The organism is Mucilaginibacter aquaedulcis (assembly GCF_030409325.1).
In the GTDB taxonomy this organism is placed as follows: Bacteria; Bacteroidota; Bacteroidia; order Sphingobacteriales; family Sphingobacteriaceae; genus Mucilaginibacter; species Mucilaginibacter aquaedulcis.
This window is the reverse complement of the sequence record NZ_JAUFPR010000002.1, coordinates 2,076,175-2,191,517: the sequence shown is the minus strand read 5'-3', so window position 1 is coordinate 2,191,517 and position 115,343 is coordinate 2,076,175. Positions and strand designations below refer to the sequence as shown.

At 41.1% G+C, this 115,343-nt stretch carries 84 protein-coding genes, 2 tRNA genes and 1 riboswitch (2 of these 87 only partly in view); of the genes, 40 read left to right on the top strand and 46 right to left on the bottom strand.

The features are described from left to right. A protein-coding gene (locus tag QWZ01_RS13415) for a sterol desaturase family protein (RefSeq protein ID WP_290323916.1) crosses the window boundary here: on the bottom strand, window positions 1-228 show its 5' end (the start). It extends 837 nt beyond the left edge of the window; only the first 228 of its 1,065 coding nucleotides appear in the window; it begins with the start codon at window positions 226-228; its stop codon lies beyond the left edge, outside the window. Between the two features lie 268 nt (window positions 229-496). Between QWZ01_RS13415 and QWZ01_RS13410 the strand changes: the two genes are divergently transcribed. Both QWZ01_RS13410 and QWZ01_RS13405 read left to right on the top strand, forming a co-directional pair. Next, window positions 497-2,044 (top strand): DHA2 family efflux MFS transporter permease subunit, encoded by a 1,548-nt coding sequence (locus QWZ01_RS13410; protein WP_290323913.1) that lies wholly within the window; start codon window positions 497-499, stop codon window positions 2,042-2,044. Between the two features lie 83 nt (window positions 2,045-2,127). Next, window positions 2,128-2,736, top strand: a complete 609-nt coding sequence (locus QWZ01_RS13405) for a TetR/AcrR family transcriptional regulator (RefSeq protein WP_290323911.1) — start codon at window positions 2,128-2,130, stop codon at window positions 2,734-2,736. 40 nt (window positions 2,737-2,776) lie between these two features. Here the strand turns inward: QWZ01_RS13405 and QWZ01_RS13400 are convergent, their stop codons facing one another. Further along, the gene (locus QWZ01_RS13400) at window positions 2,777-4,645 is read right to left on the bottom strand and encodes a M1 family metallopeptidase (RefSeq protein WP_290323909.1); all 1,869 of its coding nucleotides are present in this window, start codon (window positions 4,643-4,645) and stop codon (window positions 2,777-2,779) included. Between the two features lie 133 nt (window positions 4,646-4,778). On the opposite strand from QWZ01_RS13400, the gene QWZ01_RS13395 reads away from it, so the two are divergent. Continuing rightward, window positions 4,779-5,015, top strand: a complete 237-nt coding sequence (locus tag QWZ01_RS13395; protein WP_290323908.1) for a hypothetical protein — start codon at window positions 4,779-4,781, stop codon at window positions 5,013-5,015. A 19-nt stretch (window positions 5,016-5,034) separates the two neighbouring features. Here the strand turns inward: QWZ01_RS13395 and QWZ01_RS13390 are convergent, their stop codons facing one another. Then, window positions 5,035-5,796, bottom strand: coding sequence for an NUDIX hydrolase (locus tag QWZ01_RS13390; protein ID WP_290323907.1), 762 nt, complete (start codon window positions 5,794-5,796; stop codon window positions 5,035-5,037). Between the two features lie 195 nt (window positions 5,797-5,991). On the opposite strand from QWZ01_RS13390, the gene bglX reads away from it, so the two are divergent. The 5 genes from bglX to QWZ01_RS13365 all read left to right on the top strand — a co-directional run bounded on the left by bglX (window position 5,992) and on the right by QWZ01_RS13365 (window position 17,176). After that, window positions 5,992-8,301 (top strand): beta-glucosidase BglX, encoded by a 2,310-nt coding sequence (gene bglX / locus QWZ01_RS13385; protein ID WP_290323906.1) that lies wholly within the window; start codon window positions 5,992-5,994, stop codon window positions 8,299-8,301. Window positions 8,302-9,167: 866 nt separating this feature from the next. Further along, window positions 9,168-12,428, top strand: a complete 3,261-nt coding sequence (locus tag QWZ01_RS13380; protein ID WP_290323905.1) for a SusC/RagA family TonB-linked outer membrane protein — start codon at window positions 9,168-9,170, stop codon at window positions 12,426-12,428. Between the two features lie 13 nt (window positions 12,429-12,441). After that, window positions 12,442-14,220 (top strand): RagB/SusD family nutrient uptake outer membrane protein, encoded by a 1,779-nt coding sequence (locus QWZ01_RS13375; protein ID WP_290323904.1) that lies wholly within the window; start codon window positions 12,442-12,444, stop codon window positions 14,218-14,220. Window positions 14,221-14,321: 101 nt separating this feature from the next. Further along, a complete protein-coding gene (locus tag QWZ01_RS13370; protein WP_290323903.1) occupies window positions 14,322-15,869 on the top strand; it encodes an FG-GAP repeat domain-containing protein in 1,548 nt (515 codons plus the stop codon). A gap of 20 nt (window positions 15,870-15,889) precedes the next feature. Further along, window positions 15,890-17,176 (top strand): flavin monoamine oxidase family protein, encoded by a 1,287-nt coding sequence (locus QWZ01_RS13365; RefSeq protein ID WP_290323901.1) that lies wholly within the window; start codon window positions 15,890-15,892, stop codon window positions 17,174-17,176. A 1-nt stretch (window position 17,177) separates the two neighbouring features. On the opposite strand, the gene QWZ01_RS13360 is transcribed toward QWZ01_RS13365, so the two are convergent. Both QWZ01_RS13360 and QWZ01_RS13355 read right to left on the bottom strand, forming a co-directional pair. After that, a complete protein-coding gene (locus QWZ01_RS13360) occupies window positions 17,178-18,362 on the bottom strand; it encodes a family 8 glycosyl hydrolase (RefSeq protein ID WP_290324625.1) in 1,185 nt (394 codons plus the stop codon). A gap of 13 nt (window positions 18,363-18,375) precedes the next feature. Beyond that, window positions 18,376-19,323, bottom strand: a complete 948-nt coding sequence (locus QWZ01_RS13355; RefSeq protein ID WP_290323899.1) for a LysR family transcriptional regulator — start codon at window positions 19,321-19,323, stop codon at window positions 18,376-18,378. A gap of 90 nt (window positions 19,324-19,413) precedes the next feature. Between QWZ01_RS13355 and QWZ01_RS13350 the strand changes: the two genes are divergently transcribed. Genes QWZ01_RS13350 through QWZ01_RS13340 form a run of 3 tightly spaced genes read left to right on the top strand, consistent with a single transcriptional unit; the run spans window position 19,414 to window position 25,207 of the window. Further along, entirely contained in the window at window positions 19,414-20,814 is a 1,401-nt protein-coding gene (locus QWZ01_RS13350) for a TolC family protein (protein WP_290323897.1), read from the top strand. A gap of 21 nt (window positions 20,815-20,835) precedes the next feature. Further along, complete coding sequence (locus QWZ01_RS13345; protein WP_290323896.1) at window positions 20,836-24,084, top strand: efflux RND transporter permease subunit; 3,249 nt, start codon at window positions 20,836-20,838, stop codon at window positions 24,082-24,084. Then, window positions 24,077-25,207: an efflux RND transporter periplasmic adaptor subunit gene (locus QWZ01_RS13340; protein WP_290323894.1), complete on the top strand. Its 1,131-nt coding sequence runs from the start codon at window positions 24,077-24,079 to the stop codon at window positions 25,205-25,207. Before QWZ01_RS13345 ends, QWZ01_RS13340 begins: the two co-directional genes overlap by 8 nt. Window positions 25,208-25,646: 439 nt before the next feature. Here the strand turns inward: QWZ01_RS13340 and QWZ01_RS13335 are convergent, their stop codons facing one another. From QWZ01_RS13335 to QWZ01_RS13300, 8 genes are all read right to left on the bottom strand, one after another. Continuing rightward, entirely contained in the window at window positions 25,647-27,083 is a 1,437-nt protein-coding gene (locus tag QWZ01_RS13335; RefSeq protein WP_290323892.1) for a serine hydrolase domain-containing protein, read from the bottom strand. Between the two features lie 90 nt (window positions 27,084-27,173). Continuing rightward, on the bottom strand, window positions 27,174-28,100 hold the full coding sequence (locus QWZ01_RS13330; protein WP_290323890.1) for an aspartate carbamoyltransferase catalytic subunit: 927 nt from the start codon (window positions 28,098-28,100) through the stop codon (window positions 27,174-27,176). A gap of 70 nt (window positions 28,101-28,170) precedes the next feature. Then, on the bottom strand, window positions 28,171-28,551 hold the full coding sequence (locus tag QWZ01_RS13325) for a four helix bundle protein (protein ID WP_290323888.1): 381 nt from the start codon (window positions 28,549-28,551) through the stop codon (window positions 28,171-28,173). Between the two features lie 60 nt (window positions 28,552-28,611). Further along, a complete protein-coding gene (gene pyrR / locus QWZ01_RS13320; protein ID WP_290323886.1) occupies window positions 28,612-29,160 on the bottom strand; it encodes a bifunctional pyr operon transcriptional regulator/uracil phosphoribosyltransferase PyrR in 549 nt (182 codons plus the stop codon). 109 nt (window positions 29,161-29,269) lie between these two features. Continuing rightward, window positions 29,270-29,665, bottom strand: a complete 396-nt coding sequence (locus tag QWZ01_RS13315) for an ACT domain-containing protein (protein WP_290323884.1) — start codon at window positions 29,663-29,665, stop codon at window positions 29,270-29,272. Window positions 29,666-29,672: 7 nt separating this feature from the next. Continuing rightward, complete coding sequence (locus QWZ01_RS13310) at window positions 29,673-29,900, bottom strand: hypothetical protein (protein WP_290323882.1); 228 nt, start codon at window positions 29,898-29,900, stop codon at window positions 29,673-29,675. Window positions 29,901-30,089: 189 nt separating this feature from the next. Continuing rightward, window positions 30,090-32,072 carry a 30S ribosomal protein S1 gene (rpsA, locus tag QWZ01_RS13305; protein ID WP_290323880.1) on the bottom strand — a complete coding sequence of 661 codons (1,983 nt, stop codon included), beginning with the start codon at window positions 32,070-32,072 and terminating at the stop codon, window positions 30,090-30,092. Window positions 32,073-32,279: 207 nt separating this feature from the next. After that, window positions 32,280-32,945, bottom strand: a complete 666-nt coding sequence (locus tag QWZ01_RS13300) for a hypothetical protein (protein WP_290323878.1) — start codon at window positions 32,943-32,945, stop codon at window positions 32,280-32,282. A gap of 150 nt (window positions 32,946-33,095) precedes the next feature. Here QWZ01_RS13300 and tyrS point away from each other — a divergent pair, with 150 nt between their 5' ends. From tyrS to QWZ01_RS13285, 3 genes are all read left to right on the top strand, one after another. Next, the gene (gene tyrS / locus QWZ01_RS13295) at window positions 33,096-34,379 is read left to right on the top strand and encodes a tyrosine--tRNA ligase (RefSeq protein WP_290323876.1); all 1,284 of its coding nucleotides are present in this window, start codon (window positions 33,096-33,098) and stop codon (window positions 34,377-34,379) included. Between the two features lie 103 nt (window positions 34,380-34,482). Further along, window positions 34,483-34,977 (top strand): Xre family toxin-antitoxin system antitoxin, encoded by a 495-nt coding sequence (locus tag QWZ01_RS13290; protein ID WP_290323874.1) that lies wholly within the window; start codon window positions 34,483-34,485, stop codon window positions 34,975-34,977. Continuing rightward, complete coding sequence (locus QWZ01_RS13285; protein WP_290323872.1) at window positions 34,977-35,429, top strand: RES family NAD+ phosphorylase; 453 nt, start codon at window positions 34,977-34,979, stop codon at window positions 35,427-35,429. The genes QWZ01_RS13290 and QWZ01_RS13285 overlap by 1 nt, the downstream gene beginning before the upstream one ends. An 80-nt stretch (window positions 35,430-35,509) precedes the next feature. Here QWZ01_RS13285 and QWZ01_RS13280 read toward each other — a convergent pair whose 3' ends face one another. Together QWZ01_RS13280 and QWZ01_RS13275 are read right to left on the bottom strand one after the other, a co-directional pair. Beyond that, entirely contained in the window at window positions 35,510-36,196 is a 687-nt protein-coding gene (locus tag QWZ01_RS13280; protein ID WP_290323870.1) for a PH domain-containing protein, read from the bottom strand. Window positions 36,197-36,470: 274 nt separating this feature from the next. Then, complete coding sequence (locus tag QWZ01_RS13275; protein WP_290323868.1) at window positions 36,471-37,457, bottom strand: LuxE/PaaK family acyltransferase; 987 nt, start codon at window positions 37,455-37,457, stop codon at window positions 36,471-36,473. Window positions 37,458-37,634: 177 nt separating this feature from the next. On the opposite strand from QWZ01_RS13275, the gene QWZ01_RS13270 reads away from it, so the two are divergent. Next, on the top strand, window positions 37,635-38,306 hold the full coding sequence (locus tag QWZ01_RS13270) for a lipid-binding SYLF domain-containing protein (protein WP_290323866.1): 672 nt from the start codon (window positions 37,635-37,637) through the stop codon (window positions 38,304-38,306). A 56-nt stretch (window positions 38,307-38,362) separates the two neighbouring features. On the opposite strand, the gene QWZ01_RS13265 is transcribed toward QWZ01_RS13270, so the two are convergent. From QWZ01_RS13265 to QWZ01_RS13255, 3 genes are all read right to left on the bottom strand, one after another. Beyond that, complete coding sequence (locus QWZ01_RS13265) at window positions 38,363-38,704, bottom strand: hypothetical protein (protein ID WP_290323862.1); 342 nt, start codon at window positions 38,702-38,704, stop codon at window positions 38,363-38,365. Between the two features lie 122 nt (window positions 38,705-38,826). After that, complete coding sequence (locus QWZ01_RS13260) at window positions 38,827-41,274, bottom strand: penicillin acylase family protein (RefSeq protein ID WP_290323860.1); 2,448 nt, start codon at window positions 41,272-41,274, stop codon at window positions 38,827-38,829. Between the two features lie 30 nt (window positions 41,275-41,304). Continuing rightward, entirely contained in the window at window positions 41,305-41,859 is a 555-nt protein-coding gene (locus QWZ01_RS13255; protein WP_290323857.1) for a thermonuclease family protein, read from the bottom strand. Window positions 41,860-41,990: 131 nt separating this feature from the next. On the opposite strand from QWZ01_RS13255, the gene QWZ01_RS13250 reads away from it, so the two are divergent. After that, complete coding sequence (locus QWZ01_RS13250; RefSeq protein WP_290323855.1) at window positions 41,991-43,148, top strand: DUF3095 domain-containing protein; 1,158 nt, start codon at window positions 41,991-41,993, stop codon at window positions 43,146-43,148. A 103-nt stretch (window positions 43,149-43,251) separates the two neighbouring features. Continuing rightward, window positions 43,252-43,509: a (2Fe-2S) ferredoxin domain-containing protein gene (locus tag QWZ01_RS13245; protein ID WP_290323853.1), complete on the top strand. Its 258-nt coding sequence runs from the start codon at window positions 43,252-43,254 to the stop codon at window positions 43,507-43,509. 401 nt (window positions 43,510-43,910) lie between these two features. Here QWZ01_RS13245 and QWZ01_RS13240 read toward each other — a convergent pair whose 3' ends face one another. After that, on the bottom strand, window positions 43,911-44,441 hold the full coding sequence (locus QWZ01_RS13240; protein WP_290323851.1) for a ferritin: 531 nt from the start codon (window positions 44,439-44,441) through the stop codon (window positions 43,911-43,913). Window positions 44,442-44,553: 112 nt separating this feature from the next. After that, entirely contained in the window at window positions 44,554-44,916 is a 363-nt protein-coding gene (locus tag QWZ01_RS13235; protein WP_290323849.1) for a hypothetical protein, read from the bottom strand. Between the two features lie 510 nt (window positions 44,917-45,426). Between QWZ01_RS13235 and QWZ01_RS13230 the strand changes: the two genes are divergently transcribed. The 11 genes from QWZ01_RS13230 to QWZ01_RS13180 all read left to right on the top strand — a co-directional run bounded on the left by QWZ01_RS13230 (window position 45,427) and on the right by QWZ01_RS13180 (window position 64,124). After that, window positions 45,427-47,289 (top strand): glycoside hydrolase family 13 protein, encoded by a 1,863-nt coding sequence (locus QWZ01_RS13230; RefSeq protein WP_290323846.1) that lies wholly within the window; start codon window positions 45,427-45,429, stop codon window positions 47,287-47,289. Window positions 47,290-47,334: 45 nt separating this feature from the next. Beyond that, window positions 47,335-47,988: a beta-phosphoglucomutase gene (pgmB, locus tag QWZ01_RS13225; protein WP_290323845.1), complete on the top strand. Its 654-nt coding sequence runs from the start codon at window positions 47,335-47,337 to the stop codon at window positions 47,986-47,988. Window positions 47,989-48,274: 286 nt separating this feature from the next. Continuing rightward, window positions 48,275-50,587: a glycoside hydrolase family 65 protein gene (locus QWZ01_RS13220; protein WP_290323842.1), complete on the top strand. Its 2,313-nt coding sequence runs from the start codon at window positions 48,275-48,277 to the stop codon at window positions 50,585-50,587. Continuing rightward, window positions 50,588-52,300, top strand: coding sequence for an alpha-amylase family glycosyl hydrolase (locus QWZ01_RS13215; protein WP_290323839.1), 1,713 nt, complete (start codon window positions 50,588-50,590; stop codon window positions 52,298-52,300). A gap of 193 nt (window positions 52,301-52,493) precedes the next feature. Then, window positions 52,494-53,846, top strand: a complete 1,353-nt coding sequence (locus QWZ01_RS13210; RefSeq protein WP_290323837.1) for an MFS transporter — start codon at window positions 52,494-52,496, stop codon at window positions 53,844-53,846. Between the two features lie 127 nt (window positions 53,847-53,973). Further along, window positions 53,974-56,451: a glycoside hydrolase family 31 protein gene (locus QWZ01_RS13205; protein WP_290323835.1), complete on the top strand. Its 2,478-nt coding sequence runs from the start codon at window positions 53,974-53,976 to the stop codon at window positions 56,449-56,451. Window positions 56,452-57,563: 1,112 nt separating this feature from the next. Beyond that, on the top strand, window positions 57,564-59,510 hold the full coding sequence (gene glgB, locus QWZ01_RS13200) for a 1,4-alpha-glucan branching protein GlgB (RefSeq protein WP_290324623.1): 1,947 nt from the start codon (window positions 57,564-57,566) through the stop codon (window positions 59,508-59,510). A 68-nt stretch (window positions 59,511-59,578) separates the two neighbouring features. Further along, entirely contained in the window at window positions 59,579-59,770 is a 192-nt protein-coding gene (locus tag QWZ01_RS13195) for a hypothetical protein (protein ID WP_290323832.1), read from the top strand. 171 nt (window positions 59,771-59,941) lie between these two features. Continuing rightward, on the top strand, window positions 59,942-62,359 hold the full coding sequence (locus tag QWZ01_RS13190; protein WP_290323830.1) for an ABC transporter permease: 2,418 nt from the start codon (window positions 59,942-59,944) through the stop codon (window positions 62,357-62,359). An 82-nt stretch (window positions 62,360-62,441) separates the two neighbouring features. After that, complete coding sequence (locus QWZ01_RS13185) at window positions 62,442-63,347, top strand: helix-turn-helix domain-containing protein (RefSeq protein ID WP_290323828.1); 906 nt, start codon at window positions 62,442-62,444, stop codon at window positions 63,345-63,347. A gap of 51 nt (window positions 63,348-63,398) precedes the next feature. Beyond that, the gene (locus tag QWZ01_RS13180) at window positions 63,399-64,124 is read left to right on the top strand and encodes an SDR family oxidoreductase (protein WP_290323826.1); all 726 of its coding nucleotides are present in this window, start codon (window positions 63,399-63,401) and stop codon (window positions 64,122-64,124) included. Between the two features lie 231 nt (window positions 64,125-64,355). On the opposite strand, the gene gap is transcribed toward QWZ01_RS13180, so the two are convergent. The 3 genes from gap to pfkA are packed head-to-tail and all read right to left on the bottom strand — an operon-like array spanning window position 64,356 to window position 67,196. Beyond that, window positions 64,356-65,351, bottom strand: a complete 996-nt coding sequence (gene gap / locus QWZ01_RS13175) for a type I glyceraldehyde-3-phosphate dehydrogenase (RefSeq protein WP_290323823.1) — start codon at window positions 65,349-65,351, stop codon at window positions 64,356-64,358. Between the two features lie 6 nt (window positions 65,352-65,357). Next, window positions 65,358-66,206 (bottom strand): hypothetical protein, encoded by an 849-nt coding sequence (locus QWZ01_RS13170; protein ID WP_290323821.1) that lies wholly within the window; start codon window positions 66,204-66,206, stop codon window positions 65,358-65,360. A gap of 3 nt (window positions 66,207-66,209) precedes the next feature. Next, window positions 66,210-67,196, bottom strand: coding sequence for a 6-phosphofructokinase (pfkA, locus tag QWZ01_RS13165; protein WP_290323819.1), 987 nt, complete (start codon window positions 67,194-67,196; stop codon window positions 66,210-66,212). Between the two features lie 130 nt (window positions 67,197-67,326). Here pfkA and QWZ01_RS13160 point away from each other — a divergent pair, with 130 nt between their 5' ends. Beyond that, window positions 67,327-68,019: an NUDIX hydrolase gene (locus tag QWZ01_RS13160; protein ID WP_407940722.1), complete on the top strand. Its 693-nt coding sequence runs from the start codon at window positions 67,327-67,329 to the stop codon at window positions 68,017-68,019. Between the two features lie 127 nt (window positions 68,020-68,146). On the opposite strand, the gene QWZ01_RS13155 is transcribed toward QWZ01_RS13160, so the two are convergent. Then, on the bottom strand, window positions 68,147-69,007 hold the full coding sequence (locus QWZ01_RS13155) for an N-acetylglucosamine kinase (protein ID WP_290323815.1): 861 nt from the start codon (window positions 69,005-69,007) through the stop codon (window positions 68,147-68,149). 309 nt (window positions 69,008-69,316) lie between these two features. Continuing rightward, the gene (locus QWZ01_RS13150; RefSeq protein ID WP_290323813.1) at window positions 69,317-70,252 is read right to left on the bottom strand and encodes a Nif3-like dinuclear metal center hexameric protein; all 936 of its coding nucleotides are present in this window, start codon (window positions 70,250-70,252) and stop codon (window positions 69,317-69,319) included. Between the two features lie 321 nt (window positions 70,253-70,573). Here QWZ01_RS13150 and QWZ01_RS13145 point away from each other — a divergent pair, with 321 nt between their 5' ends. Together QWZ01_RS13145 and QWZ01_RS13140 are read left to right on the top strand one after the other, a co-directional pair. Beyond that, window positions 70,574-71,794: a site-specific integrase gene (locus tag QWZ01_RS13145; RefSeq protein WP_290323811.1), complete on the top strand. Its 1,221-nt coding sequence runs from the start codon at window positions 70,574-70,576 to the stop codon at window positions 71,792-71,794. A gap of 304 nt (window positions 71,795-72,098) precedes the next feature. Then, window positions 72,099-72,437, top strand: coding sequence for a helix-turn-helix domain-containing protein (locus QWZ01_RS13140; protein ID WP_290323809.1), 339 nt, complete (start codon window positions 72,099-72,101; stop codon window positions 72,435-72,437). A gap of 795 nt (window positions 72,438-73,232) precedes the next feature. On the opposite strand, the gene QWZ01_RS13135 is transcribed toward QWZ01_RS13140, so the two are convergent. The 6 genes from QWZ01_RS13135 to QWZ01_RS13110 all read right to left on the bottom strand — a co-directional run bounded on the left by QWZ01_RS13135 (window position 73,233) and on the right by QWZ01_RS13110 (window position 80,474). After that, the gene (locus QWZ01_RS13135) at window positions 73,233-74,513 is read right to left on the bottom strand and encodes a HEPN/Toprim-associated domain-containing protein (RefSeq protein WP_290323807.1); all 1,281 of its coding nucleotides are present in this window, start codon (window positions 74,511-74,513) and stop codon (window positions 73,233-73,235) included. A 115-nt stretch (window positions 74,514-74,628) separates the two neighbouring features. Continuing rightward, window positions 74,629-75,726 carry a hypothetical protein gene (locus QWZ01_RS13130; protein WP_290323805.1) on the bottom strand — a complete coding sequence of 366 codons (1,098 nt, stop codon included), beginning with the start codon at window positions 75,724-75,726 and terminating at the stop codon, window positions 74,629-74,631. A 143-nt stretch (window positions 75,727-75,869) separates the two neighbouring features. Continuing rightward, a complete protein-coding gene (locus QWZ01_RS13125; protein ID WP_290323804.1) occupies window positions 75,870-76,364 on the bottom strand; it encodes a hypothetical protein in 495 nt (164 codons plus the stop codon). Continuing rightward, entirely contained in the window at window positions 76,361-77,338 is a 978-nt protein-coding gene (locus QWZ01_RS13120) for a hypothetical protein (protein ID WP_290323802.1), read from the bottom strand. The genes QWZ01_RS13125 and QWZ01_RS13120 overlap by 4 nt, the downstream gene beginning before the upstream one ends. A 417-nt stretch (window positions 77,339-77,755) precedes the next feature. Continuing rightward, entirely contained in the window at window positions 77,756-79,486 is a 1,731-nt protein-coding gene (locus QWZ01_RS13115; protein WP_290323800.1) for a hypothetical protein, read from the bottom strand. Between the two features lie 914 nt (window positions 79,487-80,400). After that, a tRNA-Arg gene (locus QWZ01_RS13110) sits at window positions 80,401-80,474 on the bottom strand. Between the two features lie 391 nt (window positions 80,475-80,865). Here QWZ01_RS13110 and QWZ01_RS13105 point away from each other — a divergent pair. Beyond that, the gene (locus QWZ01_RS13105; RefSeq protein ID WP_290323798.1) at window positions 80,866-86,142 is read left to right on the top strand and encodes an OmpL47-type beta-barrel domain-containing protein; all 5,277 of its coding nucleotides are present in this window, start codon (window positions 80,866-80,868) and stop codon (window positions 86,140-86,142) included. 51 nt (window positions 86,143-86,193) lie between these two features. Here QWZ01_RS13105 and QWZ01_RS13100 read toward each other — a convergent pair whose 3' ends face one another. The 3 genes from QWZ01_RS13100 to QWZ01_RS13090 are packed head-to-tail and all read right to left on the bottom strand — an operon-like array spanning window position 86,194 to window position 90,192. Then, window positions 86,194-87,789 carry an MFS transporter gene (locus tag QWZ01_RS13100; RefSeq protein WP_290323796.1) on the bottom strand — a complete coding sequence of 532 codons (1,596 nt, stop codon included), beginning with the start codon at window positions 87,787-87,789 and terminating at the stop codon, window positions 86,194-86,196. Next, window positions 87,786-88,856, bottom strand: a complete 1,071-nt coding sequence (locus QWZ01_RS13095) for an HlyD family secretion protein (RefSeq protein ID WP_290323793.1) — start codon at window positions 88,854-88,856, stop codon at window positions 87,786-87,788. The genes QWZ01_RS13100 and QWZ01_RS13095 overlap by 4 nt, the downstream gene beginning before the upstream one ends. A gap of 1 nt (window position 88,857) precedes the next feature. Beyond that, window positions 88,858-90,192, bottom strand: a complete 1,335-nt coding sequence (locus QWZ01_RS13090) for a TolC family protein (RefSeq protein WP_290323791.1) — start codon at window positions 90,190-90,192, stop codon at window positions 88,858-88,860. A gap of 85 nt (window positions 90,193-90,277) precedes the next feature. On the opposite strand from QWZ01_RS13090, the gene QWZ01_RS13085 reads away from it, so the two are divergent. Then, window positions 90,278-91,069 carry a helix-turn-helix domain-containing protein gene (locus QWZ01_RS13085; RefSeq protein WP_290323789.1) on the top strand — a complete coding sequence of 264 codons (792 nt, stop codon included), beginning with the start codon at window positions 90,278-90,280 and terminating at the stop codon, window positions 91,067-91,069. A gap of 36 nt (window positions 91,070-91,105) precedes the next feature. Here the strand turns inward: QWZ01_RS13085 and QWZ01_RS13080 are convergent, their stop codons facing one another. Further along, entirely contained in the window at window positions 91,106-91,951 is an 846-nt protein-coding gene (locus tag QWZ01_RS13080; protein WP_290323787.1) for a universal stress protein, read from the bottom strand. Window positions 91,952-92,115: 164 nt separating this feature from the next. Between QWZ01_RS13080 and QWZ01_RS13075 the strand changes: the two genes are divergently transcribed. The 3 genes from QWZ01_RS13075 (at window position 92,116) to QWZ01_RS13065 (ending at window position 93,321) form a co-directional block, all read left to right on the top strand. After that, a tRNA-Ser gene (locus QWZ01_RS13075) sits at window positions 92,116-92,202 on the top strand. Window positions 92,203-92,454: 252 nt separating this feature from the next. Beyond that, on the top strand, window positions 92,455-92,793 hold the full coding sequence (locus QWZ01_RS13070) for a hypothetical protein (protein ID WP_290323785.1): 339 nt from the start codon (window positions 92,455-92,457) through the stop codon (window positions 92,791-92,793). 27 nt (window positions 92,794-92,820) lie between these two features. Continuing rightward, window positions 92,821-93,321 carry a VOC family protein gene (locus QWZ01_RS13065; RefSeq protein ID WP_290323783.1) on the top strand — a complete coding sequence of 167 codons (501 nt, stop codon included), beginning with the start codon at window positions 92,821-92,823 and terminating at the stop codon, window positions 93,319-93,321. Window positions 93,322-93,390: 69 nt separating this feature from the next. Here the strand turns inward: QWZ01_RS13065 and QWZ01_RS13060 are convergent, their stop codons facing one another. The 3 genes from QWZ01_RS13060 to QWZ01_RS13050 form a co-directional block, all read right to left on the bottom strand. Next, window positions 93,391-93,585, bottom strand: coding sequence for a hypothetical protein (locus QWZ01_RS13060; RefSeq protein ID WP_290323781.1), 195 nt, complete (start codon window positions 93,583-93,585; stop codon window positions 93,391-93,393). 149 nt (window positions 93,586-93,734) lie between these two features. After that, a complete protein-coding gene (locus QWZ01_RS13055) occupies window positions 93,735-95,393 on the bottom strand; it encodes a RagB/SusD family nutrient uptake outer membrane protein (protein ID WP_290323780.1) in 1,659 nt (552 codons plus the stop codon). A 20-nt stretch (window positions 95,394-95,413) separates the two neighbouring features. After that, window positions 95,414-98,644, bottom strand: a complete 3,231-nt coding sequence (locus QWZ01_RS13050; RefSeq protein WP_290323779.1) for a SusC/RagA family TonB-linked outer membrane protein — start codon at window positions 98,642-98,644, stop codon at window positions 95,414-95,416. A gap of 1,074 nt (window positions 98,645-99,718) precedes the next feature. Here QWZ01_RS13050 and QWZ01_RS13045 point away from each other — a divergent pair. Together QWZ01_RS13045 and QWZ01_RS13040 are read left to right on the top strand one after the other, a co-directional pair. Then, window positions 99,719-102,229: a phosphocholine-specific phospholipase C gene (locus QWZ01_RS13045; RefSeq protein ID WP_290323778.1), complete on the top strand. Its 2,511-nt coding sequence runs from the start codon at window positions 99,719-99,721 to the stop codon at window positions 102,227-102,229. A gap of 172 nt (window positions 102,230-102,401) precedes the next feature. Next, window positions 102,402-102,592: riboswitch (cobalamin riboswitch) on the top strand. Between the two features lie 138 nt (window positions 102,593-102,730). After that, complete coding sequence (locus tag QWZ01_RS13040; RefSeq protein WP_290323777.1) at window positions 102,731-105,115, top strand: TonB-dependent receptor; 2,385 nt, start codon at window positions 102,731-102,733, stop codon at window positions 105,113-105,115. 63 nt (window positions 105,116-105,178) lie between these two features. On the opposite strand, the gene QWZ01_RS13035 is transcribed toward QWZ01_RS13040, so the two are convergent. Continuing rightward, complete coding sequence (locus QWZ01_RS13035; protein ID WP_290323776.1) at window positions 105,179-105,478, bottom strand: hypothetical protein; 300 nt, start codon at window positions 105,476-105,478, stop codon at window positions 105,179-105,181. Window positions 105,479-105,751: 273 nt separating this feature from the next. After that, on the bottom strand, window positions 105,752-106,483 hold the full coding sequence (locus tag QWZ01_RS13030; RefSeq protein ID WP_290323775.1) for a GntR family transcriptional regulator: 732 nt from the start codon (window positions 106,481-106,483) through the stop codon (window positions 105,752-105,754). 487 nt (window positions 106,484-106,970) lie between these two features. Here QWZ01_RS13030 and QWZ01_RS13025 point away from each other — a divergent pair, with 487 nt between their 5' ends. Continuing rightward, window positions 106,971-108,377 carry a sugar porter family MFS transporter gene (locus QWZ01_RS13025; RefSeq protein WP_290323774.1) on the top strand — a complete coding sequence of 469 codons (1,407 nt, stop codon included), beginning with the start codon at window positions 106,971-106,973 and terminating at the stop codon, window positions 108,375-108,377. 1 nt (window position 108,378) lies between these two features. Next, the gene (locus QWZ01_RS13020) at window positions 108,379-110,730 is read left to right on the top strand and encodes a GH92 family glycosyl hydrolase (RefSeq protein WP_290323773.1); all 2,352 of its coding nucleotides are present in this window, start codon (window positions 108,379-108,381) and stop codon (window positions 110,728-110,730) included. Between the two features lie 97 nt (window positions 110,731-110,827). Here the strand turns inward: QWZ01_RS13020 and QWZ01_RS13015 are convergent, their stop codons facing one another. From QWZ01_RS13015 to QWZ01_RS12990, 6 genes are all read right to left on the bottom strand, one after another. Continuing rightward, the gene (locus QWZ01_RS13015; protein WP_290323772.1) at window positions 110,828-111,508 is read right to left on the bottom strand and encodes a metal-dependent hydrolase; all 681 of its coding nucleotides are present in this window, start codon (window positions 111,506-111,508) and stop codon (window positions 110,828-110,830) included. Between the two features lie 61 nt (window positions 111,509-111,569). Further along, window positions 111,570-112,631 carry an alpha/beta fold hydrolase gene (locus QWZ01_RS13010; RefSeq protein ID WP_290323771.1) on the bottom strand — a complete coding sequence of 354 codons (1,062 nt, stop codon included), beginning with the start codon at window positions 112,629-112,631 and terminating at the stop codon, window positions 111,570-111,572. A 95-nt stretch (window positions 112,632-112,726) separates the two neighbouring features. Next, on the bottom strand, window positions 112,727-113,176 hold the full coding sequence (locus QWZ01_RS13005; protein ID WP_290323770.1) for an organic hydroperoxide resistance protein: 450 nt from the start codon (window positions 113,174-113,176) through the stop codon (window positions 112,727-112,729). 215 nt (window positions 113,177-113,391) lie between these two features. Further along, the gene (locus QWZ01_RS13000; RefSeq protein ID WP_290323769.1) at window positions 113,392-114,675 is read right to left on the bottom strand and encodes an epoxide hydrolase family protein; all 1,284 of its coding nucleotides are present in this window, start codon (window positions 114,673-114,675) and stop codon (window positions 113,392-113,394) included. A gap of 66 nt (window positions 114,676-114,741) precedes the next feature. Then, a complete protein-coding gene (locus tag QWZ01_RS12995; protein ID WP_290323768.1) occupies window positions 114,742-115,212 on the bottom strand; it encodes a hypothetical protein in 471 nt (156 codons plus the stop codon). Window positions 115,213-115,282: 70 nt separating this feature from the next. Continuing rightward, window positions 115,283-115,343, bottom strand: partial view of a hypothetical protein gene (locus QWZ01_RS12990; protein ID WP_290323767.1) — the 3' end only. 125 nt of this gene lie beyond the right edge of the window; the window shows 61 of its 186 coding nt (coding positions 126-186); its start codon lies off the right edge, out of view; its stop codon occupies window positions 115,283-115,285.

Below are 115,343 nucleotides of genomic sequence, written 5' to 3'. Positions count from 1 at the left end.
AACGTACGAGAAAAACGGCAACTTGTAGTGAATAACCTTAAACCGTTTATAAAAGCCGGCACGTATAATTTCAATTACCAGTAAAAACGGCATAATCGGGAACATGAGCGATTTAAACCCCTCGTAAGTGAGCAGTTTATCGTAATCGCCTGATTTGATGATAGCAATCAAACTATTAAAGCCGAAAAAGCCTACGAAGTTCTTGAATATGGCCTCTAAAAAATCCATAGCATTAAAGTTTATAATTGGTTTACTGATTTATAACGCAATATATATGTATTTATGTATATACATAAAATTTTTTTATAAATAATTCGTCCCGCCTACGCCAATGGAACCATATGGCCAGGCTGTAAACTTGCATATTTCCGAGGCGCAAACAGCAGTTTGTGAAACTAATAACATAGAATTGTAAAACTGTTTCAAGTTATTGTTTCAAACAATTGTTTTAATTAATCGATTGATTAATTTTGTCCATTATTTATTCATTAAAACAATGGCTGAAACTGGATTTAGAAAATGGATTATCACCATTACGGTTATTACCGCTTCATTACTCGAACTCATTGATACTACTATAGTAAACGTTTCCATACCACAAATACAGGGAAACCTTGGGGCAACATTAACCGATGCTGCCTGGGTCATTACCGGTTATAGTGTGGCCAACGTTATTATACTGCCTATGTCTGGCTGGCTTGGCAGTTACTTTGGCCGCAAAACTTATTTTCTTACCTCAATTATCGTTTTTACCATAGCCTCATTTTTATGTGGTAACTCGCATACGCTTACCGAGCTGGTAGCTTTTCGTATTCTGCAGGGCATGGCAGGCGGTGGTTTGATATCAACGGCACAGGCCATACTGCTGGATACCTGGCCAAAAGAACAGGTAGGTACCGCGACCGCGTTATTTGGTCTGGGTGCTATTGTTGGCCCAACGCTGGGCCCAACTATCGGGGGCTGGATAACGGATAATTACTCATGGCCATGGATCTTTTACGTGAATCTTCCGGTAGGTGCCATAGCCGCTATCTGTACTTACCTGTTTGTACGGCCAACTCCTAAAGAGGGGAGGGATAACCCTGTTGATTGGTGGGGTATTATATTATTGGCTGTTTCTGTCGGCAGCCTGCAAACTGTATTAGAAAAAGGCGAAGACGAGGACTGGTTTGCCACACCTTACATAACCGTGTTATCGGTAACCACAGTTTTTGGCTTATTGCTGTTTATTTGGCGGGAACTCAGCACGAAATACCCGATCATCAATTTTAGTATCATGAGGCACCGTAGCTTTGCTATTGGTATGCTTACCTCCTTTATTTTGGGCGTGGGGCTATATGGATCGACTTTTGTGTTTCCGGTTTTTACACAAAATTTATTAGGTTTTTCGGCACAGCAAACGGGCGAGGTTTTATTTCCCGGCGGTTTGTTCACCATTGCGGTAATTCCATTTATGGGGATGTTTTTGAATAAGGGTGTCCCCGCGCAATTGCTGGCTATGGTAGGGATGTTATTGTTTTTTGCATTTTCGGCATGGCTAAGCAATTCTACTTTGGGTATGGGCAGCAGCGATTTCTTTTGGCCCTTAGCCATCAGAGGTATTGCAATGGCACTTTTATTTGTACCCTTAACTACACTGGCCATCGGCGATCTGCATGGTGCAGAAATTGGGCAGGGAGCAGGCTTAAATAACATGATGCGCCAGTTAGGCGGTTCATTTGGTATTGCTGGCTTAACTACCCTGATACACATCAGGCAGGCTGTTCACCGTAATAACCTTTTAACCAATATTGAACCATCCAACCTGCACTTCATACAGCGATTTAACGATTATGTGCACGTATTTATGGCCAAAGGGAAATCAGCTTCTGATGCAACACGAATGGCTTATGGCGCGGTTGAAAGGGTAGTGAACCAGCAGAGCGCATTGCTTACTTACAATGATGCGTATTGGATTGTTGGGTTGGTGATGCTGTTTTCCATACCGTTATTATTCATGGCTCCGATCAAAAAAGGACAAAAGGCAATCACCGGCGGGCATTAATAACAGGCTATTCAGAGGGTAAATAATTAAATCATGCTATTTGTGTTAACAATATATAGATTTGAGCTGATTAAAAATTTGCCATGAGTTCTGCTACAGATATATCAACAGAAGAAAAAATTAAGGAAGCCGCGAGAATTGTGTTTACACAAAAAGGTTTCCAGGGTGCCAAGATCAGGGATATTGCCTTACAGGCCGATATTAATCTTGCTTCTGTTAATTATTATTTCCGCAGTAAAGAAAAGTTGTTTGAAATCATCATGACCGAGGCTGTTCAGCAGCTTTTTGATAAGGCCATCCCTGTGGTAAATGATAGCACCACCACACTTATTCAAAAAATTGAATTTTTGGTAGCGTTCTATATCGACCTGGTTTTAAATAATCCGGATTACCCGTTCTTTATTATCGGAGAGGTAATGTCGGGCTCAAACAACCTGCCTCTGATCAAGAATTTAGAGCCTTTGTTAAAATCACATTTTGCCCGGCAACTGGCAGCTTTAAATACAGATGGTAAAATAGCTTATCATCCTTATCATGTGATTATGAATTTGGCGGGCATGATCATTTTTCCTTTCATCAGCCGGCCACCGCTTCTAAAATCGGGGAAGTTTAACGCAGAAGAATTTGAACAAATGATGCAGGAGCGCAAAAAGCTTATTCCTGTTTGGATTGCACAAACGTTAGGTATTTAACAAGTTTTAAATACCTAACGTTTGCAATTCCGCTCTTTAATTAAGGTTTCCAAACATTATCTTTTTTATCCACGTCGGGATCATAGGTTGTGCCTAAAAGCAATTGTTTTATAGGCTTGGTAGTGGTAAACTCAACATTTGTAGCTTTATTACCATTTGCCCAGCAGGCTATACTTTGATGAACCAGTTGTTTGCTGCCATCGATGTAATAAACGGTTAAATTTACCGGTACCGCCTTGTTGCCTATGCTGGTAATGGTTACTACGTATTTTTGCTGCTGATGATTTACCTTGCTGATGGCAAGGTTAGGTACACCGTTATCAAAGAACCAGTTTTTCCAGAACCAGTTAAGGTTTATACCTGAGCCTGTGTTGATACAGTTAAAAAAGTCATAAGGCATAGGATGCCTGCCGTGCCATTGGTTTATGTAATAATGCAAAGCTTTGGTAAACAGCTCGTCGCCCAGCATATCCTTGATATAATAATAGGCCATGGCCGGTTTGGGATAGCTATCTGTAAATTTGGCTGCTCCGGTAAGCCCGGGCGTAAGTGTCATGATAGGAACGTCCTGCTCGGTGCCTGCACTGTTTTCGGTAGGCGCTACGCCATAAGTATCTACAATTTTTTTATCAATAACGGGGCTGGTCAGCCATTCGCCAATAGTGGCCCAACCTTCATCCATCCATCCGTATTTTGTTTCATTAGTTCCCATATAAAAAGGAAACATGGTATGAAATATCTCATGGTCGGTTAATTCAATGGCATCTTCTGCGTTTTCAAGCGGGTTATCATTTACCATCATAGGGTATTCCATTTGGTCGAGCCCGTCAAACACGGTTTCATGCGGGTAGGGGTATGGCCATTTCGGAAATTGGTAGCTCATGTTTTCTACCGTTTTACGGGCATAGTTTACCACTTCAAAGTAGTCTTTATGAGCAGGGTTAAATACCGCGTCTACCCTGGTGCGTCTTTGTGTTTTAGGATCAACCACGAGGCTTGACGCTTTCCAGGTATAGTGATTGCTAAGCGCGAAAACAAGATCGGTTACACTATCGGCCTCAAATTTCCAGGTATTGGTTGGATTGTTTTTGGTGATATGGCCTGTTTTTAAATCGGCTTCGGTGATGATATCGGTTACCTTATCACTTATACCTGCCTGAGTTATCAGTTTGGCATATTTGGATTCATACACCTCATCCGTATTTTTGAGGTTCCCTGTTGCCCAAACCTGGTAATTGCCGGGTACGGTGATCTCGGCGTTAAAGTGGCAAAAATCATTGTAAAATTCCTGCGAACCGAGGTAAGGGTACTTATTCCATCCATCTATATCATCGTAAACAGCTATCCGCGGAAAAAAGTAGGCTATAAAAAACGCGCCTGTATCAATTTGACCGGTACGTATGTGGGATGTTTGATTAAGCGTGTAGGAATAAGCTATTTCAAAATGTGTTTTTTGTTTAGGCATTATAGGCTGCACCTGAAGTACCATATTGGTACCATCAATTTTGCGTTTAACGCTATCCTGCAACTGGTTATTAATACTAAGCGACTCAATTTTTACACCATCGGTTAAGTCTATAGCTTTTACAGCCATATCTCGAATGGCTCCTTTTTCGTATAAATTAGGGTAGAGCTTAAATTGTACCTGGTTAAGCGTATCCGGGCTATTATTAATATAATCTATACCAACGGTGCCTGTAAGGTTTCGGTTTTGCGGGTTGAAGCTTACTTTAATAGTATAGTCGGCCGTGTTTTGCCAGTAGTTTTTACCGGGCTGGCCCTTAGGGCTGCGGGTCCCTTTCACGTAAGTGTTTTGTAAATTTACGGCTATGGGCAGTGTAACCTGAGCGTAAGTGACCGTACTGCCTGATAATAAAATTATAGCGAGTAATTTTTTAAGGTTGATCATTAAGAGAGATTATATCAGTTATATTTGATGTAAATATAACAAACAGGATAAACAGAAAAGCAAATTGCGCAGATAGGTGACTTTTACTTATTTACAATTGCCTATAACCATTATACTCAAACTAATTAAACTGATGACTGCAGAAAAGATGATCATGATTACAGGCAAACAATACCTGGAGTTAAAACAACGCCTGGAAGGCGGTGATGGTCTTACATATAATATTGGAACGGAGAAACACCCTGAGGAGGTTAAAATAATTAACATGTATATGGATACGGATGCGGATTTTACCCGTAACCCACGGCAGTTTGCAAAAATGAATGAGGATTTACATATACAGGTAAAACTGGAATATATAGCCGAATAAACCTATATAGAATAAACCATTACCAGCCTCCTTTAAAGCCCTCGGTTAACGCGTTAGTGTAATTTTCAAGATCAAAAGAGTATAGGTAGGGCGCTTTATGCGCACCGCCTTTACGTGGTTTATCTGCACGGGTCAGTATACCAAAGGCAAGTACGCGCCGTTGAAAGTTACGCCTGTCCAGCTTTTTATCCAATATGGTTTCATATAGCTTTTGCAGTTCGGGCATGGTAAAATCCTTGGGCATCAGGTTATAGCCAATAGGCTGGTAATTGAGCTGAAGGCGCAGTGTGTCAAGGGCACTTTTAAATATCAGCTCATGGTCAAGCTGTAATTCGGGCATATCATCCAGATCACGCCAGGCGCATAGTTCCGAAAATTGGTCGGGCTGTGGGTTAACGTCAAAGAAATCAACAAGTGCATAATATCCTATAGATAAAAACCTGCCCGAAAACCAGTTTTCGCCCGCAGGCAGCATATCCCTGTACAGGTCGTTATGAAACTTTGAACGATCGGGATCACCAAATACCCTAAACTGCTGTAAAAATATTTTATCAAGGCCGGTTCGCTCTTGTAGTATCCTTGTTGCGGCATCATCAATGGGCTCCTGTTTAAGCACAAATCCGCCAGGAAGGTACCATTTCTCTTCATCAGGGGTTTTTAACAGCAACACTTTCATCTGTCCGCCGTGGAAACCAAAAACTACACAATCAATCGAAATATGATCGAGATAGTTTTTGCGGGCATCATCGCTGAATTCAATAAGTCGTTCTTTGCTTAACATTTGTGCTATTCTACAAAAATAGTTTGATTATTTAGTTATAATATTTACAATTGTGTACTTTGTACACGATGAGGTTTTTTTACATTTTCTAATTCAAACCGTCAAAATTTTATCAAAATAAGTAAGTGATATACAGTCGTGTATATTTTATGTCCATATTTGTTTAACCAATTCTCTTATATCTAAATTTAAAAAATGAAAAAGTATTTTTCAACCCGGCTTGTTAGCAAGGCTATCCCGCTTTGTGTTGCAGTGCTGTTACCTTTGAGCAAGGTAGCGGCCCAAACCAAAGCAGATGACGCTAAAATGAATACGTTCGTTACCGGCCTCATGGGTAAAATGACGGTCGACGAAAAAATAGGACAACTTAACCTGGTAACCATTGGGGCGGCAACCACAGGCTCGGTGGTAAATAAAGGTGTTGAAGAAAAAATAAAGAAAGGTTCTATAGGTGGTGTGTTTGGCGTTTGGGGAGCCGACCGTGTAAAGGAAGTGCAGGACCTGGCCGTTAAAAACTCAAGGCTGCATATCCCGCTTATTTTTGGGCTTGATGTTATACATGGGCACCGCACTATTTTCCCGATCCCACTGGGCATGTCGGCCGTTTGGGATATGGGTCTGATCAAGCAATCGGCCCAGATAGCAGCCAAAGAGGCAACAGCCGAAGGACTTAACTGGGTTTACTCGCCAATGGTTGATATAGCCCGCGACCCACGCTGGGGGCGTATCTCTGAAGGATCGGGTGAAGACCCTTGGTACGGCGGACAAATAGCCAAAGCTATGGTACAGGGTTACCAGGGCAGCAGCATGAAAAATGCCGACGCTGTAATGGCCTGCGTAAAACACTTTGCCCTGTATGGCGGTGCCGAAGCTGGCAGGGAATACAATACGGTTGATATGAGCCGGATTAAAATGTACCAGGATTACCTGCCCCCTTATAAGGCAGCTCTTGATGCCGGTGCGGGTAGCTTTATGAGTTCATTTAATACTGTTGATGGTGTACCTGCAACAGCCAACCAATGGCTGCTAACCGATGTACTGCGTAAACAATGGGGCTTTAAAGGCTTTGTGGTATCAGACTATACCGCGGTTAACGAAATGATAGCTCACGGACTTGGCGATCTGCAAATGGTTTCAGCCCTGGCATTAAAAGCCGGGCTGGATATGGACATGGTAGGCGAGGGCTTTTTAACTACCCTGAAAAAGTCGCTTGCTGAGGGTAAGGTAACCAACCAGGAAATTGACCTGGCCTGCCGCCGCGTACTGGAGGCTAAATATAAACTGGGGCTTTTTGATAATCCTTATAAATCAATTGATGCCAGCAGGGCCAAAGAAGTTTTAACTCCCGAAACACGCGCTCAGGCACGCAACATATCTAAACATTCGTTTGTGTTGCTAAAAAACGAAGCGCAAACATTGCCGCTCAAAAAAACAGCTTCTATTGCACTGGTTGGCCCGCTGGCTGATAACCACCGTGATATGCTGGGCACCTGGGTTATTGCGGGCGAGTGGGAAAAATCGGTAAGCGTACTGGAAGGTATTAAAAATGTGGCCGGCAGCAATGTAACTATCAATTATGCTAAAGGAGCAAACATTACAGAAGACAGCCTTTTTATCAAAAGACTAAATTTTGGCCCCGGAATGGTTTCTGTTGATCCTAAACCGGCCGATGTATTATTGAAAGAAGCGGTTGACGCGGCTAAAAAATCAGACGTTATTGTAGCGGTGGTAGGTGAGTCGCAAAGTATGTCGGGCGAATCATCAAGCCGTTCGGATATTGATATTCCCGAGAGCCAAAAGAATATGCTGAAGGAACTGGCCAAATTGGGCAAGCCGCTGGTGATCGTATTATTTAATGGCAGGCCGCTTACCTTAACCTGGGAAGATACACATGCCAATGCTATATTAGATGTGTGGGCCCCGGGTACCGAAGCCGGTAACGCCATTGCTGATGTACTGTTTGGCGATTATAACCCGGCCGGTAAAATAACCGCCACCTTTCCGCGCAGCGTAGGGCAAATACCTATATATTATAACCATAAAAATACAGGTAGACCTTATGATGGTAAAGGTCCGTCAAAATTCAAATCAAACTACCTGGATATTTCCAATGATCCGCTTTATCCGTTTGGCTATGGTTTGAGCTATACAACCTTTGGATATAGCGATGTTAAACTAAGCAAAAGCAAATTGAAGGGAAATGAAACCCTTACAGCCAGTGTTAATGTAACCAATACCGGTAAATATGCCGGCGAAGAAGTAGTACAATTATATATTAGCGATCCGGTAGCCAGCATCAGCAGATCTGTAAAAGAATTAAAAAACTTTAAAAAGATAAGCCTGCAACCTGGCGAGCAAAAAGAAGTTTCCTTTAATATTACACCTGAGGAGTTGAAGTTTTACAACAGTCAGCTTAAATATGATTGGGAGGCTGGTGAGTTTATTATACAGATAGGTACCAACTCTGCCGATACCCATACTGCAAGTGTGCAATGGAGTAAATAAGCATATAAACAGTATTAACAAAGACAGCGCCGATATGAAAATACCGGCGCTTTTTGTTGTGGGTAATTTAGCTTATAGGTTTTTGTTTACAATTGTCAATAACTGTTTTGGTTACATTTATTATTTTAATATTATTTATGAATTTTAGTATCCAGGGGTTTCTTTAATCGAAAATAATAAATGTTATAATGACATTACTGTCTGTGTATGATGGTATTCAGTACTGAAAATTCAAAACGGCATTTAAGTTTAACAGGCTCAAAAAAGTAAAAATAAAATGGCTTTTTGGGGCTATGTAACCAGAATTATACGTTCAAACCGTTTTTAAAGGATATGTTATCATTATCTATACCATTTTTACATTACAAAATTTTTACAAAAGTTATTCTTTTATTAAGAAATTATTAATAAAGTAATCTCAAATTACAATGTTTCTTTGCTTAAATGATTTACCAATAATTAATTTGTAAATCTGCATTTTTCCCTTGTGTAAACAATACACCTTCATTACATTAGTTGCATAGCCAATATAAATTTCTGAAACATCAGAAATCATACAAAATCTAATATTAATAATAACATTTAAGGGTTTACGCTCTTGTTTCAGGTAGCGTTAAAAAAGGAACGGTGCAGAGGATAAGTTTAAAATTTATTACGAGAAGATCATATGATTAAACTTTTACATTTTTTATTTTCTGAGTCTTCTGAATTTAAAGAATTGCTTAACCAGAGCAATGGAATATACACGCTTGCCCCCCGCAAAAGGTTTATTCTGAGGTATTATAATGTCCGTTTTCCAACATAAAACATCAATTATCGACTTACAATCTTAAATCAAATATATTAATCAACTAAATCTCAATCTCATGTTTAAAAGTTTACTCCTTAAAGGAAGATTCCTGGGCGTGCTACTATGCTGCCTGGTTTCTTCGTTAGTAGTTACAGCCCAAACAAAGTACAAAGGTAAAGTTATCGGCAGCGATGATAAATTACCTGTAGTTGGCGCGTCTATACGCGTTAAAGGTACTACCACGGGCGCTGTAACTGATGTTAACGGCGATTTTACCTTAACCCTAAAATCAGGTGATGTAATAACTATTAGCTACATCGGGTATCAAACCACAGATATTACTGTAGGCTCAAATACCACATTAAATGTTACTTTAAGAGCCGGCAGCAACTCATTAAATGAAGTTGTTGTTACTGGTTACGGTTCTTCACGTAAAAAGGACTTGGTTGGTGCGGTTGCAGTAGTAGATGTAGCGGCTTTAACCAGGCAGCCATCAGCATCTGTTGAAAACCAATTACAAGGCCAGGCAGCGGGTGTTACAGTTGTAGCATCAGGTCAGCCAGGTGAAGCTCCGGCTGTTAAAATTCGTGGTGCCAACACCTTCGGAAACAACCAGCCATTGTACGTTGTTGACGGTGTACCTACAACTAACGTAACAGACATTAACCCAAATGACGTTGCAAATATGCAGGTACTGAAAGATGCGAGCTCTGCCTCAATTTATGGTGCTCGTGCAGCAAATGGTGTAATCATCATTACAACCAAAAAAGGTAACGGAAAAACAACTGTTTCTTACGATGCTTATTATGGTACTCAGGTTCCAAAAGGTGGCAATGTTTACGATTTGCTAAACCCTACCGAAATGATGAGTTTAAGAACGCTTGCAATTCAAAATACAGCCAGGTTAAAAAACATTCCGGTTGATTTGTCAAGTAACTTATATGGCCCTACTGGTAACGTTTTGCCTGACTATATCAATGCAGGCGGAGCAGGACCTTTTGGTATACATGATGGCGACCCTGCAGTTGATCCTGCAAAATACAGCGTTAATCCATTTTACACTTCTGGTGACCCGTCTGGTTTTTACCGTATAACCAGGGCTAATAAATCAGGTACAGACTGGTATCATGAAATATTCAGCTCAGCTCCTATACAAAGCCATAACTTAAACATGAGCGGTAGCACAGAAAATGCAACTTATCTGTTTTCTGCAAATTACTTTAATCAACAAGGTACTTTATTAGGTACTTACAATAAACGTTATACCGTAAGAGCAAATACCAGCTATAATATAGCTAAACACATCAGAGTAGGTGAAAATATTTCATACTCCGTAACTGAAAATCCTAAAGTTAACGAAAATGACGAAGGTACCGCTATCGGTATGTCATTCCGTGAGCAACCAATTATTCCTGTATATGATATCAAAGGTAACTTTGCAGGTTCAAATACAGCCAACTTAGGTAATGCGCGTAACCCAGTTGCCATTGCAACACGTACCTTAAATAATTATGGCTCTGTAAACAGGGTATTTGGAAATATGTTTGGTGAGGTTGACTTCCTGAAATATTTCACAATACGTACTCAATTTGGTGGTGAGTATTATTCAGATTACGATCACAACTTTACTTTCCCTGAATATGAAAACTCTGAAAATAACACAGTAAACACTTATGCAGAGAATTCATATAACGGATATAACTACACCTGGACAAACACATTAACTTATCATCAGATTATTGCCAAGCATGATATTAAATTATTGGTTGGTACAGAAGCATACAAAAACAGGTATCAAACTTTAGGTGCCACAAATACAGGTTACTTTACATTTGATCCAAACTATACCACTATAACTACAGGTACTGGAACGCCAACTGCTTACAGTACATTGCAAAAAGATAGGATATCTTCACTGATTGGTCGTTTGGATTATACTTATAATGACAAATATCTTTTAAACGCTACTATACGCCGTGACGGTTCAACCCGTTTTGTAAATGACGTATATGGTTGGTTCCCTGCGGTAAGTGCCGGCTGGCGTGTATCTCAGGAAAGCTTTTTAAAAGGAGTTAACTGGATAAATGACTTAAAAATCCGTGGTGGTTACGGTATCATGGGTAACCAATTAAACGTTGACCCTGCCAATGCTTTTACTACATTTGGTGCAAGCAAAGTGAACTCTTATTATGATATCGGTGGTACATCAACTGCAACAGTTCCTGGTTTTACACAAACACGTATAGGTAACCCTGGTGCAAAATGGGAATCTGATAAAAACTTTAACATTGGTTTTGACGGTTCATTCTTCAACCAAAAATTAGAGATCTCTGCAGATTATTATAAAAAGATCATCACAGGCCTGTTGTTCAATCCAAATTTAGCTGGTACCTATGGTGCTGCTACAGCTCCATACAGCAATATTGGTGCTATGGATAATACAGGTTTGGACATTACTGTTGGTACTCACCATAACCTGTCACATGATTTAAAAATGAATGCAACATTAACATTCACTACTTATCATAACGTAATCAAGAAAGTTACCGCAGGACAGCCTTATTTTGATGTAAATAGCGGCCGTTTTAATGGTAGTTCAATTATACGTAACCAGGTAGGTGGTCCGGTAGGTGCTTTCTTTGGTTACCAAACCGCAGGTTTCTGGAACTCACAAGCCGAAATTGATGCTGCAAATGCTAAAGCAGGCGGTACGTATCAGAATGATGCTGCTGTTGGCCGTTTCAAATACGCAGATATTAATGGTGATGGAAAGATCACTGCCGATGACCGTACAAAATTGGGCAATCCTAACCCTAAATTTACAGGTGGCTTAAATCTTGACTTTTCTTACAAAAGATGGGATCTGAATATGTTCTGGTATGGTTCTTATGGTAACAAAATCTGGAATGATACCAGATGGTGGACAGATTTTTACACCAACTTCCTGGGTGCAAAAAGCAAAACTGCTTTATATGACTCATGGACTCCTACTCACCAGAATGCTAAAGCTCCTGTACAGGAAATTGATGGTTCATTCAGTACCAGTACAGTACCAAATTCATATTATGTAGAAAACGGTTCTTTCCTGCGTTTACGTAATACACAAATCGGTTATACTTTTGATCCGCAAATTCTAAAATCAATTGGTATTGACAAGTTGAAAATTTATTTATCAGGTGCTAACTTAATTACTATAACTAAATACTCAGGTGTGGATCCGGAAATCGTAGGCGGCGCGCAGAACAGTAACACGGCAAGTACCACCAATTTTGGTGTAGATCGTGGTAACTATTCGCCAGTGCGTACTTATTTATTAGGTGTACAAGTTAAATTTTAATTATTAAGAAATTATGAAAAGTATACAACGTTTATCAGTCTTTGCATTAATCGCAACCGCTGGTGTGTTACCAAGTTCATGTAAAAAGTCCTATTTGCAACAACCGGCAATAGGTGCCCTAAGCTCAACAACAATTACTACAGCGGCTGGTGTGGATGGTTTATTAATAGGTGCTTACGCCATACTTACTGGGCAGCAGGGAACTAACGCGGCCATCGGTGGCGGCGGCCCCTGGGAGTCATCTCCTGATAACTGGATTTATGGCAGCGTTGCCGGCGGTGATGCGCACAAAGGTAGTTCCGGAACGGATCAGCCACCAATTAACTCCATTGCGGCTTTCACAGTTGATGCGAGTAATGGTTTCATGAATACCAAATGGAGAGCTGATTATGAAGGTGTGAACAGGGCAAATAACGTGTTAAAAGCAGTAGCCACCGCTACTGGTATAACTGATGCGAACAAAGCAATAATCATTGCACAGGCAAGATTTCTACGCGGACATTTTTATTTCGACCTGAAAAAAATGTTTAACAATGTGCCTTACATTGATGAATCTACCACCAATTTTATACAGCCAAACACTACTGATATTTGGCCGAAAATTGAAGATGATTTCAAATTTGCTTATGCCAATTTACCAGCAACTCAAGCACAAGTAGGCCGTGTTAATAAATGGGCGGCAGGTGCATATCTTGCAAAAACTTATTTGTTTGAAAAGAAATACACCGACGCTGACGCGTTATTTACTACAGTAATAACAACAGGTACTAACTCTGCTGGCGTTGCTTATGACTTGAATACAAATTATTTTGACAACTTTAACGCTGCTACTAAAAACAACAAGGAAACAGTATTTGCTATTCAGCAGGCTGCTAATGATGGTACCAACACCATCAGTAATGCTAATAATGGCGATATGTTAAACTATCCTTACAACAGCCCTTTCGGTTGCTGCGGTTTCTTCCAGCCAACTTTAGATCTGGCAAACTCATTCCGTACAGATGCAAATGGTTTACCTTATCTTGACGATTATAATTCACATCCAATTGCTCAGGATCAGGGTATAGCTTCAAATGCTGCTTTCACACTTGATGCCGGTAACATCGACCCTCGTTTTGATTGGACAGTTGGCCGTCGTGGCATTCCATTCCTTGATTGGGGTAATCACCCAGGTCAAAACTGGATTCGTGAGCAATCTTCTGCTGGTCCGTACTCAGCTAAAAAGAATGTTTACTTCCAGGCATCAAAAGGTACTTATGGCGATGCGCATTCATGGGCACCAGGTAATGCAAACCAGGTTAACATCATCCGTTTTTCTGATGTATTGTTAATGGCTGCAGAAGCTAAAGCTCAATTGGGTTCTGGCGATATGGGTTTAGCTTATGTTAACCGCGTACGTACCAGGGCCGCAAATCCATCAGGCTTTGTATATACTTATAAAGATCCGGCTAATCCAACAGGTGGTTATACAACTACACCTGCAGCACATTATGTAGTTAGCCCTTATCCTGGAGGTTATTTTACAAGTAAGGATCTGGCTTTAAAAGCAATCTACTTTGAACGTAAACTGGAGTTAGCGCTTGAAGGTCATCGTTTCTTTGATATTTCACGTTGGGGTATTGCACAACAAGCTCTGGCTACTTATTTTGCAGTTGATGGCAAAGTGATTACCGATATTGCAGGTGCACACTTTACTCCTGGTAAAAATGAATATTACCCAATACCACAAGCACAGTTAGATCTGCAATCAGATGGTAAAACATCTACATTGAAACAAAACCCAGGTTATTAATAACAACCTTTAATATCATTATAATAAAAAGAGCCGGTATTTACCGGCTCTTTTTATTATGTTAAAAATCTATCTTTAGTTTTTCAACATCTACTATCAAAATGTTATTCAGCAAACAGCAAGCTACTATCACGTTTATTATTTTATCGGCAATTGGCATTTGTTCAACAGTTTTAAGCTGTAATAATGACCAGCCGCCAGCCGATGTTGCGGTTGATGGCAAGTCACTTTCAGAAAAATATTGCGTCAGCTGTCACAAATACGTTGCCCCCCAAATGCTTGATCAGGTAACATGGACAAAGCATGTGCTGCCGGCCATGGCCAAGCGTCTGGGTATTGAGGTTTATGCGGATGATCAGTATGTGAATAATCCATCGGCAAAAAGTACTGTGACCTATGATGAGTGGCTTAAGATTGTTGATTATTATACTAAAACAGCTCCTAAGACTATTAAGCCGGCCAAAGCTCCTGTTGTGCCGCTTAAAGATTGGGGTGTTTTTACACTCGTGCCCCTTTCAAAAGATACTGTACCGGTAGCCACAACTACCATGATAACGTTTGATAGCATTAGTCATCGCATTTTTACAAGTGATATGATGAATAATGGTTTATATCAATGGAACGACAAGTCAAAACTAATTGCTACTAACAAGTTTGGTTCGCCTGCGGTTAATGTTCAGTTTACAAAGGATACTAATGGAACCGAGCATGGTTCATTTACATTTATAGGCACCATGCTTGCCATAGATGTGGCCAACGGTTATGTTGCCGATTTTGACTTGAGTAAACCCGGTATGAAGAAAGCCGATACCATAGCCGATAAATTACCCCGCCCTTTACAGTCAATACAGGTAGATCTGGATAAGGATGGTTTAACTGACAGGGTGGTGTGCGGTTTTGGTCATAATTTTGGTGGTTTATATTGGTACAAGCAGCTGCCCGGCAAAAAATTTGAAAAGATGGTCATCAGTTCTATACCAGGAGCAGAGCAGGCTGTTATTGGTGATTTTAATCATGATGGCTGGCCCGATATTGCCTGCCTTTTTGCACAGGCTGATGAGGGTGTGTGGATGTTTTTAAATGATCATAAGGGAGGGTTTACACAAAGTAATCTGATCAGGCTTCCACCGGTTTACGGTTCAAGCAGTTTTCAGCTGGTTGATTTTAATAATGACGGGCAGCTTGATATATTGTATACCAGCGGCGATAATAGCGACTATTCCAAAATATTAAAGCCCTTTCATGGCGTTTATATATATCTGAATCAGGGTAACTTTAAATATAAACAAGCATACTTTTATCCTGTAAATGGAGCTACGAAGGCCATAGCGGCTGATTTTAACGGAGATGGCAAATTGGATATAGCTGTCATCGCTTTCTTCTCCGATCTGAAAAATAATCCCGGAGAAGGTTTTACTTACTTTGAGCAAGATCGTCCTATGCACTTTATACCGCACAACCCGCCAATTTTTAATTATGGCCGGTGGATATGTATGGATGTTAATGATTACAATGGAGATGGCAAACCTGATGTTTTATTAGGTAATTTTTCTTTTGGCTTTATTAATGAAGAAAAGTTTACCCCAACCTGGAATGCCCACCATCCATTTATCATATTAAAGAATACATCAGGTACTAAGGCCAAATAAATTCTTTGGATATTTGAATCATGAATACCGATGTGTTGATAATAGGTGCAGGTGCTGCAGGTTTGATGGCAGCCCGCGAATTGGCAGTTAAGGGCAAAAAGGTAATTGTATTGGAGGCTCAGGACCGGATTGGCGGCCGCATACATACCATCTATGAAAATGGAAAAGTTATAGAGCTTGGAGCCGAATTTGTACACGGCGATTTACCTGTTACGCTTAACCTGCTTAAGGAAAGCGGTATTAAATACCATTCGGCCTCGGCATCAATGTGGAGGTACGATAATGGAAAGTTTACTACCACTGAAGTGTTTATTGACCATTGGGATGAGTTTATTGATAAACTCAATAAGTTGGAGCAGGATACCAGCATTCATGATTTTATAGAAACAGAGTTTCCGGGTGATAAATACATCGAACTCCGGGAATCAGTACGGCAATTTGTTTCGGGCTACGATACGGCTAACCCTAAAAACGCAAGCAGCTTTGCCCTGCGAAAGGAATGGCAAAGTGAAGATGAAAACGCACAGCATCGCATTGAAGGCGGATACATAAAACTATTGAGCTACCTGGCTACCGAATGTGAGGCAAATGGTGGCCAAATGAAGCTGAACAGTGCGGTAAAAGATATTTATTGGGAGCCGGGAAAGGTTTCTGCAATAGCTGTTGATGGCATAACGTACCATGCCGAAAGGGCCATTATAGCTATCCCGCTTGGTGTTCTGCAAACAGATGCAGTTACAAAAGGAACTATTGTGTTTCACCCGCTGGTTAAAGAACAGCAAGATGCCATACACCAAATGGGTTTTGGCGCGGTTATAAAAATATTGATCGATTTTAATGAGGCTTTTTGGGAGAACGTGCAAACGGATGATGGTAAAAGCCTTAGAGATATGGGCTACCTGTTTTCGCAGGAAGAGATACCTACCTGGTGGTCACAGTTCCCGGAGCGCTCAACCGTATTTACCGGTTGGGTAGGAGGGCCCGACGCCTGGGCCAAAAAAGATGCAACCGATGATGAGTTATTGGCGGAGTCGCTGCAATCAATTGCTAATATTTTTAAAAAAGATATTGATGAACTGCAAAGCCAGATCAGATCGTGGCATGTAATAAACTGGACAAGCAGGCCATTTATACAGGGCTCCTATGCCTATGATACAGTAGAGGCCCCTTTCGCACGCAAAACACTTAATACTTCCGTTAATGATACCGTGTTTTTTGCCGGCGAATATCTGTATGAAGGCCCAGCCATGGGAACGGTTGAAGCAGCCTTAACCAGCGGAAAAAATGTTGCTGAGAAAATAAGGTAACCTATGGCTTCCAGTAATTGCCCGATACAATGATCATATCCAGCATTTTGATGCTGTTGTCATAATAATCATAATCGCGCAGTTTAAAGGCTACCAGATAATCCCAAAGTTTGTTGAGCCAAACCTGGTTGCTTTTATCAACGGTGGCAGATACTGTGAATGGCGCTATAAAACTTAAAGCTTCAAAATAACGCCTCTTAATATCATTACCCGCCAAGGTATAACCCGCTGAAATATTATCAGGATTGCCATTGGTAGTTTGGCGTATCCAGCTATTGATCCTGGTAACCATGGCCAATGCCCTTTTATCGCCATATAGTAAATAATCACTGGCTACACGCCATGGCACCCGGCAGGCATTATAATTATAAAAACCATCATAAGCCGATTCAAGATAGTTGGCTTGCGCAGGGCGTGGCACTTTATTAACGTTGCGGATAAAATCGGGCACAATGCCCGCATCCGGGCTATATTTGCTTTGCATCAGGCTGAAAAGCCGGTAATTGCTACTGATAACTTTTTGCCATTTGCCATCCTTTAAAGTGTTTTCAAAAGCCTTAAAGTGCGCTGGCATAAAGTCAGATGATCGCGTGTCAAAATAGTCACGACTATCATGCTCAATGGCATCACTTATTAGAATAGAGTAGGTGGCAGGGTTTATTTCGTGCTGCATGATGGCTGTTATCATGCTTTTAGCTTCCAGCGCGTAATTGATCTGCCCGTCGTTACCCCATTGTTTGGCAGCTAACAGGAGGGAGTAGGCAATATCCATATCTCCATCTGTGGCGGTACTGCGGTCAAGATCCTTACAGTTTTTACCCTGGGCCCAGGCCATTAAATAAGGTGATGTTTTAGCCGGATGCGCTTTGTAATAACGGTACAAATTGTTGAAGGTGCTTTGAGCGGTTTTATCATAACCGGCCATCAGCACAGTGATCAGTATACCATATCCCTGACCTTCAGACACACATTGTTTGCCCGGTTTTTCAAACCAAATGTAGTTTTGGTTTTTATCGCAGCCCGGTTTTACGTATCGTGCCTTCCATTGATCATAAAAAACGCTTACCTGTTTATCCAGCTGCTGTTGCGATAAATGGTTAGGCCTGATGCTGCCATTGGCATACAAGCTATGCTGCGGAAAGGGCTTTTGCAGCTGCGCATTAACCTGCGCGGCGGCAAAAAGCATCAATACAAGGCTGTTAAACCATTTGTAACTGCAAAAGTTCCTCAAGTCTTTCGGGTTCCATGCACATTTGATTTTCGTTGAAATACAATTTAAGGCATGATAAAAAATTCTGTATAACCGGGGTGTCTTTGCAGGTTGCAGCATACCATGTTCTTTTAGCAACACTATGGTGCAGTGGTTTGGCCACTACATTTCTGTTTTTTAAATATGGTCTAACTATCCAATCGGCCATTACGCTTATGCCCAGGCCTGCATTTACCATTTCAATGGTAGCATCGGTGTAATGTATGCGGTTTAACGTTTTAGGCCTTACATGCTGCTCCTGGATCAGGGTTTCAATTAGTGGCGTATCCTGGTAGGTTGGGTCATAAAGTGCCAGGATCAGGTCCTGATCCTGAAAATCGCAAATGTCAATCACCTCTTTTGCAACAAGCGGATGATCTGCCGGTAAAATCACATTCAGCCTATCCTCAAAAATTGGCTCATAGTTTATTTTGGTATTCACCATTTGTGTACGCACAATGCCCAGGTCCAGATCGCCGCGCATGAGGTATTCAAGCGGCCTTTGTGTAGCATCAGAAACAATGTTGATATTAATATCGGGCCACTGGCTTTTAAAGTCTTTGATAACCCCTGGTAACCAGTGATATGCGGTGTAACACTGCATGCTGATGTTAAGCTTTCCTGTTTTCCCGTTCTTATAATTGCGGATATCCTCTTCCATTGTTCTGATCTCAGAAATTATTTTTTCTGAGCTGCGCAGAAAACGGTAACCAATCTCAGACAATTGTAACTTTTTACCCTGACGATGGAAAACCTCTATATCAAGTTCACGTTCAAGTTCTTTAAGTTGATGACTAAGGGCAGACTGTGTAAGATGCAGAGCCTCAGCGGCTTTAGTCAATGTTCCCTCCTTAGATATGGTATCAACCAGGCGGAAATGGTGGAGTGCTATATTCATTATGAATTTTGCTAATGATTATGACAAAATTAATTCATTTTTTTCATATATTATATAGAGATACCTTTGCAGTGTACAAAATACACAATAATGTTCAACATACCTTCAAAACAACTACTTCTGTTTTTAGGTGTTTTCTCAGTCTTCCAGGCTCAGGCTCAGCAAAAAGTTTTAAATATCAAAGATGCTGAACAAATGGCGCTCGCTAATTACGGTACCATTAAATCCAAAGCAAACCAGCTAAATGCTGCTAAGGCAAACTTAAAAGAAACACGAACAGAATATTTACCGGATGTAAGTATCTCGGCCCAACAAGATTACGGAACAGCAAACGGTCAAAACGGCCCGCTGTACGGTTATCATGGTTTATCGGTAGCCTCATCGGGCCCGGCATTAGCCAAACAAAATTGGAACGCGGCCTTTGGTTCACTGTATCTGAGCAATGTGAGCTGGGATTTTTTCAGCTTTGGCAAAGCTGTTGAACGCGTAAAGGTACAGCGCAATGTGGTTTCATTGAACGAAACGGACCTTTCTCAGGAACAGTTTCAGCATGAAGTAAGGGTAGCAAGCACCTACCTTAATTTACTGGCAGCACAGCAATTGGCCAAAGCGCAGCAGGATAACCTTAACCGCGCTATGGATCTTCAAAAAGTGGTTGCGGCACGTGTAAAAAATGGCTTAAACCCTGGTGTTGATTCGGCATTGGCTAATGCAGAGGTATCAAATGCTAAAATTTCCTTAACCAACACTTTACAAACGGTTCAGGATCAAAGCAATCAATTATCAATTTATCTGGGCATCCCATCGCAGGAGTTTGAGCTCGACAGCGCTTTTGTTACTAAGCTGCCCGGCAATCTTTCGGCGCAAAGTTCAGTTCAGATCGGTGATCATCCAGAACTACGCTTTTTAAAGAATCGTATAGGCGTGAGCAATGAGCAGGCTAAATACCTGAAAACCTTTGCACTACCTACCTTTAGCCTTTTCGGTGTTTACCAAGGCAGGGGATCGGGCTTTAACGCTGATTACAGTACAAACTTAAATAGCTACAGTAGCAGTTATGGTGCCGGTGCAAACCCAACCCGTTATAACTACCTGTTTGGTGTTGCCATGGTTTGGAACCTGACCAGCCCGTTCAGGGTACATTACCAGGTACAATCGCAAAAATATACTTCAGAGCAGTTTAAAAATGATTATGACGTAGTTGAACAACGCTTAACCGCGCAACAGGTACTGGCAGATACCCGCATAGGGAATGCTTTGAAAAATTATAAAGAAGTACCTGTTGAGGTTTCGGCCGCGAGCGATGCCTACAAGCAAAAGTATACCCTGTATAAAAACGGTTTGGCTAACATAGTTGATTTTACACAAGCCCTTTATACACTGAACAGGGCCGAGGTTGACCGCTATATTACCTTTAACAATGTATGGCAGGCTTTACTGTTCAAGTCGGCTGCTACCGGCGATTTTGGCTTATTCATCAATAATTTTTAACAATAGCTATACACATTTATAATGGGAATGATAAAAGGGGCGCTCCAGAAACCAATTACCATATTGGTTATAGTAGCCGGACTATTTTTTTTCGGGATCAATGCGGTACGTACTATCAAGATAGATATCTTTCCTGATCTGAATTTGCCGGTTATCTATGTATCCCATCCATACGGCGGTTTTACCCCAAACCAGATGGAAGCTTATTTTGGTAAACAGTATGTGAACTTGCTGCTGTTTGTTTCGGGTGTAAAAAGCATCGAAACCAAAAATATACAAGGCTTAACACTTATTAAAGTTACATTTTACGAAGGTACAAATATGGCACAGGCCGCGGCGGAGGTCACGGCCTATACCAACCGTGCCCAGGCGGCCTTCCCGCCGGGGTCGCAGCCTCCGTTCATTTTACGTTTTGATGCTTCAACACTACCTGTAGGTCAGTTGGTATTAAGCAGCCCAACACGTTCAAATAACGAATTATTAGACTTTGCGCTGGTTTATGTGCGCTCGTCATTTACATCAATACCAGGTTTGGTTGCACCGGCACCTTTTGGTGGTAACCAGCGTACCGTAGTTATCAAGGTTGATCCGGGATTGCTGCGTTCGCACAACTTAACCCCCGATCAGATAGTTGCCGCCCTGCGCGAAAATAACCAGAATACCCCTGCTGGTAACGTGCGTATTGGCGATTACAACTACCTGTCGCCAACAAACACAACCATTAAAAAAATATCAGATTTCGGGGATATACCTTTATATAAAAACGGTATCCAAACCGTGTTTTTGCATGATGTGGCCACTGTGGAAGATGGCGCCGATATTACACAGGGTTACGCCCTTATCAACGGTAAACGTTCGGTTTATCTGCCTATCACTAAATCAGCCACCGCCTCAACATGGGAAGTGGTTCAAAACCTGAAAAAAGCTTTACCACGTTTCCAGGCTTTGTTACCTGATGATGTGAAGTTGTCGTTCGTGTTTGACCAATCGGTATATGTAATTAACGCGGTTAAGAGTTTGGCCGAAGAGGGTGCCATTGGTGCCGTACTCACAGGCCTCATGGTACTACTGTTCCTGGGCGACAGGCGCGGCGCGTTAATTGTAATATTAACTATACCTACCTGTATCATATCAGCGGTATTCTTCCTTGCCCTTTTTCATCAAACCATCAATATAATGACGCTGAGCGGGCTTTCGCTGGCGATCGGTATCCTGGTAGATGAATCAACGGTAACTATCGAGAATATTCACCAGCATTTTGATATGGGCAAACCTAAGGCTTTGGCTATATGGGATGCCTGTAAGGAAATAGCTTTCCCTAAATTGCTGATCCTGTTCTGTATCCTGGCGGTGTTTGCTCCGGCATTTACCATGACCGGCATACCGGGCGCATTATTCCTGCCATTGGCTTTGGCTATTGGTTTCTCCATGATCATATCATACTTCCTGGCTCAAACCTTTGTGCCTATCATGGCCAACTGGCTAATGGTTAACAAACATGAAGACCACAGCCACAAAGATGGTTTTGCCCTGGAGGATGAAGGTGAGCCATGGGAGCAAAAAGAAAAAGCGATGAAAAAGGCGCTTGAACATCATGAGGGTAAAGTAACCCGTTTTGATAAGTTCAGGGATAGCTTTATGCGCTTAATGGACCGTATGCTGCCTAACCGGAAAATCCTGGTTACCGTTTATGTAATAGGTGCGTTTGGATTAGCCTTTTTACTGTTCAACATTATAGGGCGCGATGTATTGCCAAAGGTAAACTCAGGTACATTCCAGGTTCGTTTACGTGCACCTGATGGTACACGTTTAGAGCGTACAGAAGCTATAGCTGTTAAAGCGCAGCATATCCTGGGCGATCTGGTAGGTAAAGAACATATTGCCATCACTTCAACTATGGTTGGTTCGCACCCTTCATCATTCTCCACCAACCCGATCTATTTATTCATGGCGGGCCCGCAGGAGGCTGTTATGCAGATCAGTTTAACGGAGGATTATAAGGTGAAAAACCTGGATGACCTGAAAGAGCGTTTCAGGAATGCCATCCATAAACAGATCCCGGGTATCAATCTTTCTTTTGAGCCGATTGAGTTAACGGATAAAATTTTAAGTCAGGGTTCACCAACTCCAATTGAAATTGCCTTAACCGGAAAAAATAAAAAGCTGAACCAGGAGTATGCCTATAAAGTGATGGATAAATTGAAAAGTATAGATTATTTACGCGACGTGCAAATTGGCCAGTCGTTTAATTACCCATCTATCGATATCAATATAGACAGGCAAAGGGCAGCGCAATTGGGTGTAGGTTTAAATGACATTTCCCGCTCACTCATCGCCTCTACCTCATCATCAAGGTACACTGAAAAAAATGTGTGGCTGGATGAAAAAGTAGGCTTAAGCTACCAGGTACAGGTTCAGATACCAGAATACCAGATGGCCAGCTTAAATGATGTTAAGGAAATCCCGGTACTGAGCAACCAGTCAAGACCGGTTTTGAGTGATGTTGCCGATGTTAAAACAGGTGTAACCAATGGCGAAAATGATAACGTAGGTGCAATACCAACATTATCGGTTACAGCCAACTTAAATAACAAGGATTTGGGTACCGCAACTGATGATGTGCAAAAGGCAATTAATTCATTGGGTAAATTACCACGTGGTTTAACTATTGAGCTTCACGGTTTGAGCCAAACATTAACGGCAACACTTGATAGTTTGCAATCGGGCCTGTTGGTAGCCATCCTGGTGATATTCCTGATGCTTGCGGCCAACTTCCAATCGTTCAAAATGTCGTTAGTGGTACTTTCAACAGTACCTGCGGTATTGTTTGGTTCGTTGCTGCTGGTTAAGATAACCGGGGCTACGCTAAACCTTCAATCATACATGGGTATGATCATGTCTGTAGGTGTATCTATATCAAACGCGGTATTATTAATCACAAACGCCGAAGAGTTGCGGAGGCACAATGGCGATGCGCTAAAATCAGCCCGTGAGGCGGTTGCATTGCGTTTGCGCCCGATATTAATGACAAGTTTGGCCATGATCGTAGGTATGATCCCTATGGCATCGGGCCTGGGCGAGGGTGGTGATCAAACCTCACCGCTTGGCCGCGCGGTTATCGGCGGGCTTGTAGCATCAACCTTTGCAGCGTTATTAATACTACCTTTGGTTTTTGCCTGGGTACAAGGTAATGCCACCACACAATCTGTTTCATTAGACCCTGAAGATAAAGAAAGTAAATTTTATGTCCCTTTGCATCATCATGAATAATCTTAAAAATAAATCAACCCTCATGCTTGCTGTTTTGGCGGTAGCCATCAGCAGTTTACTGAGCGCCTGTCACTCAGAAGAAAAAGAGAAACAAGAAAAAAGCCAGGAAGAGCAGCAGCAGGAAGCTGTTGAAACACCTTCGGTGCAACTGGTTCCGGTAAAAAAAGGAAAGTTAAGCACCGCAGTTACCATCCCGGGCGAGCTGATCCCTTACCAGCAGGTTGACCTGTATGCCAAGGTTAACAGCTATGTGAAAAAACTATTAGTTGATATCGGTTCTGAAGTACATCAGGGGCAACTGCTGGTGGTTTTAGAAGCACCGGAGATCAACTCGCAACTGGCAGGGGCACAATCAAGAATAAAACAACAAGAGGCCATATACTTTGCCAGTAAAGCTACTTATGATCGTTTGGTAAGTACCAGCAAAACACCGGGTACCGTATCACTGAATGATCTGGAGCAGGCAGAGGCTAAGAAAAACTCAGACCTTGCCAACGTAGAAGCTGCTAAATCTGCCTATAGGGAAGTTTCGGCTAACCTGGCTTATCTGGAGATCAGGGCTCCGTTTGATGGGGTGATCACCAGCCGTAATGTAAACTTAGGTGCCTACGTAGGTCCGGGCGGCAAAAATGCCGATCCGTTGTTTACCCTTCAGGATCAAAAAAGATTGCGTTTGGTAGTATCTATACCAGAGGTGTCTACCGGTTCTTTGAGCAATAAAAGCGAGGTTAACTTTACTGTAAAAGCTTTGCCAAACCAAAAGTTTACCGCTCAGGTAAAACGTATGGCCGGAGCGCTTGACGAAAAGTTAAGATCGGAACGTTTGGAGATGGACGTTTACAATAAAGATAAAAAACTGTTACCACACATGTTTGCAGAGGTTAACGTACCACTGCCGGGTGGCGACAGCACCTTTGTGGTACCTAAAACAGCTGTAGTTACTTCAACCGAAAAAGTATTTGTGATAAGGGTTGTAAACCACAAAGCACAATGGGTTGACGCTAAAAAAGGTTTTTCGGCGGGCGATATGATCGAGGTTTTTGGTGATCTGAAAGCGGATGACCAGCTTGTAAAAGCAGCCAGCGATGAGATCAGGGACGGATCTACCGTGAAAGATAAATAATTAGTTGATAGGGTTAGATTGAGTTAATTCGTTGACTGATTGCTTACGTTTACATCCCGCTTTGCTTCGGCAGGGCGGGATGTAATGTTTTGGGGAGGAGGAGAAGCCCCTCTAAATCTCCCCTAAAGGGGAGACTTCAAAAAGCTTTTGAAATGGTTGTTGGTAACAATACCATAGGTTTTCGGAAGATTTTCAATTCCCTCCTTGGGGAGGGGTGTGGTGGATTTGTGTAATGGCAGGGAGGGGTTTATACGCCATTTCAAACGAATAAGTCTGACTCTGAAACCCCTCCCTACACCCTCCCAGGGGAGGGAATCGCACAATCCTCGCTTAGGGTGTAGTTGTTGGTGACAACGCCAATAGGGGCTTAGATTATCGCGATTTAAAAGATACTCCAATCCCCAAATCTGCTTAATCGTGGTTCAGACAACTTCTAATATTACAATTGCAATTTCTTCAACAGCTCTGTACCAATTACATCAGTACTTTCGGCAGCGTTGGATAGGATAACAATAGCCAGATTTTTTTCGCTGTTAAAGGCTAAAAAGCTGCTGCTGCCATAAGTGCCGCCATTGTGGAAATAATATTCAACCCCATCAACAAGGATGATGTGCCAGGCCAGGCCCATTTTGGCATCTTTGCTAAAAGTGATGTGATGAGTAAGCTCCATGGCTTTTCCCAGCCTGTCAGATGTGGGCGTTAAATTGGCCTTAACGTATATCATTAAATCATTTACAGTTGAACGCAGGGCTCCGCAAGGGGCTAATACGTCAAAATCCCAGGCTGGTGTTACGTTGCCTGTGGCATTATATACGCTTGCCACGTTTGTTTGCTTTGCAGAAGGGATATGCTGAACTGTGCTTTGCATGTTCAGCGGCTTGCATATAAGTTCGGTTACCATTTGCTCAAATGTTTTGCCGCTTATTTGCGATAGGATAGTCCCCAGCAAGCCTACACCTAAATTGGAATAATCATACCTTTCGCCCGGTTGACTGTTAAGCTTACAGGTTTTAAGATAGGAGAAAAGCAATTGCTTATTATAATTTTTGTAAGGGTTTAGCTCGTCGGTAGCGTTAAAATTTAGATTATCGGGCACCTGGGCCAGGCCAGATGTATGATTGCTTAATGATTGAAGGGTTACCTGCTTTAAAGCTGGGTTTTTAGCCACGGAGTCGGGCAGATATTTAGTTATGGGGTCGGTAAGTTTTACTTTGCCTTCGTTTACATAATAGGCCAGCAACACCGAGGTAAACGTTTTGGTGATTGATCCTATTTCAAATATAGTGTTCGGTGTAGGTAGTTGATTGTTTCCGCGAATGGTTTCGCCATAATTATAAGTAGTTATCTGGCCGTCTTTTAAAATACCAATGCTTAAACCAACGGTATTTGATTTTTGAATGAATGGGCGTACTACCGCTTCTACACCTTTATCCATGGCCGATGTTGTTTTATTTGTTGTAGCAACCTGGGTAAGTTTATCGTCGGTTACCTGGGTAAATGGTTGAAAAAGGAACAGGTCGAGCTTGTTGTGCTGATCCAGCCCCATCTGTAGCTGCAAGGTTACCGCCTCAAAGATGAGTTTATAGGTAGCCACATTATTGTTTACGAAGTTGATTAGCGATGATCCCTTAATGCCGTTCATCGGAAAAAGCTGCTGATCGGCAATGGAGCGGAAACCTTCGCGGGTGAGCGCCTTTTTGAAACGTTCGCCTCCCAGCGCATAAATGGAATCGGCCTGCTTGGCGTTGAAGAATTTTTGAACCAGGGCAAATACGGAGTCTGTTTTTACTTGCTGGCGGCTTTGTGCAAATACTGCAGACGAGCAGAATACGAGGGCTATAAAGAGGTATAAATAACTAAAACGGATTAATTTCATTAAGGCTACTTTAATTAACAACGTAAGTAATTGTGCCTGCTATATAAACACTGCTAACAAAAATGGCACTTTAAAAGTGCCAATAATAATTTATGGGGTTTGTCCGGCCAGCAGATACAGCACCGCCATCCTGACCGCCACTCCATTCTCTACCTGGTCAAGTATGATGGATTGCTTGCTATCGGCCACATCGCTGGTAATCTCCACGCCACGGTTAATAGGGCCGGGGTGCATAACGGTGATTTCTTTATCCAGTGAATCTAAAATGGTTTTGTTAAGGCCAAAAAGCATGGTATACTCACGCAGCGTTGGAAAATATTTTATGTCCTGACGCTCCAGCTGTATACGCAGCATGTTAGCTACATCGCACCAATTAAGGGCTTTGATCAGGTTATGCTCAACCTTTACGCCTAATGAACCAATATACTTAGGGATCAGTGTGGTTGGGCCGCAAACCATAACCTCGGCGCCTAATTGTTTTAAGCAAAGTATATTGGAAAGGGCCACACGTGAGTGCAGGATGTCGCCTACGATCACCACTTTTTTACCGGCTACATCGCCATATTTTTCGCGAATGGAAAAGGCATCGAGCAGGGCCTGGGTAGGGTGTTCATGAGCACCGTCGCCGGCATTTACAATCTGAGCCTTTACATGTTTCGACAGAAATATACCTGCACCGGCATAAGGGTGGCGCATTACAACCATATCTACCTTCATAGCCAGGATATTGTTTACCGTATCGATCAGGGTTTCGCCCTTGCTTACTGATGATGATGACGCCGCGAAGTTCACCACATCAGCCGACAGGCGCTTTTCGGCCAGCTCAAAAGACAGGCGGGTACGAGTTGAGTTCTCGAAAAATATATTGGCAATGGTTACATCGCGCAGGGAGGGCACCTTTTTTATGGGGCGGTTTAAAACAGATTTAAAAGTATCGGCAGTTTCAAATATAAGTTCAATATCTGCCCGGTTTAAATCTTTTATACCTAATAAGTGCCTTGTGCTTAGTCCTGCCATATCTTTTTTATTTCGGATTTCGGATGTTCGATTTCGGATTTTTTTATTTACTTAATTTCGATTCTGAAATTTATTTTTTGATTTCTAATTTATTAAGCCTTTGCTTCTCCTTTGCCGTTTTACCTATTGCAGTAAATATTGCGGTGAGTTCGTTGGCTTCTTTTTTTAATGTTGATATACTGGTTGAATCTATAAGTCCCGATTCTTCCATTAACTCTAACCAGTAAATAGACTCGTCGGCTTCTTCTTCAACGATTATTATTTTATTTATAAAATCGGCAGTGGATTTACCTCTGCACGCTGATCTGTAATTAGCGCCTATTGATGTTGCGCATCTGATCAATTGATTTGATAAAACATCAAGTGAACGTTTACGCGGAAGATTTTCTATAAACTTTATTACATCTATAGAAAATTTTTGAGTTCGTCGTTTGAGTTCCGTCTTATCCAAATTTAAATCACTATCGTTTAAATAAATCCGAAATCGAAAATCCGAATTCCGAAATCATCATTATTCTGCTACTTCTGATACCAGCACTATTTTGTCTTCGCCATCGGTATCTTTCCAGCTTACTACTACTTTTTGCGATGCAATGGAATCTACCTCGATACCAACATAATCGGCAGATACCGGAATGTGACGCGAATAGCGACGATCAACCAAAGCAAGCAATTCTACTTTTTCCGGGCGACCGAAGGCCTGCATGGCATCCATAGCAGCGCGGATGGTACGGCCTGTCCAAAGCACATCATCCATCATGATCACTTTTTTGCCTTCAATAATAAAATCAATTTTAGTTTGATTTGGCACCAGCTGCGACTCGCGCCTTCGGAAATCGTCGCGATAAAAGGTAATATCCAAGTCGCCTTGCATAATGGTTTTGCCGGGCAATATTTTCCTTAACTCTTCGGCAACGCGCCTTGCCAGGTAAATGCCACGTGGCTGTATACCAATTAATACCGAATCGGAAAAATCATTATGGTTTTCGATCAACTGGCGGCATAAACGTTGTATGGTGATCTGAAATTTCTGTCCGTCGAGCAGTGTTAGATTTTGCATCGTATGGGTGGATTTGGGCAAAAATAATAAATAGTTTTGAAAGCCCCCTCTAAATCTCCCCCTATAGGGGAGACTTTTTAAAAAAATGGGGTTAGCTAATAATCTTTTTTTAGTGATCAGCCAATTTTCTTAGCGTTTCCATTGCTCTTTCCGCATCCTTTTTCGCCACAAAAATATGGTCATGATAATAAGCAGCAACCACATTGCAACTGATGTTTTCCTGAGCCAGCGCGGCTGCAAAGGCAGCTGTAAGTCCGGTAGCTTCTAAAGAGGAGTGTATGGTGAGCGTTATCCAGGCGGCAATGTAGGTGTATTGCAAATTAAGCTCATCGGCAATTTCTTTTTTCAGTATAATGGTAAAGCCTTCACTTTCTTTAAATAGGCCTAAAATGTGGTTGGTATCAATGTTATCTAAAGCAGATACGTTACAGTAAACATAATCGCCCGGGTTTAATACCGGAGTCATGTTTTTTAATAACGTTTGCAGATTGGTTTCGCCAGTCATAGTAAAATTAACGCGGGTAACGGAGTGATGGCAGGATCATTCCTAAGGATACAAATTCTGAAAAGGCAAACAGCAGGCTTAGTAAAACAATGTGTTTATAGCTATCGTCTTTTTCGTGTTTAGAGTAGGAGTGCCATGAATAAATGGATTTTATGATAAAGCCTACATAACTGAAAGCGCCTAATAGGAAGGCAAATATGAGAATGGCACCATGAAGATCATATGACATCTCCATGCGGTTAAAATTTATGGCATACGTTAAAAACACGATAAATAACGTTAGCAGAATTAATCGCAGGCATATTTTAAACGTAAACATATTTACAATATGAGCTTTCATATTGTAAATATAAACTAATTGGCCAATAAAAAAGCCCTCCCGAATTAACGGGAGGGCTTTGTAAGAATATCAATCAGTTAAAGCTTATGCTTCTTCTTCTTCAGATTCTGATTTTTTAGCAGCTGGAGCCGGCGCAGCCTTGCGGGCTTTGTTTTCAGCACCTTCCATTTGCTCTTTTAACTGAGCTAATACGCTAAGATCACCTAAAGTTGATTTTTCAACTGATTCTTTCACTTTCTTAACCGCGTTGCTTGCAGATTTTGCTTCTTTTTTACGGTTTTCGAACTCTTGTACACGAGCATCAGCACGAGCTTCTTCCCATATACGTGAGTGTGAAATAACTATACGTTTGTTTTCTTTGTTAAATTCAATGATTTTGAATTCAGCTGTTTCGTCAGCTTTTAAAGATTTACCGTCTTCTTTAACCAGGTGTTTGGTTGGCGCAAAGCCTTCAACACCGTAAGGTAAAGCTACGATAGCACCTTTGTCAGTTACTTTTAACACAGTACCTTCATGAATTGAATCAATGGTGAATACGGTTTCAAAAGTATCCCAAGGGTTTTCTTCAAGTTGTTTGTGACCTAAGCTTAATTTACGGTTCTCAACATCAAGTTCTAAAACAACCACGTCTAATTTTTCACCAACTTTAGTGAATTCGTTAGGGTGATTTACTTTTTTAGACCAAGAAAGGTCAGAGATGTGAATTAAACCATCGATACCATCTTCCAGTTCAACAAACACACCAAAGTTGGTCATGTTTTTAACTGTAGCAACATGCTGAGTACCTATAGCATATTTCTCAGCAGCATTTTGCCATGGATCTGGAGTTAATTGTTTAACACCCAATGACATTTTGCGTTCTTCGCGGTCAAGTGTTAACACCTGAGCTTCGATCTCGTCACCAACTTTCAGGAATTCCTGAGGGTTACGCAGGTTTTGTGACCATGACATTTCTGATACGTGGATCAAACCTTCAACACCAGGGATGATTTCAAGGAATGCACCGTAATCAGCAACAGTAACAATACGTCCTTTAACTTTTGAGCCAACAACGATATTCTCGTCAAGTGACTGCCAAGGGTGAGGAGTTAATTGTTTTAAGCCCAGAGCAATACGTTTTTTCTCGTCATCAAAGTCAAGCACAACAACGTTGATTTTTTGATCCAATGAAAGAATTTCGCGTGGATGCTCGATACGGCCCCATGAAATATCAGTAATGTGTAATAAACCATCAACACCACCAAGGTCAATAAATACACCAAAGTCTGTAATGTTTTTAACAGTACCTTCCAATACCTGACCTTTTTCAAGGCGGGCAACAATCTCAGTTTTTTGGTTTTCCAAATCGTCTTCAATCAGCACTTTGTGCGATACCACTACGTTTTTAAACTCGTGGTTGATCTTAACAACTTTGAATTCCATTGTTTTACCTACATACACATCGTAATCCCTGATAGGTTTAATATCGATCTGTGAACCAGGTAAGAAGGCTTCTACGCCCATTATATCAACAATTAAACCACCTTTAGTTCTGCTCTTCACAAAACCAGTGATGATCTCATCATTATCAAGGGCTGAATTAATGCGCTCCCATGATTTTTGAGTTTTTGCACGTTTACGTGAAAGTACCAACTGGCCGTTAGCATCTTCCTGTGATTCAACAAATACATCAACTTTATCACCGATCTTCAGATCAGGTGTATCACGGAATTCTGATACTGAAACTAAACCGTCAGATTTAAATCCTACGTTCAGTACCACATCTTTGTTGTTAACATTAACAACTGTACCGGTGATGATTTCGCCTTTGGTGATAGAGCTGAAAGTTCCATCATACATTTTCTCGAATTTCTCACGGTCGCTATCGCTATAGTTACCAAATTTTTTGTCGTCAGCATCCCAGTCGAAATCTGCGCTTGGGGTTGCAGCGATTTTTGATTTGATCTCTTCGATAGATATTGAATCAGCTTCTGATTCAATTGTTTCTTTTTCGCCAGATGCGGTAACTGTTCCCAGTTCAGCTTCTTTCGCTTTTAATTCTTTTTCTGCTTCTTGTTTTTTTGCCATTAAATAATTTTTCTCCTTTTCCCAATTTGTTAATTGGGACTGCAAAGGTAGGTATATAATTTTATTAAATAAAAGAATATTTTAATGTTAATTGCTGATATTTAAGCCTTTTTGAGTTAAACAGGGGAGTTAGACTCGCTTTTTGGCCTTACAGCCTGTGTCTCTGCGGGGTTTTAACCTGAGGTTTACAAAAACATTACATGAGTATCAATCAAGTTTGGCCTCTATTTCGGTAAAAATCGACATGAAATTGGAGAACAGCAGGTTGCGGTATTCATCCAGAATATCGTTCATCTGAGCCTCGTGCTGCGGGGTAAAGGGGTTTTGCCAAACGCGCATGCAAATGCGTTTCAGGGCATAAGCTATCTGGTGGGTTTCGGCATAGGTATGCAGGTACTGGCTGCTTTTAAAATCATCAAAAAACTTAAAGAAAGTGCGGTCATCCTTTAATCCCGAAAAGGCTAAAAACTCAGCTATCACTTCTGTTTTACAGCCCTCAAGGTGGGCGTAAAAATCATTAACCTGTATTTTACCGGTGGTAAGCAGCAGATTATCAATAATAAGTTCGAGTGCCACATGTCCCAAAAAGAATGGTTTTACTGGTGAGCCCTCAATGGCCGGCATCAATTGTTTTTTTAACTGGTGCGAATGGGTAGCAAAAAACTCCGACGAGTGGAAATAGCGGTCAACCGCCAGGTGTTTGTTCCATCCCGCTATAATACTATTAATGTCATCATTGGTATGGTGAAGCTTTTCTGGGTGCAGAATAATGCTTTTATCAGCATTTTTTAAAAGATCGGGCAGTACCGTACCTAATATATGGTAACAGTTGTTTACGTGCCGGTCAAAATAATAATGCGATAAAAAATTCATAGGCGGTGTTTCTGCAAAATAGCCTGTTTTGATCAATGTACAAAAAATAAGTAATTATTTGAAATTGAATTTACCTTTAGTTAATCGGTGATCCCCTTTAGCCCAGCCAATTATTCTTTTATATTTGCAGCTTTTGAAACTCCTCTTAATATGAACTTTGTTGAAGAATTAACCTGGCGCGGTATGCTGCATACTATTATGCCCGGTACCGAAGATATGTTAAATAAAGGCATGGCCTCGGGATATATTGGTTTTGACCCTACTGCCGATTCATTGCACGTGGGCCATTTAACCCAGATCATGACGCTGATCCATTTTCAGCGGGCCGGTCATAAGCCTTATGCACTGGTTGGTGGTGCAACAGGCATGGTGGGCGATCCATCAGGTAAATCGCAGGAGCGTAATTTACTTTCCGAGGATGTATTGCAGCACAACCTTGAGTCGGTAAAAAAACAGCTTACCCGTTTTCTTGATTTTAATACCGGCGCCAACAGTGCCGAAATGGTGAACAATTACGATTGGTTCAAAAGCTTTACCTTCCTTGATTTTATCCGTGATGTGGGCAAGCATATTACTGTAAACTACATGATGGCCAAAGATTCTGTAAAGAAACGTTTGGAAGGCGATACCGGCATGTCGTTTACCGAATTTACTTATCAGCTGGTTCAAGGATACGATTTTTATTATTTGTGGAAACACCATAACTGTGCCCTGCAAATGGGCGGCAGCGATCAATGGGGCAATATTGTTACCGGTACCGAGCTTATCCGCCGTAAAGATGCGGGTGAAGCTTTTGCCCTGACCACTAATCTGATTAAAAAGGCTGATGGTACTAAATTCGGTAAAACCGAAAGCGGTGCGGTTTGGCTTGATGCCGAGCGCACATCGCCATACCAGTTTTACCAGTTCTGGTTAAACACTACCGATGTTGATGCCAAAGCCTACATCCGCATATTTACCTTGTTTGAACGCGATGTGATCGAAGCTTTAGAAGCCGAGCATGATGCCGCGCCGCATTTGCGCGTGTTGCAAAAGGCACTGGCAAAAGATATTACCATCCGTGTGCATAACGAGCAGGAGTACGAAAAAGCCATTAAATCATCAGAGTTTTTATTTGGCAACATAGGCATTGAGTTTTTAAATGAACTAAGCGATGCTGAGGTACTGGATTTATTTGCCGGAGTGCCAAACTTTACCGTATCATTAACCGAATTGAAGGAAGGTATCAATGTTACCGATCTGCTGGCTACTAAAACAGCTGTATTCCCATCAAAAGGCGAAGCCAAAAAGATGATACAAGGTGGTGGTACGGCTATCAACAAAGTTAAAATAGCTACTGCCGATGATGTTTATAATACCGATTCGTTAATTGGAGGTAAATTCCTTGTAGCCCAAAAAGGCAAAAAGAATTACTTTTTGATTGTTGCTGAATAAACTCATTTACATATTATTAGGTTACCTGAGGGGATGATGATAATCATTCCCTTTTTTATTATAACATTTTGAAATACGACAAATGGTAATTATATTTGTATATATGTCGTATAAATCAAAAACAGATAGCAAAATTGAATTGAATGAGCCTATGGCTGCTTATGCAATTCAGGGAAACTCTCCATCTATTTATAATTTGTTAGGGAGCTCTAAATTACCAAAGCTTTCTAATGATTTTGATGTGTTAACACTTGCCCGTCAGGGTTTCCCGAAGCGGGTTTTACTTTCGCTGGCCAAAAAAATATCCTTAAATATACAGGAGCTGGCCAACATATTGCATATTTCTGAACGCACCTTGCAACGTTATGATGATGATGATATCATAAAAACAGAATACGCCGAAAAAGCTGTTGAGTTAGCTCGCCTGTATACCCGTGGCGAGGAGGTTTTTGGCTCTATAGATAAGTTTAAAATATGGATAAAAACTCCCGGTCTTGTTTTTAGGGGGGAGGCTCCACTTGCTCTTTTAGATACATCTGCCGGTTTTGATATGGTATTTAAAGAATTAGGGCGTATTGAGTACGGTATTTTTGCCTGATGATACTGTATCGTATTGCTAAATGCCAGTATGCTAATGATCTGAGCGGAACTGGTGCCCGCCTTTACGGTGGAAGATGGAACAGCGAAGGCCGGGCCATGCTTTACCTGGCCTCATCAATATCATTAGCTGTATTGGAGGTATTGGTTCATTTAAATCCCTTAATTGTTCCGGATAATTTTTGCCTTGCCGAAATTGAAGTGCCTGATGATAGTATTGCCTTATTAGATACCGTTTTATTACCTAAGAACTGGCAGGATGTATCGGCACCGGGAATGTTAAGGGAATTGGGTGATGATTTTCTGAAAAAGCAACAGTATTTATTAATGAAAGTACCTTCGGCAGTTGTACCTGCCGAATATAATTATGTGGTTAATCCACAGCATCCTGATGCTAAAAAGATACAAATTGTTAAAAAGGCACACTTTAGCTTTGATGACCGGCTGTTATAATGACTCAATTTGACCAATAAAAAAGGCGATAAGTGATTCACTTATCGCCTTTTTATATTAGTTGGTATCCTGATCCGTTATTAAAAATCGCTCAACAGATCCAATTTTTTGGCATTGTATTCTTCCTGCGATATCAGGCCGTTATCAAACAATGTTTTTAGTTTTTTTAGTTTTTCGGTAAGCTCATCTGGTTTTGCTTCCTGCACAACAGGAGCCGGTGCCGGTGGAGCTACAGGAGCAGGCGCTGGTTGCGGTACTGCTACCGGAGCCTGGGCTACAAAAGCTTGCTGAGCTGTTGATGTATGAGCTGTTGCCGGATTATCAAACTGGATTGAACCTGATTCGGCACGTTTTTGTTCCAGCTCACGCTGGCGGCGGGCCTCACGCTCAATTTCCTTACGTTCCTGGGCGTATTGGTATAATTTACGGCCCTGAACCTTAGGTAAGTAATCAACCGCCATTTCGGCTCCGTTGGTAGTTTTTACGCTGAATACGGCGCCTATAATTTCTTCTTTGGTATGTACGTCAACAATATCTTTCCAAACAAAATCAACAAACTTGATAGATAAACCCAGGTTGGCCGGGGTAAAAAATAATACACGCTTGTTGGTAATGGCTATACAATCCGGAAATAAGTTTACCAACGGTTTTTTCTGAACCGCTATATAAATGATCTCCTCGCCGGAAGACAGGAGGTCGACCAAACGCGAATAAACTTTTTCAACTGCTTTGGGATCTTGTTCCTCGTTTAAAAATTTCTCAATCATGTGTTAGCATTTATGATGCGTGCAAAAATAGGAATAATTGTTTTATGGAGAGTCAAGAATCAAGAGCCAAGAATCAAGAAAAAAATTAGCTACTTGTTTTTAAGAGTCAGGAAACAAGATTCAAGAGACAAGAAAACAATTAGTTATTGATTCTATTACAAATTAGAAATATTGGACTTACCAACGGTAAGCATGTAAGTTTGTCTTTTCTTGGTTCTTGTATCTTATGTCTTGACTGTACCCTCTTGATTCTTGGGTCTTACTTATTGCTTCTCTATGCTATCAGCAAATTACATCCCCTGATGTCCGACTGATCAAACCGGCCCAAAACCTCAAACGAATCGTTCGGATAGGTTTTGCCCAGATCCTGTGTGGCTATGAACGAGCAGGAGTTGATATTGGCCAGATCAATCACATTAATACCGCCTGTTTTGCCATTTGGTAACGCGCTCATGGGGTCATTAGTATCGCGAATCATGATTTTCATCCAGGGCGGGCATACAAAGATGCCATCACCGGTAGAGTAGGCCTGCGATAGCAGCTCAGTCATCCCGTACTCTGAGTGTATGGCCTTTACACCAAAGCCGCTGCATAACACCGCATGAAGTTCTTCGCGTATCATCTCTTTGCGACGGCCTTTCATGCCGCCTGTTTCCATAATGATGAGTTCGGGAAAGTTAATCTGGTAGTTCTCCATAAAATCAAGCAGACCAAAGGTTACGCCAATCAGTATGGTGGGTTTATTGGCTTGCTGCTGTTTTTTAAGCTGATGATATAATTCATCATGATTATATAAAAAGAAACCACTATCGGGATTTTGCGATTCTTTGATGAGGTGCTGCACCATGTAAATGAGCGATGAGCCTTCGCGCTCCAGGTAGGAGGGCAGCAGGGCCAGTACAGTATAATCCCGAATGTCGCCATAAAACAATTTAAAGGCATCATTAAAACTATACTCGTACCAGGTTTTATCGGTTACGTAATGGCTGCTGGTGGTTACGCCCGTAGTTCCTGAACTGGTAAAGGTGAGCTCAACATGTGCATAGCTGCTAAGCACCCGGTGCGATTTAAAAAACTCAATAGGCAAAAACGGGATCTGTTCAACCGTGTTGATCTTGCTGGCATCAATTTTTAAACCCGAAATAAATTGATGATATACCTCGCAGTTTTTGGCCTGGTACTGAAATATCTGCAAAGCCATGTGGTTGAAATCTGCAGGAGTACTGATAGAAAATATCCGTTGTTTATCCGGTGTGCTCATTGTTTGCAAAGATAGCTATTACCACGGGCAGATTTCAAATTTCGGCATAACAGCAGCAGTGATAGGTTGGTATGATTAATATGATGCTTTTATTACTTGATATATCAAAACAAGTGTACATTTTTGGGGTTGTTAAATTAATATTACATAACAGAGTTATTTTAAAAGACTGACCCCATGAAAACATTAAAATTTTTAAGGTTTCCGCTTATACTAAGTTTGTTTTTTGTGCTGACATCGGCCAAAGACGCGGATAAGGAAACCGAACGCGTTCATAACGCGGCCAACGTAGTAAAGGAATTTGCCAAAATGAAAGAAACCATTCCGCATGAGCTGATGGAGCAAAGTGAAGGGATTGTCATTATTCCTAAACTAATCAATGCAGGTTTAGGTATTGGCGGTAAACGCGGCCGGGGCGTTGCCATGGTAAAATTGGCCAACGGTAAATGGAGCGACCCTGTTTTTGTTACCTTAACAGGCGGTAGCTTTGGTTTGCAGATAGGTGTACAATCTGTTGACCTGATACTGGTATTTCACCACAAAGGGGTGTTAACCAAAGTTAAAAATGGCGACTTTACCATTGGTGGCGATATATCAGCCGCGGCGGGCCCAGTTGGTCGTAGCTCAACAGCAAGCACCGATTATAAGTTACAGGCCGAGGTTTACTCTTACTCACGCAGCCGCGGATTATTTGCAGGCATCACTATTAATGGCTCAAACTTAGCTATTGACAAAAGCGCGAATACAAAATTCTATGGTGAAAAAGCTTCTTCACAGGATATTTTTGCATCAGACAAGAACAATACCGATGGTGTGAAAATATTAAAAGACGCCATAGACGCTTTTTAATAACATAGTATTATTGGAAACAGAAAATGCCCGGCAGCAATGCACGGGCATTTTTTTTATTCTTGCTTTTCAAATGCCTTTTGCAGTAACAGTCCCGAAAGCGCCGCAAGGCCGCTCACCAAGCCACCAATTATCCCGGTGATGAGCAAAAGTAACCACCAGCCCGGTAAATGAAACAGCTGGGCAACCTTTGTTGCCATTATATGGTTGTTAGGGATGCTTTTAAACAAAGCCAAAACTATCCACACAATAAACACTGCCGAAAAGCCCGACCAAAAGGCCTGTCCCGGAGTTTTACCCGCAAAAAACGCGGCCGAAAAGGCGGCAATGGCCACCACCCACCAGGGCAAAAAGAAACCGCTTGCAAATGATAATATGAGTATGATGAGAAATAACATAGTCTTTTATTTTTTATTTAAAGTATTATCAAGTAGTTAGTATCGAGATGTCTGTAATTTTCAGTATTAGTCAGTTTCAATACGCGCATGGTTTTTTCGAGGTGAAAAAGTCTTGATACTAATTACTTGTTACTATTGGCTTCCACAGTTAAAGTTGTTTTGATCCGGTCAGACATTTCATCGGGCGATTGCAGGAACAGCAGTTCTTTTAGCTGGCCTTGCTGCCATGTTTTGAGCATATCGCTGTAAAAAAAGCTGCCCGGGTTGCCCGATTCTCCGCCGGGTAGTATGCCGTATCCTTTTACCGTTGGCCCCAGTTGCACCACCATGCGCCATGATGGGCCATGACCGCCGGTAAGGGCGTTCACGGTTGAGCCTGTACCGCCCGTTGCAAAATTGCCTGAGCTAAACGCCTCCTGCCGGGTAAGATGCGTGATCTCCATTTTTTTAACCTGTCCCCATTGCCAGTTTTTACCGGGTTTGCCGAGCTGATGCGTCAGCGTATCCACCACTTTTTGAAACGATTGGGTCACTATATCTGTACAGGTTTCTTTTTGCGGAGTGTTAATATTATCAAACCACTTTGAACCCGGCTCATTTATCAGGAGTTTTTCGGTACGATCCATTGATGGATAGTTTTCCTGCATGTTTTTATCGGCAAAGTCATCGCTCCAAATCATGTTATAAACCTTTAACCACCAAAAGTTAAATAGGGTGGCACCGGTTGAGGTGGCTGTATAATCTTTATTCCAGGTTTTTACCAAATGCAGCGCGGCTAACTGGCTTGTATTAAGTTTTGATACATCGATATATTTTAACAGGGCAGGTAAAATATCCTGAGCGCGTATGCTGTAGGTATCAGTTTGCAGTACACGCATACTATCAATGGTGGCATGCTGCATGGCGGTAAGCCTGTCGTTGATGCGCTTGCCGCGCTCGTATGGCGCAAACGACCAGTTGATGTAGTATGGATAAGTTGGATCTGTTGATGATTGATTGGCCGAACTCACAAAACCGCGCGGCGGATTTTTAACCGTAGGGTTTTGATCAAACGGGATCCAGCCATGCCAATCGTCAGCAGGGTCAGTACCATCCAATATAAATTTGCCCTGGTCTTTATATTTCAGGGGATATTTACCGTTGGGCGTTATAGCGATGTCATTATCCTTGCTGGCAAATACAAAGTTTGATGCCGGTGCGTTAAAATAGGTAAGGGCCCGGCGGTAATCAGCGTAGTTTTTGCCATGGTTTAAGATGTACATGGTTATCAGCTCGTCCGATTCATCGTGGGCTATCCAGCGCAGCGCATCGCCAACAGGTACAAAGTCGTTATTATTTCCTTTTTGGCTTTGGTTATCATAAACCACGGGGCCATGGTGAGTATAAATAACAGTATCATACAAAGGCTGTTGCCCGCGAATGTTGATCACCTCAACCCGGTGATTGGTTTTATTCCATTGGTTGTTGTACCAGTATTCGTTTTTGCTTTTGTCTTTAAATTTGATCTGGTACCAGTCTAATACATCGGCATCTACATTGGTAATGCCCCAGCTTATATTATTGTTAAAACCCAGTATCACACAAGGCGAACCCGGCAGTGATACCCCGTATACATTTACCGATGGCGCGGTAAGCTGAACCTGGTACCATATAGATGGGAAAGTTAGGTTCAGATGCGGATCGTTAGCCAGAATAGGATAACCATTAGCGGTTTTGCTGCCGGCCACGGCCCAGTTGTTGCTGCCAATACCTTCGGCCTTAACCATACGTTTGGCGCTGTCATTCATCTGGGCTAAAAAGCTTGCAGAAGGTTTGGGAACAGGCAGCGGTTTAAAATAATCCCATTTGGTACCTGCAGGAATGATAGGATCTTCATGTATTGGGTAATCCGGAAAGAGGTCATTAGTAGTTTGCGGGCCAAAATGTTTTAAGATATTGTTCATGGCAAACTCGTTTGAGCCGCCTGCCAGTGTTTCGCTCATTAGCTTGAGCAGAAAGGCGCAGTTAATAGGCTGCCACTCCTCAGGAGCATAATCAAGCATCTTAAACTCAATGGGGTATTCTCTCGGCATCAGGCGATGAATATAGGCGTTGATACCTTCGGTATAGGCCAGTACCATTTGGCGTACGGCAGGCTCCTGCATCATGGCCTTTAAAGTTTTTTCGGCACCGTAAACCATACCCATGCGGCGGTGGTAACGGTCAACCTCCAGCAACTGGGGGCCCAGCACCTCAGCCAGCCTGCCCGCGGCTTGCCGGGTTTGTATATCCATTTGCCAAAGGCGGTCGGTAGCGGTTATGTAGCCCTGGGCAAAGTAGAGGTCATGCTCGTTCTCGGCAAAAATATGGGGGATACGATTTTCATCGTATTTAACGGTAACCTTGTCCTTAAGGCCTGGAAGTTTTAAATGGGTGGTTGTTAAAATATGCTTGCTCTCGGCATTTTGCCAAAACCCATCCGCCGGACTTAAAAAACGACCAACCGGCGGTACCGGGCCAAATTTTGTTTGCAGCGCCCAAATAAGGATAAGGGTAATAGCAATAGATATAAAAGCCTTAATAAACTTCATAGATTATGTTATTGCCATAAAGTTAATATTTTAAAAGGTATACTCAAGTTTTGGCTTACGCTTACGGTAATGTTTTTTGGCCGGATTATATTCAACACTGGCTGGCCTTTTTTCCTTACGAAACTCCCAGGGTGGGGTGGGGTTGGCATCCTGCCAAAGGCCCAGTTTATTTTCACGAGCCTGCTGCTCCAGACCCGCCAGTTCGGCGCTTTGCGAGTAGGCTTTATATTGCCAGGCATAACCGTTTTTTACCAGCTGATAATTTACATTGGTGCCATCGGTTAAAAGCACCAGGGCAACGGTGCGGCCGTAGCGGTCCTTAGTATCGCCAATGAGTTTAACATCCTTGCCAAAACATAGGTCGGAAGTGAATTTTTTAGCGGCCTGCCCAAATGCCTGTGATTTTTCGGGACAGTCAATCTCGGCCAGGCGAACGGTAACTTGCTGATTATCGTTAGTTAGCAAACCCAAGGTATCGCCATCTTTTACTTTAACTACTTTGTACAGGTTATCGGGTCGTGGATTACAGCCCCAGAGCGTAAAAAGGACGATGATGAGGCAGGCAGTATATTTTTTGAACATCATCCAAATGTGCAGATTTTAGCTTTCACATGCGCAAATGACCTGCACATTTTTTTAATTCATAAAACTTAATATCGCAAAATTTATTAAGTTCAGAAGATCAATTATAACCTAATACGCCATGAACTGATTTTATGTCAAGCAATAATGAGCTTTTTTATTCTGATCTGCTGGTAAATAACCTGCCGCTTAGTGATCTTTTTGAAAAAACGGAATTGTTTTACAACGTTCCTGATAACTGGCATGTGGTGGTTACCGATATTAAAAACTCAACCCTTGCGGTAAAAAACGGCAAGCATGAAAACGTGAACTTAATTGCTACCGGTAGTATTGTATCGGTACTGAATATCGCCTTCAAGGCCAATATAACGGTGCCTTTCTTTTTTGGTGGCGATGGGGCAACTTTTATAGTTCCGCCCACAATTATTGACAAGGTGATGAAAGCACTGGTGATATATAAACAAAACACGCTTGATAATTTTGAACTGGAACTGCGTACCGGCGCAACAAGCGTTGCCGACATTTACGCGGAGGGGTTTAAACTAAGAATATGTAAATTTTGCTTTTCAGAAACTTTCCAAATCCCCATTGTATTGGGTAACGGGCTAAGTTTTGCCGAAAGGAAGATCAAAGGAACCGAAAACGAACTCCCGCGTAACGGAATAGATCCCGAAGAGCTTGATTTAACCGGGATGCAGTGTCGGTGGGATAAGATTGCGCCGCCTGCCAATACCGATGAGGTGCTGAGTTTATTGGTAGTGGCCCTGCAGGAAGATAAACAACCCGAGGTATTTAAAAAGGTAATGTACCATATGGATCTGATATATGGCGAACCCCGCCTGCGGCAGCCCATATCGGTACCTAAGTTAAAATTTAAAACCACCTTTAACCGGTTGGAGAAAGAGATGCAACTCAGGTTTGGCAAACTCAAGTTTTTTGAGCTGATGCGCAATTGGTTAATAGGATTTTATGGATATATATACTTCCATACCCAAAAGGGTAAAACATACCTTAACCGCCTGGTTGAAATGTCAGATACATTGGTGATTGATGGTAAAATAAATACGGTAATATCGGGCAAGGCATCGCAACGAATACAGCTGCAGGAAGTTCTGGATAAAATGGAAAGGGACGGCGACCTGTTTTATGGGTTCCATGTAAGCAGCGAATCGGTCATGTCATGCTATGTGAGGGACCTTGAAAATAGTCATATCCATTTTGTTGACGGCGCCGAAGGCGGTTACACCAAGGCAGCAGGTTTTATAAAGCAGAAGCTGAGCAGGCTAACTTAATTGAACAGTGATTGTATTTGTGCATTTGAATGATCTGTAAATGACATAATTGGAACTTTATTGTGTTAACTTTGTTACAGTTTTACATTAAGCAATTATTACCATGGGCAAGTTTACCATACCAGACAAGGTACTTTATGTATGTACCGGCAGCAAATGCGGAAAGAGAGGCGGTAAGGATATGTATAAACTTGCAAAATCATACGCCAAACATCACCACGGCCCCGAAGAAATTGAGGTGATAGAAACCGAATGCACTGACAGGTGTAAATACGCACCCATATGCAGTATACAACCCGGCAACACCTGGCTAAAGGAATATCACCCTAAAGATGTACTTAAATTGATGGATTTGATTTAAGAGTCCAAGTAGCAACTCTAAAAGAAGATTTTTAAGAACAATAACAAGATGTATTCCTGCAATGTAGGAAATACCTTTTTATGAATCCAACCCAAAGAAATAAATGATTTGATGATCAAGCTGCTTATCGACTCACCCCGACATCGCTACGCTTGTCACCCCTCTCTTCGCCTGCGGCGGAAAGAGGGGCTTTTCTTTTAATTCTCTTGCGCCCTCTTTTCAGCGAAGCTGAAAAGAGGGCGGTCCAACGGAGCGTAGACCGGGTGAGTCAACTGTATGCCATGCAAGTTCGATAAAAGTCCTGTATGGAAAATTATTCCCTAAGGTGATAGCCGACGGAAAAGGCCCTTTGGTTAACCAAAGGGCCTTTTTATAATTTTTTTGGAGAAAGGTTCTGGCTATTATGCCTCGCTGTCGTATTTTATTTGACCAACGTGCTTGTCAATCTGCCATCTGCCGGTACCTTCTTCGCCAATAACTTCAAACAGTTCAAGGGCGCGGCGTGCTTTGTATTCCTCTTCACGCTGCTCTTTCAGGAACCAGTTTAAAAACTCCATGGTTACAAAATCCTGATCTTTCATGCAGCGTGCATAAATGTTTTTGATAGAATTGGTAACGCTGATTTCCTGGTCAAGGGCTTCTTCAAACACTTCACGGAAAGAGTTATATTCCTGTTTAATACCGGTAACCTCTGGCGATACGGCATTACCACCCATATCCAGGATATATTTATAAAATTTCAATTGGTGATGTCTTTCTTCTTCAGCCTGTTTAAAAAAGTATTCAGACGAAAAATCGTAACCATTACGGTTACACCATGATGCCATTGATAAATATACAGATGATGAGTATGCTTCTTTTTTTACTTGTTGATTTAAAAGCGTTTCAATTTCGCTTGAAATAAGGCTTTTTATGCGGAGCAGGTCTTTCATATTCTTTTTAGATTGAACAGTTCAAAAACTATAGTCAATATTATAATACAATAATAAGGCTATATGTTTGTATTAGCTCAATTTAAAGGCAATATGAATTTAATCTAAATAGCTATAAAGGAAGGTTATACAAGCGGTCGTGGATGATATGATTAAGCTCCAGCATTACAAAGGTGCCTTCCAATAATTCTTTCAGGGCAATGATCTGTAATAACGATAATACATAGCAATGATCGCAGGCGCAGATAAAGATGATCTCTACATCAGGATCTTTAGTGGTGTTCAGGAGGGCCTGTTCAATATCTATATGATAAACTGCCTTGCGAAGCTTTAAAAGGCAACGATAATCAAATTTGGCAACCTTGCCGGCGAAATCAACATACCAGCAACGCTCGGCATCGCTTTGGTAAATGGCTCCTGCTGATGTCTGGAAAACATCGGTCCATTGATCTAATTCTACAACAGTGGTAATCATATAGTTCACAAAGATTGCTATTATTTATAATTAATCCAAATAAACAACGTCAAATTTTATTAACATAACCCCGAGGGGGTATGTGGGAGGTTGTCTGAACCGCGATTTTTGGGATTCAGGGATTACCTAGATTATTTAAAAACTAAAGTAAAATCCCTTAATCTGATAAATCTGTTTAATCCTGGTTCAGACAATCCTCCGCTACCGCAAGCGTCCCGCTTGTGGTAATATGAAATGTGTAATTGCTAATCATGAGGTCCAAAAGCGGGACGCTTGCGGCAGCCTTAATAGTATTTTCTGAACCACGATTTTTGGGATTCAGGGATTACCTGGGTTATTTAAAAACTAAAGTAAAATCCTTTAATCCGATGAATCTGTTTTAATCCTGGTTCAGACAATATTTTTGCTTATTCCCAACCAATTACTGTCGGCTCCGTTTACAATTAATATTGTATTTTACATTACCTTAGTTTTGATCAGGAAACCCGTTGTTAACCACAACTATTTGGCATGAAAAAGTATTTACTAATCACAACCTGCTGGCTGCTGCTGGCAACCGGTGCAATGGCCCAGATACCTGCATTGGAGCGTGTTGAACCTATGTTTTGGTGGGCTGGCATGAGTAACCCTAACCTGCAGCTGGTTATACACGGTAGCAAAATAGCGCAACGCAATGTGGTATTAAATTACCCCGGTGTTAAATTGAAAGCCGTTCATAAGGTTGAAAATCCCGATTACTTATTTCTTGATCTGTTGATAGCTCCTGCCGCCAAACCGGGTTCGTTCCCTATAAAATTTACCTTAGCAGGCCAAAAAGACCTGACCTATACTTACGCGCTCAAAAAACGCGACCGCTCAGCAGGCCGGGCGCAAGGTGTTACCAGTAAGGATGTGATTTACCTCATTATGCCCGACAGGTTTGCCAATGGCGACCCAGCAAATGATTCGTTCAGTAACCTGCGCGAAAAGGGCATCAACCGCGATTCGATGTTTTACCGACATGGCGGGGATATTAAGGGTATCATGAATCACCTGGATTATCTCAAATCCCTTGGTATTACGGCCATATGGCTCACTCCCGAAATTGAGAACGATGAGCCCAGCGCATCATACCATGGCTATGCCGTTACCGATTATTACAAGATAGACCCGCGCTACGGCACCAATGAGCTTTACAAGCAATTTGTTGAAAAATGCCACAGCATGGGCATTAAGGTTGTTAAAGATCTGGTGCATAACCACGCCGGTACCGAGGGTTACCTGATCAGCGATATGCCGATGAAAAGCTGGGTACATCAATGGCCGGTTTATACCAAATCAAACTTTAGGGATGCCGCTGTGATGGACCCGCATGCCTCACCAACCGACCGCAAGCTGATGCTTGATGGCTGGTTTGACCACCGCATGGCCGATTTAAATGAGAATAATATCTATGTGCAAAACTATCTTACCCAAAACCACATCTGGTGGGTGGAGTATGCCGGAATAGATGGGTTCAGGCTGGATACTTATCCTTATAATGATGCCGCTTACATGGCCAAATGGGCGCAGGCGGTGAAGGCTGAATTCCCGAACTTATCCATCTTTGGCGAAACGCTGGTTTGGTCGGCCGCCAACCAAGCCTTTTTTACACAGGGTAATACGGTTAACCGAGGCTTTGATACCAACCTTCCTGGTGTAACCGACGGGGTACTCAAAGATGCCATTTACGAGGCTATTAACGGTAAGGACGGCTGGACAGATGGAGTTGGCAGGCTGTATTCTATTCTGGCTCAGGATTTTTTATATCAGGATGCCTCCCGCAATACTATCTTTTTGGATAATCACGATATGAGCCGGATGTTATCTGTTGTGGGTGAGGATATCAGCAAATATAAATCGGCTATGGCCATGCTGCTTACCATGCGCGGTGTGCCGCAATTGTATTATGGCGATGAGATATTGATGAAAAATTTTTCCAATCCCGATGGGCTTGTGCGTGAGGATTTCCCAGGTGGCTGGGCAGGTGATAAAAGCAACAAGTTTACCGCTGATGGCCGTAGCAAAAAGGAGAGCGACGCTTTTAACTATGTGAGTAAACTGGCCAACTATCGCAAAAATATCACGGCCCTGCAAACAGGTAAGCTGATGCAGTATGTGCCCGAAAAAGGTATTTATGTTTATTTCAGGTACGATGCGGTAAAAACAGTGATGGTAGTTTTTAACAGCAGCGATAAGCCACAGGATACCGGCACCGAAAGGTATTTGGAACGTATTGGCGATGCCAAAAAGGCCCGCAACATCATCACTGATGAAAATATCGACCTGGGGCAGCTGAGTATCCCTGCCAAATCAACATTGGTTTTAGAATTATTGCCCAACGTTACCCATTAATCATTTAACTTAGTGGCATACTGTTACCCACATTAAAATATAAAAATGAGCAATATTAAAGCCTGTATTTTTGACCTCGACGGTGTAATTGTTGATACTGCTGTATACCATTATAAAGCCTGGAGGCGCCTGGCAAACTCGCTGGGCTTTGATTTTAGCGAACATCAGAACGAGCAGTTGAAGGGCGTGAGCCGTGTACGTTCGCTGCAATTGATACTGGGCTGGGGCGGTGTAACCAAAACCGAAGCCGAGCAGGAACAGCTGGCTACCCAGAAAAATATCTGGTATACCGATATGATAAACCAGATGACACCTGCCGAGATTTTACCCGGCGCACGCGAGTTTGTGGAAAGCTGCCGCGACGCGGGCCTCAAAACCGCGCTGGGTTCGGCCAGTAAAAACTCCATGACCATACTGGATAAGCTGAACATCACGCACTTATTTGATGCCATTATTGATGGCAACAAGGTAAGTAAAGCCAAGCCCGATCCAGAAGTATTTTTGAAAGGGGCCGAGGAATTGGGTATTGAACCCCAATACTGTGTGGTATTTGAGGATGCCATAGCCGGGGTAGAGGCAGCCAAAGCAGGCGGCATGAAAGCCATCGGTATCGGCGACCCCGAAACCCTGCACGAAGCTGACCTGGTGGTGAGCGGCTTGAATAAGGTTACGGTGGAGGAATTGGAAATGCTACCCTAAGCAAATAAACCATGTCATTGCGAGGAGGAACGACGAAGCAATCGCGAACTGCACAAATCTCCTTGCAAAGTTTGCGATTGCCACGCTACGCTCGCAATGACAAAGAATATATTAAATATGAAAACTCCACATCAGTGCGAGATATGAAGCAAATTCCATAATCTCTTTGTCATCCTGAAGAACGAAGGATCCGTCTACGAGCAGATTCTTCACTCCGTTCAGAATGACAAAGCTTTATATTGAGATTGTGATAATATGCCCAGATGATGTGAAATAATATAACCCCATGAAAAACTACATAAAACCATCCGAATGGAGCATTATTGAAGAAGGCTTCGATCCGCATTATCATCAAATATCTGAGAGTATATTTAGTTTGGGTAACGGCCGCATGGGCCAGCGCGCCAATTTTGAGGAAACCTATAGTGGGCAATCGTTATTGGGTAACTACGTTGCCGGGGTTTACTATCCTGATAAAACCCGTGTAGGCTGGTGGAAAAACGGCTATCCCGAATATTTTGCCAAGGTACTCAACGCCGCCAACTGGACTATCATTGATATTAACCTTGATGGCGAACAGCTCGACCTGGCTAAATGCGAGGTAAGCAGTTTTCGACGGGAGCTGAACATGAAGGATGGTTTCCTTAAACGGAACTTTCGGGCAAAAACAGCCGGTGGCAAAGAGGTAGAGGTAGAAGCTATCCGTTTTTGCAGTATGGTTGATGATGAGGCCGCGGCCATAAAATATACCATCAGCCCCATAAATTTCAGCGGAACGATCACCATCACCCCAGCCATTGATGGTGATGTAATGAACAAGGATTCTAACTACGATGAAAAATTTTGGGACGAGATAGGCAAAGCCAATCAGCCCAATGGTGGTTATGTGGTAATGCGCACTAAAAAAACAGGCTTTGAGGTGGCAACCGGTATGCAATTCAGCGTATTGCAAAACGGCCAGGTTGTACAGCCTCAGGCAGAGGCCATTATTAAAGAAAAATATGTGGGCTCAAAAATTACCTTGCAGGCGCAGCAGGGGCAAAGCATCAGTATTATTAAATACGTAACTAATTTATCGTCGCAGAATCATCAGCCCGAAAAACTGGTTGATCATTTAAACAATACATTAAACCGCATCAGCACCAAAGGTTTTGATACCATGCTGGCCGAACAAGCCGCGGCATGGGCCAAAAAGTGGGAGCATAACGATATTATTATTGAGGGTGATGTTTCGGCGCAGCAGGCCATCCGTTTTAATATTTTCCAGCTTAACCAAACTTATACCGGCGAGGATGACCGCCTTAACATTGGCCCCAAAGGTTTCACCGGCGAAAAATACGGAGGCTCAACTTATTGGGATACCGAGGCTTACTGTGTGCCTTTTTACCTGGCCACTGCCGATCAAAAGGTTACCCGTAACCTACTGCTGTACCGCTATAAACAATTAGGCAAAGCCATTGAAAATGCCGCATTATTGGGCTTTAAAGATGGCGCTGCCCTTTACCCTATGGTTACAATGGATGGTACCGAATCGCATAATGAATGGGAGATCACCTTTGAGGAGATCCACCGTAACGGGGCTATTGCTTACGCTATATTTAACTACGTACGCTACACCGGCGATGAAACTTACCTGGCCGATTACGGGTTGGAAGTGCTGATAGCCATTGCCCGGTTCTGGTCGCAGCGGGTGAGCTGGTCGCAGGATAAAGAGCAATATGTAATGCTGGGCGTTACCGGGCCAAACGAGTACGAAAATAATGTGAATAACAACTGGTATACCAGCACACTGGCCACCTGGTGTATGGATTATGCCATGCGGGTTATTGAAAAGGTAAAGGCATCGGCCCCGGAAAAATACACCGCATTAGCAGCCAGAATAAAGTTTGATGAAGCCGCGGAAACCTCAAGGTACAAGCACATCATCGAAAAAATGTATTACGGGTACGATGAAAAGCTGCAGGTGTTTTTGCAGCAAGACGGCTACCTGGATAAAGAACAGATATTGGTAAAAGACCTTCCCGCCACTGATCGCCCGCTGAACCAGAAATGGAGCTGGGACAGGATATTGCGTTCCTGCTATATTAAACAGGCCGATGTGTTGCAGGGGATCTACTTTTTTGAAGATCAGTATGATATAGATACCATCCGCCGCAATTTTGATTTTTATGAGCCTCGTACAGTTCATGAGTCGTCCTTGTCGCCCTGTGTTCACGCTATTTTGGCTGCCAAACTGGGTGACGAGGCCCGGGCCTACGAGTTTTACCTCCGCACCGCCCGTTTAGACCTCGACGATTACAATAACGATACCGAGGATGGCTGCCATATCACTTCAATGGCCGGCACATGGATGTCGGTAGTAGAAGGTTTTGGAGGGATGCGGGTACGCGATGGTAAGCTGTCGTTTCAGCCTTTTATTCCCGAAAAATGGTCGTCGTTTTCATTTCACATCGGTTTCCGCGGAGCATTGCTCAACGTTAAGGTAAGTAAGGATGGGGTAAATATCAAAAACGCTTCTGCCACGCAGGTAACTGTAGTAGTGTTTGGCAAGGAGCAAGTGGTTGAGGGGAATGGGGAAGTGCAGATAAAAACAAACTAAATGAATACAGATCATAAACTTATTATATACCAGTTATTACCACGTTTATTTGGCAATAGTCAAACGCTTAATAGGCCGAACGGCTCAATTGTAGAAAATGGCGTTGGTAAACTAAATGATATTACCGATTCGGCTCTGCAACAAATTAAGGGTATGGGTTTTACCCATGTGTGGTATACAGGCGTAATTGAACACGCCACCATGACTGATCATACCGCGTTCGGCATCGCCAATGATGATCCGGATATTGTGAAGGGCAGGGCTGGCTCTCCCTATGCCATTAAGGATTATTATGATATAGCGCCCGACCTTGCCGTTGATGTTAAAAACCGCATCGGTGAATACGAGGCGCTGATTACCCGTACCCATAATAACGGCTTAAAGGTACTGATGGACCTGGTACCCAACCACGTGGCCCGTACCTATGGGTCTGATGTAAAGCCTGAAGGCGTACGCGATTTCGGGCAAGACGATGATCAAACCAAGGCCTTTGATGCCCGCAATGATTTTTATTATATCCCCGGTCAGCCGTTTGTGGTACCGGCAGGCTATAATCCCGGCGGCGATGAATTTGCAAGCGAGTTAAAAGACGGTCATTTTAACGAGAACCCGGCAAAAGCTACCGGCAACGATGTGTTCAGCGCCACGCCATCTATCAATGATTGGTTCGAGACCATGAAGCTTAACTATGGGGTTGATTATCTGAATGGCAGGTGGGGGCATTTTGATCCAATACCTCCGTTGTGGAATAAGTTATATGATATTTTAATATACTGGAGCCAAAAAGGAATTGATGGTTTCCGTTGCGATATGGTAGAGATGGTGCCTATTGAATTTTGGGGTTGGGTAATTCCCAAACTTAAGGAAACGTATCCCAACGTGATCTTCATTGGCGAAGCATACGACAAAAGCAAATACAACGACTATATTTTCAGGGGCGGGTTTGACTACCTGTATGATAAGGTAGGCTTGTACGATGCCGTTAAGCGCCTCACCCGTAACGATTACGGCGCAAGTACCTGGGAAATCAATAACGTGTGGAACCACCACACCCACGATATTGACCGGTACATGCTTCGCTTTATGGAAAATCATGACGAGCAGCGCATCGCCTCCGAATATTTTGCCGGTAACCCATGGCTGGCCGTACCGGGCATGATCGTGACTGCAACCATGAACACGGGCCCTGTAATGATCTATTTCGGCCAGGAAGTTGGCGAGCCAGCCTTAGGTGAGCAAGGCTTTAGCGGAAACGACGGTCGCACATCCATATTTGATTATTGCGGCATACCCGAGCATCAGAAATGGTTGAATAATGGTACTTATGATGGCATACAGCTATCAGCCGCTCAAAAAAACCTGCGTGCATTTTATCAGAAATTACTGAACACGGTGCGCAAAAATGAGGCATTAAAAGGTGGTGCTTTTTATGAGCTGATGATGGCCAACGAGCATCAGCCGGGTTTTGATCAGTTGTTGTATATTTATCTGAGATATACCGATCAACAACGTATATTAGTGATTACCAATTTTAACCGTAGCGAACGCGCTTTGGTTGTTAAGCTACCTAACGATTTATTAACGAAGCTAAACCTTACCGGCCAAAAAGAATTTACTGATTTGCTGAGTGATGTTAAGTTTAGTACAGATAATATCAATAATGGGGTAAGCGTGGTTTTACCCGCCTCAGGCGGTTTGCTGTTGGAGTTTTAAGATTGGGTATTTTAGTAACGCTTTCATTATTGTCACTGCGAGCGATATCGTGTCAGTCGCAGACTTTACAGAGGCTTTTGTGGTTCGCGATTGCTTCGTTCCTCGCAATGACACAGATAGAAAAAACCCTCTCCTTTGGAGAGGGTTGGGTGAGGCTTTTTTTTAACATAAACCATAAACCAATAACCAGCACATGGAAGCAATCATAGCTCAAAAACCAAGATTAAGCTTTTGGCAGATATTTAATATGAGCTTTGGCTTTCTGGGTATCCAGTTTGGGTTTGCCCTGCAAACAGGCAATGCCAGCAGGATATTGCAAACCTTCGGTGCCGATGTGGAGCATTTATCATGGTTTTGGCTGGCCGCACCGCTTACCGGTATGATAGTGCAGCCTATTATTGGCCATTTCAGCGATCGTACCTGGAACCGCCTGGGCCGGCGCCGGCCCTATTTTTTAACCGGGGCAATTTTATCAGGGCTGGCTTTATTCTTTATGCCTAATTCGGCTGTACTTGCCGCTTTTATACCGCCTATAGTGGTTGGGGCAAGCATGCTCATGATCATGGATGCATCCTTTAACGTAGCTATGGAACCTTTCCGGGCATTGGTGGCCGATAACCTTCCGGCCAGCCAGCACAGCACCGGGTTCTCCATGCAAACTGTACTGATAGGGGTAGGGGCCGTAATTGGCTCATGGCTACCTTATGTTTTTGCCGAGTGGCTTGGCGTCGCCAAAACCGCTGCCCCAGGCCACATCCCCGCCAATGTAATCTACTCCTTTTATATCGGCGGAGCGGTGCTCATCGCGTCTATATTGTGGACAGTGATCCGTACCAAAGAGTATTCACCCGAGGAATATGCCACTTTCCACCCGGCCGAGGTTCATGAACCCGAAACAAAAAAAGGCGGCATAGCGCAAATCCTAACCGATTTAGCTCATATGCCAGTAACTATGAAACAACTGGGACTTGTGCAATTTTTTTCATGGTTCGCCTTGTTCTCAATGTGGGTATTTACCACCCCGGCCCTGGCCGAGCATGTGTACAAAGTGAAACCCGGAGATACTACTTCTGTAGCTTATAATGATGCCGGTAACTGGATAGGGGTACTGTTTGGCATTTATAACCTGGTTTCGGCCATATATGCTTGTTTCCTGCCCGCAATAGCAAAGGCCACCAGCCGTAAAATGGCGCATGCGTTTTCCTTAAGTATGGGTGGGCTTGGCCTCATATCCATGTATTTTGTTACCAATCCTAACCTGCTTATCTTATCAATGGTAGGTATCGGTTTAGCATGGGGCAGCATTTTAGCTATGCCTTATGCTATATTATCAAGCTCAATACCAGCCAAAAAGATGGGCGTATACATGGGTATCTTTAATTTTTTCATCACTTTTCCGCAGATTGTGAATGGTGTTTTTGGCGGCCCTATAGTTAAATATTTTTATCATGGCCATGCTATTTACGCCATTGTTATGGCGGGCGTGTTTATGCTGCTGGCAGCACTTTCGGTGTTAAGGGTTCATGACAATAAAAAATTGATATAAAAATTAAATTAAATTTAAGATAATATGCTCAACTGGCACGGTTAATGATTTTTTCGTTAATTCAATTATTGTATATTGCGTAGCATGTACACTTTGAGCATATTTGCAGACCCCCTAAATGAATTGAATGGAAAGTAATATACCAAACGAGGAACCGATAAACAATAAGTTAGTTGAAACTGAAAAATTGATTGACGAAGAAGAAGAAGAGTTTCACCATTTAAATAACCCTGCTGATGGCATTAAGCCCATCATAAAAAAATACCTGGGTACCCCGAATCATGCCGATCAGATAGGTAACAAATTCTATTTTACCGATGGCGATGCCAAGGTTGAGGTAGTGGTAGTTACCGATCAGATTATCCGTGTGAGGCTTGCACCGCACGGCGTTTTTCTGGAAGAGTTTTCTTACGCAGTACCTAAGTTAGAGCATAAAGCCACTGAATTTACTTTGTATGAAGACGAAGATGAATTTCGGGTTGCTACTAAATCGATAAATTGCCACCTCCGCAAAAAGGATTTCTTTATTTCTTTTTCTGATAGCAATAGCCACGTAACCAGTTCAGATGCTGTGCCTATGCACTGGGAAGAGAACGTGAAGTTTGGCGGTTACTATGTGTTTTGTACCAAAACCTGCCATCCCGACGAGAGCTTTTTTGGCCTGGGCGATAAGCCAACCGAGTTTAACCTGCGCGGCAAACGTTTAAAGAACTGGAATACCGATGCGTATTCGTTTCAGTGGAACCAGGATCCGCTTTACCGCAGTATCCCTTTTTACATTAGTGTAAATGAAGGTATTGCCCATGGTATTTTCTTTGATAATACCTTTAAGGCACAGTTTGACTTTGGCGGCGAAGATACCACCAAAACAAGTTTCTGGGCCGATGGCGGCGAGCTGCAGTATTATTACATACACGGCCCGCACATGATGGATGTGGTAAAAAGCTACCACATTTTAACCGGTACACACCCTATGCCGCCGCTATGGGCGCTGGGTTATCACCAATGCCGCTGGAGCTATTATCCGGAAGCTAAAGTGAAAAAGATAACCCGTGGTTTCCGTGAAAACAAAATTCCTTGCGATGGTATTTACCTCGACATTGATTATATGGACGGCTACCGCTGTTTCACCTGGAACCGTAAATATTTCCCTGATCCTAAAAAGATGATCAGTGAGCTGGCGGCCGATGGGTTTAAAACAGTAGTAATTATTGACCCGGGTATTCGTGTTGATGATAATTACGAGGTATTTAAAGAGGGCAAGGAGAAAAGATATTTCTGCCGCCGCAGTGATGACTACTTTATGGAAGGTCACGTATGGCCGGGCCGCTGCCAGTTCCCTGATTTTACCAACCCTGAGGTACGTACCTGGTGGGGCGGTTTGTTTGACGAACTGGTGCAAATGGGCGTAGCCGGTGTTTGGAACGATATGAATGAGCCGGCCGTATTTGGCGCGGGCACTTTCCCTGACGATGTTCGTCACCAGTATGATGGCTTCCGCGGATCGCACCGCAAGGCGCATAACGTATACGGTATGCAGATGGTACGCTCAACCTATGAGGGTTTGCGTAAGATCATGAAAAATAAACGCCCTTTCACTATCACCAGGGCGGGTTACTCGGGCGTACAGCGTTTTTCATCGGTATGGACGGGTGATAACGTGGCCTCATGGGAGCATTTGAAACTGGGCAATATCCAGTGCCAGCGTTTATCTATCTCTGGTATACCTTTCTGCGGTACAGATATTGGTGGTTTTAGCGGCGAACCTGATGGCGAACTGTTTACCCGCTGGATACAGATGGGCACCTTCTCGCCGTTTATGCGCGCGCACTCTGCAGGTGATACCAAGGAACGTGAGCCATGGAGCTTTGGCGAGCCTTTTACGGCCATTAACCGTAAGTTTATTGAGCTGCGTTACCGTTTGATCCCTTACCTGTACTCCACCTTTTGGGAGCATCACCGTTATGGCTTTCCTATTTTGAGGCCGATAGTGATGCATGAGCAGGATGAGAAATTAAATCACTTCCGCCAGGATGAGTTTACTTATGGCGATAAAATATTGGTTTGCCCGGTAATGGAACCAGGCCAGATTAAGAGGAATGTTTACCTGCCAAAAGGCAAATGGTTCAATTTCTGGACGTATGAAGTAGTGGACGGTGGCAAAGAAGTTAATGTGGCAACACCGCTTGAAATCATGCCTGTATTTGTAAAGGCAGGTTCGGTAATACCGGAGTATCCGGTAATGCAGTACGTGGGTCAGCACGAAATTGAAGAGGTTAAACTGAATATATACTACACCGATTACGAAGTAAACTCCTTCCTGTTTGAAGATTACGGCGAAACATTTGCCTACGAACAGGATATTTACCTGGAGAAAAAATTTGTGGTGAACGGAAACTCGCGCGAGCTGAGCATCCAGCAAAGTATGGAAGGTTTGTATACCCCACGTTATGAGGGCTATCACCTGAATATTATTGGTTTACCATTTAAACCCGCCAAAATAATAGCCGACGGCAAGGTGGTAAGCGATTTCACCATAAACCCCGAGGGTACGGTAGAGTTCAAATTCAGCAAGAACTTTAAGCGAATTGAAATAACACGATAATACGAAAGGCCCCGGAAACGGGGCCTTTTTTGATTTAAAAGCATGATTGTTGGTGATAATGCATAGATGTTCGGAAGATTATCCATTCCCTCCTTGGGGAGGGGTGCGGTGGAATTGTGTAATGGCAGGGAGGGGTTTATACGCCATTTCAAACGAATAAGTCTGACCCCTGAAACCCCTCCCTACACCCTCCCAGGGGAGGGAATCGCAGAGGCCCTCTCTTTTTTATATCTTCCGAACACCAATGGTGACAACACGAACAATAGTTTTCCAAAAAAATAAACTGTTGTCCTTTCGAAGCCTCGTGAGAGGACTTGAGTAAAGAGAGGGTGAGAAATCTTCTGCGGTACGAACTTTTCGAGTATACAAGATTTCTCTTCGTACCTCATCGAAATGACAAGCTATTTATTTAACCAAATAAATTCAAACCTAAAGGCGAGCCCTAATTACCCCTTTTCGCTAAAAAAATCGTATATTTATATCAAACGGCCCAGTGTTTACTTTAAACAGTAATACCGGGCCGTTTGATTAAGGAGATAAGAACTCCAAAATTTGTTAGTTGACAGTAAGTGTATTGATAGTCAATTGTTTAATGCTTTTTAAAGTTTTTAAAACACACCAAAACTGATTTAAAACAGCTAAAAGCAGTAGTTTTTCAATAAAAATGGGTCATTTTCATCTTTTTTTGGCCTGTTTCTACGTCAAAAAGTGTTAAAATAAAATTTTAAAAAGTTTTTAGCTGGGGTTCAGTTCCAAATAACAGGCCAAACTATAATCATTTAAATCAAATCAAAATCATTTAAATCCTGTTATATTTGATAGTGTAAACCAAACTCATTTCCGTAAATTGGGTTATTCTAAAACACCTTAACAGGTACCATATCATGGCCAAACAAACAAAGAAAACCGAGAACCCTTCACCGGAACAAGAAACCGCAAAAGAAACCAAAGCTGTAAAAGCAAAAGCAACTGCCAAAGCTGCCGCGCCTGCAAGCAAAGCTGCGTCGGCAAAAACAGCCAAGCCAAAAGCAACAAAGCCTGCTGCCGAAAGCACCCCGGAGCCTACACCAAAAGCTGCCAAAACAAAGGTGGCCGCCAAAACAACCCATGTTATGCTGAACGCAGTTGAACCATACAGTCGTTTCACCGATTTTGATATCTCTTTATTTAAGTCGGGAAAGCATTATAAGCTGTACGAAAAATTTGGTTCGCATGTGGTGGAGCATAAGGAAGTTGTGGGGACCTATTTTTCGGTTTGGGCGCCAAACGCGCAGTATGTTTCGGTAATAGGTAATTTCAACGGCTGGAACCGCGCTTCGCACAGTTTGTTTAGTCGCTGGGATTCGTCGGGTATATGGGAAGGTTTTATCCCTAATGTTGGTGTTGGCGAAACTTATAAATACTATATCAAATCATCAACCGGCGAGGATCTGGAAAAAAGCGACCCTTTTGCCCTACGCTGGGAATTACCTCCCCGCACAGCATCCATAGTAGCCGATACCTTCTATGAATGGAAAGACGACAGCTGGATGGCCAATAGGCATGAACATAATGGCATTGATCGCCCTTACAGTGTGTATGAGGTGCATTTGGGTTCCTGGGCACGTAACCCAGAAAGTCCTGATGAATTTTTAACCTATACGCAGCTGGCTCATAAACTGGTACCATATGTTAAGGAAATGGGCTTTACCCATGTGGAGTTTATGCCAATCATGGAGCACCCATTTTATCCGAGCTGGGGTTACCAGGTTTCAGGATATTTTGCCGCGGCTTCGCGCTATGGTTCACCCCAGGAGCTGATGTTTTTGATCGAGAAATTTCACGAGGCTGGTGTTGGTGTAATTTTAGATTGGGTACCATCACACTTCCCGGGAGATATACATGCCCTTTACAGGTTTGATGGCACGCACCTTTATGAACATGCTGATACCCGTAAAGGCTTTCACCCAGATTGGAAATCATATATATTCAACTACGGCCGCAACGAGGTTAGGGCATTCCTGATCAGTAACGCGCTGTTCTGGCTTGATAGGTACCATGCCGATGGTTTGCGGGTTGATGCTGTGGCTTCTATGCTCTATCTTGATTATTCACGTAACCACGGTGAGTGGGAACCCAATATTTATGGAGGTAACGAAAACCTGGAAGCTATATCGTTCCTGAAAGAGTTTAACGAGGCGGTTTACAGTCACTTCCCATCTACCCAAACCATTGCCGAAGAATCTACCTCGTTTACAGGGGTGAGTCGCCCGGTTTATTTGGGTGGTTTAGGTTTTGGTATGAAATGGATGATGGGCTGGATGCACGATACCATAGGCTATTTTAAAGAGGATCCGATACACCGTAAATATCACCATAACGAGATTACCTTCAGTACTATATATGCCTTTACTGAAAACTTTATGCTGCCTTTTTCGCACGATGAGGTGGTTTACGGCAAAGGCTCAATGCTGCGCAAAATGCCTGGCGACGAGTGGCAGCAATTTGCTAACCTGCGCCTGATGTACAGCTATATGTTCACGCACCCCGGCACCAAACTACTGTTTATGGGAGCCGAATTTGGTCAGGGCGATGAGTGGAACTTTGGCCAGTCGCTGCAATGGCATGTGCTGGAGTATGCCAATCACCAGGGTATATCAGAAACCGTAAAAACATTAAACCACCTGTACCGAGATGAACCCGCCCTGTATGAAAAAGCGTTTAACTTTACGGGCTTTGAATGGATAGACGGGGGTAATGCCAATGATTCTATCCTGGTTTACAGACGCATGGGCCATCATGAAAAGGATGACCTGGTAATTATCCTGAATGCGACTCCTGTACCACGCCACAATTACCGCATAGGTGTTCCCTCGGCAGGTAAATGGAAAGAGATATTTAACTCAGATGCTGAAAGGCTATGGGGCAGTGGCTTAATTAATTATGACGCTGTAAGTACCGAAGCCGAAAAATGGCACGGGAAAGATAATTCAGTTGTTTTAACTATACCACCGTTGGGTGCCATAATACTAAAAAAGGTAAATAGCGACGCCCCGCCAAAATATGAGCTTAAACGCTGATATTTAAAAATATAACAGCAATGTAACCAGGTTATCTGGCCTGGTTACATTGTAAATTACGATAACCGATGAACCCTAAATTTCGTAACCTGTATATCATCATAGGGTGCTTATTGTTAATATCACTTATTGTGGAAGTAATAAGGACCTATCCGGAGGTAAGTGCTAAAGGTGTTTTACTAAACGCCCTGCCTGCTATATTATTCTTTTACCTGGCTTACAAAACATACCACGAAAAAAAGGATAGCGAACTCATGTGAGTTTGTCTTAACATTCTGGTAATAAGTAAAATAACCTTGTTCAGTAATGAACAATAGTTGTAACGAATCCGAACAGTTTTATTTATTCTTATTAAATATAATTATCTGATTGTCTGATGTTTACAATGAAGGCATATTCTTAGCTGCAAAATGGTATAAACCCCAATTGTTATGCTTAAAAATTACCTGCTGGTTGCTTTTAGAAATCTCTCTAAAAACAAAGCCTTTTCATTCATCAACATTGTTGGATTGGCAATTGGCATGGCCGCATGCCTGTTAATTTTACAATACGTAAGCTTTGAGTTGAGCTTTGATAATTTCAACGTTAAGAAAGATCGCATCTATCGCATTAACCAGGACAGGTATAATAACGGCAAGTTAAGTACCCAATGGGCTGGCGGCGCATTTGCACCGGGCAGCGCCTTTAAAACTGCCTTGCCTGATATTGAAGACTTTGTAAAGATTGTAGGAGCAGGGCAGGTTTTGGCTAATTACAAAGACCAGAAAATGGTGATCAAGAATGATTACTTTGCTGGCGAGGGCTTTTTCAATATCTTTTCATACCCACTTATCAGCGGTGACCCTAAAACGGCTTTGAAGGAGCCGTACACAGTTGTTATAACGGAAGAAGTTGCTGAAAGGCTTTTCCATAACACCAACCCAGTGGGGCAATCGGTTATAATCAATAGTGATAAACCATTAAAAATTACAGGTGTGGTTAAAAATCCACCTGTTAACAGTCATTTCAAGTTTGATTTTCTTCAATCATATGCCACGCTGTTAAAGGATAATCCGCCGAATAAAGATTTTAACCTGGATAATGCCTGGCTAAGCGATGGTTGCACCACCTACTTACTCCTGAGGCCGGGTGTTGATCCTAAAGTACTGGAAAGTAAATTTATACCTATTGTAAAAAAAGCTTACGATGCTTATAAAATTCCGGGTGAAGGCGGGGTTTATACACTGCAATCCCTGCAAAGCATCCACCTGTACTCCAATCGTATGTTTGAATTGCAGCCCAATGGTGATGGCAAGTCGGTTTATTTGCTGTTGGGTATTGCCATATTTGTGATCATCATAGCGTGGATCAATTATATTAACCTGGCTACGGCTCGTGGTATTGGCCGGGCAAAAGAAGTAGGGGTACGTAAAACATTAGGATCGGCCAAGGCTCAGCTTATTTTTCAGTTTATGCTGGAGGCCATGCTACTCAATGGTTTGGCCATATTACTGGCAGTATTGTTAATTATCATTTGCCTGCCGGTTTTCTCGCATATATCGGGCCTGCAAATGAGTTTTACCATGTTTATTAAACCCATTTTCTGGGTATCAATGCTGGGTATATTTGTCTTAGGTTCGTTCTTTAGCGGGTTTTATCCAGCCATTGTGCTTTCATCATTCAGGCCGGTTGAGGTTATGAAGGGGAAAATACTGGCATCGCCCAAAGGGGTTGTATTGCGCAAGGCCATGGTAGTGTTCCAATTTGCGGCATCTATTTTTCTGCTCATTGGTTCGCTTACCGTATTCAGGCAGTTGAAGTTTATGCAGAACCAAAAACTCGGGCTTAAAATTGATCAAACACTGGTTATAAAGCCACCGCTTATTAAAGTGGACTCATTTTATCGCGATATGAGCGCGTTTAAACAGGAATGCCTCAAGCAGTCTGCAGTTAAGAATATAACCTTATCGACATCAATTCCAGGCGAACCTATTCCATGGAACGCGGGAGGTATTAAGCTAACTACTGCCGACCAAAGCCAGGGCAAACAGTATCGCATCATTGGTGCCGATTATGATTATTTGACTGCTTATGACCAGAAACTGATCGCCGGCCGTAAATTCTCTAAAGATTATGGCGACGAACCACACAGCGTTGTGTTCAGCAAAAAAGCGGTTGAGCAGCTGGGTTTCAACAAACCTGATCAGGCTTTAGGTAAACGGATTGACTTTTGGGGACAAGTATATACCATTGTAGGTGTAGTTGATAATTTTCATCAGCAATCATTGCGCGATGCCTATGATGCCATCATTTTCCGTTGTATTCCTGATGTCAGAGGATTTGTATCGGTAAAAATCAGCACTACAAATATGCCGCAAACCGTAGCCGATCTTAAAAAAACATGGGCCGCTTACTTCCCGGGCGATCAGTTTGATTATTTCTTTTTAGATCAGCACTTTAACGAGCAATACAAAACCGATCAGCGTTTTGGGCAGGTTTTTGGCGTGTTTACAGGCATTGCCATTTTTGTGGCCTGTTTAGGTTTGTTTGGGTTGGTATCATACACCATTGTTCAGCGTACCAAAGAGATAGGTATTCGTAAGGTTTTAGGCGCTACGGTGAATAGTATTCTGAAGTTGTTGTATAAAGATTTCGCAACACTGGTAGTTGTATCGTTTATTATTTCGGCACCGCTGGCCTGGTATGCCATTTCAAAATGGCTGCAAACCTATGCTTTCAGGGTTGATATTGGTCCGCTGTTATTCATTGCACCTTTTTTAATTGTAATGATAATTGCCTTTGCTACGGTATCATACCTGAGCATAAAAGCAGCTTTAACAAATCCCGTTACCAGCTTAAAAACAGAGTAATAATAATGTAATATAAATAGGAGACTGCCTCCGGTTTAGGTGTTTACACTTAAACCGGAGCATTTTTTTGTTATTTTGGCATATGCCTGTTTTAACTACTCCGGATAAACCAACCATACCTACTTATTCCCTGCAGCAAAATGGTGACAGGTGTAATACCATGATAGAGGTACGCAAGGCCGAGGCTAATTGCGGCGATTTCAGGCTCGATCCTGCTTTCCTGATCCCTCACCGTAAAGATTATTTCCTTTTTGTATTGGTGAAACAGGGGAACAACCGGCATTGGATAGATTTTATGCCCTATGTAATTAAGCCTGATACTTTTTACTTTACCGTGCCTCAGCAAGTACATTTAAAGGAACACGCCGGCCCGATGGAGGGACTTATGCTTTGTTTTACAGAAGAGTTTTTGCAGCTGGAAGAGAACAGGATATTGCTGCATCTCCCCATTATTCAAAACCCGGCAGGGGCTCATGAATTGTTGCTCACCAAGCAGGATATGAGCTTTGTTGAGGATGTGATGCAAAAGATGCTTGCTGAGTTTGATACTGATGGTTCGTGGCGCAATCAAATGCTTACCTCATGGTTGCGGGTATTGGTAATTTACCTGAGCAGGCTGTATACCGAACAGTTTAACGAAAGGGCTATTGACCAGTGTTTCTGCGTACTTAAAAGCTTCCAATCACTTATAGGCGAGCACTACAGCACCCATCACGAAGTGGCGGCCTATGCTGAAAAGCTGAACATAACACCCGGCTACCTTACCGATGTTATTAAACAGCAAAGCGGTAAAACAGCCATCACCCATATTCATGAAAGGCTTATTGTAGAGGCTAAGCGCAGGCTGCTGCATACCGATCTTTCGGTTAAGCAAATAGCTGATGAACTTGGCTTTGAGGATGCAGCTTACTTTAACCGTTTTTTTAAACGGATAGCCGGTGTTACGCCGATAGGGTACAGGGATCAAATCCGGGAAATGTACAGTTAATGCCCTGCTATGTGCAGTGCTCATAAATTACGCCCGCTGTAGCTTTGCTATATGAGTAAACAAACAGTTTTAATAACCGGAGCCAATAAAGGTATTGGCCTGGAAACCGCCCGCCAGCTTTTAAAGGCAGGCTATCATATATTTTTAGGAAGCAGGGATAAAGACAAAGGCGATAAGGCAGTTGAACAACTAAAATCAGAGGGACTTGCCGATGTTGAATTACTGCTGATAGATGTTACCAGCGAACAATCTGTACAGCAGGCCCATGATCAGCTTGCTCAAAAGGTTGATCATCTGGATGTGCTGATCAACAATGCCGGTATTCCGGGTGCATTTCCGCAGCCTGCTACATCGGTAAGTGATGAAACTATGAAAGAGGTTTTTGAAGTAAACTTTTTTGGTGTGATTCGCACCGTTAAAGCATTTATTGATCTGTTAAAGAAAGCCGAAAACCCAAGGATAGTAAATGTTACTTCAGACCTGGGATCATTAACTTACCATAATGACCCTGACTGGGAGTATTATCATTTTAAATCAGCGGCTTACGGTCCATCAAAAACAGCGTTGAATGCTTATACTGTTGCTTTGGCTTTTGAGCTAAAAGATCAGGTTAAGGTAAACGCGGTAAACCCCGGCTACACCAATACCGAATTTAATAACAACCAGGGCCCTAAACCGGTTGAAGATGGCGCAGCACCAATTGTGGAATATGCCATGTTAGATAAAGATGGCCCTACAGGCAAATATGTAAGTGACTACGGAGAAACGCCCTGGTAATTTTGGGAGTAAGGACTTAGGGATAATGGAGTAAAGATAACAACCGTCATGCCGAATTTATTTCGGCACCCCATATGCAAAGTGTGCGCGTAGTTTGTCCTGTGGGATGCCGAAATAAATTCGGCATGACGAACTCCTTGCAAACTCAACTATGATCCGCATACAAAAAACAAAAGCCCCGGTATTACCGGGGCTTTCTGTATAAATTAAAGATTTGATGATCGAAGCAAATTAAACTTTGCCGATTTCCTGAACCAGGTCAATCAGTTTGTTTGAATAACCCCACTCGTTATCGTACCAAGATACAACTTTAACGAAGTTATCATTCAGAGCGATACCAGCTTTAGCATCAAAAATTGATGTACGTGCATCACCTTTAAAGTCTTCAGATACAACATCATCTTCAGTGTAACCTAAAATACCTTTTAAGTCGCCCTCAGAAGCTGTTTTCATAGCTGCTTTGATATCTTCATAAGTAGCACCTTTTTTAAGGCGTACAGTTAAGTCAACAACAGATACGTCGGCAACCGGAACACGGAATGACATACCGGTTAATTTACCTTTTAATTCAGGGATAACCAAAGTAACCGCTTTAGCAGCACCGGTTGATGAAGGGATGATGTTTTGGTAAGCACCACGGCCGCCTCTCCAGTCTTTAGCCGATGGGCTGTCAACTGTTTTTTGAGTAGCTGTAACCGCGTGTACAGTGCTCATTAAGCCTTCTTCAATACCAAAGCTATCATTCAATACCTTAGCGATAGGAGCAAGGCAGTTAGTAGTACATGAAGCGTTTGATACGATAGTGTGGCTTGCAGATAATTGTTTGTTGTTAACACCCATTACAAAAGTAGGGGTATCATCTTTAGCTGGTGCGCTCATAACTACTTTTTTAGCACCGGCATCAATATGTTTTTGAGCAGATTCCTGAGTTAAGAATAAGCCTGTTGATTCAATGATCACCTCAGCACCTACTTCACCCCATTTAAGGTTAGCAGGGTCTTTTTCGGCAGTTACACGGATAGTTTTACCGTTTACAACCAAATGTCCGCCTTCAACGGCAATAGTGCCTTTGAAAGGACCGTGAGTTGAATCGTATTTTAACATGTAAGCCATGTAATCAGGCTCAACAAGGTCATTAATACCAACAACTTCAATGTCGGGTCTTTCAATTGCGGCTCTGAATGCCAGACGGCCAATACGGCCGAAACCGTTAATTCCTATTTTCATGATTTTTTAATTTTTATTTGAATAGTAGGTTAATAAATTATTTATAGGTTCTTTTATGATATTAGCTATCTGCAAATTGGCTTCGGCAGCAGCCTCATGTAAATGTTCCTGAAAATTTGACGCCACAGTACCTGCAAAATGAATAGAGGCATCCGGGTGTTGCTTTGATAAAGGTAGCAAATATGTTGAAATTAGCTTGCTAAATCCTTTTTTTATGACGTTTTGGAGATGATGGTCATCGCGGTTTTCCATATAAAAGTCGGTAAACGAACTTAAATACAGCGCCGGTTGTTTTTGGCGATACACTTTTTCAAGCAGTGTTTTACGCTCCACATCGTACTTATGAACAAACTTCTTTTTAAGGTTTGGCGGCAGGGTTTCGTTCATAAAACCTTTAAGCAACTGCCTGCCCAGCCAGTTTCCTGAGCCTTCATCGGCCAGTACATAGCCAAGGCCGTAGTTATTGGGCTGTACCTTTTTACCATCATACCAGGCCGCGTTTGAACCGCTGCCACAAATACTGATAATGCCCGGCGAATTTTTACAGCAGGCAATTGCCGCAGCTGTAATATCGTGGTCAACCATTACCCGGCCAAATTTAAAAAAGGCCGAAAGTGCATTATGAACAATTTGCTTACGCTCGGCAGATGAGGCACCCGCGCCAAAGAAATATATTTTTCTTATTTGTTCGGCGTGGTGTATGAGGTTGATATTCTTATTAAGGAGTTGCAGGATGTGCTTTTCGTCGTTAAAATAAGGATTGATGCCATTGGTTTTAAAAGAGGCCACAATGCGGCCCTTATCGGCCAGGCGCCAATGTGCAAAATACGATCCGCTATATACAACTGCAATCATTTATTATATCGATAATATATCCGCCATCTGTAAAAGATCAGCCTCCAGCTTAAACTCATGGTTGTTCAGCGCATCATCTAAACTGGTAAGCAGGATATGATTTGCCTGCAAACCTACCATTTTTTGGCTTTCGCCGGCAATCAGCGCGTTTACAGCTGCAAAACCCAGACGACTACCCAAAATACGGTCAAAGCTTGATGGACTGCCTCCTCTTTGCAAGTGGCCTAATATAGTTACTTTAACATCGTAGTCCTTAACTTCTTGTTGTACGGCTTTGGCTACATCATACACGCCACCGTTTTTATCGCCTTCGGCTACTATAACGATACTTGATGATTTTTTGTTGGATTTGCCTTCCTTCAGGTTTTTGATCAGATCTTCAAGAGCGGTTTGTTTTTCAGGTAACAAAATCGCTTCGGCACCACAGGAAATACCCGCGCGTAAAGCAATAGCTCCCGAATCGCGACCCATAACCTCAATAAAAAACAGGCGATCATGCGCATCGGCAGTATCACGTATTTTATCAATAGCCTGGATAACAGTATTTGTTGCAGTATCAAACCCAAGGGTATAGGTTGATCCGTACAGGTCATTATCAATAGTGCCCGGTACGCCCATAACAGCAATGTCAGGGTATTTTCTTGAAAAACGCAGTGCACCGGTAAATGTGCCGTCGCCGCCAATAACTACAAGGCCATCAATACCGCGTTCTTTCAAATGCTTGTATGCAATGGCCATACCTTCATCTTCTTTGAAAGGTAAACAGCGTGCTGTTTTTAAAATGGTACCACCTAAGTTAAGTATGTTGCTTACCGAACGCTTGTCCATATCGTACATGTCGTTCTCAATAAGCCCTTTATAGCCTTGCCTAACACCAACAACTTCAATGCCGTTATATAATGCTGTTCTAACAACTGCCCTTATGCAGGGGTTCATTCCGGGGGCGTCGCCACCGGATGTTAAAACAGCAAGTTTTGAAATTTTATTCATCTTTACGTCAATAAATTCGTGGTACGAAGATAGTGTGTGTAAATTACACCATTAAATTTTATTTATTTTTTTTTGGTTTAGGAATTAAGCACATATATTTAGGCAAATAAACTTAAATCCCCGTACAATTTTGGAAGTAATGCTACCCAAGTTTGATTCCGTATTCTCTATTGACTGCGTAATTTTTGGATTTGAAGCCGGAGAGCTTAAAATTTTGCTTATTGAACGTAACGAAGAGCCCTATAAAGACTGGCTGGCCTTGCCCGGTTATATTGTTGAGCAGGACGAAAGTATTGATGACGCAGCCGAACGTATTTTGTATGAGCTTACCGGCTTAAGGGATATGCACATGCAGCAGTTTCACACTTTTGGCGAAGTGAACAGGCACCCGCAGGGTAGAGTTATCACCGTAGCCTATTATGCCTTGATACGTATAAACGGACAAAAGGAATTACGGCCGGTTACACAGTATGCCAAAAAAGCGTTCTGGCACCCGGTTAACGAGTTACCCAAACTGGCATTTGACCACAGCCAGATATTTAACACCGGTTTTAACAAAATACGCAGGCGCCTGCATTACCAGCCTATAGCTTTTGAGTTACTGCCCGAAAAATTTACGCTTACCCAGCTACAGTCACTTTATGAAGCGGTTTTGAATAAAAAACTGGATAAAAGAAACTTCCGCAAAAAAATGCTGAGCTATGGCTTTTTAAAGGAGCTTGACGAAAAGCAAAAAGGAGTATCATACCGAGCCGCGAAACTGTACAAGTTTGATAAGCGCAAATATGGCAAGATATTCCAGGGCGAAATGAACATAGGATAGTGTAGAAGAGGCAAGAAATTAGAGCCAAGAATTAGGAGATCATCTATTAAATAAAACGGAAAAGGCCCGAAGATTAACTTTCGGGCCTTTTTTTATCTTGATTCTTGACTCTAATTTCTTGCTTCCCTTACAAAGAGCTTGGAGAAAGTTCAAGGTGATATTTTACCAGATTATCTATAGGTGAGCGAATGATGTTGCCTACTTTCATGCCATTTTCGCTTACTACTTCTTCTAAAACGTTTCTGAAGTTGTAACCAACAGAACCGATACAGTTAAAGCTGTATTTTTGGTAATCAGGGTAGTGTGTTACCAGGTTACGGAAAAAATCTTCAAATGAGGTACGCACCAGGTTGCGTGAATATTCTATATGAACGTTATTATCATAAACAAACTTGCTGAAGCTTGCGCAGAAACGGTTTGCACGCGGCTGGGTGTATACTTGCTCATTGATATCATCAGGAGTAAGTTTGTAAGTTTCCCAGAACAGGTTACGTACAGGCTCAGGCATGTAACCACGCAGGTAATCGGTCAGTAATTTTTTGCCTATATAGCAACCACTGCCTTCGTCGCCTAAAATATAAGCACCAGAGTCAATGTTCATAGCTACATCTTTACCATCATAAATACAGGTATTGGTACCTGTTCCTAAAATGGCTGCAAAACCTTCCTTGTTACCTAAAAGGGCACGTGCGGCGGCAAGCAGGTCATGACCAATGTTCACTTTTGATTTGGAGAAAACGACTTTCATCGCGTCTTCAACAATTTTGCGCATTTCGGGCGTTGAACAGCCTGCACCGTAATAATTTACTTCGGTTATTTCATCCTTCTCAAGGTCGGTTGGCAAACTTTCATTTAAAGACTGTATGATATACTCCGTACCAGAAAAATAAGGGTTGTAGCCCTCAGTGTTAAAATACACTTTTTTACCTTCTTCGGTAACCAGACACCAGTTTGTTTTAGTTGAGCCACCGTCAGCAATTATGATCATAAATTAAGTTTTATTATAAAATAAATTGGGTTAAAAGTAGGATTAACTTATTGTAAAAAAAACACTTTCTATTTAAAAAACTAAAAATGCGTTTTTTAAGCTAAAAATACCTTCTTTTTGTTAAAAAAATGCATCAGTCGTCAGAAATCTGGTGTGTTTTATTAAAAAACGTCTGATATTAACAACTGTGTGATTTACATATAATTAGCTAATCGGCAAATAAATTAAACTTATCTGCAATTGTACGTAATGTTAAATAATTTAACAACAATTATGTATATACAAATTAAAGTAGACTGTATTTAACAATTACAAAAATGATAAAGAATTGTTAGCAGGAATATGCGTTATTTTCGTGCCGGGCAAGTTTTCTTTTAACCAGCTGGCCATAAATTCCGATCCGGGCTCTTCACTGGCAATGTGGCCAAGTACAATTAATGAAAGTTTATCACCTTTAGTTTGCGCATCACGAACGTATTCAGCCGTTTCCCATTCCTGTATTTCGCCGCATATTAAAACATCGGGTTTGTATTTACCCATGGCCTGTATTTGCCGGGTACCTCCGGCAGCGCCCGGCATCAGCAATATTTTTTTGCAGTTCTGGTTAGGGTCGCCAATATACCTCACCTTATTAATAGAAAGTTTTTGTTTCACATGCTGAATGAGGGCACCTAAAGAAGTATCAGGAAGCATCAATATTTCGCTTGCCGAAGCATTGTAATAGCTTTGCCAGTTAAGTTGTTTTAGCAGTCCCATTCTAACACCATCAGGATTTAGTCTGTGAATATGATCATGATTTCGCCACACCGCAATATTGTGTTGCTTTAGCAGATCGGCTTTGTAGCGGTAAACATCGTCATTGGCCAACCATGCGGTTTCGTCCTGGTGATTATAAAAAGTAGGTTCGTGAGCAATGATAAAGTTTGCCCCAAGTGCTATAGCCTTTTTTATTACCTCAATAGTAGCAAACATGGTAGTTACAATGCCGGTAACTTTAATATCACGGTTCCCAGCCTTTAACGTATCAACCGTGGGGTTTATGGGGCCGCCCGGTACCTTGCTGATGAAAAGATCCATGATCTGCCCTACGGTAATATCAACCTTAACGTGAAAAAAATCACTTGCCCTGCCTGCCAGTGGTGATGCTAATAAAGCGGTAACGCCGGCGGTTTTGCTTAGGTTGTAAATAAATTTCCTCCGAGATTGTTCTTGGCTCAGGTAAAATTGTTTTTGGGGTAAACTCATAACTTTTTAGGTTTAACCAAATATAAAAAATGATTGTATGTGTTTATGTTATATTGGTATAAAGCGGTTGATGTAGGTTATAGTTGTACCACACAAATTATCTGCAATAAAAAAAGCCCTCCTGATATCCAGAAAGGCTTACTATTCCAGTGATCTCATCAGGATTATTTAATGTTTTATTCAATTATATCAAACTTGATTTAAATTTACATTAATAAACTGATTATCAACTATTTAATTTGTTTTGGCTATCAATTATACTCAACTTTGAAATAGTTAAGTAAACAACAAATTGACAGTAATATTGACAGCAAATTAAAAATGGCAACCGTAAATTTTTATCTCGACAAAGCCGACAAAAACGGCCAATCTTTTATTTTAATGACTTACTTAGCTAATGGTCAGAAATTCAGACATTCTGTGAAAGTCAAAATCTCACCTACGATGTGGTTAAAATCTAAGCAGCGTCTGAAAGTGAAGCAACAGGATCATGAATATTTAAACGCTCACCTTAATGCCCTAGAAGAAATCATTACGAAGGCGGAGAGGGAATGTTTGTTAAACTACAGTACGCTTAATTTCAATTTTATAAAGCAACGGTTTAATGACAGCCTAAACAAAACGAACGAAAGAAAAACACTCGCTCTATATTTTCAGGAATATATAGATTCTTCAAAAGGTAAAATTACAGATGGTACGATCAGACATTATATTACTTGTCTTAATCACCTTAACAAGTTTAGCAAAAAGAAACGCTATGAGCTAACTTTCGATAGGATTAACAGTACTTTTCATGATAGCTTTGTTTCTTTTCTTACAGAGGATTGCAAGCTCTTAAATAACACAATAGGTAATTATATCAAAATCATAAAATCATTCATGAATTTTGCTTTTGATAATGGATATAATAAAAGTAGTCAGGATTATAAAAAGTTCAAGGTATTTAGGGAAGACGGTGAATTAATTTATCTGTCAGAGGCAGAACTATTGAAGATCTATGATTTAGAACTTACAAGCACCAAATTAAGGGTGGTAAGAGATAATTTTTGCTTTGCTTGTTTCACTGGATTACGGTATTCAGATATAACCAAACTGCAACAGGAAAATATTAAAGATGAATATATCGAAATCAAAACTGAAAAAACAAGGGACTTTTTAAGAATCCCCCTCAATGACTTTGCTAAAGAGTTACTATATAAAAATGGAGGGTTACTACCAAAACTATTTTCAAATCAGAAAACGAATGCCTATTTGAAAGAAATAGCAAAACTGGCAGAAATAGAAGAAAAAATCTTAATTATAAAATATAGAGGAGTTGATAAAGTTGAATTTTCAGAGCCTAAATATAATTTTATCACTACTCACACTGCGAGAAGAACCTTTGTTACCCTTTCATTAGAAAAAGGAATGAGGCCAGAAACAGTAATGTCTATTACCGGGCATAAGGATTATAAAACATTTAAAAAATATATAAAGTTAACAGATAAGGTTAAGATGTTAGAAATGAACAATATCTGGTCAAGGAAACTACGAATAGCATAAATTTAAGTTAGTGTAATTTGATAAATTAAAGTAAAATATTACATTTGAAATCTAATGCCTTGCTATTAAGGCTCATTTAATGACAGGTATCCTGTCTATCATTATTCAATTAAACTTAAACAAGTTAATTCGATTTTAATTCTCAAACGGCAGTTTATTTGGCATTAGTTATTTAGGACAACTAGCTTATAACGATTATTTAAACTATTCGTTTGTGATTTACCTAATGTGTTAATTAAGAACACTAAAAATAAAGAACCTCCTAAGCGCAGGAGAGATGCGCCGATTTTAGAATTCAAAACAAATGTTATCAACTAATCAAGAAGCAATCATCAAAGATTTAAGAGTGGATGTGAAATTCCTTTATTTAGAAAAGATCCTTAAAGATTATGTTAAAGAAGCTTTAAGGGAATACTTAAATGAACAAAAGAAGTTTGAACAGCAAAAAAAGCCTCTGATGACCATTGACGATATTGCGAGAAGATTTAAGGTTACGAAAGCAACTGTTCATAATTGGATGAAAAAAGGAAGTATCGCGGGGCAGAAATTTGGGAAGAATAGATACTTCACTGAAGAAGAAGTTCAAAGCTCAATGGCTAAATATGGTTATTCAGAACAATGGAATAAACAGGAAAATGGCTAACTAACACCCTGCCCCATGTCAAACGCATGGGGCTTTTTTATTGACAAAAAGATCTTTTTTACCATAATTACGATTAGTCAAATTGGTGTAAATAAAAGTATAAATAGTCCCGTCGATGGAACTCAATGTTCCGTGTTACAGACTTGGAACATTTAAATATAAAATCTGGAAGCAATAAAAAACTCATTTAACTAAATCCATCTTTCAGCAAAGGTAGCCTGCGTATTTTAAGACAAGCCCTACGGGTTTCCAAAAGACTACGGCATAAACGCTCAAGGCCATACAAATAATTAATTAGGAGGCTTGTTTGCACTGCCTACGCAATGACAATTTCGCTACGCTACATTCCCATTTTTTGGCCAGCACAAGCCACCGAATTAACTATGGCCATTTATTCCGTTTCCTTTTGGAAATCTTAAAAGTCCTGCTTTTTGTTGCTTAAGATGGTTTTGTCAGAATAGTACGTATTAGAGCATTTAGAGTTCGGCATATTGTTTTTTAAGCCACTTAGGAAACTACTCTAAAGAAGTATGCTAAATAATGTGATATTAATAAGTAGCCAATATAAAGTCATTAAGCTTAAAACGGGATAGCTTTCGCATCAATATTTTGTCCTTAAAGAGTTTAACAAGGCATACAAAAACCAATGAAAAAAATTTGATTCCTATTATTTCACAAAGAAATTTCTTAAACAAGTTTCATGTGTAAACACGTAAATAATGAATAGCGTTTTAAGAGAGGATATAATTACATGTATTTACATATTTTGAATCTATATAAGTGAAAGGAAGACTATTAGTAAAAATGTTTCGGATTTAGATCTTCAAATATTTCAAAAATTGTCTTAAATATTTCACGCAAATCATCCCAGTTCGAATTAGAACCAATCGTGGCAATAGAATTCTTAGCAAATGCGACTTTATCGTAGAACCGTAATTGAAGTTCTCTTTTGTATTGAATCTCTCCCTGGTAGGCTTTACAACTTTCAATATATCCTTTCCAGTGAACAGGGGTAAAATCTTTTTCATTTTTTAGAATATCCTCACCCAAATACATTTCTATGCTACCAGCTAACCCATTAACATCCATGTAAACCAATCCATTTGGCCCTACAGTTGGATAATTTTGAGCACTTTCCAAGTAAGGATAATTCATGATTTTAAAATGTTGGGGTAATCTTAGATTTATTAAACTTCTTTGAGCATCCTTAGCCGCTGTGTCGTTGTCAAATATAAATATCATTCGATTTGATATTCCTGCGCCAGCAAAAGCTTTAACCATATTTGCAAGTCCGCCAGCACCTCCTTCTTTATTGAACGATGAAAAATCAAAAAAACTATAAAATCTTTGTATTGCTGGATATAGGAGTTTTAGTGATGGTTCGAGAATCGATATATCAGTAGAGCCCTCAGTGATTAAAATTATCTTTTCAAATTTGGCATCACTAATTACGTTATCACAATCATTCCCTAAATAACCACCATTATACAATTCTGTAAAGTCAAATGATATTTGACTATTTCCATTCGAGCAGATTACTACGAAGAGCAATCCAAATAGATAGGAGTTAAAAGGAAGGGAAAGAAGTAGATCTCCATTTAATATACTAAACGTTAAATAATTTTCAATACTGTTAAAGCATTCCGATTCGCTGATTATAATCTCTGAAAATCCTTCAGAGAGTAAATACACAAGTGAGTTTCTAAGCTTTTCTAAAGTCAAATTTTGCCAAAAAAACAACTCAATATGTGTTTTTTCTTTAAAGTTATTATCATCAAATGCGTAACAATCATTAATTAAATCATCTACTTTATCAATGATAAACTTTTTAAATTGAGTTTGTAAATTGACCTCGGTATAGCCTAATATTTTTAATCGTTCATGGATAAGAGAAGATTTTGCAACTAACCAATAAGTTTCATAGTCGGTCCTATGGGTCACCAAATTTCTATCTTCGTCGACATAAAATTTATGGATATTTTCTCGGGAAAAAATTAAACTTAGGAAATCGGGCGCGTGATTTTGGCAGGACAGTAGATTTATGTTTCCGATAGCCAACTCACCATAACTACTCATTATTAATTACATTTAGGTGAAACAATACATTTTCAGTCAAAGATACAGAACGTTGACATGTAGAACCGGTACAAGATTGTAAGCACTTTAGCCTAAATAAATAAAAAATTATTTATCAAATGAAAGCTTTGATCAAAGGAAACAGAAAGGCAACACCGCTAATTATTGTGGTAACAGTTTGATTCTGTGTAGATATAGGGTCACCACTAATAATAAGATTTTTAATATTTTCATTCGGAGATAATTCCATATTTTGATTTGAAAATTGATTCATTAGATACATTTCTTTGAGGCTTGTATAATATTCCTTTGTCAAATAAAGAGGTATAGTAATTATACACCAAGTTAATCCCCAAAAAAGATGCAATATAATCGCATGTGGCATATAACGGTAATCATGATTGTCATGAATCATAAGCCAAAAATGAAAAGTATAAAACCCAAAAGATGAAGCTAGCAGAATAGATGAAATCTGCCATTGTTGGTAGATAAAACGCAAATTTCTTGAAAGCTTCAAAAAATATGATTGACTAAAATTTTTGTTTTTAGAATAAGCTAAGTTTAAATTTTGCGAATGACCGAGCCATTTACAGAATATATAAGCCACTAAGAGGATTGAAATTAAAGATTGAATTTCCTGCATGAAAAAACCAAGCTTACTTACATCAAAATTGTTTGCCGAATAAATAACTCTGTTGATATTGCCAATATCCGTATTTCTTAACCAAGTAGGCCATCTTGTGAATATGATTAGCAAAAAAGTATATCGAAAAAAATCCCTAATACTTATTCTAAATTTAGAATTCAATTTTATTAGAAAAGCTAAACAACTTAAACCAAAATACGCAAAGGGCCATAAAATTAAAAGTCGGCTTTTCGGATAGTAAGGAGCTATCTGTATTGAAGGCCCCATCTTCAATTTGTCAAGAATTATTGAGGATTTGTAAATCTCATCGATTTGCTTAGTCGATAAATTTTCATTCGTATCAGCTAAAGAGGTAAATAAGATTCTTTTTCGATGCTCAAGAGCCAAATTGAAATCCCTATTTTTAATATACTTAGCTTTTATTGACGGATCAAGCTTGTTGACGATGTCTTTTTCCCAAAACGTATCATTCAAATACATAATAAAACCGGGTAAAAAGACCCCAAGCACCACACAAATTAGAGATAAGACAATTATTTTTTCTGTAAGAGATAGTTTGTTCTTCATGATCTATTAATTAGATATAAGAGCTTAATTTATTCTTTAACAGATAATTATCTAATAAAATTAACTAGTATTCATTGAAAAATAGTTGTTTTGGTCAAAATAATTGAGAAACAATTGAAATAAAGTATAAGACTTATACTATGTTAATTCTCTTTTTGAAGGTTAATTATTCTTGTCAAAATCATAAGGCTACGGTATAAGGTGGTAGCGATTATGATTAAACCTAATATATTTGAATAGAACAAATACTTGCTAAATAATTCGCTCAATAATAGCTTTAACGAAAACCCTAACACGGAAATAAATACTAAGGAATTGATACAGCCCTTCAAAAGCCCTGTTGTTTGATAATACAGTCTTGTAGAAAAAAAAAGATCAAATAGAGGAATATCCTCATTCTGCGAGCCATTAGGTATTTTTGCACCTGTTTTAAATGTAATCAATACAGTCAGTAACGTTAAGACAAATCCTCCTAATGTTAATGATATTGTTGACAAATCAGTTGTTGTTGATAAGCTACTATTTGAATTCGGCAAATTAAAATATCCTCTCTGATTTAGCCAAAAAAACAATGCGCATACTAAAGTACCGATCAAATAGTCATACAATAACGGCCGTTTGAAATAATATTCTATCATGAGTGAAAAGTTTCAATAAATTTATCAAAGTGGGCTTCTATTAAATGATAATATTTTGTGGTAGTCATATGTTCTTCTCTATTAATTTGAACGCTGATTTCTCTTTTACCTTTTGTCAGATTGAAAGTTTCGTTTTCACCATCCTTATTCACGAACTTAATCTCAAATTCGTCAAATTGATCAATATGAAAAGGCTTCGCTTGGCACTTTTTCAACAAGTTTATTATGAATGTGTTCGCTTCCTTATTTAGGTGCTCACTTTTAACTTTAGCCCCAGGTGTTTGAAACATCGCTTCAACACGAATGAAGTTGGGTTTTAATCTGTTCCCCATATTTGAAAAGTCTGATATAAAACCTCCTTTTATGTCGTCATCCATTTGAGCTATACTTTGAGGTCGTAGTTTAATCTCAAAATTTAATACATTGTGCAAATGTGCAAGTGTAGTATCGATAGGAGCATATAAGTATGTTGTAGTTTGACACCCCCTTGCAAGCCTCATTTCTTGAGCAAGACTTCTAAAATAAAATTCAATATCACTAATTCGAGGACCGTCATTATTAAACTGCGCACAGATTATTGCAGGACTGACACTGTAGTCGATATAAAAATGAGTTAATTCAGCAATCAATCCTGTGGCTTTGTTAAAGGGGACTAACTCAAAGGTGTCCTTGGGTTTTACCATTAATGATTTGTCTTTTAATAATGCCATTGAGCATTTGAATTTATTAGTCCTTGCAACTCTTACTGGATTATTCATAAACATCTCACGTCGTTCCATTTCTGGCTTGTTTTTATTCTTATCAATAGCATATGCTTTACCTTGAAGATGTTCCTTATTAAGGAAATTTAAAACATCAAAAAGAATATCATTCGTTTTCTGTTTAGGAGAATCGACGTATGGTAAAAAATTTATTTTATGTAAGTAAAACTTCACTTCTTGTGAACTTTCAAGCACTTCGGATTCGGTTGACATTTGATAGATAAGGGTTAATTGTTCACAAGTTCAGATAAACTATTAATAATTACAAAATTTAATACAAAATTAATGAATCACACTTTAGGCAATGTGCATAACTTAGATTATTCAAAATGCAGGTTAAAAAACGACGTTAAGTAAAGCATTCATACTCTTCACAATGCACTTTATAACTCATTCGATAACAATAACATAATGAGAAGATTTACAATTCAATTCAAAGAGAGTATTGCATTTATCTACTCATATCCGTTATGAAGTGGCAATGATCAAAAGATTAATGAAAGAAAAAAGATTTCATAACAACCATGCCCGTTTTTAATTTGTAGGAGTAGGCGAACTTAAATTTGAGTATGTGTGATTAAAAATATGTGACATTCGGGACAGAAGTATTGACTTGAACTTTTACCTTACCTATTTGAAAATATCTTGAATCAATTTTTTGATGACTTGATGTTCAAGCTTTGCTGCAATTGGTGACACGTTATCTTGTCCATCTTTCCAGTGCATGCCTTCATTATAAATGATACCAAGAAAGTAATGGGAGGAGGGTGAAGCAACACCTAATTCATCGGCTTTTTCAAGTTTGTCTTTTGTCATATTAGTACTGAGGAATGCCTCTTTACCTTCATTACTTTGAAGTTTGTTATAGGCAATCTCTTCAATTTTAACTCGAACCGCACCACAAACGGCAAAGGGACAAAACGCCCTACCATTGATGTAATTATCAGCTTCCTTGTACAAAAACTTATAAAAATTATCGGATTCTCCCCAAAGTTCGGCTATTGTCAAATTCCTAAATTCCTGTCTTTTGTTAATAAAAAATGGACTATAGTGAAGTAAGTACTTGGCAACATCATCTTTAATGCTTTGATTATTACGGTTTCTAAGCAGTTTGGTCAGATTGGCATCGACCTGCATATTAGATTTGTCCAGATAGTAGACTTTCTGATCTTTGAAAGCAAAATTTTTAAAGTAATTCGGATTTAGATGTGTTAATATTAAAGGATAGATTCGTCTACCGGCTTTTGTAAAATGATCTATAAATTTTGTAATGTAATACTGTGCTGCTGTTAGATTTGCATCGTCCAAGTAATCAAACACTTCGTCAATAATTAAAATATTTGCGTCCTTCTTTAGTTTGGTGGTCGCTTTAAATAGCATTGAGATAAAAGTCAAAATGTCTCTTTGACCATTAGATATATCAATTGCTTTTGGGAATTTTACAAGCAGTTTATTGTCAGATTGGGATGATTTAATACCTTTCCAAGTAGCGTTGAAAGTTGAAAGGATGTCATCAAAACGTTTTTTTTTCAGTTTATATTGATTATATGAAGCTGCTGATTTAAAGTTTGCAGGGTCGTTGTTGTATAACCAAACAAGCTGAATAGCTAATAAATACGATTTTGCTATTGAATCAATCCCGATATCGGACTTGTGAATAATCATTGCAATAGGATTAAGGTATTCAATATCGTTTAATTCAGGTAGTTTGCTAGCTTCAATCCAATCGATCAAAGCAGGAGCAGCTCCCATCTGTAGATTTACGTCGTTGATAAAGGAGTTGATTTTATTTTGGTTTGTTTTGTTGTTTGAGCGACTTAATGAGGTATACTCGGAAGATAGTTTTGTAATAAGTATCAAATCATTTAAAGCAATATTAGCATTAGGTAGTACTTTGGAGTTTACACCAAATCTTTCCTGAAAAGTTCTAAACTGGTAATTAAATGAAATGTTCTCCGGAATTCTGTCTACTATTACTATGTCATTAATAGCAAGTTTTGCCGTTGCACGACCGTACTGACTTCCAATTCCTTTTGGTCTTATTTGGTTGTTAATTACAAAATAATCAAAAGTATCACTAATTGTATTACTTGTTGAGTTTGCTTCAAGATTTTTAATACTACCATCAGGCGCTTCATATTCAATAGAAATCTTAGGTTGCATTGTTATGTCAGATCTATAATAGTCTTCTTCATCTAACACAATTCTATTGTTATTCATTGACTTAAAAGCAGTTGCAAAAGAACTTTTGCCAAAACCATTAGGCGCAACCAATAAACTTGGCTTATTAGGATAGATATTTAAGGAAAACGTTCTATTATAAATACCTTTCACATTTTCTATCACAATCGTTTTTAACATTGGGAGTTACTTTTTTGAGTTTGATTTAGAAATAAAGTATTATGATTGCTCATTATGCTAAAAGATAAGGAAATCTATTTGTCGTTTTATAGACTTCAAAAGGTATGGACTTTTGTTTATATAGATATTGGTACGAGCTTGTTTTGTTGATAGAGAAAGATAATATTAGGTAATTGAATGATAGCAGTTTTTTCATCACTTTGTGATAAGTTTAATGGTTAAACTAAAGTACATCAATTTTCGATTAATGTAAAATGCTTGTTAGGTGGTTTCTACCTGAAATAATTGAGAAATTTAAATATTAGCTATTATCAAATTATGTCAAGTTTACTATTTTTGATTCACACACAAATTGACACCTAAAAGCAATAACCACCTATAAATACTTGGTTTAAATGCAGTTATTTGATAGTTAAATGAAGCCGGATGTATTACGATTTTGAAACAAACTAACTTAATACCTTACAATTGCATGCTTTGATTATGACTTGTTTCTAAGTATTTAATCACCGAAATTGCACACCTAATTATTTAATAGATAAAAAAGATTATATTGTAATCCACCAAATTTTATCTAATTTTATTGACAGTACTACTGAAGTAAAAATAAAAAATACTTGTAAGTATCTAACTTACAAGTATGATCTGATGTTTCTAGTAGCCCGTTGGGGAATCATCTCATTCGCCATTACGATATTCATCTTCCTGATTACAATTCTTTGCAATTAAATTTACAAATAGACTCCTATCAATGTCATCAAACAGGCATGTTAGTTTTCTTGATAAGAATTGTATAAAAAATATTTATCATAATAAACTAAATTTTACTTATTTTTATTGACAGTATCTTTGACAGCAAGAAACAAAAAAGTCCTGTAAATCGTTGATTTACAGGACTTAATTTAATTACTTCGTGATCTCATCAGGATTCGAACCTGAGACCGACAGATTAGAAATCTGTTGCTCTATCCAGCTGAGCTATGAGACCATCGCGATTTTTTCGCGGTGCAAATATGCAAAATTATGCTGAAATATCAATTATCTTTTTGCTAATTGATTTTCAAATCAAATGTTGTACTCTTTAAAGCGTCCAATTGTTTATAAATATTTCAGAGTTTTTAAGCTATTGAAAACTGTAATAAGTGTCTGGCTATCATTCCCAATTCCCCTCACCCAAGCTTCTCAATATTAACTTTTAAGTTATAGGATTTTATTTTTAGTGAACTATTATTCACACTGTTATACAACTTCGGTACGTTTTTTTGTGCAGTAATTTCAGAACCAATCCATTTTGCTATTATTATTCAACTTTATCACTTAGCAATAGCAATATGTTCCGGATTTTTACTCGTTTTATCAGATTTCAAATAATCTTTGCCATGCTTATGCTCGTCATTCCCGGCGTTGCATTAGCCGGATTTAGCAAGGCAAAAAAAATCGATTCTTTTACTCCTGTAAATATTGCTTTTTTGCCTTCAACTTCAACAGCACCTGCCGGTTACACACCAGATAACGGACTGGCTTATAGTACCTCCAAAGGCTATGGCTGGATAGATCCAACTACAAAGGCTCCCAAAGATATGACCCTGAACATGGCTGTCAGAACGTTGAGCGCTGATCAACGCTTGCGGGGAGTAGTGCAAATGCAGGCAACAAACAAGGGGCAATCGCCAGGTAACTGGGAATACGCATTGCCAAATGGAACTTACCGGGTAACAGTTGGCTCGGGCGATGATAGCTACTATGATAGCGACCACCAACTTAATGTAGAAGGCTTTCCAATAGTATCAGATTTTGTACCATCGAGTTCAAAAAAACACCTGATTGGCGTTGCCGTAGTGCAGGTTACAGATGGTAAACTCACTATCGACGCAACTGGCGGTACAAATACTAAAATAAACTACATAACCATTGCCGCCGCCGATCCAATAGCCGACGCGGTAGCACCAACTGCCAGTTTACGTTTAGCCGGAACAGTAAAATTATCGGGTGCATATGACGGGCAGGCCCAGGTAATACTTAATGCCAATGATGCAGGCTCTGGTCTTACATCATTGCAATATGCTATTAATAATGGTGCCTATACCAATTACCTTGCTCCATTTACTATCACCGCAGCAGGTAATTACAGCATAACAGTTAAAGCTGTTGATGCTAATAATAATCAGTTGGTAACCAGCGCCACCAGTTTTACCATTGCACCTGCCGGGTTTAAAACAGTCAATATTGCTTTTATTCCTTCTTCGGCGGCCGTACCCACTGGTTTTACCGCGGATAACGGACTGGCATATAATACAACTAAAGGCTACGGCTGGATAGACCCGACCACCAAAGCACCTAAAGATATGACCCTCAACATGGCTGTCAGGACGTTAAGCACTGACAAAAAGCTGCTTGGCGTAGCCTCGTTACAGGCAACCACTAAAGGCCAGTCGCCGGGCAACTGGGAATATGCGATACCAAATGGAACTTACCGGGTAACAGTGGGCTCGGGCGATGATAACTATTATGACAGCGATCACCAGCTTAATGTAGAAGGCTTTCCAATTGTGTCAGACTTTGTACCATCGAGCTCAAAAAAACACCTTACTGGCGTGGCCGTTGTACAGGTAACAGATGGTAAACTAACCATCGATCCAACCGGTGGTGCAAATACTAAAATAAACTACATTACTATCGCCGCTGCTGACCCAATAGCCGATGCCGTAACACCAACTGCCAGTTTGCGGTTAGCCGGAACGGTTAAACTATCTGGTGCGTATGACGGGCAGGCTCAGGTAATTCTTAGTGCCAATGATGCCGGCTCGGGCCTTACTTCGTTACAATATGCTATTAATAATGGAGCTTATACCAATTATCAGGCTCCTTTCAATATTACCACAGCCGGTAATTACAGCATAACAGTTAAAGCTGTTGATGCTAACAATAACCAACTGGTAACCAGTGCCACCAGTTTTACAATAGCCCCTGCCGGATTTAAAGCAGTCAATATTGCTTTTATACCCTCTTCTGCAGCCGTTCCGGCTGGCTTTACCGCGGATAACGGGCTGGCATATAATACTACCAGCGGCTACGGCTGGATAGACCCAATCACCAAGGCTCCTAAGGATATGACCCTTAACATGGCCGTAAGAACGTTAAGTACAGACAAAAAACTGCTTGGTGTAGCCTCGTTACAAGCAACTACCAAAGGCCAATCGCCGGGAAACTGGGAGTATGCGCTTCCAAATGGAACTTACCGTGTAACGGTAGGCTCGGGCGATGATAATTACTATGATAGCGACCACCAGCTTAATGTGGAAGGTTTTCCAATTGTATCAGACTTTGTGCCATCAAGTTCAAAAAAACACCTGATAGGTGTAGCCGTAGTGCAGGTAACAGATGGTAAATTAATTATCGATCCTACAGGTGGTACAAATACTAAACTAAATTATATCACCATTACTGCAGCTGATCCGATAGCTGACGCGGTAGCGCCAACAGCAAGCCTGCGATTAGCCGGAACGGTTAAAATTTCAGGTGCGTATGATGGCCAGGCCCAGGTAATACTTAGTGCCAATGATGCAGGTTCGGGCCTTACTTCATTACAATATGCTATTAATAATGGAGCTTATACCAATTATGTGGCTCCATTTACTATCACCACTGCAGGTAATTACAGCATAACAGTTAAAGCTGTTGACGCCAACAATAATCAGTTGATAACAAGCGCAACTAATTTTTCCATTACACCCAATGGCTTTAAAGCAGTTAATATCGCTTTTATCCCCTCTTCGGCAGCGGTTCCGGCTGGTTTTACCGCGGATAACGGGCTGGCTTATAATGCAACCAGCGGTTACGGATGGATTGACCCAACCACCAAGGCGCCTAAGGATATGACCCTCAACATGGCCGTTAGGACGTTGAGTACCGACAAAAAACTGCTCGGTGTAGCCTCATTGCAGGCAACCACTAAAGGCCAATCGCCGGGTAACTGGGAATATGCTTTGCCAAATGGTAAATACCGGGTAACAGTAGGCTCGGGTGATGATAATTATTATGATAGCGACCATCAGCTTAACGTAGAAGGTTTTCCTATTGTGTCAGATTTTGTGCCGTCAAGCGCAAAGAAACACCTTACAGGCGTAGCCGTGGTGCAGGTAACAGATGGTAAATTAACTATCGATCCAACAGGCGGTACAAATACTAAATTAAACTATATTACTATCGCCGCTGCCGACTCTGTTAAAGATACCACACCACCAACAGCAGGTATGCGATTAGCAGGTGTGCTTACCAATACAGGAGCTTATGATACCCAGGCTCAGGTTTTTCTTAATGCTAATGATGCCGGAACAGGCCTTAGCTCGTTGCAGTATTCCTTAAACAATGCGGCATTTGCAAATTATACGGCGCCCTTTACTATCACCACACCCGGTAATTATAGCATGGTAGTAAAAGCTGTTGATGCAAATAACAATCAAACTACTATAAACCCAACAGCCTTTGTGGTTGCGCCTGAAAATTTGAAGGGCTCATACATGTACGTTCAAAATATGGACGGCTTCCCGGCAAATGACAGGTTATTATTCTCGTTAATACAACAACCATGGCGCCGGACAGATCCGGATACTACACCATATAACGCCAATCATGATAGGGTAAAACTCCGGATAAATAACAAAGGGATCGGAAAATTAAAGATATCGGGCTTAACCTTATCAAACACTGCATCGTGGAAAATTGTATCAATAGGAACGGATACCACCGCGACTTTGCCTGTCAGAATATTTCCGGAAAATTATGTAGATATCACCATTCAGTTTAAAGCTAAGGATGCCGGAACGAGATTAGCTATTCTGAATGACACGTTAACGGTACTAAGCTCTGACAGTATAGCGCCTGTAAAGAAAATAAAGTTGGTGGGGTTGTGGCAGATAGCGGGTGAAAGCACGAACGAACCTTATGCCCAGCAAGTAGTTACCTCTTTTGGCTTTACAAGCGTAGTAGGATATGGGCATGATGACAATGGCAATAACGGAACAGGAAGGGTACCCAGCTCGAGCGAAGTATTGCAATCTTATTTTGTTATAGCTGATCCAAGTAAACCAGTAACAGTTAGGCAAATGGTTGCCTATCATGGTTGTTGTGCTGCTACAGAATCGTTTAAATATTTTGCTAAGGGATCAACCAAATTAACTACGCTGTTTACCCATAATCCACTGGATGGGCAATCTGTTTTGCCGCGCCTTCAGGGTTCAACAACCGCGCTTGCGCAGGGTTCCTTTACGCCAACAGGTTCATTCGGGATACAGATTGGATCATCATCATCAGACCGGACTAAAAACTTTCAGGGCTTAATAGGTATACGCTTCCTGAAAGCCATGGATGGTAACGGGAATATTATACCAAACGCATATATTTTAGATTGCGATTACCTGGGTACGCCATTTACCAACTATGACTACCAGGATAATATGTACTATGTAGAAAACATAAAACCGGAGTCGGGCTCGCTTCATTATTCGGATCTGGCTGCCTTGCCAACTTCCGATATGAACTTTGGCGCTGCCATGACGGGGACTACTACCACTGTTCCAATAACCTTAAAAAACACCGGCATGACCTATCCGGATTCGACAACTGATTCGCCCATTACGATCAAAAGCGTTCAGATAGTTGGGCCCAATGCTGCCGAGTTTGCTATTGGTACATTAAAAACAAATAGCCTGGCCATACAAGCCACCACTCCGTTAAACGTGAAGTTTGTACCAACCAGTGTGGGTATTAAAAACGCGGTATTATTGGTTAATTACAACAGCGCATCTTCTCCGCTTCGTATTCCGTTGTATGGTATAGCAAATAATTCATTATCAACGGTAGGCCTGGTAAAACGTATCAAGGGAGGTTCTGATGTAGCTGTAACCATAGCAGGTAAAGTTTATGAGGCTGATAAAAGTTACAGGCAAGGTTCTATTAAGTTAGATCAGCAGGTAATTGCCTCTCCAATAGCTGCAACAGATATCGACTCATTGTACCAAACCTATCTGTCGGCAGCTGCAGATCTGGCCGAAACAAGGTATGCGATTCCCATTCCTAATGGCGACTACATGGTACGTATGTTCTTTACGGAGAACTACTGGACAGCGGCAGGGCAGCGTGTGTTTAGTATCAATATGGAAAACCAGCCGGTGTTAACCAATTTTGATATATATAGTGAAGTTGGGTACCGAAGCGCGATAGTTAAGGATTTTAAGACTACTGTTACTGATGGGTCGTTAGATATTAAATTTGATCCTACTGCCAACCGGGTTGGTATCTGTGGTATCGAAATATATCAGGTGAATGGTGGTCAGCCTAATTTAGCGGTAGTACAGCAGAACAGGGTTCTTGACCCGCAGGCTACCAATACGCCAAAGAAAATAACGGTATATCCAAATCCGAATACGGGCAGTTATTTCTCGGTTAAAATAGACGGGTTCAACAAAAATGATAATGTAACGCTGATGGTTACCAGTATGATGGGCAGACTACAGCAAACACAAAAGATCATGACCGATAGCAATGGCTCGGCAACGGTTTCGATAGGGTTAAGCAATACTTTAACTAAGGGAATTTATATTATAAATACCCGATCCTCGTCGGGAACTACGGATACGAAATTTTTGGTTCAGTAAAGATCGGGTAGATTTCATCGACCAATAATTAGTTGGAAAGTTCATAACACGTTAAAATACTACCGGCGATGGTTGATTTTCCCTGATGCTAATTGTTGTTTGGCGACCTGAAGGAAACAATGCTATCAATAAGATAGTTCCTAAAAGTAACCAACTTATCCAGTGATAATAATCAACCGAAAATTTTAACTGGGCCTGTACAAGCATACTTTTGTTTAAAAGTCCGGTAGCTATTTTAGCAGCCTGGTCTGGTGCCACGCCCTTTGCCGTAAGTGCCCCCTGATAGCCGGCTAATTTTTGTAGGGCCAAAGGGTTAAGTGAACTTACGGCATCCTGAAAACGATCAAGGTGAATACGTTGGCCGTAAAGCTGGAAAAAATTAATAAGTGCGATACTGGAACTAAAGCCCAAAAAGCGAACGAAAATACCCACCGCCGAACCTGTATTTCCAAATTGAGCAGGAACTGCCGATACTAAAAAAAGAATGATCGGAACCATCAGCATTCCGGCACCCATCCCTTGCAGCACTAAGGGTATGATCAAACTGGCGGTATCAACCTGTGTGGTAAAAAGGAAGGTCATCCAAACATGAAACACGAGTAGGATCATGAATCCGCAAATAAATATTAACCGGGTGGGCCATTTTAAAAGAATAAGTCGGGATGCAATGATGACACTGATAATGATGCCACCTATATTAAAAAGTAGCAGCCAGCCAATATGTATAGGATCAAGACCCAGCACGCCACCCATAAATGAAGTAGTGATCCCAAAGGAGCCACGAACGATGTAGAATACAAAAAGTAACAGCGCCCCAAATATAACTTTTGGGTTTTTAAATGCCTGAAGATATAAATATGGCCGTTTAAGGCTAAACTGCCGGATAATGAAAATGGCAAAAAGCAGGGCTATGGCTATAAGCCGGTAAGTGATCCGCTCATCATCCAGCCACTCGTATTGCTGCCCGTAGATCAGTACGTAACCGATAAGGCACAACCCAATTGAATAGATGACAAAGCTGGCCCAGTCAAGCCGGTATAAAGGCAGCTTTTTATTTAACCTAACGTTATTCATGATCAAAAGCATCAGTACCGCACCCGGTAGGTATGAGTATATGGCACATTTATAAACTACCTCATAATCAAATGCATCTATGATGTTAGCGGTGAGCAGCGTGGTTAAAGGCACCACGCACAGCAATACACAATATACTATGGAGTAGCCAATTTCTTTTGAACGCTCGCTATGCAGTTTGCTGAACATCAGTGTGAGTGTTATGCTCACGGTACCACAGGTTAGTAAGCCCTGAATATAGCGCATGGCTAACAATAACAGAAAGGAGTGGGTGAGATAGCACAGGTAACACGTAATGGTCAGCAAAATAACGCCTACGAGCAGGTATTCCTTACTGGCGATATACTTAAAGAACCGTCCTTCCAAAACAATAAAGCTGGCCATGGCTCCGTACAAAATGATGAGGGAATATTGAACATCGTTAGGGGTGATGCCGTAATAACCTGCCGCCGCATTCACATTACTCACTGATAGGGCGAAGAGAACAATGCCGGGCAATACCACTATCAGTAATGCAAAGCGTATAAGCCACTCCGGAGCCCATGACTTAAAAACAGGAATTTCACCACTCATGATCTGGTCCCCCTTTTATTCACCCGTACACTGGCGTTCATGCCGGCGCTTAATAATCCTACAACGTTGCTGTTGTCGGTGATCTTGATCTTTACCGGAATACGTTGTGCTATCTTCACAAAGTTTCCGGTGGCATTATCCGGAGGTAGCAAGGAAAACCGTGAACCGGTAGCAGGTGAGAAAGAAAGCACCTCACCACGGATCTTTATATCCGGATAAGCATCGGCAATGATCTCTACCTGTTTGCCGGCCTGTAAATATTTTAACTGCGTTTCCTTAAAGTTGGCTACTACCCAGGTTCCTGTTTCCTGGTCAACAATAAAGGCTAAGGTTTGTCCCACCTGTATCTGTTGGCCGGGTTGTATAGTGCGCTTGCCCATTTTACCATTATATGGCGCGGTGATCACAGAGTAAGAAACATCCAGCTGGTTACGTTGCAGCATCAGTTCGCGCCGTTTGATCTCGGATAGCACCGGGGCTATCTGCGATTTACTATCATTTACTTTTGATAATGATGCCTGGTAATTATTCAAGGCAGCCTGATAATCAGACTGGGCTACCTCCAGGGCGCTTTGAATGTTTTCTAATTGCTGTTTGGTGGCCGATTCTACATCGTAAAGCTTTTTATAGCGCTCATACTCCTGTTGCTGACGGGTTAACTTAGCTTTGGCAGCAGCAATTTGCGCACTGTTCACCTCTGCTATTTTTGACGCGGTTTGCACATTGCTTTCCAACACGCTTACTTGCGATTTCGCATTCTGTAAGCCAGCCTCGCCTTCTTCGCGCTGCAAGGCATACTCACGGTTATCAATGATCAGTAAGGTGTCGCCTTTTTTTACCTGCTGGTTTTCCTCATAGCGGATCTCCTTGATATAGCCGCTCACCCGGGCGGTTACCGGGTTAATGTATGATTCTACCTGGGCATCGTTGGTTTCATCGTAATTATAAAAGTTGTATATGGTAATAATTCCCCATACACATAAGGCCAGAGCAATAATGCCGGCTATCCAGGCGGTTATCTTGGTTATCAGCCTGTCTGTTTGCGTGTAGTTATGTTGCTTGTTCATTTTATAGGTTCCCGGTAATGTTTTGTAATTGAAAATATTGTAGTTGTGCTGCTATTTCTGCTGCGGCAAGGTCAAAACGGGTTTGTAGCAGCTGTGTATCGGCATCTAAAAGATCGGTGATCAGGGAGGTTTGGTTAAAGTAAGTATTGCTTACTATACGCCTGTTCTCTGTAGCTTGTTCTATATTGGTTTTACTTACCTCAACGCGGTTTAGCGCTTCGTTAAAACGGCGGTATGCCTCATCTACCCGTTGGTTAATATTATCCTGTGTTGCAGCGTGTTCAATTTCCTGGCTCTCATATTCCAGTTTGGCTACCTGGGCCTTGTGGCTGTTATGGTAAATGGATGATATGGAAAAGGATGCTTTGATACCACCCATGCCAATACCATACAGGTAGGGAGAATAGGGGTATAGGAAGATTTGCGGATAGCTATATTTATACATACCGAACAATCCAATTTTAGGGGATACATTGGCCCGTATATTTTTAAGCTGTAATTTTTTTAATTCTGTTTCCTGTTCAGAGATCCTGATCTGGTAGGCATTACTTCCTGCTGCCGACAGATAATCCTGATTTGACTTTAAATGAAGAGAATCTAAAACGCTGGTTCGGGTTGGCACAATGCGTTGATCTTTAGGCAACCCTATCAAAATGTTTAACTTTTCGTTAGCAATAGCCAGATCATTATTGAGCTGAACCAATGATAGCTGCTGTTTTGAAAGCTTTAATTCGGCCCGGAGTACGTCGCTTTTCAAGACTACACCATTTGTTTTCAGCGCTTTGATTTGTAGTAATTGCTTTTCCTGTGCTGCTATGTCCTTGAGCATAAGATCGCGGAAAATGATGGTACGCTGCATGTCAAGATAATATGCCGCCGCCCGGAGTTTGGTTTCAGAAAGGGTAAGGTTCCGTTGCTCGGCTGCTATCTTGTTTTCTGTTTTCCGGGCAGCAATTTCAATATTAGTTTTATTGCCATTGTACAGGTTAAAGTAAACATCAGCACCAACGGTGTAGGTGCTGTGCAATACCTCAAATTGTGAAGGAGAATGAAATATACCGTTATCATATACCGGCATATTGGTGATCCGTGCATATTCACCTTCCACATTTATTTCCGGAAGCCTGTCGGCTTTGGCGTCCTTTATTTGTTCGCCGCTACCCTGAAGCTTCAATTCTTTTATCTGAACATCCCGACTATGAACAGCTTGTTCCCACACCTGCGTTAAAGTAAGGGGCAAGTTGGATACAGAATCGACTTGTAAAGGGTTTCCGCGGCTTACCTGACCTGAAAATAACAGGGCAAGTATGATTGATAATGTATAGTGCGATTTCATTTTGTATTTGGTTGATACAAAGTTCGCCGGTCTGTAAAAATTAAATTTTAACTATATTGCCAAATGTTTATTCATTCCTGCCAAAATGATTAACGCAACTGATTTCCTGATCGCTATTGACCGTATTCCTGAATCGGTGTATGTGATGCATGAGCGAAACGAGTTTCTGCTGCCCCAACATGCGCACCAAAAAGGGCAGCTGATCTATATTGAAGGTGGGGTAGCTTATATTCACCTGGTAGAAAAAACGCTGATCATTCCGGCAAGGCACTACGTTTGGATTCCGAAGGGAATGAAACACTACATAGAAATGCACAAATCGGTGGTCATTATATCGATTTATTTCTATGCAGATGACGATGATCTGCATCCCTTTTTCAATAAGGGCGGGATTTATCCCATTAATGCCTTATTAATGCAAATGCTATCATACACCACCCGATGGGAAGGGCATATTGTTCCGGGCGACAAGGCCTTTCCTTTCCTTGCTGGTATAAAGAATATTTTACCTGACATCAGCAGGAAAGCACTACCCATTGCTGTACCTACCACCGAAAATGAACGGATGCAGCCAGTGATCCGGTACATTAATGATCATCTTTTTGAACCGCTTACGCTAGCTGAGCTTTGCGATAAAACCGGTTTTAGTGAACGCACGCTGGCAAGGCTGTTTAAACAAACCATGAAAATTTCCTTTTTGCAGTACTTCAAACTATTGAGGATGATCAAAGCGATAGAAATGATGCTGCAGACAGATAAATCCATGAGCGAAATAGCGTATACCCTGGGTTATAATAATTTATCTGCTTTTAGTAATATATTCTATCAGCTTACCAAAACACGTCCGTCTGACTTTGCCAGGCAATTGCAACTGTAAGCTGAATTGCTAATTGGTGAATAACATTTCGCTTTGTTACCTTTTCAGGATAAGAACCGGTTTATAATTGTTTTTGGCAAGGGCCTTAATAATATTACGATGTGTTAGTTTATACAGGAAACTATGCCTCCCCGGGAGCGCGATAATAAGCTGCGGATCATATTCATAGGAGAAACGGTTAACGTTTTTCAGGATATCCTTTCCCGGCGCCTCGTAAATAGCGTAATGTTGAAGGTTTTGCGTAATTTCTGGTTTAAGTTTATAAGTAAACTCTTGTTCAGGGAGTATGTCAGGAGTATCATTTACGTGGAGCAGGAGCAAATCTGGGTGGGGCCATTGTTCGGCGTTATTCAATTGTTCCAATGATTTTATGGCCGGCAAATTACTTTGATTAAACGGAACCAATGCCAGCCTGATTTGCTGGTAACGTGTAAGTTCAGGAATAATGAGTACGGGTATGGTACTTGTTTTCGCGATCTTGATCAAATGATCGCCTATATAACTTTCTTCGCCCGAAACCCCATGATTGCTGCCAATCAACATTAAATCGGGCTTTTGCTGTTGCAGCAGATTTCTTAATGTTTGTAAAAAAGGAATTTTGCTGAGTATAAAACTGATCCTGACGCGGTTTTTTAAACGGTGAAGTATGGCATGAATTAACGCTTTAAACTGTGCCTGTAGTTGACTATCCAGTTCCGCAACCTTATCGACAGAGTATTGTATAAAATCGGCAGTTGGAATCAATTGTTCAAACTCGGTGATGTAAACATTTACCACTAAAGTGATCTGTTTAACGTTATAATGTTCACTCAGCGCTACCGCATAGCTTAATGCATTGTTTGATGATCTGCTGAAATCGAACGGAATCAAGATTTTTTTCATGGCTTAGTTATTTATGATCAATCTGAAGCAAAATTCCCAAATCCGCTGAAAATCAATTTTATAAATTGCGCCAATAATTTATTCATTTAGGCCAATAAACTTTATGTTAAGAAAAAGTTCACTTTAGATTTGTGATTGTATTAAGGAATTGTACTTTTGCGCCCGGAGAGTTGGCAGAGTGGTCGATTGCGGCAGTCTTGAAAACTGTTGAACTGTGAAAGGTTCCTGGGGTTCGAATCCCTAACTCTCCGCCCTTGCCCGCCGAAGCGGGCTTAAAATTAAGCCAGATAAATAGAACTTATCTGGCTTTTTTATTTTGTGACATAATCAACTTTTTCCTACTCAAAACACTTGTTTTAGCAGTCCCGATCGTTTTATTAAAAAGACTTTAGTATAGTTTATTCTGAGTTTTTATTTTTAAAAGAACTTTGAAAAACAAAGTAAAATTTTTAAATTTATGCTACAAAGAATAGTTTCCTATTAATCCATTAATTAAAAGCATCATGAAAATTTCAAGGACAAAATTCGTTTTCCTTTTTGTAGTTTTTGCCTTTGTCTTTATACTGAGCACAGACCTGTTATTAGGTCAGGCTCCAGAGTCTTTATTTGCACAAAGCTCGCAGGCGAGATGGCAGGTGGTGGGGTCAGCAATTTTATCGCCTGTTAAAATTGTTTTGATGGGACCGTTGTTACCTTTCATTAAGTTTTTGCACCAGGACCCGGATACGCCGCCTCCTTTTTTCCTGATTGGTTTTGCCTTTTACTGGACTATACTTGGCTTCGTGCTCTATTACCTTCTTCATAAGATAAATGTATTTAAATTAAAGAAAAGGTCATTTTAGCTATCTTTAAGTTAAAACACGGTGTTTATGAAAAAGATCACATTCGCTATTTTATTATGCTTTGCCTTTTTACTGGGCTATGGCTTTAGTCGCCTAACCAATACCTCACCTGCAGGCCCGCGTGTTACAGGCATAGGCGGCATTTTCTTTAAAGCCAAATCTCCGGCAGCATTAAAAGCCTGGTATGAAAAAAATCTGGGAATGCATATGGTAGAAAGCGGTACTAACTTTGAATGGCACCAAGGTGCAGACAGCACTAAAAAAGGATTCACCTTATGGGCGCCTTTTAAAGAAACCACCAAATATTTCGGCAATCCTGATAAACAATTTATGATCAATTACAGGGTTGAGCAACTTGATGCGCTTTTGCTGAAGCTAAAGGCAGCAGGCATCTCACCAACTGATTCGGTGGAGAAAGCAAGCTATGGCAGCTTTGTGCATCTCATGGATCCGGAAGGCAATAAGATCGAATTATGGGAACCCAATGATATTGAATACGCCAAATTGGGAAAGATCACCACTAAATAACCTTACAGGAGCCTCATTAAAGCGCGAAATACGTTATTGATTAATTATTAAATAAGCACGAAACCGTGCTTATTCTTCCGTGTCTTTAAACGTTTTTAGGTCTTCGCCTTTATGCAAATGCCGGTTCAGATGTTTAACCGATGATTCGGAGGTGTCGAGATCGTTTTCTTCCTGGGCCTCTTGTTTTGCCTCGTTCAGTGTTTCAATTTCGCGGCCGTTACCAGAAGGTTTTCCCTTGCGTGGTATTTTATCATGCTTTGCCATAACGTACTGTTTAATAACATAAAACAGTTTGAGGGCAAAAGGTTTTAACTATTATAAGTATTTGTATTTATTTTAAAAGGCCGTGCAATTTGCCATGCACGGCCTTACAGTATTATTAACTGAAATTACTATATAAAGAACGATACAAATCAGTTGGGGTTTTTAATGGGTGCACTGCCTGCAGCCGGTGGGTTAACAACAGATTCATCTGCCGGTACATCCCAGTAATCAAGAAAATTATAGTTAATTGTGGCATGGGTGCTTAAAACACCATCTGCGCCAAGTACCACAGCGTTTGTACGGCCGCCACCCTTTGATATATCATCTATTACACCCCATCTGCGGGCATCAAAAAATGCAATACCTCTGAATACAAGGGCAACCCTTCTTTCTCTCCTTAATTCTTCTTTAGCATCTTCAAAGCTCAGTGATCCGCTTAAGGCTGGTAAGCCAGCTCCCTGGTAATTTCTAACATTGTCAATGCTTGCAACCCCAGTGGCTATATTGCCCGTGTTTATAAGCGCCTCGGCTTTCATCAGCTCGTTCTCTTCGTAGCTGCTGCCTATAAATAACTCATAATTACCAGGGGTTTTATCGCTCAATACCGCTACGCCGCCTTTATCAACACCGTTAGCATCCAGTAATTGCCATCTTGTGCTAAAGCTGAAACCACCTACCTGGTTTATGTATTGATTTTGGGTAAAGTTAGCAGCAAGCCGTTTATCGCCGGTTTTATATTCCTGGATCAGGCGCTCGCTAACTTTAAAAGTAGCTGATTTGGGTAAACCTGTGGTCATGGCTGCAACAGAGCCTGAACCTGCAGAGAAAAATCCATTTGTACCTGTTGTGCGACCGGTGAAAACCAAATCGTCTGATTTTATACCGTTGTTCACCAATGTTAAAACCGCGTTCCAGTCTGTGGCGGTCATCGCACTGGTTCTTTTGTTAACCAGCAGGTTGCGGGCCTTCATGGTATTGATATTGCGTATCCACATTGCGGTGGTAAGTATGCCGCCCTTTCCGGTTTGTACAAAGTTTGGCAATAGCTTTCCTAATACCAGGCTATAATCTGAAGTACTGGTAATACCGCTTAACAGGGTACTTGCCTGATCAAAGTTCTTGTTCGACTCCTCGATCATGGCTGCGCTGGTAACATAGGTAGATACTGAACTTGATATATCACCAACGCCTACGGCATTGTTGATGATACCCGCGTAATAGGTTGATCCTATTTTGGAGTAGGCGAACCCTTTCCACCAGTAGGCCCAGGCTTTTATGGTGTTCTTTTTTGTTTCCGCATCGCCTGAAAATTTGATGTCATCAACCAATGATAATATCTGGTTACAGGCATTGTTTAAAGAGTACATATATGCCCATTCGTAAAAAAACATATTAGCTGGCTTTTTATCGCGGGCGTTGCTTATACGTAGTACACTTTTTGAAGGCGAGGTATTAGTTATCCGGGTGCCGTTATCAAATATTACATAATCGGGCAGGTTAACAACGTTGATGTTCTGGTTTGATGCCTCTGCCGAAATGTTATCGCCCAGCAGTTCATGAAAACCAATGCCTAATGAAAAGTAACTATCACCCAGCCAGTTTTGATTGGCTATAATGCTGGGATTATTTCCGTTGAAACCATTCAGGTATACGGCTGCTGTTGAAAGTGAAATTATCCCCGGTTCGTCCTTGGCCTGATCTTTTGTGGGGGAGTTTGGATTTTTAACATCAAGCTGTTTTTTGCAGGATGAAGCAACCAGCAATATAACGGCTGTAAAGTAAATTGATAAATATTTATATTTTTTCATGTTTTTAAATTTATGGTCAATTAAAACCCAAGACTTAATCCTAACTGGTATGATTTATTGTTTGGTGTTGAGCTATTGTCAACCCCGCGGTCAAATGATGAATTTGAGGTGCCTGAGCTAACTTCAGGATCAAAGCCAGTATACTTGGTAAAGGTTAAAATGTTGCGGGCAGCAAATGTTAACAGTACCCTTTTAAAAACCTTATTGGCTATCAATGAAGTAAAATCATATCCTACAGTTAAATTTCTTAAACGAAGAAAAGAGGCATCTTCATAAAAGTAATCTTTGGTTCCGTTCCTGGCAGGGCCGTTCCTGGCTCCAAAATAATCGGCATAAACGCTTCGGTAATAGGCGGTGTAGGCGGCGGTTTGTCCGTTAATGGTTACCGGGTTGTCGTAGTCGCTGCTTATACCGTCACGGTACATCCACTCTTTGGTTTGGTTATATAAGTGGCTGCCATGCACCCAATCAAACTGAAAACCGAATGAAAGATTTTTATAGTTGAAGCTATTGATGAACGACATGTTGAACTTAGGGTTAGGATCACCTAATGAGTATACCTCGTTGGTGAACTGTACGCCCTTAGTAGTTTTATTAACCACACGGCCATCAACTATTTCATATTTGTCATAATCTGCCGGCTGAATGTAAGGAACACCGGCCTGGTTGGTTTGGCTTAAGCTTGTTAAGGCTTTGTAACCGTAGATCTGGCCTATTTTAGCCCCGGCAATTAAAACTTCCTGGGTGCTGCCTGCTGCTGATGTTAAAATGATGGGCGGCCCGTTTATTTTGTCAATTTTTGAAGTTTGGTGGCTAAAGTTTGTGGTTACGTTCCAGTTAAAGTCTTTTGCTCTCAGCACGCTGATATTCAACGATGCCTGAATACCGTTTGATGACAGGTCAATAGCGTTTGTCTTTAAGGTAAGCGGTCCGGTTGATGGGGCAACGCTGACGTCAAAAATTACGTTTGAACCTTTTCTGTTCCAATAAGTAACGCTCAGGTTAATATCACTTAACCAGTTGCCGCTAAAACCTTTGATCCCGATATCGGTTCCTATTTCAAGCTCTCTTGATACTTCTACATTCAGGTTGGGGTTTTTCTGAGCGTTTAGTAGGGCGAAAGTTAAGGCATTGCCAACGTTTTTAGGATCAAGGGTTGGGTAGCGGTCAAATGGTTTAGGCTGTATACCTGCCTTACCATATGCACCTCTTAATTTAAATTCGGGTATGATGTTTCCGAGGCTACCATTTTTCCAGAAATCAAATGATGATGGCCTGATGTAAGCGTTGGCATTAGGGAAAGTAAATGGTTTTGAACCCTGGCCAAACGCCGATGAATAATCGCTTCGGAAACCACCGCCAACACCGGCATAATCGCCTATGTCTATTTTTTGGTTAACAACGTAGCCGTAAGTTACAAAAGGCTCGGTATTGTCTTGTAGTACCTGTTGTGTTTGTGTTTGAATGAAGTTATAAATTGGATAGGTAGGCAAGCTGTATCCATAAGTTAAAAACTGGTTCAAATTGTTTTTACGATAATCGTACTGCAACAAGGTGCTGGTGGTTATGGGTACGTTAAGGTGAAAATCTTTTTCAAAATCGGTTCTGATGGTTACCGATCCGTTAAAGTTTTGAAAAGTGGTGTTGTTGCTTTGTTTGTCAACCTCACCTGTGTTGTCATTTCCGTTATTTGATGATACCCATGATTCTGTATCATTTGAGTTAGCGTTTCCTGACTGATTTTGATAAATGGAATTGATATCCTGATGCGTATAGTTTATCCCATATTTTGCGCTCAGTTCAATAAACTTATTGATCTTGTAATCGGCCTGGATATTTTCAAGTACATCTACCCGGTTGTCCCTTTTACTGGCATACTGTAAATTATAAAACGGGTTGTTACCGTTCACACTCACTGTGCCGGAGTTTAAGGAGTTTGGATAGTTTCCGTCAGGAAGCTTTTGATTGAAATCATAAAAAGGTGAGGCGTTCAACGCATTAAATATGGCATTACCGCCTGAGCCAAAAGTTGGGTTAAGCGAGTTTTTAGTATATATTAACTGGGTTATTGATCTTATTGTAAACCCCTTAAATAATTCGGTGCCTAAGTTGGTGGTTAGGTTGGTTCTGTCATTATAGCCGTTTCTGACAATATTACTTTTCTGGTGATTGTTGGAAATATTTAAGGCATAATCAGTTTTTTCAGATCCACCAGATATGGCTATGCTATGGTTGCGTGTGTAAGCCGTACGGAATAGTTGTTTCAGGTGGTCATAGTATTTGAGGTTTGTTCCGTACTGTTGTGTAGCAACGTTGGCCGGATTTGACATCGCGGTAGGGTTATCGGCCCCGGCAGGGAAGGCCCAGGTAATGCCGGGATAAGTGGCATCCTCATCCAATTGAATGATATTGCCGCTGGCATCAACAAAATTACCATTGGCATCTGTTTTAAAGCTGCTGAGTTTGGCCTGGTGTACATTGCCATTGTTAATAAAGCTGCTTGCAGAAACACTGCTTGATACATCAATTTTAACTTTGCCTTGTACGCCCTTTTTGGTAAATATCTGGATAACGCCATTAGCGCCCTGTGCACCATAAATGGTAGATGCCGCGGCACCCTGCACCACCTCAATATGATCAATACTTGACTGATCAAGCAAACTGATGTCTGTTGATCTGGATTCAACCCCATCAACCAATATCATAGGAGAGGTACCGCCCTGTACAGTATTTATACCGCGCAGCACAATATTGGTGCGTGCGCCGGGTGTACCATCTGTTGAGGAGATCTGCGCACCAGCGATTTTACCTACCAATGCCTGATCAATAGAAGCCTGAGGGGAGGAGGCCAGGTTTTTTCCGGCTATGGATTCAACAGCAATAGCGAGCTTGGCTTTACTGGTAGCCACACCCGAACCTGTTACAACCACTTCATTTAACTGCTTAAAATCGGTGCCCATGGCCACATTGATAACAGTTTTGTTATCAATGGGAACTTCAACCCTCGCGAAACCGATGAAGGAAAAAATGAGTGTGCCGCCTTTTGCCGGCACACTTAAAGAATACTTGCCCAAACCTGAGGTTTGTGTACCTATTTGCAAGCCCTTAACACTAATGGTTACACCTGGAACCGGTAAACCATCATCTTTAGCTGTTACCGTACCTGTTATAATACGGTTTTGGGCATAAGTATACTGGCAAAAAAATGCCAATAAAAGCCCGGTCAAGTTTTTGAGGAAACTTTTTTTCATACTTAAAATCAGTTTTAATAGTTAATTAATCATTTACAATATAAGTTGTAACAATTGTCTTACAATAAGTGACTGATTTTTTAATATTGTATTAAAAAAGTGTAAAATTTTAAGATAAAATTTAGCTTATTTTAAATAAATATTAATTTTTATTATATAAATGTTAATTTATTTTTAGTTATTTAATTTTATAATCAATTTTTTATATAAATAAATTTAATTTTTTCATTTAAAAATTGAAATTTGTTTAAAAAGATATATTTTAATTTAATTTTTTAATAAAAAAATGTAAAACGTTTAAGATTTTTAAGACTTTATATCGGTTTTTTTATGTTTTCTATTTTAAATTGTTTTTTAAAGGTTTCTTTAGTGAATTTTTTCTTCTGGATTTATTATTTGTAGAAAGAATTCATGTTTAAGGCTCGATTGTAAGTATCGCTCCAGGCAACTTAATAACTTTTAAAAATAACTTGCCGAAATAGCTCAGGCTAATTAACTTAGCCACTACGTCAACTTATGCTTTATCTACTTACATTAACTGCCGCTACACTTTTTCTTGCACACCTCGTATTATTACTGGCATCTTTTCGCCGTTCCGGGTTTTCAAAACAACGCTATTTTTATTCGCACTTGACCTTGTGGCTAACGGGTATCTGTGTGTTTCTACTGGCGTGGCAATACCACGGAAAAGCGGTATCAGGGTTCCTGGACTATTTTAATACATTTAATCGGTTAGGGATAATTCTGTTATTCACAGCCGGACTTTCGTCGGTTGCACATTTGATCGTGAAGTTTCTTGTATTGCCCTTATGGCAAAAACGTTGAATTAAATGTGTGTAGATTTTATTGATATTTGAATGTGCAGATATTGTGATGTTGCAGATAACATGATCAATAATTAATATACTACTAACATGAAATTTAATTAACTGACAGATATTTGGTACGATTTATTGATGGCAGCTGTAGTGCTTTCCAAAAATAACTATTCCTACAAAGTGATAGTTGCATAGCTGGGTCGCGTATACCAATATCCGTGATCATTTACTTAACCACCATAAGCGAATTTATAAAATGAATTCAAGAAGAGATTTTCTGAAAAAAGCTGCGCTATTATCAGGCGGTGCTGCGGCAATAAATATGTTGCCCCCGGTAATTCAAAAGGCATTAGCCATTAATCCGGAGCCGGGTAGTACTTTTTATGATGCCGAACATATTGTTTTCCTGATGCAGGAAAATCGCTCTTTCGATCATCAGTTAGGAACTTTACGGGGGGTAAGGGGATATAATGATCCGCGTGCGGTTAATTTACCGGATAAGAACAAAGTTTGGCTGCAAACCAACAAAAATGGCGATACCTATGGCCCCTTTCACCTGGATGTAAAGGATACCAAAATTGCCTGGATGGGATCGCTGCCGCACGGGTGGAGCGACCAAACAGATGCGATGAACAACGGAAAGTATGATAAATGGCTCGAAGTAAAAAAGGCACGCAATAAAGCCTATGCAGATATGCCGTTAACGATGGGCTATTGCGACAGGGAAGATTTTCCATTTTATTATTCCCTTGCCGATGCTTTTACCGTTTGCGATCAGAATTTTTGCTCGAGCATTACAGGTACACACCCCAACCGCTACTATTGGATGACAGGCACCGTTCGTGAAAACAATACACCTGAGGGTATAGCTCATTTGTGGAACATCAGTAACTATGACTACCCTGAACTGGAATGGACTACTTATCCTGAAAGGTTAGAAGAACAAGGTGTTAGCTGGAAGGTATACCAGAACGAACTTACCATGGGCTACGGACTTAAATCTGAGGAAAGCGCCTGGTTAAGTAATTTTGGTACCAATGTGCTGGAGTATTTTAAACAATACAACGTGCGCCTGCATGAAGGCGGTATTGCCAATCTGCAAACAAAAAGAGAAAGCATTCTGCAACAAATTGCCGAGCTGGAAAAACAACCGGCCGAAGGCAACGCCGTAAGATTAGCCGCTGCCAAAAAGGTATTGGCTAATATTGAAGCAGCACAAATCAAATATACTAAAGCCAGTTTTGAAAGCCTGAGTAAAAATGGGCAGGCCTTAAACAGTAAAGCTTTTTCAACAAATATAAACAGCGCCGATTATCATGAATTAAGTCCGCTGACTTATGATGATAAAGGTACTGAGCGCACATTGAACGTGCCCAAGGGCGATGTTTTTTACCAGTTCAGGGAAGATGTTAAAAACGGAACATTGCCAACTGTATCCTGGCTGATGCCGCCGGCTCATTTTTCAGATCATCCGGGCGAACCCTGGTTTGGCCCTTGGTATGTGAGCGAGGCGATGGAGATCTTACTGCAAAACCCCGAAGTTTGGAAGAAGACCATTTTTGTGATCACCTATGATGAAAATGACGGCTACTTTGATCATGTACCTCCTTATGTTGTGCCAAACCCGTATAAAGAACATACAGGAAAGGTATCGGCAGGTATTGATCCTAAGCTTGATTTTGTTACTAAAGATCAGCAGACCAACCCATCGGCCACTGATGCCAATATCCGTGAAGGCGCGGTAGGTTTAGGTTACCGGGTACCGATGATCATTGCATCGCCATGGACACGTGGTGGTTATGTTTGTTCAGAAGTGTTTGATCATACTTCTTCATTACAGTTTGTTGAGAATTTTTTAGAAAAGAAATTTAATAAAAAGATAAAGGAAGAAAATATTACGCAGTGGCGCCGTACCATTTGCGGCGATCTTACATCTGCCTTTAGACCATATCATGGCGAAAAAATAGATGGGCCGTTATTCCTGGAAAAGAAACCTTTTATGGAGGGCATTCATCAGGCACAGTTTAAACAGGTTCCATCTAATTTTAAAAAGTTGACCGCTGCCGAAATTGAACAGATCAATACCGATCATACCCAATCGCCATATTTTCCTAAACAGGAAAAAGGCATAAAACCGGCCTGCGCCTTACCTTACGAGTTATATACCGACGGTTATTTTAACCCGGCCAAAAAAACATATGAGATAGCATTTAAAGCCGGGAATAAGGTTTATGGCAATAAGGCAGCGGGGTCGCCATTTAAGGTGTACGCCGTTAACCCCTACCAGCAAGAGCAACTGCGTGCCTGGGATTACAGTGCCGCTGCAGGCGATACGCTAACCGATGAATGGAATATTAACGATTTTGAAAATCAGGCATACCACCTGAAGGTTTACGGCCCTAATGGGTTCTATCGCGAGTTCACTGGGAATAATAATAATCCTAAAGTTAAAATTAGTATTGATTATGAGGCCGGGCGACTAAGCGCTGCAAGGCTAACCGGTAATGTTGTAGTTAATATTACCAATCATGATAGCAAACCCCATACTGTTATTATAAGTGATAAAAGTTATAAAGCTCCCCAACAAACACAAGTTGTGCCTGGTGGGGGTAGCGCAAAGATAGTTTTAAACTTAACCAAGAATCACAACTGGTATGATTGCGGTGTTAAGCTTAAAGGGTTTAATGATTTTGAAGAACGGTTTGCAGGCAGGGTTGAAACCGGCGCTGTTACCAAGACAGATCCCTTAATGGGAGGAGTTATTTAACAGCATAATAATTTATATAAATGATTTGAAAAGGCTTTTCCGGTGCTGTTTAAATAGCTCCGGAAAAGCCTTTTTTCGCGACAGATTATTCAAGTGTTAATTCGGAAAAACGTATACATTAAATCATTTGTAATTACCTACTTTTGCCGCCACTAAAAGTTCTTTACTTTATTCTTCATCAACCGGTATAGGTTTTACATTACGTAAATTAATAGGGAACCGTGTGCAAATCACGGACTGTCGCGCAACTGTAAGTAACACAACCAGTTTTTGCCCAATTTATGCTCACTGTTCTTTAGCCGGAATGGGAAGGGCGGCAAAAATGTTACAAGTCAGGATACCTGCCATACTTAATTGACAATGCTTTCGCGGTATAAAGCAGCGGTTTGTTCAATGCGTTTACAATTGTTTACGCAGGCATCTTCTATTTTATTCCTCATCAGCATTGCGAAGTTTAGCTAAGGGATTTTAACTGACTTGTTCATTAAATCTTTTAAAAAAATGCTAACACAAAAACTTGGCTCCCCGCGTATTGGCAGCCAGTGTGAATTAAAAAAAATCTGCAGCGTTTCAAACACAGACAAAGCCAGACCGAAAATTTTCCAAACCGGGAGTAGAGCTTCCGTTCAATTAAAATTACTGCTGATATTATTGCTGCTTTGCAGCAGTCAATTACTTTTTGCACAGCAAAGCAGCCTTTCGGGCAAGATCATTGACAGCGCAACACGTGTACCTGTTAATGGTGTAACCGTTACCTTAACGCCCGGCAACCATGTTGATATTACCGATGGAAACGGTAATTTTTATTTTAAAAGCATAGGTGCTGGCCGCACAATTACCATATCTGCCGTGGGTTATAAAAAAAGGATATCCACCACAGCTGATTTTCAAAAAAACAAGGTATTCGCAATTGTTCCGCAGCAAACTCAGCTGTCTGATGTGGTTATCTCGGGTAACTCGGCAAATCCATATAAGGCCCTCAGCGAAATGGATGTTAAAATGCGCGGCGTATCCAACTCGCAGGAAGTGTTGCGCATGGTGCCGGGGTTGTTTATAGGGCAGCACCAGGGTGGAGGTAAAGCCGAGCAGATATTTTTACGCGGCTTTGATAACGACCACGGTACAGACATTGCCCTTTATGCTGATGGCATACCGATCAATATGGTATCCCATGCACACGCTCAGGGTTATGCCGACAGCCACTTTATTATCCCCGAAACCATTGAAAGTACAAGCTATAAAAAAGGATCATATGATGCCGAAAAAGGTGACCTGGATGTAACCGGTGCTGTGGATTTTCATACGGCTAATGCCATCAGCCAAAATACGGTTAAGGTAGAAGGAGGACAGTTCAATACCTACCGGGTTTTAGCTATGGTAAATTTGTTAGGCGAAAAAGCTAAGGCTAATAACCAATCATGGTACGCTGCTTCAGAATACCGGTATAGCGACAGTTACTTTGATAATCCACAGCATTTTAAGCGCTTCAATTTTTTTACCAAATACCATGGCAAAATATCAGCTAATAACTGGCTAACCTTGACTGCTTCTACGCTTTACAGCAGTTGGTTTGCATCTGGCCAGATACCTGAGAGTGCCATAAATGAGGGAAAGGTTGCTTACTACGGTGCGCTTGACCCCAATGAGGGTGGTGTAACCTCCCGTACCAATATTAACGCGCAACTGTTAACAACATTAGGCGAGCATGACCTGCTAAAAAATCAATTATATTACTCCAGATATAAATTTGATCTGCACAGCAATTTTACTTTCTTTTTGGTTGATACTGTAAATGGCGATGAAATAAGGCAAAGAGAGGCTCGTAATTTATATGGTTATAACGGTAGCTACTTTCACGAGGGATATCTGGGCGATGTAAAAGTAACTACCGATGTAGGAATCAACGCGCGGTTGGATGTTACCGATAATTCTGAATTATCACATACGGTTAATCGTTACACATTAGTTAGTCCTATTAAATTGGGTGATATCACCGTGTTTAGCGCAGGGGCTTACATCAGCGAAACGTTTAAATTCAACTCTAAATTTACCCTAAACGCAGGCTTGCGGTTTGATCAGTTCTACTATAAATACAATAACAAGCTGGCCAGCGATACAACACTACGCGGTGTAGGTGTTTACAAAGAAAATAATAACATCATAAGCCCTAAAATCAACTTTTATTATCAGGCTACGGATAAAACGCAGGTTTATCTATCGCTTGGCAAAGGCTTTAACTCAAACGATGCCCGTGTAATGGCGGCAACAGGCGGTGCAGAGGGTTTAGCCGCTGCCTATAATGCAGATTTAGGAACTGTATTTAAACCGGTTAAATCTCTGCTGATCAATACTGCCATATGGTACGGATACCTATCCAAAGAGTTTGTTTATGGCGGCGATGGCGGTACGGTTGATTTCAGCGGACGTACACAACGCATGGGCTTTGACCTTTCTGCCCGCTACCAGCCCGTATCATTCCTGTTCATTGATGCCGACTTGAACTACGCGCATGGCCGAGCCTTGGATGACCCATCTGGGCAAAACTATATTCCATTAGCGCCAGTATGGAGCAGTACAGGCGGCATTACCTACCTAAGCAAAAGCGGTTTTAATGGCAGCTTACGTTATCGTTATCTGGGTGATCGCCCTGCTAATGAGGATTACAGTTTAACCGCGGTGGGCTATTTTGTAAACGATCTGGTATTGAATTACACCCAACCCAAATACGAGGTAGGCTTAACCATTAATAACCTGTTTAATGTGAAATGGAAAGAATCGCAATTTGAAACAGAAACCCGCCTCAAGGGAGAATCACCAGTTGATGGTGTGGCGTTTACGCCGGGTACAAAATTTGCAGCCCTGGCGCATGTAAGTTTCTTTTTTTAGTTGGATGTTTATTCTTATTCGCTTAAATGCTAATGGGTAGCGTTCGGAAATATTGATCTCAAATTATTGTTTTTGATAAACAAACAAACTATCGTTGGAGGTTACCACCATTTTTGAGCCATCAACCAAAAGTAGCTTGTATCTTAAATTAATTGATGGTGGATATTGTATGATCAGGCTGTCGCTGATGAGTGTTACAACGTAAGGTGCAGGGATACCATCTGTATTATTGATTACGATGTTGTAATTATTGTATTTCCAGGTGCCTAAAAGTGATTGGTCGGTAGCGGTATTTTTGGGGTCTTTACTACAGGAACTGAGTGTTAATAATGTTGAGAGATTTAATAAAGTTCTAATTTTCATCCGCCAAAATTAAAAGTTTTAGTGCTTGAAAAAAAGTGAGGTGGTGTATGCGATAGATGAGTGTAAATAAGTCCCTGATCAATATTGATCAGGGACTTTATTTTATGCAGGAGGTTGGATTTTAGTAACAGATTTGCTTTCCAGTTTTACGAACTTAAAACTATAAGCCAAATATAGCAAATTTATGTTATTATGTTCATACATTTAATTTTAAGGCTACAGCCACAATATAAATACGTGTGCCTGGTAAAATAAAAATAGAAAGTAGAGAAATCACTCCCTTCGGCTTTCTATAGTATATATAAAGTTATCGGCTTTGTAATAGCCAAGGTTAAATTCAATGGGTCTGTCGCCCTGATCATAAACATATCTTTTCCTGAAAAGGATAGGGCTGCCAGGTTCCACCTCCAGTTTGTTGGCAATAAATTTATCAGCTACTTTGGCACTTATTTCTTCTTTAGACAGGTCAACCACAATGGAGTGTTCTTTCTCCAGTATCTCGTATAAGGGGCGCTTAAAATCTTCTTCGCCGGTAAGGCCTACCCGCGGGTGAAAGTAGGATACAAAGTATACAAACGGGCCATCGGCACCACCTCTTAATCGCTCAAGCTTCAATACTTTTTTTGATATGTTTATCTCAAAAAAGTTGGCAATTGGCTCTTCAGGATTTACCCAGCTAATGTGCAGCTCAAAATTGCGGATCGGGATACCCCGTGCGTTCATCTCTTGCGAAAAGCTTAACCAATTATTTGATTTTGAACTAACCGGTGCACCTGCCACCTTTGTGCCTATACCTTTTTTTCTGATCAGGAGCCCTTCATACACCAGTTTGTTAAGTGCTTGCCGCAATGTGGTACGGGATATGGCCAGCTGCTTTGCCAGATCTACCTCATTGGGTAACAACTTACCATCTGCGTATTGCGGATCTATAATAATACTGCGTAAAAGCTCCTCTGCTTGCAGGTGCAGGGGGATGGGGCTTTTATGGTTGATTGATAATTTCATGGTTTTTGGCTTAAAACGGAGTGAAACAACCCGTTTAAGTGATATTGGTTTAATTTATGGTTTAAATTGGGTATTTGTATCAACAAAAGCTTAACGGAACGTAATTTAGCAAAAATAAAAAAATGTTTTGTTTATGATTGTTATGTTTATATGTTTGTACATAATAAAATATAACATCGATATTTTTATTAATAACCAATCGTAACTACTATAATCTACTATTATTAGTATAGTGCTGTACTCTTTGCAGGGTAATAAAAATGAGAAAAAACACTTCAGGGTATAGTACAATAAAATTTATATGGATATAAGCTTAATATCTGTTTTTACTACAAATGCATCGAACAGCTGGCAAAAACAACCTATTGATTATACTGATTTAGGGCCACAACCAAATGTTAACTTGGGAAGTAGGCTGGGCGACGCGCCACCATTCATTTCTGCCGCAATCAAATAACCTAACAATAACCAATTACCTAACATAATTATGAAAGAAGTTAAAAAATTGAGATTGAGTACAATTACACTTGTTGCCTCTCTCGGTGGTTTTTTGTTCGGGTTTGACATTGCTGTTGTATCCGGCGTATTGCCACTGATTGAAAAACAATTCCATTTAACCGCGGCCCAGGAGGGATGGTTTGTATCATCGGGTCTGGTGGGCTGCATTATTGGTGTGGCATTCTCGGGCGAGGTAAGTGATCGCCTCGGGCGAAAAATTCCGTTATTGCTATCGGCAGCGTTATTCTTGCTTTCTGCTTTAGGATGCGCATTTATGCCATCAATGTTTTGGGTAATCGCGGCTCGCTTACTTGGAGGTGTGGGTATTGGTATAGCATCAAACGTGGTGCCCTTATATATTTCAGAAATTGCGCCGGCAAATATCAGGGGCAGATTGGTTACTTATTACCAATTGGCAGTTACCCTGGGAATCCTGGTGGCCTATCTTACCAACGCGGGCCTGGTTAGCTACGTAACGCAATCGCCGGGTGAAGGCTTTTTTCAAAGAGAAATATGGCGGGCCATGCTTGGTTTGGGTGCTATCCCCGCATTGTTGTTTTTACTGGGATTATTTGCCGTACCCGAAAGCCCAAGATGGCTTATACAAAAAGGACGTAATGCAGAAGCAGCCGATATCACAAACCGCTTGTTTGGTAATACAGGGCAGGATATTATACAGGAGGCTTCGGCGGTAAAACACCAGGGTTCATACAAAGAGTTGTTTGCACCCGGTATGCGTAAAGCGCTGCTGATAGGGATCTTATTACCATTGTTCTCACAGTTTAGCGGTATTAACGCCATTATTTATTACGGCCCGAGTATTTTAAGTAATGCCGGTATCTCGCTAAGTAATTCACTGATCAGCCAGATCATATTTGGGGCGGCGAATATGCTGTTCACCCTCATAGCTATCTGGAAGGTTGATAGCTGGGGCCGCCGCCCATTGTATTTATATGGTACCGCAGGGGCTGCGGCAACCCTTATAGCAACAGGTTTTTGCTTTTATACCGGAGCAACGGCCAACATGTGGTTATTGGTTTGTGTGCTTTCTTTCCTTGCCTTTTTTGCATTTTCAATAGGGCCGTTAAAATTTGTGGTTGCCTCAGAGATATTTCCCAATGCCATTAGGGGCAGGGCGCTGGCTATAAGTATTATGGTGATGTGGGTTGCCGACGCCATAGTAGGGCAGTTAACGCCCATTCTCCTGAAAGGGATTGGCAGTGCCGGTACGTTTTGGTTCTTTGCTTTTTTCTGCGTGGTGGCTTACGTTGTAGTATATAAATTACTTCCCGAAACCAAAGGCAAATCGCTGGAACACATTGAAAATTATTGGAAAGAAAAAGGTATTGACGCAAGTAGTCATCAACATGATGATCAACACATAACCCTTCATTAAAATGTTAAAAAAGCTCAAACTCACTTTTGCCGGTATAACGTTTTTAGCTTTAAATGCAGCTTCGACGGTAACATATGCGCAGCAAACCGATTTAACAAAATACGTTGATCCGCGCATTGGAACGGCTCATTCCAGGTGGTTTTTCTTTACACCCGGTGCTTCGCCGTTTGGTATGGCTAAGCCTGCTCCTTCAACTAATGGTCACTATGGTAATGCTCACGGCTGGGATGCTGTAGGATATGATTACCGGCATACCTCTATTGAAGGTTTCGCTAACTTTCACGAATTTCAGGTAGGAGGGGTTGTGTTTGCTCCTTCAACTGGGCCATTACAAACAGTTCCCGGAAGGTTAGAACATCCAGAGGAGGGTTATCGGTCAGCGTTTGACCGTAAAGATGAAAAGGCTACGGCTGGTTACTACTCTGTGTTATTGAAAAAATATGGTATCAGGGCCGAGCTTACTTCTACACCAAGGGTAGCGTTTCACAGGTATACTTTCCCGGCAAATAAGCAATCGCACATTATATTTGATATTGGCAACAAACAGGGAGAGAGCGGTGAAGTAAAAGATGCTAAAGTATACCTAACACCCGAAGGCAGGGTTGAAGGCTATGTGATCACTCAGCCGGTATATGTGCTCAAATATCAGCCCAACGCCGAGGTGATCATGTATTTTTCCGCTGTACTTGATAAAAAGCCTGAAAGCTATGGTACATTTAACGGTGATCAAAAAACTGATGGCGTTAAAGAAGCAAGCGGAAAGGGTGCTGGCATATACCTTAACTTCAACACAAAAGATAAGGAAAGCATTACTGTAAAAGCAGGACTATCTTATACCTCTATTGAAAATGCCCGTCTTAATCTTCAGGCAGAGGCTAATGGTCTTACATTTGATGCCGCTAAAATAAAAGCGCATAATACCTGGAACCAATACTTGCGCCGCATTGAGGTAGAAGGTAACAAGCAGGAGGATATCATTAAATTTTATACAGGCTTATATCATGCCCTGCTTGGCCGGGGGCTGGCAAGTGATGTAAATGGTGCTTATCCGAAAAACGACGGCACTGTTGGGCAGATAGCACTTGATGCAAAAGGGCATCCCATGCATAATCACTACAATACAGATGCCATTTGGGGAGCGTTCTGGAACTTGACGCAATTATGGGCTATAGCTTATCCGGAATACTATTCAGACTATGTAAAAAGCCAGCTGCTCATTTACAAAGATTCGGGCTGGCTGGCCGATGGTATAGCCAACAGCAAGTATGTATCAGGCGTGGGTACAAATTATGTTAGCCTGATTATGGCCAGCGCCTATATGTGCGGTATCCACGATTTTGATATTCAACAGGGTTACGCGGCAGCTATTAAGAATGAATTGGATGGCGAGAATCGTCCGCGGGGAGCTGGTAAGTTAGATGTGGCACGTTTTGTGAAATTGGGCTATGTGGATCATATCGATAAAAGTACGGCATCGGCAGAGGTATGGCAATTTTCTGCCTCACACACGCTGGAGTATTCATTCAGCTCTTATGCCGTAGGCCAGTGGGCCAAATTACTTGGAAAACAAAAAGATTACGAACAGTTAAATGCGCTATCAAAAGGATGGGAAAAAATATATGATCCGGCATTAAAACTGGTGCATCCTAAACTGGCTAACGGACAATTCATAGATAACTTTAAACCGAGTGAAGTATGGCGCGGCTTTCAGGAGGGTAATGCCTGGCAATACACTTTCTATGTTCCGCAGGATCCAAATGGGTTGATAGCTAAAATTGGCAAAACAGAATTTACCAAACGGCTTGATAGTATTTTCACCGTATCGCAGCCAAACGCTTTTGGCGGCGGGAAAAAATTAGATGCTTTCTCGGGCTTAGAAAGCCCATACAACCATGGTAATCAACCTAATTTGCACACATCTTGGTTATTTAATTTTTCTGGTAGTCCATCATTAACACAAAAATGGGTTCGTGCCATCTGTAACGAGTTTTATGGTGCCGATGGCATCCATGGTTATGGTTACGGACAGGATGAAGATCAGGGTCAGTTAGGTGCCTGGTATGTTATATCAAGCTTAGGATTATTTGATGTTAAAGGCTTTACCGATATTAAACCTCAGGTTGGCTTAGGCAGTCCTTTATTCAATAAGGTAACCATTAAACTCAATAAAAAATATTACAAGGGCACCCAATTTGTAATGGAGGTTAAAAACAACTCGGATAAAAATGCTTACGTGCAAAGTTTTAAATACAATAATAAAGCATTGCACCAGCCATTTTTACCACTCGCCGATATTTTAAACGGAGGTAAATTAAGCCTGGATATGGGAACAAAGCCTGTAAATACTTATTAAACAGTAATTCATGTATCGATAAATAAGGCCGAGGATCATTGGATTCGCGGCCTTATTAGTATACGAAGGGTGTAATAGCAATAACAATACGGCTTTATCAGATATCAATAGTTTCACCTATTTCTGGGAGGTAAAGAGTGAGCCCGGCGTTTTCAAATTGCTTGGTTGCTTCATCTTTATCTATCTTAATAAATCCGAAGGTATTGTAATGCACACCCAGAACCTTATTGGTTTTAACAAATTGCGCAGCTTCAATAGCTTCTTCCACACCCATGGTGAGCATATCGCCAATAGGGAAAACGGCAAAATCCAGCGTTGCGAATTTAGGTATCAGTGTCATATCTAAAGTAAGGGCGGTATCGCCGCTGTAATAAAAATTACCATCATTGGTTTTTACAACAAAGCCGCTGGCAGTACCGGCATAGCTTCCATCCGGAAAACTGCTTGAATGCTGTGCAGCAACAGATTTTACAGTTCCAAAATCATATATCACTTTACCACCCGGGTTTAATGGCTGGATGTTTTTTACGCCTTGCTTACTAAAGTAATCATACAATTCAAACCCGCCTACCACTGTTGCACCGTTGTTGTTGGCAATAGCTACCACATCAAGTATATGATCAAAATGACCGTGCGATACAAAAATGTAATCGGCTTTAATATCATTAATGTTGATATGTTTAGCGAGGTCGTTGCCGGTTATGTAGGGGTCAAATAACAAGTGTTTGTTACCTGCTAAAACCGAAAAACTGGAGTGGCCGTAATAAGTAATTTTCATCGTCTTTAATTTTAATTAAATATAACTGATTGAAAATAAACCCTGTGTTAAAGTAAATTATTTATTTGGTGAAATTATCTGCATCAATAACCGCTTGTGCAAAAGCTTCTGGTGCTTCCTGGGGTAAGTTGTGGCCAACACCTCCTGTAATGTTGCGGTGTGTATATTTACCCGAAAACCTGTTCCGATATTGTTCAGGGTTTGGGTGAGGGGCACCATTGGCATCACCCTCAAGCGTAATAGCAGGCACTGTGATCACGGTAATCTGTGTAAGGCGTTTTTCAAGTTCGTCATATTTAGCCTCCCCTGCGGCCAAACCCAACCTCCAGCGATAATTATGGATCACGATATCAACATGGTCTGGGTTATCCAATGATGCCGCGCTGCGATCAAATGTAGCAGCATCAAAGTTCCATTTTGGAGAAGCAAGCTCCCAGATCAGTTTGGCAAACTCATGCCTGTTTTTATCATAACCTTCTCGGCCACGTTCGGTAGCAAAATAATATTGATACCACCAGTTAAACTCGGCTTTGGGTGGCAAGGGCTTCTGCGCATCATTAAGGTTAGTAACCAAATAACCACTTACAGATACCAGGGCCTTACAACGCTCGGGCCAAAGTGCTGCAATAACGCAGGCAGTGCGTGCACCCCAATCAAAACCGGCCAGCACCGCTTTTTGAATTTTAAGGGCATCCATCAAAGCAATAATATCAAGTGCCACAACAGATTGCTGCCCGTTTCTGACAGTTTCCTTAGAAAGGAACTGAGTGGTGCCATGGCCGCGTAAATGCGGAACAATTACCCGGTAACCCTTAGCTGTTAACAATGGAACCACATCAGTAAAACTATGAATATCATAAGGCCAGCCATGCAATAAAATTACCGGTGTACCATTTGCAGGGCCTGCTTCGGCATAACCAACATTTAATGCACCTGCATTTATTTGCTTTATTTGGCCTAGCGAGTTGTTTGTTGAAGATTTGCCCAGTATGGTTTTTGCTGATTTATTATCAGTGGTTTTTGCGCTTGCTGAACCGCTTAACATAACAAGGGGGCCTGCGGCTAAGGTAATGGCGGCTGTGCTTAAAAAACGGCGGCGATCATATTTAAGTTGTTCTGACATGTTTTCTGATGATTAGAGGTAAATGATGTAGTTGTTTAGTTTAAAACCCCGTCTTGCTATAACTTAAACAAGACAGGGCTTAAAGGGAGATTTATTTAAACCAGGTTAATTTCAACGTTGATATTTCCTTTGGTTAATTTTGAATACGGACAGGTTTGATGTGCAGTATCTACAATTTCGCGGGCAACTTCAGGAGCTAAACCGGGAAGGCTCACGTTTAAGCGGGCTTGCAAAAAGTAACCGCCAGCAGCAGTACCCAGATCAACTTCGGCATCAACAGCCAGATCTGCAGGTAAGGTGATTTTCATTTTAGCAGCAGCAAGACCCATTGCACCAATGTAGCAGGCAGACCAACCGGCAGCGAATAATTGCTCAGGATTAGTACCTGCGCCTGTTGTGCCGGGAGAAGAAAGTTTGATATCTAAACGGCCATCTGAGCTTTTTGATTCGCCTTCACGGCCTCCGGTAGTGTGTGTTTTGGCAGTATATAATACTTTTTCAATTTTTATGATGTTTGATGTTTCTGGTGTTTGAACAGTTTCCATTGTTTTAATTTTTATTTGTTTTAAATTGTTGATCAAATTTACCGCTGAATAGGCCAAAAGGCAATCAATATGTGGCCCAGGCAGACAAACTTGATGGTGAATGAGTCATTTTTGAGGCTGAAATAATAGCCTGTATTTTCTGTTTTTGTAAAGTGTTACTGGCCGTGTTAAAAAGGATGATGTGCACTGTGCACACCATCCTTTTATAATTTTAATTAGCGCAAAGTTTTAAACGCTGCGCGCAGTTCTTCGGCAAATAGTTGAGGCTGTTCCCATTGGGCAAAGTGGCCACCGTTACTTGCTTCATGGAAGTAGATAAGATGTGGGTAAGCTTTTTCGGCCCAGGTTTTTGGTGCCTGATAAATTTCGCCGGGGAATACACTTATAGCTACAGGAACATGTATTTCATGTGTGCGTTGCTCTACAACATTAAAGTTGTTAGTAGCATTTTCCCAATAAAGCTGTGCAGATGAAGTGCCGGTATTAGTTAACCAGTAAAGGGTAATATCGTCCAGTATCTCATCTTTGGTTAATACCTTTTGAGCATCGCCGCCGCTATAGGTCCAGTCGTTAAATTTATCAAGGAAAAAGGAAGCCAAACCAACAGGCGAATCAGTTAAACTGTAACCAATTGTTTGCGGGCGGGTTACCATGATGCCGGCATAACCACCACCTTTGGTGTATAGGTAGTTCATTGAGTTAAAGGCTGCTTTTTCCTTAGCTGTTAAGCCTGCTGGCGCAGCACCACCGCTTTGCAGCACTTTTGCAATGTCTGCAGGTACTGTAGCCGGCATATTTACGTGGATACCTAATAAACCTGCAGGTTTTTGGCGCCCCATTGCATCAGCCACAACAGAACCCCAGTCGCCGCCCTGAGCAACATAATGGTTATATCCAAGGCGTTTCATTAATACATCCCAGGCCTTGCCGATACGATCAGGGCCCCAGCCGGTATTTTTAGGTTTTTCTGAAAAACCGTAGCCTGGCATAGATGGTATCACTACATCAAATGCATTTGACGCCTTACCACCGTAAGCTTCCGGATCAGTAAGCGGGCCAACTATTTTTAAAAGCTCAAAAACAGAGCCCGGCCAGCCATGGGTTAGGATAATAGGCAGCGCGTTTGGATTTTTAGAGCGCACATGTATAAAGTGAATATCAAGTCCGTCAATTTTAGTTATAAACTGTGACAAGGCATTTAGTTTAGCTTCAGCTTTGCGCCAGTCATAATCCGTTCCCCAATATTTTACAAGCTTTTGTATTTGATCAAGGTTTACGCCCTGGGTACGGTCGGTAACAGTTTCTTTATCAGGCCAGCGGGTTGCCTGAATACGCTGGCGCAGATCAGTAACTGCAGCTTCAGGAATATTTACATGAAACGGGCGTATCTGAGCTGTGTCTTTTGTTGTCTGAGTAGTTTGCGCGAAGCCGGAAGCTGTGAACAGGACAAGGGCTGCGGCAATGATTTTACCCGCAAGGGTGCGTTTATTCGTTTTCATTTTTGTTGTTTTTAACTATTTGTGTGAATGGTTATTTATATTGAAATGTAATGGGACTTTTTCTGCTCAAAAGCTGAGCGGTTTATTATCCGGAGAGATCATAAAGTTTGTACCTGTGTAAATGGGTGTTTTATTTGCCCAGTGTATATCACTAAGTTTATCAAGTACATTAGTTGCTTTTGAGTTTCGCAATGTGGTAAGTTTAAAGGTTGTATCGCCTCTTAAAAAAGCGCCGGTATCAGCCATAGCTTTGTATTTGACAGGTGCATCCGGAAGCAAAACAAGGCCCTTTGTTGAGTATATTGATGATGGAAATTCAACATAAGATTTAACAGGTGCTGCATTACCTAAATGAAGCGAATTGATATGCCAGCCAGCCCTTACCGATAATTTCAAAGTTATGGCGTCCTCAGTGCAGTTTAATGTCTTAATGCTGTTATCTGATGTCCATTTTACGGGTATTTGATTTTGGGCATAAGTACCAACAGAAATAAATAGTGCTATTGCTGTTAAAAACAATGATCTTATTAATAACATATGTTTTGTTGTTTTATATCTGCTTGAATTTTTCATGGCTATATAAGTGCGTTAGGTAATAAAAGCGCCGTTAATTTTCAGTGAGTATATTATCCTCGTCGGTTAAATCCCCGTCCTTATTCTTTTTTACA

Bases quoted from the DNA above. Each gene is read 5' to 3' on its own strand.
- QWZ01_RS13355 (WP_290323899.1), bottom strand. From the start codon at position 19,323: ATGAATATAGCACTCCACCATTTCCGCCTGGTTGATACCATATCTAAG.
- QWZ01_RS13155 (WP_290323815.1), bottom strand. From the start codon at position 69,007: ATGATCATAATTGCTGACGGTGGCTCAACTAAAACAAACTGGTGTCTG.
- QWZ01_RS13340 (WP_290323894.1), top strand. From the start codon at position 24,077: ATGAATAATCTTAAAAATAAATCAACCCTCATGCTTGCTGTTTTGGCG.
- QWZ01_RS13395 (WP_290323908.1), top strand. From the start codon at position 4,779: ATGACTGCAGAAAAGATGATCATGATTACAGGCAAACAATACCTGGAG.
- pfkA (WP_290323819.1), bottom strand. From the start codon at position 67,196: ATGAATAAAATTTCAAAACTTGCTGTTTTAACATCCGGTGGCGACGCC.
- QWZ01_RS13190 (WP_290323830.1), top strand. From the start codon at position 59,942: ATGCTTAAAAATTACCTGCTGGTTGCTTTTAGAAATCTCTCTAAAAAC.
- QWZ01_RS13090 (WP_290323791.1), bottom strand. From the start codon at position 90,192: ATGAAATCGCACTATACATTATCAATCATACTTGCCCTGTTATTTTCA.
- QWZ01_RS13210 (WP_290323837.1), top strand. From the start codon at position 52,494: ATGGAAGCAATCATAGCTCAAAAACCAAGATTAAGCTTTTGGCAGATA.
- QWZ01_RS13370 (WP_290323903.1), top strand. From the start codon at position 14,322: ATGTTATTCAGCAAACAGCAAGCTACTATCACGTTTATTATTTTATCG.
- QWZ01_RS13255 (WP_290323857.1), bottom strand. From the start codon at position 41,859: ATGATGTTCAAAAAATATACTGCCTGCCTCATCATCGTCCTTTTTACG.
- QWZ01_RS13105 (WP_290323798.1), top strand. From the start codon at position 80,866: ATGCTTATGCTCGTCATTCCCGGCGTTGCATTAGCCGGATTTAGCAAG.
- gap (WP_290323823.1), bottom strand. From the start codon at position 65,351: ATGAAAATAGGAATTAACGGTTTCGGCCGTATTGGCCGTCTGGCATTC.
- QWZ01_RS13235 (WP_290323849.1), bottom strand. From the start codon at position 44,916: ATGATTACCACTGTTGTAGAATTAGATCAATGGACCGATGTTTTCCAG.
- QWZ01_RS13150 (WP_290323813.1), bottom strand. From the start codon at position 70,252: ATGAGTTTACCCCAAAAACAATTTTACCTGAGCCAAGAACAATCTCGG.
- QWZ01_RS13035 (WP_290323776.1), bottom strand. From the start codon at position 105,478: ATGAAAATTAGAACTTTATTAAATCTCTCAACATTATTAACACTCAGT.
- QWZ01_RS13215 (WP_290323839.1), top strand. From the start codon at position 50,588: ATGAATACAGATCATAAACTTATTATATACCAGTTATTACCACGTTTA.
- QWZ01_RS13230 (WP_290323846.1), top strand. From the start codon at position 45,427: ATGAAAAAGTATTTACTAATCACAACCTGCTGGCTGCTGCTGGCAACC.
- QWZ01_RS13050 (WP_290323779.1), bottom strand. From the start codon at position 98,644: ATGAAAAAAAGTTTCCTCAAAAACTTGACCGGGCTTTTATTGGCATTT.
- QWZ01_RS13080 (WP_290323787.1), bottom strand. From the start codon at position 91,951: ATGAAAAAAATCTTGATTCCGTTCGATTTCAGCAGATCATCAAACAAT.
- QWZ01_RS13125 (WP_290323804.1), bottom strand. From the start codon at position 76,364: ATGATAGAATATTATTTCAAACGGCCGTTATTGTATGACTATTTGATC.
- QWZ01_RS13345 (WP_290323896.1), top strand. From the start codon at position 20,836: ATGGGAATGATAAAAGGGGCGCTCCAGAAACCAATTACCATATTGGTT.
- QWZ01_RS13170 (WP_290323821.1), bottom strand. From the start codon at position 66,206: ATGATTGCAGTTGTATATAGCGGATCGTATTTTGCACATTGGCGCCTG.
- pyrR (WP_290323886.1), bottom strand. From the start codon at position 29,160: ATGCAAAATCTAACACTGCTCGACGGACAGAAATTTCAGATCACCATA.
- QWZ01_RS13300 (WP_290323878.1), bottom strand. From the start codon at position 32,945: ATGAATTTTTTATCGCATTATTATTTTGACCGGCACGTAAACAACTGT.
- QWZ01_RS13390 (WP_290323907.1), bottom strand. From the start codon at position 5,796: ATGTTAAGCAAAGAACGACTTATTGAATTCAGCGATGATGCCCGCAAA.
- glgB (WP_290324623.1), top strand. From the start codon at position 57,564: ATGCTGAACGCAGTTGAACCATACAGTCGTTTCACCGATTTTGATATC.
- QWZ01_RS13135 (WP_290323807.1), bottom strand. From the start codon at position 74,513: ATGAGTAGTTATGGTGAGTTGGCTATCGGAAACATAAATCTACTGTCC.
- QWZ01_RS13380 (WP_290323905.1), top strand. From the start codon at position 9,168: ATGTTTAAAAGTTTACTCCTTAAAGGAAGATTCCTGGGCGTGCTACTA.
- QWZ01_RS13025 (WP_290323774.1), top strand. From the start codon at position 106,971: ATGAAAGAAGTTAAAAAATTGAGATTGAGTACAATTACACTTGTTGCC.
- QWZ01_RS13270 (WP_290323866.1), top strand. From the start codon at position 37,635: ATGAAAACATTAAAATTTTTAAGGTTTCCGCTTATACTAAGTTTGTTT.
- QWZ01_RS13095 (WP_290323793.1), bottom strand. From the start codon at position 88,856: ATGAACAAGCAACATAACTACACGCAAACAGACAGGCTGATAACCAAG.
- QWZ01_RS13205 (WP_290323835.1), top strand. From the start codon at position 53,974: ATGGAAAGTAATATACCAAACGAGGAACCGATAAACAATAAGTTAGTT.
- QWZ01_RS13140 (WP_290323809.1), top strand. From the start codon at position 72,099: ATGTTATCAACTAATCAAGAAGCAATCATCAAAGATTTAAGAGTGGAT.
- QWZ01_RS13310 (WP_290323882.1), bottom strand. From the start codon at position 29,900: ATGGAGATGTCATATGATCTTCATGGTGCCATTCTCATATTTGCCTTC.
- QWZ01_RS13315 (WP_290323884.1), bottom strand. From the start codon at position 29,665: ATGACTGGCGAAACCAATCTGCAAACGTTATTAAAAAACATGACTCCG.
- QWZ01_RS13220 (WP_290323842.1), top strand. From the start codon at position 48,275: ATGAAAAACTACATAAAACCATCCGAATGGAGCATTATTGAAGAAGGC.
- QWZ01_RS13115 (WP_290323800.1), bottom strand. From the start codon at position 79,486: ATGTTAAAAACGATTGTGATAGAAAATGTGAAAGGTATTTATAATAGA.
- QWZ01_RS13290 (WP_290323874.1), top strand. From the start codon at position 34,483: ATGTCGTATAAATCAAAAACAGATAGCAAAATTGAATTGAATGAGCCT.
- QWZ01_RS13040 (WP_290323777.1), top strand. From the start codon at position 102,731: ATGCTAACACAAAAACTTGGCTCCCCGCGTATTGGCAGCCAGTGTGAA.
- QWZ01_RS13330 (WP_290323890.1), bottom strand. From the start codon at position 28,100: ATGGCAGGACTAAGCACAAGGCACTTATTAGGTATAAAAGATTTAAAC.
- QWZ01_RS13045 (WP_290323778.1), top strand. From the start codon at position 99,719: ATGAATTCAAGAAGAGATTTTCTGAAAAAAGCTGCGCTATTATCAGGC.
- QWZ01_RS13240 (WP_290323851.1), bottom strand. From the start codon at position 44,441: ATGAAAGACCTGCTCCGCATAAAAAGCCTTATTTCAAGCGAAATTGAA.
- QWZ01_RS13260 (WP_290323860.1), bottom strand. From the start codon at position 41,274: ATGAAGTTTATTAAGGCTTTTATATCTATTGCTATTACCCTTATCCTT.
- QWZ01_RS12995 (WP_290323768.1), bottom strand. From the start codon at position 115,212: ATGTTATTAATAAGATCATTGTTTTTAACAGCAATAGCACTATTTATT.
- QWZ01_RS13180 (WP_290323826.1), top strand. From the start codon at position 63,399: ATGAGTAAACAAACAGTTTTAATAACCGGAGCCAATAAAGGTATTGGC.
- QWZ01_RS13145 (WP_290323811.1), top strand. From the start codon at position 70,574: ATGGCAACCGTAAATTTTTATCTCGACAAAGCCGACAAAAACGGCCAA.
- QWZ01_RS13265 (WP_290323862.1), bottom strand. From the start codon at position 38,704: ATGTTATTTCTCATCATACTCATATTATCATTTGCAAGCGGTTTCTTT.
- QWZ01_RS13375 (WP_290323904.1), top strand. From the start codon at position 12,442: ATGAAAAGTATACAACGTTTATCAGTCTTTGCATTAATCGCAACCGCT.
- QWZ01_RS13400 (WP_290323909.1), bottom strand. From the start codon at position 4,645: ATGATCAACCTTAAAAAATTACTCGCTATAATTTTATTATCAGGCAGT.
- QWZ01_RS13195 (WP_290323832.1), top strand. From the start codon at position 59,579: ATGAACCCTAAATTTCGTAACCTGTATATCATCATAGGGTGCTTATTG.
- QWZ01_RS13405 (WP_290323911.1), top strand. From the start codon at position 2,128: ATGAGTTCTGCTACAGATATATCAACAGAAGAAAAAATTAAGGAAGCC.
- QWZ01_RS13360 (WP_290324625.1), bottom strand. From the start codon at position 18,362: ATGCTTTTTGCCGCCGCGCAGGTTAATGCGCAGCTGCAAAAGCCCTTT.
- bglX (WP_290323906.1), top strand. From the start codon at position 5,992: ATGAAAAAGTATTTTTCAACCCGGCTTGTTAGCAAGGCTATCCCGCTT.
- QWZ01_RS13130 (WP_290323805.1), bottom strand. From the start codon at position 75,726: ATGAAGAACAAACTATCTCTTACAGAAAAAATAATTGTCTTATCTCTA.
- QWZ01_RS13250 (WP_290323855.1), top strand. From the start codon at position 41,991: ATGTCAAGCAATAATGAGCTTTTTTATTCTGATCTGCTGGTAAATAAC.
- QWZ01_RS13055 (WP_290323780.1), bottom strand. From the start codon at position 95,393: ATGAAAAAATATAAATATTTATCAATTTACTTTACAGCCGTTATATTG.
- QWZ01_RS13020 (WP_290323773.1), top strand. From the start codon at position 108,379: ATGTTAAAAAAGCTCAAACTCACTTTTGCCGGTATAACGTTTTTAGCT.
- QWZ01_RS13280 (WP_290323870.1), bottom strand. From the start codon at position 36,196: ATGATTGAGAAATTTTTAAACGAGGAACAAGATCCCAAAGCAGTTGAA.
- QWZ01_RS13085 (WP_290323789.1), top strand. From the start codon at position 90,278: ATGATTAACGCAACTGATTTCCTGATCGCTATTGACCGTATTCCTGAA.
- pgmB (WP_290323845.1), top strand. From the start codon at position 47,335: ATGAGCAATATTAAAGCCTGTATTTTTGACCTCGACGGTGTAATTGTT.
- QWZ01_RS13100 (WP_290323796.1), bottom strand. From the start codon at position 87,789: ATGAGTGGTGAAATTCCTGTTTTTAAGTCATGGGCTCCGGAGTGGCTT.
- QWZ01_RS13410 (WP_290323913.1), top strand. From the start codon at position 497: ATGGCTGAAACTGGATTTAGAAAATGGATTATCACCATTACGGTTATT.
- QWZ01_RS13245 (WP_290323853.1), top strand. From the start codon at position 43,252: ATGGGCAAGTTTACCATACCAGACAAGGTACTTTATGTATGTACCGGC.
- QWZ01_RS13275 (WP_290323868.1), bottom strand. From the start codon at position 37,457: ATGAGCACACCGGATAAACAACGGATATTTTCTATCAGTACTCCTGCA.
- QWZ01_RS13350 (WP_290323897.1), top strand. From the start codon at position 19,414: ATGTTCAACATACCTTCAAAACAACTACTTCTGTTTTTAGGTGTTTTC.
- QWZ01_RS13335 (WP_290323892.1), bottom strand. From the start codon at position 27,083: ATGAAATTAATCCGTTTTAGTTATTTATACCTCTTTATAGCCCTCGTA.
- QWZ01_RS13185 (WP_290323828.1), top strand. From the start codon at position 62,442: ATGCCTGTTTTAACTACTCCGGATAAACCAACCATACCTACTTATTCC.
- rpsA (WP_290323880.1), bottom strand. From the start codon at position 32,072: ATGGCAAAAAAACAAGAAGCAGAAAAAGAATTAAAAGCGAAAGAAGCT.
- QWZ01_RS13120 (WP_290323802.1), bottom strand. From the start codon at position 77,338: ATGTCAACCGAATCCGAAGTGCTTGAAAGTTCACAAGAAGTGAAGTTT.
- QWZ01_RS13015 (WP_290323772.1), bottom strand. From the start codon at position 111,508: ATGAAAATTACTTATTACGGCCACTCCAGTTTTTCGGTTTTAGCAGGT.
- QWZ01_RS13365 (WP_290323901.1), top strand. From the start codon at position 15,890: ATGAATACCGATGTGTTGATAATAGGTGCAGGTGCTGCAGGTTTGATG.
- QWZ01_RS13285 (WP_290323872.1), top strand. From the start codon at position 34,977: ATGATACTGTATCGTATTGCTAAATGCCAGTATGCTAATGATCTGAGC.
- QWZ01_RS13010 (WP_290323771.1), bottom strand. From the start codon at position 112,631: ATGTCAGAACAACTTAAATATGATCGCCGCCGTTTTTTAAGCACAGCC.
- QWZ01_RS13005 (WP_290323770.1), bottom strand. From the start codon at position 113,176: ATGGAAACTGTTCAAACACCAGAAACATCAAACATCATAAAAATTGAA.
- tyrS (WP_290323876.1), top strand. From the start codon at position 33,096: ATGAACTTTGTTGAAGAATTAACCTGGCGCGGTATGCTGCATACTATT.
- QWZ01_RS13000 (WP_290323769.1), bottom strand. From the start codon at position 114,675: ATGAAAACGAATAAACGCACCCTTGCGGGTAAAATCATTGCCGCAGCC.
- QWZ01_RS13065 (WP_290323783.1), top strand. From the start codon at position 92,821: ATGAAAAAGATCACATTCGCTATTTTATTATGCTTTGCCTTTTTACTG.
- QWZ01_RS13030 (WP_290323775.1), bottom strand. From the start codon at position 106,483: ATGAAATTATCAATCAACCATAAAAGCCCCATCCCCCTGCACCTGCAA.
- QWZ01_RS13060 (WP_290323781.1), bottom strand. From the start codon at position 93,585: ATGGCAAAGCATGATAAAATACCACGCAAGGGAAAACCTTCTGGTAAC.
- QWZ01_RS13070 (WP_290323785.1), top strand. From the start codon at position 92,455: ATGAAAATTTCAAGGACAAAATTCGTTTTCCTTTTTGTAGTTTTTGCC.